At 70.9% G+C, this 110549-nt stretch carries 94 protein-coding genes and 1 tRNA gene; 67 read left to right on the top strand and 28 right to left on the bottom strand.

Annotated features, from left to right (window positions below; translation table 11 throughout):
- From AB0G28_RS27235 to AB0G28_RS27220, 4 genes are all read left to right on the top strand, one after another.
- A partial coding sequence (locus AB0G28_RS27235) for an RICIN domain-containing protein (RefSeq protein ID WP_361094731.1) occupies positions 1–2419 on the top strand: 2419 nt, incomplete at its 5' end.
- Between the two features lie 495 nt (positions 2420–2914).
- Positions 2915–3376: a hypothetical protein gene (locus AB0G28_RS27230; protein ID WP_361094728.1), complete on the top strand. Its 462-nt coding sequence runs from the start codon at positions 2915–2917 to the stop codon at positions 3374–3376.
- Positions 3349–3645 carry a hypothetical protein gene (locus AB0G28_RS27225; RefSeq protein WP_361094725.1) on the top strand — a complete coding sequence of 99 codons (297 nt, stop codon included), beginning with the start codon at positions 3349–3351 and terminating at the stop codon, positions 3643–3645. Before AB0G28_RS27230 ends, AB0G28_RS27225 begins: the two co-directional genes overlap by 28 nt.
- Positions 3646–3866: 221 nt before the next feature.
- Positions 3867–5279, top strand: a complete 1413-nt coding sequence (locus AB0G28_RS27220; RefSeq protein WP_361094721.1) for a site-specific integrase — start codon at positions 3867–3869, stop codon at positions 5277–5279.
- On the opposite strand, the gene AB0G28_RS27215 is transcribed toward AB0G28_RS27220, so the two are convergent.
- Positions 5271–5343 (bottom strand) — tRNA-Ala (locus AB0G28_RS27215). The two genes, AB0G28_RS27220 and AB0G28_RS27215, sit on opposite strands and share 9 nt — an antisense overlap.
- A 263-nt stretch (positions 5344–5606) precedes the next feature.
- Between AB0G28_RS27215 and AB0G28_RS27210 the strand changes: the two genes are divergently transcribed.
- The 10 genes from AB0G28_RS27210 (at position 5607) to AB0G28_RS27165 (ending at position 18435) form a co-directional block, all read left to right on the top strand.
- Positions 5607–7778 carry an RICIN domain-containing protein gene (locus tag AB0G28_RS27210; protein WP_361094718.1) on the top strand — a complete coding sequence of 724 codons (2172 nt, stop codon included), beginning with the start codon at positions 5607–5609 and terminating at the stop codon, positions 7776–7778.
- A 135-nt stretch (positions 7779–7913) separates the two neighbouring features.
- Positions 7914–8468, top strand: a complete 555-nt coding sequence (locus AB0G28_RS27205) for a DUF308 domain-containing protein (protein WP_361094715.1) — start codon at positions 7914–7916, stop codon at positions 8466–8468.
- Between the two features lie 13 nt (positions 8469–8481).
- Positions 8482–9396 (top strand): ribonuclease Z, encoded by a 915-nt coding sequence (locus AB0G28_RS27200; RefSeq protein ID WP_361094712.1) that lies wholly within the window; start codon positions 8482–8484, stop codon positions 9394–9396.
- A 22-nt stretch (positions 9397–9418) separates the two neighbouring features.
- Positions 9419–11071, top strand: a complete 1653-nt coding sequence (locus AB0G28_RS27195; RefSeq protein WP_361094709.1) for an FAD-dependent oxidoreductase — start codon at positions 9419–9421, stop codon at positions 11069–11071.
- Positions 11068–12489, top strand: coding sequence for an ATP-binding protein (locus tag AB0G28_RS27190; RefSeq protein WP_361094706.1), 1422 nt, complete (start codon positions 11068–11070; stop codon positions 12487–12489). The genes AB0G28_RS27195 and AB0G28_RS27190 overlap by 4 nt, the downstream gene beginning before the upstream one ends.
- On the top strand, positions 12489–13982 hold the full coding sequence (locus tag AB0G28_RS27185) for a carboxylesterase family protein (RefSeq protein ID WP_361094703.1): 1494 nt from the start codon (positions 12489–12491) through the stop codon (positions 13980–13982). The genes AB0G28_RS27190 and AB0G28_RS27185 overlap by 1 nt, the downstream gene beginning before the upstream one ends.
- An 83-nt stretch (positions 13983–14065) precedes the next feature.
- Positions 14066–15133 (top strand): hypothetical protein, encoded by a 1068-nt coding sequence (locus AB0G28_RS27180; RefSeq protein WP_361094700.1) that lies wholly within the window; start codon positions 14066–14068, stop codon positions 15131–15133.
- A gap of 1 nt (position 15134) precedes the next feature.
- On the top strand, positions 15135–16262 hold the full coding sequence (locus AB0G28_RS27175; RefSeq protein WP_361094697.1) for a toxic anion resistance protein: 1128 nt from the start codon (positions 15135–15137) through the stop codon (positions 16260–16262).
- Complete coding sequence (locus tag AB0G28_RS27170; RefSeq protein WP_361094738.1) at positions 16262–17872, top strand: VWA domain-containing protein; 1611 nt, start codon at positions 16262–16264, stop codon at positions 17870–17872. The genes AB0G28_RS27175 and AB0G28_RS27170 overlap by 1 nt, the downstream gene beginning before the upstream one ends.
- Entirely contained in the window at positions 17869–18435 is a 567-nt protein-coding gene (locus tag AB0G28_RS27165) for a hypothetical protein (RefSeq protein ID WP_361094694.1), read from the top strand. The genes AB0G28_RS27170 and AB0G28_RS27165 overlap by 4 nt, the downstream gene beginning before the upstream one ends.
- A gap of 97 nt (positions 18436–18532) precedes the next feature.
- On the opposite strand, the gene AB0G28_RS27160 is transcribed toward AB0G28_RS27165, so the two are convergent.
- The 3 genes from AB0G28_RS27160 to AB0G28_RS27150 all read right to left on the bottom strand — a co-directional run bounded on the left by AB0G28_RS27160 (position 18533) and on the right by AB0G28_RS27150 (position 20760).
- Positions 18533–19390, bottom strand: coding sequence for a hypothetical protein (locus AB0G28_RS27160; protein ID WP_361094691.1), 858 nt, complete (start codon positions 19388–19390; stop codon positions 18533–18535).
- Between the two features lie 82 nt (positions 19391–19472).
- The gene (locus AB0G28_RS27155; protein WP_361094688.1) at positions 19473–19727 is read right to left on the bottom strand and encodes a hypothetical protein; all 255 of its coding nucleotides are present in this window, start codon (positions 19725–19727) and stop codon (positions 19473–19475) included.
- A gap of 139 nt (positions 19728–19866) precedes the next feature.
- A complete protein-coding gene (locus tag AB0G28_RS27150; protein WP_361094685.1) occupies positions 19867–20760 on the bottom strand; it encodes an ornithine cyclodeaminase family protein in 894 nt (297 codons plus the stop codon).
- A gap of 466 nt (positions 20761–21226) precedes the next feature.
- Here AB0G28_RS27150 and AB0G28_RS27145 point away from each other — a divergent pair, with 466 nt between their 5' ends.
- The 4 genes from AB0G28_RS27145 to AB0G28_RS27130 all read left to right on the top strand — a co-directional run bounded on the left by AB0G28_RS27145 (position 21227) and on the right by AB0G28_RS27130 (position 26021).
- The gene (locus tag AB0G28_RS27145) at positions 21227–21826 is read left to right on the top strand and encodes a sulfite oxidase-like oxidoreductase (RefSeq protein WP_361094682.1); all 600 of its coding nucleotides are present in this window, start codon (positions 21227–21229) and stop codon (positions 21824–21826) included.
- The gene (locus AB0G28_RS27140) at positions 21796–22539 is read left to right on the top strand and encodes a ferredoxin reductase (protein WP_361094679.1); all 744 of its coding nucleotides are present in this window, start codon (positions 21796–21798) and stop codon (positions 22537–22539) included. Before AB0G28_RS27145 ends, AB0G28_RS27140 begins: the two co-directional genes overlap by 31 nt.
- A 144-nt stretch (positions 22540–22683) precedes the next feature.
- Entirely contained in the window at positions 22684–23205 is a 522-nt protein-coding gene (locus AB0G28_RS27135; RefSeq protein WP_361094676.1) for a hypothetical protein, read from the top strand.
- A gap of 164 nt (positions 23206–23369) precedes the next feature.
- Positions 23370–26021: a fibronectin type III domain-containing protein gene (locus AB0G28_RS27130; protein ID WP_361094673.1), complete on the top strand. Its 2652-nt coding sequence runs from the start codon at positions 23370–23372 to the stop codon at positions 26019–26021.
- A 442-nt stretch (positions 26022–26463) separates the two neighbouring features.
- On the opposite strand, the gene AB0G28_RS27125 is transcribed toward AB0G28_RS27130, so the two are convergent.
- The gene (locus tag AB0G28_RS27125) at positions 26464–28839 is read right to left on the bottom strand and encodes a helix-turn-helix transcriptional regulator (protein ID WP_361094670.1); all 2376 of its coding nucleotides are present in this window, start codon (positions 28837–28839) and stop codon (positions 26464–26466) included.
- The gene (locus tag AB0G28_RS27120) at positions 28836–29954 is read right to left on the bottom strand and encodes a molecular chaperone DnaK (RefSeq protein ID WP_361094668.1); all 1119 of its coding nucleotides are present in this window, start codon (positions 29952–29954) and stop codon (positions 28836–28838) included. The genes AB0G28_RS27125 and AB0G28_RS27120 overlap by 4 nt, the downstream gene beginning before the upstream one ends.
- A 301-nt stretch (positions 29955–30255) precedes the next feature.
- Between AB0G28_RS27120 and AB0G28_RS27115 the strand changes: the two genes are divergently transcribed.
- The 5 genes from AB0G28_RS27115 (at position 30256) to AB0G28_RS27095 (ending at position 36534) form a co-directional block, all read left to right on the top strand.
- On the top strand, positions 30256–31272 hold the full coding sequence (locus AB0G28_RS27115) for an IniB N-terminal domain-containing protein (RefSeq protein ID WP_361094665.1): 1017 nt from the start codon (positions 30256–30258) through the stop codon (positions 31270–31272).
- Positions 31273–31373: 101 nt separating this feature from the next.
- Positions 31374–33161: a dynamin family protein gene (locus AB0G28_RS27110; protein WP_361094663.1), complete on the top strand. Its 1788-nt coding sequence runs from the start codon at positions 31374–31376 to the stop codon at positions 33159–33161.
- Positions 33158–34360 (top strand): GTPase, encoded by a 1203-nt coding sequence (locus tag AB0G28_RS27105; RefSeq protein WP_361094661.1) that lies wholly within the window; start codon positions 33158–33160, stop codon positions 34358–34360. The genes AB0G28_RS27110 and AB0G28_RS27105 overlap by 4 nt, the downstream gene beginning before the upstream one ends.
- 84 nt (positions 34361–34444) lie before the next feature.
- The gene (locus tag AB0G28_RS27100) at positions 34445–35980 is read left to right on the top strand and encodes a long-chain fatty acid--CoA ligase (RefSeq protein ID WP_361094659.1); all 1536 of its coding nucleotides are present in this window, start codon (positions 34445–34447) and stop codon (positions 35978–35980) included.
- The gene (locus tag AB0G28_RS27095; RefSeq protein ID WP_361094656.1) at positions 35980–36534 is read left to right on the top strand and encodes a TetR/AcrR family transcriptional regulator; all 555 of its coding nucleotides are present in this window, start codon (positions 35980–35982) and stop codon (positions 36532–36534) included. Before AB0G28_RS27100 ends, AB0G28_RS27095 begins: the two co-directional genes overlap by 1 nt.
- 27 nt (positions 36535–36561) lie before the next feature.
- On the opposite strand, the gene AB0G28_RS27090 is transcribed toward AB0G28_RS27095, so the two are convergent.
- Together AB0G28_RS27090 and AB0G28_RS27085 are read right to left on the bottom strand one after the other, a co-directional pair.
- Positions 36562–36855, bottom strand: a complete 294-nt coding sequence (locus tag AB0G28_RS27090) for a hypothetical protein (protein WP_361094653.1) — start codon at positions 36853–36855, stop codon at positions 36562–36564.
- 93 nt (positions 36856–36948) lie between these two features.
- Positions 36949–37350, bottom strand: coding sequence for a TIGR03618 family F420-dependent PPOX class oxidoreductase (locus tag AB0G28_RS27085; RefSeq protein ID WP_361094650.1), 402 nt, complete (start codon positions 37348–37350; stop codon positions 36949–36951).
- Positions 37351–37506: 156 nt separating this feature from the next.
- Here AB0G28_RS27085 and AB0G28_RS27080 point away from each other — a divergent pair, with 156 nt between their 5' ends.
- Both AB0G28_RS27080 and AB0G28_RS27075 read left to right on the top strand, forming a co-directional pair.
- Positions 37507–38712, top strand: a complete 1206-nt coding sequence (locus tag AB0G28_RS27080; protein ID WP_361094647.1) for a glycosyl hydrolase family 8 — start codon at positions 37507–37509, stop codon at positions 38710–38712.
- Between the two features lie 65 nt (positions 38713–38777).
- On the top strand, positions 38778–39359 hold the full coding sequence (locus AB0G28_RS27075; protein WP_361094644.1) for an NADAR family protein: 582 nt from the start codon (positions 38778–38780) through the stop codon (positions 39357–39359).
- Here AB0G28_RS27075 and AB0G28_RS27070 read toward each other — a convergent pair.
- On the bottom strand, positions 39320–40303 hold the full coding sequence (locus AB0G28_RS27070; protein WP_361094641.1) for a Gfo/Idh/MocA family oxidoreductase: 984 nt from the start codon (positions 40301–40303) through the stop codon (positions 39320–39322). The genes AB0G28_RS27075 and AB0G28_RS27070 overlap by 40 nt on opposite strands.
- Positions 40304–40400: 97 nt before the next feature.
- Between AB0G28_RS27070 and AB0G28_RS27065 the strand changes: the two genes are divergently transcribed.
- From AB0G28_RS27065 to AB0G28_RS27000, 14 genes are all read left to right on the top strand, one after another.
- Positions 40401–41351 carry an ABC transporter substrate-binding protein gene (locus AB0G28_RS27065; RefSeq protein ID WP_361094638.1) on the top strand — a complete coding sequence of 317 codons (951 nt, stop codon included), beginning with the start codon at positions 40401–40403 and terminating at the stop codon, positions 41349–41351.
- A gap of 1 nt (position 41352) precedes the next feature.
- A complete protein-coding gene (locus tag AB0G28_RS27060) occupies positions 41353–42231 on the top strand; it encodes an amino acid ABC transporter permease (RefSeq protein WP_354924177.1) in 879 nt (292 codons plus the stop codon).
- The gene (locus tag AB0G28_RS27055; RefSeq protein ID WP_361094635.1) at positions 42224–42991 is read left to right on the top strand and encodes an amino acid ABC transporter ATP-binding protein; all 768 of its coding nucleotides are present in this window, start codon (positions 42224–42226) and stop codon (positions 42989–42991) included. The genes AB0G28_RS27060 and AB0G28_RS27055 overlap by 8 nt, the downstream gene beginning before the upstream one ends.
- Entirely contained in the window at positions 42988–44706 is a 1719-nt protein-coding gene (locus tag AB0G28_RS27050) for an aminotransferase class V-fold PLP-dependent enzyme (RefSeq protein ID WP_361094632.1), read from the top strand. The genes AB0G28_RS27055 and AB0G28_RS27050 overlap by 4 nt, the downstream gene beginning before the upstream one ends.
- 44 nt (positions 44707–44750) lie before the next feature.
- A complete protein-coding gene (locus tag AB0G28_RS27045; protein ID WP_361094629.1) occupies positions 44751–45131 on the top strand; it encodes a hypothetical protein in 381 nt (126 codons plus the stop codon).
- The gene (locus tag AB0G28_RS27040; RefSeq protein ID WP_361094626.1) at positions 45121–46047 is read left to right on the top strand and encodes a caspase family protein; all 927 of its coding nucleotides are present in this window, start codon (positions 45121–45123) and stop codon (positions 46045–46047) included. Before AB0G28_RS27045 ends, AB0G28_RS27040 begins: the two co-directional genes overlap by 11 nt.
- Before the next feature lie 315 nt (positions 46048–46362).
- Positions 46363–46494 carry a hypothetical protein gene (locus AB0G28_RS27035; protein WP_361094623.1) on the top strand — a complete coding sequence of 44 codons (132 nt, stop codon included), beginning with the start codon at positions 46363–46365 and terminating at the stop codon, positions 46492–46494.
- A 157-nt stretch (positions 46495–46651) separates the two neighbouring features.
- Positions 46652–48181, top strand: a complete 1530-nt coding sequence (locus tag AB0G28_RS27030; RefSeq protein WP_361094734.1) for an alpha/beta hydrolase — start codon at positions 46652–46654, stop codon at positions 48179–48181.
- Positions 48182–48323: 142 nt separating this feature from the next.
- Positions 48324–49223, top strand: a complete 900-nt coding sequence (locus tag AB0G28_RS27025) for an ABC transporter ATP-binding protein (protein ID WP_361094620.1) — start codon at positions 48324–48326, stop codon at positions 49221–49223.
- On the top strand, positions 49220–49951 hold the full coding sequence (locus tag AB0G28_RS27020) for an ABC transporter permease (protein ID WP_361094617.1): 732 nt from the start codon (positions 49220–49222) through the stop codon (positions 49949–49951). The genes AB0G28_RS27025 and AB0G28_RS27020 overlap by 4 nt, the downstream gene beginning before the upstream one ends.
- A gap of 57 nt (positions 49952–50008) precedes the next feature.
- On the top strand, positions 50009–50632 hold the full coding sequence (locus AB0G28_RS27015) for a hypothetical protein (RefSeq protein ID WP_361094614.1): 624 nt from the start codon (positions 50009–50011) through the stop codon (positions 50630–50632).
- Positions 50629–50940, top strand: coding sequence for a transcriptional regulator (locus AB0G28_RS27010; RefSeq protein WP_285988840.1), 312 nt, complete (start codon positions 50629–50631; stop codon positions 50938–50940). The genes AB0G28_RS27015 and AB0G28_RS27010 overlap by 4 nt, the downstream gene beginning before the upstream one ends.
- A 1-nt stretch (position 50941) precedes the next feature.
- Positions 50942–52249 (top strand): DNA polymerase IV, encoded by a 1308-nt coding sequence (locus AB0G28_RS27005; RefSeq protein WP_361094610.1) that lies wholly within the window; start codon positions 50942–50944, stop codon positions 52247–52249.
- Positions 52250–52306: 57 nt separating this feature from the next.
- Complete coding sequence (locus AB0G28_RS27000) at positions 52307–52969, top strand: HAD family hydrolase (protein ID WP_361094607.1); 663 nt, start codon at positions 52307–52309, stop codon at positions 52967–52969.
- A 34-nt stretch (positions 52970–53003) separates the two neighbouring features.
- On the opposite strand, the gene AB0G28_RS26995 is transcribed toward AB0G28_RS27000, so the two are convergent.
- The 5 genes from AB0G28_RS26995 to AB0G28_RS26975 form a co-directional block, all read right to left on the bottom strand.
- A complete protein-coding gene (locus AB0G28_RS26995) occupies positions 53004–54080 on the bottom strand; it encodes a glycoside hydrolase family 88 protein (RefSeq protein WP_361094604.1) in 1077 nt (358 codons plus the stop codon).
- A gap of 83 nt (positions 54081–54163) precedes the next feature.
- Complete coding sequence (locus AB0G28_RS26990; RefSeq protein ID WP_361094601.1) at positions 54164–54805, bottom strand: FCD domain-containing protein; 642 nt, start codon at positions 54803–54805, stop codon at positions 54164–54166.
- Between the two features lie 2 nt (positions 54806–54807).
- Positions 54808–55833: an ABC transporter permease gene (locus tag AB0G28_RS26985; protein ID WP_361094598.1), complete on the bottom strand. Its 1026-nt coding sequence runs from the start codon at positions 55831–55833 to the stop codon at positions 54808–54810.
- A gap of 73 nt (positions 55834–55906) precedes the next feature.
- On the bottom strand, positions 55907–57445 hold the full coding sequence (locus tag AB0G28_RS26980) for a sugar ABC transporter ATP-binding protein (protein WP_361094595.1): 1539 nt from the start codon (positions 57443–57445) through the stop codon (positions 55907–55909).
- 68 nt (positions 57446–57513) lie between these two features.
- The gene (locus AB0G28_RS26975; protein WP_361094592.1) at positions 57514–58488 is read right to left on the bottom strand and encodes a substrate-binding domain-containing protein; all 975 of its coding nucleotides are present in this window, start codon (positions 58486–58488) and stop codon (positions 57514–57516) included.
- 368 nt (positions 58489–58856) lie between these two features.
- On the opposite strand from AB0G28_RS26975, the gene AB0G28_RS26970 reads away from it, so the two are divergent.
- Positions 58857–59990 carry a CapA family protein gene (locus AB0G28_RS26970; RefSeq protein ID WP_361094589.1) on the top strand — a complete coding sequence of 378 codons (1134 nt, stop codon included), beginning with the start codon at positions 58857–58859 and terminating at the stop codon, positions 59988–59990.
- A 140-nt stretch (positions 59991–60130) separates the two neighbouring features.
- Here AB0G28_RS26970 and AB0G28_RS26965 read toward each other — a convergent pair whose 3' ends face one another.
- The 3 genes from AB0G28_RS26965 to AB0G28_RS26955 form a co-directional block, all read right to left on the bottom strand.
- On the bottom strand, positions 60131–61138 hold the full coding sequence (locus tag AB0G28_RS26965; RefSeq protein ID WP_361094586.1) for a family 2 encapsulin nanocompartment cargo protein polyprenyl transferase: 1008 nt from the start codon (positions 61136–61138) through the stop codon (positions 60131–60133).
- Positions 61135–62517: a family 2B encapsulin nanocompartment shell protein gene (locus tag AB0G28_RS26960; RefSeq protein ID WP_361094583.1), complete on the bottom strand. Its 1383-nt coding sequence runs from the start codon at positions 62515–62517 to the stop codon at positions 61135–61137. The genes AB0G28_RS26965 and AB0G28_RS26960 overlap by 4 nt, the downstream gene beginning before the upstream one ends.
- 166 nt (positions 62518–62683) lie before the next feature.
- Positions 62684–64156: a family 2B encapsulin nanocompartment shell protein gene (locus tag AB0G28_RS26955; RefSeq protein WP_361094580.1), complete on the bottom strand. Its 1473-nt coding sequence runs from the start codon at positions 64154–64156 to the stop codon at positions 62684–62686.
- 402 nt (positions 64157–64558) lie between these two features.
- On the opposite strand from AB0G28_RS26955, the gene AB0G28_RS26950 reads away from it, so the two are divergent.
- From AB0G28_RS26950 to AB0G28_RS26940, 3 genes are all read left to right on the top strand, one after another.
- Complete coding sequence (locus AB0G28_RS26950; protein ID WP_361094577.1) at positions 64559–65326, top strand: hypothetical protein; 768 nt, start codon at positions 64559–64561, stop codon at positions 65324–65326.
- A gap of 26 nt (positions 65327–65352) precedes the next feature.
- Positions 65353–66045: a hypothetical protein gene (locus AB0G28_RS26945; RefSeq protein ID WP_361094574.1), complete on the top strand. Its 693-nt coding sequence runs from the start codon at positions 65353–65355 to the stop codon at positions 66043–66045.
- A 91-nt stretch (positions 66046–66136) separates the two neighbouring features.
- The gene (locus tag AB0G28_RS26940) at positions 66137–67705 is read left to right on the top strand and encodes an esterase-like activity of phytase family protein (RefSeq protein ID WP_361094571.1); all 1569 of its coding nucleotides are present in this window, start codon (positions 66137–66139) and stop codon (positions 67703–67705) included.
- Here the strand turns inward: AB0G28_RS26940 and AB0G28_RS26935 are convergent.
- From AB0G28_RS26935 to AB0G28_RS26920, 4 genes are all read right to left on the bottom strand, one after another.
- On the bottom strand, positions 67702–68721 hold the full coding sequence (locus tag AB0G28_RS26935; protein WP_361094568.1) for an autoinducer 2 ABC transporter substrate-binding protein: 1020 nt from the start codon (positions 68719–68721) through the stop codon (positions 67702–67704). The two genes, AB0G28_RS26940 and AB0G28_RS26935, sit on opposite strands and share 4 nt — an antisense overlap.
- Positions 68722–68959: 238 nt before the next feature.
- A complete protein-coding gene (locus AB0G28_RS26930) occupies positions 68960–70183 on the bottom strand; it encodes a glucuronyl hydrolase (protein ID WP_361094565.1) in 1224 nt (407 codons plus the stop codon).
- Between the two features lie 228 nt (positions 70184–70411).
- On the bottom strand, positions 70412–71638 hold the full coding sequence (locus tag AB0G28_RS26925; RefSeq protein WP_361094562.1) for a hypothetical protein: 1227 nt from the start codon (positions 71636–71638) through the stop codon (positions 70412–70414).
- Between the two features lie 130 nt (positions 71639–71768).
- Complete coding sequence (locus AB0G28_RS26920; protein ID WP_361094559.1) at positions 71769–74702, bottom strand: BTAD domain-containing putative transcriptional regulator; 2934 nt, start codon at positions 74700–74702, stop codon at positions 71769–71771.
- A gap of 98 nt (positions 74703–74800) precedes the next feature.
- Here AB0G28_RS26920 and AB0G28_RS26915 point away from each other — a divergent pair, with 98 nt between their 5' ends.
- The gene (locus AB0G28_RS26915; protein WP_361094556.1) at positions 74801–75427 is read left to right on the top strand and encodes a TetR family transcriptional regulator; all 627 of its coding nucleotides are present in this window, start codon (positions 74801–74803) and stop codon (positions 75425–75427) included.
- Positions 75428–75733: 306 nt separating this feature from the next.
- Positions 75734–77218, top strand: a complete 1485-nt coding sequence (locus AB0G28_RS26910; RefSeq protein ID WP_361094553.1) for a glycosyl hydrolase family 28 protein — start codon at positions 75734–75736, stop codon at positions 77216–77218.
- Positions 77219–77431: 213 nt separating this feature from the next.
- Here AB0G28_RS26910 and AB0G28_RS26905 read toward each other — a convergent pair whose 3' ends face one another.
- The gene (locus AB0G28_RS26905) at positions 77432–78616 is read right to left on the bottom strand and encodes a glycoside hydrolase family 88 protein (protein ID WP_361094550.1); all 1185 of its coding nucleotides are present in this window, start codon (positions 78614–78616) and stop codon (positions 77432–77434) included.
- Between the two features lie 353 nt (positions 78617–78969).
- Here AB0G28_RS26905 and AB0G28_RS26900 point away from each other — a divergent pair, with 353 nt between their 5' ends.
- Positions 78970–80742, top strand: coding sequence for an alpha-L-fucosidase (locus AB0G28_RS26900; RefSeq protein ID WP_361094547.1), 1773 nt, complete (start codon positions 78970–78972; stop codon positions 80740–80742).
- Here AB0G28_RS26900 and AB0G28_RS26895 read toward each other — a convergent pair.
- Complete coding sequence (locus AB0G28_RS26895) at positions 80721–81959, bottom strand: trehalase family glycosidase (protein WP_361094544.1); 1239 nt, start codon at positions 81957–81959, stop codon at positions 80721–80723. The two genes, AB0G28_RS26900 and AB0G28_RS26895, sit on opposite strands and share 22 nt — an antisense overlap.
- A 33-nt stretch (positions 81960–81992) precedes the next feature.
- On the opposite strand from AB0G28_RS26895, the gene AB0G28_RS26890 reads away from it, so the two are divergent.
- From AB0G28_RS26890 to rpsO, 3 genes are all read left to right on the top strand, one after another.
- Positions 81993–83150 carry an ROK family protein gene (locus AB0G28_RS26890; RefSeq protein WP_361094541.1) on the top strand — a complete coding sequence of 386 codons (1158 nt, stop codon included), beginning with the start codon at positions 81993–81995 and terminating at the stop codon, positions 83148–83150.
- A 293-nt stretch (positions 83151–83443) separates the two neighbouring features.
- Positions 83444–85375, top strand: coding sequence for a S53 family peptidase (locus AB0G28_RS26885; RefSeq protein WP_361094539.1), 1932 nt, complete (start codon positions 83444–83446; stop codon positions 85373–85375).
- Between the two features lie 275 nt (positions 85376–85650).
- On the top strand, positions 85651–85920 hold the full coding sequence (gene rpsO, locus AB0G28_RS26880; protein WP_361094536.1) for a 30S ribosomal protein S15: 270 nt from the start codon (positions 85651–85653) through the stop codon (positions 85918–85920).
- 47 nt (positions 85921–85967) lie between these two features.
- Here the strand turns inward: rpsO and AB0G28_RS26875 are convergent, their stop codons facing one another.
- Positions 85968–87518, bottom strand: coding sequence for a sensor histidine kinase (locus AB0G28_RS26875; RefSeq protein WP_361094533.1), 1551 nt, complete (start codon positions 87516–87518; stop codon positions 85968–85970).
- 178 nt (positions 87519–87696) lie between these two features.
- Here AB0G28_RS26875 and AB0G28_RS26870 point away from each other — a divergent pair, with 178 nt between their 5' ends.
- From AB0G28_RS26870 to AB0G28_RS26860, 3 genes are read left to right on the top strand one after another with little or no spacing between them, the layout of a single operon-like run.
- Positions 87697–89070: a cytosine permease gene (locus AB0G28_RS26870; protein ID WP_361094530.1), complete on the top strand. Its 1374-nt coding sequence runs from the start codon at positions 87697–87699 to the stop codon at positions 89068–89070.
- 45 nt (positions 89071–89115) lie between these two features.
- A complete protein-coding gene (locus AB0G28_RS26865; protein ID WP_361094527.1) occupies positions 89116–89787 on the top strand; it encodes an SDR family NAD(P)-dependent oxidoreductase in 672 nt (223 codons plus the stop codon).
- Entirely contained in the window at positions 89784–90800 is a 1017-nt protein-coding gene (locus AB0G28_RS26860; protein ID WP_361094524.1) for an S-adenosylmethionine:tRNA ribosyltransferase-isomerase, read from the top strand. The genes AB0G28_RS26865 and AB0G28_RS26860 overlap by 4 nt, the downstream gene beginning before the upstream one ends.
- 116 nt (positions 90801–90916) lie before the next feature.
- Here the strand turns inward: AB0G28_RS26860 and AB0G28_RS26855 are convergent, their stop codons facing one another.
- Entirely contained in the window at positions 90917–91312 is a 396-nt protein-coding gene (locus tag AB0G28_RS26855) for a hypothetical protein (protein ID WP_361094521.1), read from the bottom strand.
- A 213-nt stretch (positions 91313–91525) separates the two neighbouring features.
- On the opposite strand from AB0G28_RS26855, the gene AB0G28_RS26850 reads away from it, so the two are divergent.
- From AB0G28_RS26850 to AB0G28_RS26830, 5 genes are all read left to right on the top strand, one after another.
- Positions 91526–92578: an ABC transporter substrate-binding protein gene (locus AB0G28_RS26850; RefSeq protein ID WP_361094518.1), complete on the top strand. Its 1053-nt coding sequence runs from the start codon at positions 91526–91528 to the stop codon at positions 92576–92578.
- Positions 92579–92656: 78 nt separating this feature from the next.
- Positions 92657–93448, top strand: a complete 792-nt coding sequence (locus AB0G28_RS26845; RefSeq protein WP_361094515.1) for an ABC transporter ATP-binding protein — start codon at positions 92657–92659, stop codon at positions 93446–93448.
- On the top strand, positions 93435–94319 hold the full coding sequence (locus tag AB0G28_RS26840) for an ABC transporter permease (protein WP_361094512.1): 885 nt from the start codon (positions 93435–93437) through the stop codon (positions 94317–94319). Before AB0G28_RS26845 ends, AB0G28_RS26840 begins: the two co-directional genes overlap by 14 nt.
- An 83-nt stretch (positions 94320–94402) precedes the next feature.
- Positions 94403–94780 carry a DUF1761 domain-containing protein gene (locus tag AB0G28_RS26835; protein WP_361094509.1) on the top strand — a complete coding sequence of 126 codons (378 nt, stop codon included), beginning with the start codon at positions 94403–94405 and terminating at the stop codon, positions 94778–94780.
- Positions 94777–95598: an SMP-30/gluconolactonase/LRE family protein gene (locus tag AB0G28_RS26830; protein ID WP_361094505.1), complete on the top strand. Its 822-nt coding sequence runs from the start codon at positions 94777–94779 to the stop codon at positions 95596–95598. Before AB0G28_RS26835 ends, AB0G28_RS26830 begins: the two co-directional genes overlap by 4 nt.
- 127 nt (positions 95599–95725) lie before the next feature.
- Here the strand turns inward: AB0G28_RS26830 and AB0G28_RS26825 are convergent, their stop codons facing one another.
- Positions 95726–97285 (bottom strand): DEAD/DEAH box helicase, encoded by a 1560-nt coding sequence (locus tag AB0G28_RS26825; protein ID WP_361094502.1) that lies wholly within the window; start codon positions 97283–97285, stop codon positions 95726–95728.
- A 235-nt stretch (positions 97286–97520) separates the two neighbouring features.
- Between AB0G28_RS26825 and AB0G28_RS26820 the strand changes: the two genes are divergently transcribed.
- From AB0G28_RS26820 to AB0G28_RS26790, 7 genes are read left to right on the top strand one after another with little or no spacing between them, the layout of a single operon-like run.
- Positions 97521–99227: an acyl-CoA dehydrogenase gene (locus AB0G28_RS26820; protein WP_361094499.1), complete on the top strand. Its 1707-nt coding sequence runs from the start codon at positions 97521–97523 to the stop codon at positions 99225–99227.
- A gap of 41 nt (positions 99228–99268) precedes the next feature.
- Positions 99269–100039, top strand: a complete 771-nt coding sequence (locus AB0G28_RS26815) for a fumarylacetoacetate hydrolase family protein (RefSeq protein ID WP_361094496.1) — start codon at positions 99269–99271, stop codon at positions 100037–100039.
- 29 nt (positions 100040–100068) lie between these two features.
- Positions 100069–100683 (top strand): VOC family protein, encoded by a 615-nt coding sequence (locus tag AB0G28_RS26810; RefSeq protein ID WP_361094493.1) that lies wholly within the window; start codon positions 100069–100071, stop codon positions 100681–100683.
- A gap of 4 nt (positions 100684–100687) precedes the next feature.
- A complete protein-coding gene (locus AB0G28_RS26805; protein ID WP_361094490.1) occupies positions 100688–101101 on the top strand; it encodes a hypothetical protein in 414 nt (137 codons plus the stop codon).
- Between the two features lie 48 nt (positions 101102–101149).
- Positions 101150–101728 (top strand): helix-turn-helix domain-containing protein, encoded by a 579-nt coding sequence (locus AB0G28_RS26800; protein ID WP_361094487.1) that lies wholly within the window; start codon positions 101150–101152, stop codon positions 101726–101728.
- A gap of 26 nt (positions 101729–101754) precedes the next feature.
- A complete protein-coding gene (locus AB0G28_RS26795) occupies positions 101755–101928 on the top strand; it encodes a hypothetical protein (RefSeq protein WP_361094484.1) in 174 nt (57 codons plus the stop codon).
- A 32-nt stretch (positions 101929–101960) separates the two neighbouring features.
- Positions 101961–102827: a YwqG family protein gene (locus AB0G28_RS26790; RefSeq protein ID WP_361094481.1), complete on the top strand. Its 867-nt coding sequence runs from the start codon at positions 101961–101963 to the stop codon at positions 102825–102827.
- A 163-nt stretch (positions 102828–102990) separates the two neighbouring features.
- On the opposite strand, the gene AB0G28_RS26785 is transcribed toward AB0G28_RS26790, so the two are convergent.
- The gene (locus tag AB0G28_RS26785; RefSeq protein WP_361094478.1) at positions 102991–105351 is read right to left on the bottom strand and encodes a Tex family protein; all 2361 of its coding nucleotides are present in this window, start codon (positions 105349–105351) and stop codon (positions 102991–102993) included.
- A 145-nt stretch (positions 105352–105496) separates the two neighbouring features.
- Between AB0G28_RS26785 and AB0G28_RS26780 the strand changes: the two genes are divergently transcribed.
- From AB0G28_RS26780 to AB0G28_RS26770, 3 genes are all read left to right on the top strand, one after another.
- Positions 105497–106966, top strand: coding sequence for a glycosyl hydrolase family 18 protein (locus tag AB0G28_RS26780; protein WP_361094475.1), 1470 nt, complete (start codon positions 105497–105499; stop codon positions 106964–106966).
- A 170-nt stretch (positions 106967–107136) separates the two neighbouring features.
- Positions 107137–108621 carry a BTAD domain-containing putative transcriptional regulator gene (locus tag AB0G28_RS26775; RefSeq protein ID WP_361094472.1) on the top strand — a complete coding sequence of 495 codons (1485 nt, stop codon included), beginning with the start codon at positions 107137–107139 and terminating at the stop codon, positions 108619–108621.
- 29 nt (positions 108622–108650) lie between these two features.
- A complete protein-coding gene (locus AB0G28_RS26770; protein ID WP_361094469.1) occupies positions 108651–108872 on the top strand; it encodes a hypothetical protein in 222 nt (73 codons plus the stop codon).
- A 34-nt stretch (positions 108873–108906) separates the two neighbouring features.
- Here AB0G28_RS26770 and AB0G28_RS26765 read toward each other — a convergent pair whose 3' ends face one another.
- Entirely contained in the window at positions 108907–110367 is a 1461-nt protein-coding gene (locus AB0G28_RS26765) for an NAD(P)/FAD-dependent oxidoreductase (RefSeq protein ID WP_361094466.1), read from the bottom strand.
- Positions 110368–110549: the final 182 nt, after the last annotated feature.

Here is a 110549-nt window from a genome sequence, read left to right as displayed (position 1 = left end):
CAAGCAGGGCTTCACCGACGTGAACGAGGCGGTGTACTCGCGCACCATCACCGTGCCCGACTCGGGTCAGCCGCAGTCGACGTGGATCGAGTTCGGGGCGGTCAATCACCAGGCGACGCTGTCGGTCGACGGCCGGGTGGTGGCGACGCAGACCACGTCGTTCACGCCGTCGAATTTCGACATCACCGCCTACGCGGCCCCCGGTAGCACCCACACGATCAGCGTCGCCGTGAAGGGCCGCGGCGCGTTGAAGGCGTCCAACGGCCGGTACCTGGTGCCCGACGCCGCCGACTGGTCCGAGGCGGTACCGCAGGGGATCTTCCGGTCCGCGTTCCTGCGGACGTACCCGGCGGTGTCCGTCAGCGACACCTTCGTGCGTACGTCGGTGGCGAACAAGACGTTGAGCTACGACGTGTCGGTGCGCAACACGTCGGGCAGTTCCCGGTCGGTGACGTTGACCGGGTCGCTGTCGTCCAGCAACGGAACGGCTTTCAGCTACCCGGAACTGCCCAGCCGTACGGTCACCGTGGGGGCCCACTCGACCGTGACCGTGACCGTCGGGCCCGTCGCGTGGAACCTCGACAGCACCTCGTACTGGTGGCCCAACGTGCCGTACCGGCCGGGGTACCGGGCGCAGCTGCACCGGCTGACGGTTCAGGCCGTCACCGATGACGGGCACACCAGCGACGCCACGTACCGGTTCGGGTTCCGGGAGGCCACCCAGAACGGTGACTACTACTACCTCAACGGCGTGCGCGTGAACTTCCGCGGCGACAACCTCCAGGGTGCCGACTACGACCGGATCAACAACGGCGGCAAGGGCGACGCTTACGACACCCTGCCCGGCTTCCTGCCCCCGTCGGCCGGCAACGGCGGCTGGCCGCAGGCGGTCGACAACTACCAGCGGCTCAACTACAACGTCGTGCGGATCCACCAGGAGCCGGCCAGCCCGTACATGCTCGACGTTGCCGACGAGCTGGGCCTGATGGTCATCGGCGAGACCGCGATTCGCGGCTCCTCCGGCAAGCAGGATTGGATCGCCGGGCACGACAACATGGTCAACCACGCCCGTGCGCTGGTCCTGCGCGACCGCAACCACCCCGCGGTCATCCGCTGGAGCCAGGCCAACGAGCCGAACCAGAGCGGCCAGGATTCCGAACAGTTCGAGAAGGACCTGTACGCGGCGATCAACGGCAACGATGGCACCCGGCCGGTCATTGCCGAGGTGGGCGTCGACGGGAATCTCAACGGGTATCCCGGGATGACGTACGCCAACTTCGCGGTGATCCCGCACTACGTCGACGGCTTCGGCAGGTACGGGGAGGGCCTGAAAGCCGTGAACGGGCGGCCCGACGGTGAGGGCGAGTACATCTGGCCGGCATGCAACAACAAGCAGGGCTTCGAGTGGTTCGCCACGGCAACCCTGGCCAAGCGCGGCAAGAACGCCACCGACCTGCGTCCGTACACGCTGCTGTCCGCCTGGGCCGGCGTCGTGCCCGGAGTGCGGACCACCGACTTCACCCCGGAGGAGGGCGGTCGCCCCATCTACGGCGCGGACAACCTCCCGGCCCCCTGGAGCAACCCGCAGATCCAGCGCGTGCAGGCGGCGTTCAACCCGGTGGCCGCGGTTGACCTGCCGTTCTGGTCGGCCTCCGGCGCTTCGGACGCAGGCGGCACCTTCCCCCTGCCGCAGGCCGTGCCCAACTACGCCCGGAACGCCACGGTCACCCGCACCATCACCGTCTTCAACGACGACTTCGCCGACACCTCGGTGGGCTTCACCTGGACGGCGCGGCTCGACGCGCCGGACGGCGCGGTCGTCGCGTCCGGAAGCACGACCCTGACCGTCCCGCTCGGCTCGCGGGTCACCCAGCCGGTGTCCTTCACCACCCCGGCCACCGGCAACCGCGTGTACCTGCAGCTGTCGACCACGAAGTCCGGTAGCCCCGTCTTCACCGACGCGGTGGAGTACTTCAACCTCGCCGGAGGCGGCGGAGACGGACCCGCACCGGGCACTTACCGCATCGTCAACCGCAACAGCGGCAAGCCGCTCGCTGTCGCGGGCAACTCCACCGCGGACGGTGCCAAGGTGGTCCAGCAGAGCGGCACCGCCACCTGGACCATCGCCACGACCTCCGACGGCTCCTACACCCTCCAGTACGTCCCGAGCGGAAAGGTGCTCGACGTCAACGCCAACAGCAGCACGGCTGGGCTGCAACTGCAGCAGTGGACGGCCAACGGTGGCACCAACCAGATGTGGTACCTGCGGTCCACCGGAAACGGCTACTACACCATCGTCAGCCACGACAGCGGACTGGCGGCGGACGTCTACGGTGCGGCGACGAGCGACGGGGCGCAGGTCGTGCAGTGGGCCGCCAACGGCGGGGCCAACCAGCAGTGGCAACTGAACCGGGCCTGACCGGACGACCCGGTTTCTGGCCTGCTGCCGCGGCGTCGACCGCTATACGGCCATTCGACCCGGCACCCCGTCGTAGTGCGTCGCCTTCCTCGCCCGCCTCACCCGGATCTGGCTCGCTTTCATACGTCACGTCTGCGATCCCCGTCAGCAGAGTTCGTACGTCTTCGCTTGGCGCCACCCTGCAACGTGAGCCCTCGGTGGGTGAGGTGGCTGGTCGGGTTGGAGTAGAGGTGGCGGGCAAACCGACGCTGGCGTTGAGCACGGCGGCGACGGCCAGGACGAGCGTCGTGGCCCAATGCGCGGGCGCCCGGGCGAGTCAGCCCCTTGCTCCGGACGGTTTCGGGTGGTCAAAGGGGCGCTCAGATACCTCAACCTCGATGGTCAGCAACCGCCACCTCGTGTGTTTGTGACTCAGAGTCACGGTGTCATCTCACTGGGTCGGCGGTTGAGTGGAGTGCCCGACCCGGCCATGGTGGGATCTCTGCGTTCAGGGGGATGTACGCGAACCAGCGTCCGTCGCAGCGGATCAGTTATCCCAAGAAGATCGCCGGAATCGACTTCGCGCTCGCCGATCTAGTGGACTGGCTGGCGCGCGACCTGGCAACCGGCGGTGGCAGTCCGGTCGGAACGCCACCCGGAACCGAAAGTGGTAGTCGCCGCAGCCAGGGATCACCTGAACCGCTCGAGCGGGTGGTGGCTGCCCAGTCTGCCGGAGCGGTTTCCGGGACGGCTCGCGGCTTGGCGTCGGCGGATGTTCGATCACTGGCCCGGACTGGCCCGTCGATTAGCGGGCCCGTCGTCAACAGGGTTGAGCAATTGGGCAACGTTCTCGCCGAACGGACCTTGAAGGACATCGAACGGGCATACGCTGGTCCTGTTCCGCGAGAAGTAAAGGTGGCACTCGCTGATCATTTCTGGTGTTCGCCCAAATGGCGAACGTGCTCGCCGACGGCGTGAAGCTTTTCGATAAAGTGCCCGACAAGGTCACAGCCATGATCCTCGAAGCACGAAAAGAGCATGGTCGTCCGCCACTTCAGGAGTTTGTCGTAAAAACGGCGGTCAAAAGCGTCTGGACCTACGTAAAGGGTCTTTCCGTCTTCGGGTGGGTGATCCAGGATCGTAATTTTCTGCCCGTGATCCGTGTCCTCGCGGTGCTGATCTGCAAGGCGCCGGAACGGCACAGAGTCGTGGTCGAGTACTGCCTCGACCCTCTGAAGGACAGTTGATGTCGGAAACGAAGAAGCGCCTCGTCAAGGTTTTGCGGGAATGGTTGCCCGAAATCGCCACCGAGGTGGATGGTGGGCCGGCCGTCTAAACTTGGCAGGGCCCGCCGTCGGCCTCGCCTGCGTGGTGGTGTCTGGGCGACGTTGTAGATGTCTACGCCGGGGAGCTACACCTGTTGCGGGCTAACGCCTCGTTGGTCTCATCTTGGGTGCGGGAGGTTGTTGTGGCGTGGGTGGAGCAGTGTGGCGACAGGTTGTGGCGGGTGAGGTTTCGGCGGCAAGGTTTCGGTGTCCGGTCGGTTTCCGGGTTCGGTTCGCGGCGTGATGCTGCGGCTTATGCCGCGGGGCTGGAGGTGGATCGGCGTCGGCGGGTGTGGATCGATCCGGCAGACAGTGCGGTTACGGTGGCGGATTGGGTGGTGCGGTGGTTCCGGTCGCTGGATCTGGATCTTCGGACGATCGAGAGCTATCGGAGCCGGTTGCGGTGTCACATCCTGCCGAAGTTCGGCCACCTGCCGTTGGGCGCGATCACGGCGCTGGATGTGACCGAGTGGGTCCGCGAGCTAGAGCGGGCTGGGTATGCCCCGTCGACGGTGAGCTCGCAGCTGAACCTTCGGTCGATGTTGCTGACCGATGCGGCCGATGAGCGGCTGATCCCGTTCAATCCGGTGCGCCGGCGGAGGCGTCGTGGCCGACGGTCACGGCGGGCGGTGGGGGAGCGGGTGTGGGCGACGCCGGAGCAGGTGGTGCGGATCGCCGAGCAGGCCGGTCTGCTCGGTGGGCCTATCGCGCGGCTGCTGGTGATCACCGCGGCGTGGACCGGTTGCCGCTGGGGTGAACTGGCCGGCCTGCATCGGGACAACGTTGATCTCCGGCGCGGCGTGATCGCGATTGATCCGTTGGTGGGTGCGTTGCACGAGTCGGGGTCGATGCGGTGGCTGGGGCCGCCGAAGACCCGAGCTTCCGCGCGGACGATCGCGTTGCCGCCGTTCCTGGTCGCGTTGCTACGCGAGCACCTCGCCCGGCACCGGTATGAGTTCGTGTTCACCACGCCGAGCGGGACGTGGTTGTGGCGTTCGACGTTCCTCCGCCGCGTCTTCCGCCTCGCCGTCGACGGCAGCGACGCGTCCGGGATGAAGGCGAGCTGCGCGGCGGTCCTGCCCGGATCGACCTTCCATGGGCTACGGCACAGCCACAAGACCTGGCTGATCGCAGGCGGCGCACCGGAGATCGCGCAGGCCCGCAGGCTCGGTCACCACCTGGATAACCGGGTGATCGAGACCTACTCCCACGTCGCGCCGGAGGTCGAGCAGCGGTTGCTCGACGATCTCGAGCGCCGCTGGCACACAGCGGCCCCGCCACCGCCAACGCCGTCACCCAGTGTGGTCGACAGTGGGCGGGTGGCGCCGGTTGTCCCCCTCTTCGCCACGGTGGGGGTCACCCGCCGCCCAGCCGGGGAGCAGCGGGAACACGGCTTGGACGCCGTGTCGAGGCTGGGGCAGTGCTCCAGTTCTGCCCCACCAGGAGCACAAGATCACGCCGCACAACGATCACTAAAGATCGAACCCGGAACGCAGAAACCCCTCCGACCAGCCGCAACGGCTGAAACGAAGGGGTTCGTTGCGATGTGGAGCTAAGGGGACTCGAACCCCTGACCCCCTCACTGCCAGTGAGGTGCGCTACCAGCTGCGCCATAGCCCCGGAGCGAAGTTCAACTCCGCATCTCGTGTGTCCATACACTACACCCCGCCCGGAGCCCCCTCGCGCGGGGGTCCCCACGGTGACCACAAGCCCGTGACCAGCAGGTTCACACCTTATTTTTAGCCGTGTATTGACCCTGGGTGTGGCCGCCGTTACATTTTGCGCGGTTGTGACACCGAGGTCCCCGCCCGTTACGCCGCGTCCACCTCAGACCGGGCACGCCTCTCGATGAACGCCGCGGATGGCGGCGGAGGAGGTTTCGCATGAAGACGAGACGGCGGGTGATGACGCTGCTCGCGGCCGCGTCGGTCCTGGTCGGAGGCGTGACGACAAAAGCGGCCGCCGCGGTCACTCCGGACGGCTGGTACACCGTGACCGCCGCCAACAGCGGCAAGTGCGTCGACGCGCGGGCCGCCGGCTCCGCGAACGGGACCGTCGTCCAGCAGTACGCCTGCAACCGGACGAGTTCCCAGGAGTGGCAGTTCCAGCCCACAGGTGACGGCTACTTCCGGGTGAACGCCCGGACCAACCCGGCCGCCGCCTGGGACGTCACCGGTGTCTCCACCGCCGATGGCGGCCTCCTCCAGCTCTGGACCTACGGAGGCGGCGCCAACCAGCAGTGGCAGGCCGTCGACGAGGGGAACGGCCGCTACCACTTCGTCAGCCGCAACAGCGGGAAGTGCCTCGATGTGCCCGGTGCTTCCGGAGCCGACGCCGTGCAGCTCCAGCAGTACACCTGCAACGGCACCGCCGCCCAGTCCTTCATGCTGACGCCCGTGAACACGAGCCAGCCCGACTTCGGCCCGAACGTGGTGATCTTCGACCCGTCCATGCCGAGCTCGACCATCCAGAGCCGGCTCGACAGCATCTTCTCCCAGCAGGAACGCAACCAGTTCGGCAGTCAGCGCTACGCCGTGATGTTCAAGCCCGGCACCTACGCCAACGACGTCAACGTCGGCTTCTACACGCAGGTGCTGGGCCTCGGCCTGAGCCCCGACGCCGTGAACATCAACGGCGCCGTGCACGTCGAGGCCGACTGGTTCCCGCCGCAGAACGCCACCCAGAACTTCTGGCGCGGCGCCGAGAACCTGTCCGTCACCCCGAACGGAGGAGCCGACCGCTGGGCCGTCAGCCAGGCCGCGCCCTACCGCCGCATGCACGTCCGCGGTGACCTGCAGCTCGACGACGGTGGCTGGGCCAGCGGCGGCTGGATCTCCGACACGAAGATCGACGGCCAGGTCCGGTCCGGCTCGCAGCAGCAGTGGATCTCCCGCAACTCGCAGTTCGGCAGCTGGAACGGCTCGAACTGGAACATGGTCTTCGCCGGGGTCCAGGGCGCGCCCGCCAACACCTTCCCGTCGCCGCCCTACACCACGGTCGGCCAGACGCCCGTCGTGCGCGAGAAGCCGTTCCTCTACGTCGACAACGGCGGCGGCTACCAGGTCTTCGTCCCCGGCCTCAGGACCAACGCCTCCGGCACGACCTGGGCGAACGGCGCCGCGCCGGGCACTTCGCTGCGGATCGACCAGTTCTTCATCGCCAAGCCGGGTGCCACCGCCGCCGATCTGAACGCCGCACTCGCCGCGGGCAAGAACCTGCTGGTCACACCCGGTGTCTACCACCTGAACCAGACGCTGCGCGTCACGCGGCCGGACACCGTCGTGCTCGGCCTCGGCATCGCCACGCTCGTCCCCGACAACGGCATCACCGCCATGTCCGTCGACGACGTCGACGGCGTCAAGGTGGCCGGCCTGCTGATCGACGCCGGGACGACCAGCTCGACCACGCTCATGCAGGTCGGCCCGGCCGGCTCGAGCGCGAACCACGCGGCCAACCCGACGTCGCTGCACGACGTCTTCTTCCGGATCGGCGGCGCCGCCGTCGGCAAGGCCGCGACCAGCCTCGTCGTCAACAGCGGCAACGTCATCGGCGACCACATGTGGATCTGGCGCGCCGACCACGCCGAGCGCGACGAGTACGTCGGCTGGACCACCAATACCGCCGACACCGGCCTCGTCGTGAACGGCAACGACGTCACCATGTACGGCCTCTTCGTCGAGCACTACCAGAAGACGCAGGTCGTCTGGAACGGCAACGGCGGCCGGACCTACTTCTTCCAGAACGAGATGCCCTACGACGTCCCGGACCAGGGGAGCTGGATGAACGGCTCGACGCCGGGCTTCTCCGCCTACAAGGTCGGCCCGAACGTCACCAGTCACGAGGCGTGGGGCCTGGGCAGCTACTGCTACTTCAGCACCAACCCGTCGGTCGCCAGCGCGCACGCGTACGAGGCGCCGAACACGCCGGGGGTCCGGTTCCACGACATGGTCACCGTGTCGCTCAACTACCAGGGCACGATCACGCACGTGATCAACTCCACCGGCGCCGCTACCCCGTCCGGGACCAAGCCGGTCAACCTGGTGAGTTACCCCTGAGCAACCGGCGTGCGCCGTGGTGGCGGCCGCGGCGCACGCCGGTCCTTTGTGGATACCCCCGAACGGGGTGTTCGGGGAGCCAACCGGGGGTGATCGCCGCGATACTGGGTTCCCCAATCGATTCGGGAGCGTCAGATGACCTCTTTCGCAGCGTTCACCGTCGTCGAACCCCGCAAAGCGGCGCCGCTGGTGGCCGTCCGCGGGGTGTTCGCCGTGCTCTTCGGCCTCTTCGCGCTGATCTGGCCCGGCGCCACCGTGCTCGTCCTCGCGATCCTGTACGGCGTGTACGCGATCGTCGACGGCATCGGCGGCCTGATGCAGGCGTTCCGCCCGGGCGACGCCGCCCACCGCGCTGCCTACGGAATCCTCGGCGTGCTCGGCATCATCGCCGGGATCCTCGTCCTCGTCTGGCCCGGCATCACGGTGCTGCTGCTGGCCCTGCTGGTCGGCCTGTGGGCGATCGTCACGGGCATCGCCGAGATCGCCGCGGCGATCCGGCTGCGCAAGCAGATCCAGGGCGAGGCGTTCCTCATCGCGGCCGGCGCGATCTCCGTGCTCGCGGGCATCCTCATCGTGATCAACCCGATCGCCGGCGCGTTCGGCATCGCGCTGCTCGTCGGGATCTACGCGCTGATCTACGGGATCGTGCTGCTGGTTCTGGCGTTCCGCCTCCGGAAGCTCGCCGCTTGAGTAGCGTGCGGGGGTGTCGACCCGCGAACTGGTGGTGCTGGGCACCGCTTCCCAGGTGCCCACGCGCCACCGCAACCAGAACGGCTACCTCCTCCGCTGGGACGGCGAGGGCATCCTCTTCGACCCCGGCGAAGGCACCCAGCGCCAGATGCTGCGGGCCGGTGTCGCCGCCACGGACATCACGCGGATCTGCGTCACCCACTTCCACGGCGACCACAGCCTCGGTCTCCCCGGCGTGATCCAGCGGCTGTCCCTGGACAAGGTCAGCCACCCGGTCCACGCGCACTTCCCGGCGTCCGGCGCGCACTACTTCGAGCGGATGCGGCACGCGACGGCGTTCTACGAGCAGGCGGACCTGCGGGAACACCCGATCGCCGAGGACGGCCCGATCGCCGGCGGGAAGGTCGCCCTCGAGGCCAGGCGCCTGAGCCACCCCGTCGAGGCGTTCGGCTACCGCCTGGTCGAGCCGGACGGCCGCACCATGCTCCCGGACAAACTGCGGGAACACGGCATCACCGGCCCGGACGTCGGAAAGCTGCAGCGGGAAGGCCGCCTCGGCGACGTCGGCCTCGAGGACGTCAGCGAGCTGCGACGCGGCCAGCGGTTCGCGTTCGTGATGGACACCCGCCTGTGCGACGCGGTCTACGCCCTCAGCGAAAACGCCGACATGCTCGTGATCGAAGCGACGTTCCTCGCCGAGGACACCCGGCTCGCGCGCGACTTCGGGCACCTGACCGCGCAGCAGGCCGCGCGCGTCGCCGCCGAAAGCGGTGTCCGGCAGCTCGTCCTGACCCACTTCTCGCAGCGCTACCCCGACCCGGCGCGGTTCGAAGAAGAAGCGAAAGCCGAGTTCGACGGCGAGATCGTGGTGGCCGAGGACCTGGAGCGGGTCCAGGTGCCGAAGCGGCGTTCTTCCCCAGCGGCGTGAGAAGCGCCGTAGGCTGCATCTCGTGAGCCAGCCGATCCTGATGACCGTCGACGACGATCCCGCCGTGTCCCGTTCGGTCGCCCGCGACCTGCGGCGGCGCTACGGGAAGGACTACCGCGTCATCCGCGCCGACTCCGGCCCGGACGCCCTCGACGCGCTGCGCGAGATCAAGCTGCGCGGCGACGCCGTCGCGGCGATCCTCGCCGACTACCGGATGCCGCAGATGGACGGGATCGCCTTCCTCGAGAAGGCGATGGACCTGTTCCCGCACGCCCGCCGTGCCCTGCTGACCGCCTACGCCGACACCGACGCCGCGATCCAGGCGATCAACGTCGTCGACGTCGACCACTACCTGCTCAAGCCGTGGGACCCGCCGGAGGAGAAGCTCTACCCGGTGATCGACGCGCTGGTCGAGACGTGGAAAGCCGTCGGCGACAAGCCCGTCGAAGATGTCAAGCTCATCGGCCACCGCTACAACTCGCCGTCGTTCCACCTGCGCGACTTCCTCGCGCGCAACGCCGTGCCCTACCGCTGGTTCTCCGTCGAGGACGAGGAGGCCGCCCGGATCCTGCAGGCCGCGGAGGCCACGGAAAAGGACATCCCGGTCGTCGTCACCCCGGACGGGACCGTCCTCAAGCAGCCGACCGGCGGCGAGATCGCCGACGCGGTCGGCCTGTCGACCCGCCCGGCGCAGGAGTTCTACGACCTCGTCGTGATCGGCGGCGGTCCGGCCGGCCTCGGCGCCGCGGTGTACGGCGCGTCCGAAGGCCTGCGCACGGTCCTCGTCGAGAAGAAGGCCACCGGCGGCCAGGCCGGCACCAGTTCGCGCATCGAGAACTACCTCGGCTTCCCGGACGGCGTCTCCGGCGCGCAGCTGACCGACCGGGCGCGGCGCCAGGCGCAGAAGTTCGGCGCCGAGGTGCTGACCGCACGGGACGTCGTCGGCCTCGAAGCCCGCGGCTCGGCCAGGGTCGTCACCTTCGGCGACGGCAGCGAGATCGCCGCGCATTCGGTCATCCTGGCCAGCGGCGTCACCTATCGCGCCCTGGACGCCGAGGGCATCGATGAGCTGAGCGGCCGCGGCGTCTACTACGGCTCGGCCGCGACCGAGGCGCCCGAGTGCAAGGGCGAGCACGTCTACATCGTCGGCGGCGCCAACTCCGCCGGGCAGGCCGCGGTGTTCTTCTCCCGGCACGCCAGCGACGTCACGATCCTCGTGCGCGGCTCCTCGCTGGAGGCGTCGATGTCGCACTACCTGATCGAGCAGATCGCGGGCATCGAGAACATCCACGTCCGCACGCACACCACCGTCAAGCAGGTCCACGGCGACGACCACCTCGAGCGGATCACGCTGTGCGAGAACGGCGTCACCGAGACGGTCGAGAGCGGGCACCTGTTCATCTTCATCGGCGCCGCCCCGCGCACCGACTGGCTCGGTGAGGACATCCACCGCGACGAGCACGGCTTCGTGTGCACCGGCCCCGACCTCCTGTCGGCCGGGCAGCGGCCGGCGGGCTGGCCGCTCGACCGTGATCCGCACTACCTCGAGTCGTCGATCCCCGGCGTGTTCGTGGCCGGTGACGTGCGGTCGCAGTCGGTCAAGCGGGTGGCGTCCGCGGTCGGCGAGGGCGCGATGGCCGTGACGCTGGTACACCGGTACCTGGAGGAACAATGAGCGCACTGCCGCGGGAAGAGCTTCGCGGCCTCTTCCTGTTCGAACACCTTTCCGAGGCCCAACTCGACTGGGTCGCCGCCAATGCCGTGCTCGAGGAGTACCCGGCCGACTCCACCGTCATCAGCGAGGGCGGCGAGGCAACCTGCTTCTACGTCCTGCTCAACGGCGCGATCCGGATGACGCGGCTGGTCAGCGGTACGGAGGTGGAGACCAACCGGTCCGACCAGCGCGGCGCCTACTTCGGCGCTACGCAATTCTTCGTGCACCAGGAGACCGAGCACACCTACAACGCGACGGTCCGCGCGCTGACCGATGTGACGTTCCTGACGCTGCCGTCGAAGGAGTTCTCCTTCGAGTTCCGCCGGTGGTTCCCGATGGCGACGCACCTGCTGGAGGGCATGTACCTCGGCTGGCGCAACAGCGACACGGTGATCGGCTCCCGCCGCCGGTTGCTCGCCCTCGGCGAACTGTCGGCGGGCCTGACGCACGAGCTGAACAACCCGGCCGCGGCCGCCGTCCGGGCGACGTCCGCCCTGCGCGAACGCGTCGCCGGGATGCGGCACAAGCTCGCCTTCCTGGCGAAGAAGGACATCGAGCCGGAGCTGCTCTACCAGCTCATCGACGTCCAGGAACGCCTGGTCAAGCAGGTCGCGCAGGCGGAGAAGCTGACCGCGATGCAGCAGGCCGACCGCGAGGACGAGATCGGCGACTGGTTCGACGACCGCGGCATCGACGGCGGCTGGGACCTCGCCGACATCTACGTCCGCGCCGGGCTGACCACGGCCGACCTGGACCACGTCCTCGAGCAGGTCGGCGACACCTTCATCGACGGTGCCGTCCGCTGGCTCGCCTACGCGCTCGAGACCGAGATGCTGATGGGCGAGATCGAGGACTCCACCACGCGCATCTCGGCGCTGGTCGGCAAGGCCAAGCAGTACTCGCAGATGGACCGGGCGCCGCACCAGTGGATCGACGTCCACGACGGCCTCGACTCCACGCTGGTCATGCTCGCGGGCAAGATCGGCCCCGGGATCCGCGTCGTCAAGGAGTACGACCGCTCCCTGCCGAAGATCCCGGCGTACCCGGCCGAGCTGAACCAGGTCTGGACGAACGTCATCGACAACGCCCTCGGCGCGATGAAGGGCGAAGGCACGCTGACGCTGCGCACCTGGGGGCAGAACGACCAGGTGCGGGTCGAAATCGGCGACACCGGCCCCGGCATCCCCGAGGACATCAAGCCGCGGATCTTCGAGCCGTTCTTCACGACGAAGCCGGTCGGCGAGGGCACCGGGCTGGGCCTGGACATCTCGTGGAAGATCGTCGTCGAACGCCACCAGGGCGACCTGCGCGTCGAGTCCGAGCCGGGGAACACCCGGTTCGAGGTCTGCCTGCCGACGGTCGAGCAGGCCTCGCTCTGATGGCTTCCGTCCCGACGGTCACGACCGAACTCGGGGCGCTGGTCGGGCTGGCGGGTGACGGCGTCCGCGTCTGGCGCGGGATCCCGTACGCCCGCCCGCCGGTCGGCGAGCTGCGGTGGAAGGCGCCGCGGCCGCCGTCGTTGTCGGGTGGCGTGCACGTCACGGCCGAGTACGGCGCGCACGCGATGCAGGCGCCGGACCCGCTGAACCCGTCCGCGGTGTGCGACGAGGATTGCCTTTACCTCAACGTCTGCGCGCCCGACGGGCCCGCGCCCGACGGCGGCTGGCCGGTGCTGTTCTGGCTGCACGGCGGCGGCTACCGCGTCGGCCACGGCGAGCAGCTCGGTGACGGCGAGGAGTTCGCGCGCGCCGGGATCGTCGTCGTCACGATCAACTACCGGCTCGGTTCGCTCGGCTTCCTGCACCTGGCCGGTATCTTCGGCGAGTCCGAAGCGGACGCCGGGGTGGGCGGCCTGCTCGACCAAATTGCCGCGCTGAAGTGGGTGCGCCGCAACGTTTCCGCGTTCGGCGGGGATCCCGCGCGGATCACCGTCTACGGCGTCTCGGCGGGCGCGAAGAGCGTCGGGAACCTGATGGGCAGCCCGCTGGGCGCGGGACTGTTCGCGCAGGCGATCAGCAGCAGCGGCGGCGCCGACCACGTGGCGACGCCCGAAGCCGGGACGGCGCTGGCCCGGCGGCTCCTCGACGAGGTCGGCTGCCACGACGTCGACGCGCTGCGGGCGTTGCCGGCCAAGGAGTTCGTGGAGGCGCAGGAGCGGATCCTGACCGGTTTCCAGGCGCTGTGGCTCTGGCGGCCGACACTGCATCCCCGGGTGCTGCCGGAGGTGCCGATCGAGCCGATTCGCCGCGGCAGCGCGGCCGGAATCCCGTTGCTGATCGGCAACAACAGCAACGAAGGCAGCACGTACGCGATGATGCTCGGCGACGACGTCGCGACGGCTCCTGCGTCCGGTGTGCTCGCGAGCATCCTCGGCGAGGAAGGCGCCTCGCGGCTGCTGGAGACGTATCTTCGCCGTGTTCCCGACCTCCAGGCCGCGAAGATCGCCGCGATGGGCGACGAACGGTACGGCATCCCGACGCAGCGGCTCGCCGACGCGCAGTCCGCGCACGCACCCGTCTACCGCTACCGCATCGACATCGCCGCGCCCGGCGTGCCCGAGCAGCTCGACGGCGGGCACGGCACCGAGACCACGATGGCGTGGAAAACCCCGCTGCCGCTGTACGCGCAGGCGACCGACGTGAACCCGAAACGCGAGCGCGCGGCTCTGCTGATCCACCGCGCCTGGGTGCGGTTCGTCCGCGACGGCGTCGCGGATGCCGACGGTCCCGAATGGCCGCCGTACGGCCCGGAACTGCGTCCGGTGCTGGTTTTCCGGGAAGACACGGACCTGGTGCTCGACCCACGAGCGGACGAGCGAAAAGCCTGGGGCGCCACCGAATGGGCGTCCGGGACCTGGTTCCCGGTGACCTGAGACCGTTCCTTCACCCGCTGTTCACTTCGAACCGGCTCGCTCCCGCGTCCAATGAGCGAAGACCCGTCGAGGGGAGTGGCTCAGTGAAACGCCGGGTGTCGATCGGACTGGCCGTGGTGCTCCTGCTGGCCGTCGTGGGCGTGATCATCTGGGGTGACGACTCCAAGCCCGACCTGACGACCGTGCGTGGTGTCATCGGCTCGGAGAAGCAGGCGTTCTTCACCGATCAACGCGTCGTGGACGCCTTCGCGCGCCACGGGGTGAAGGTCGAGGTCGACACGGCCGGGTCACGGCAGATCGCGACGACGGTGGACCTCGGGAAGTACGCGTTCGCGTTCCCTTCGTCGTCGCCGGCCGCGCAGAAGATCCAGCGCGACCGCAAGGTGACCACGGTGTACACCCCGTTCCAGTCGCCGATGGCGGTCGCGACCTTCGAGCCGATCGTGGCGCTGCTGAAGGCGAACGGCGTGGTGCGCAAGGGCGCCGGGGACTACGACGTCTTCGACATCGGGAAGTACCTGGAGCTGGCGAAGGCGGGAACGCGCTGGGACCAGCTGCCCGGCAACACCGCCTACCCGGCCCGCAAGAACGTCCTGGTCACCACGACCGACCCGCGTGAGTCGAACTCCGCGGCGATGTACCTGTCGATCGTTTCCTTCGTGGCCAACGGGAACACCGTCGTCAGCACGCCGGAGCAGGAGGCGAAGGTGCTGCCGTCGGTGGCGAAGCTGTTCCTCGACCAGGGGTACACGCAGAACAGCACCGAAGGGCCGTTCGAGGACTACCTCTCGGCGGGGATGGGCAAGACGCCGCTCGCGCTGGTCTACGAGTCGCAGTACGTCGGGCGGGTCGTGCGCGGCGACGGCTCGGTCCGGCCGGACATGCGGATGCTCTACACCGCGCCGACGGTGTACTCGAAGCACACGCTGGTCCCGCTTTCCGCGGACGGCGACAAGGTGGGCCGGCTTCTCGCGACCGACCCCGAGCTGGGCAAGCTCGCCGCGACCTTCGGCTTCCGCACGAACGACCCGAAGCTGTTCGCGGACGTCGCCGCGCCGGCGCACGCACCGGCGGACCTCGTGGACGCCGTCGAACCGCCGTCGTTCGAAACCCTCGAGCGGCTGCTCGACGCCGTCGGCAAGCAGTACTGACATGGACTTCGCGCTCACCCCACCCGGACCGGTCACGGCGATCCCCGCCGAACGCGCCGCCGGCCTCATCACGCTCAGCGAGGACACGCGGTCGGAAGTCGCCGTTCGCGCCGACGCCTTCGCCGCCCGGCTCGAGGCCCTGGATGTCCGCTCGCCGGAGTTCACCGACCTCCTGGACGAGCTGCTGGCCGTCGGCGAGGCCGACATGCGGGCCGCGGCCGGCGTCGCGGGATCGATGCTCGACCGGTCCTTGCGCAGCGCGGCGTCCCCGCAGGACGGCGTCACCACGAGCCTGGCGAACCTGCGCCGGACGGTCGCCGGGCTGGACCCGGCGAAGCTGCCGCTGACCGGGCGGAAGCTGCTTGGGATGTTCCCGGCCGCCGCGGGCGCGAAGCGCGCCCTGGACCGGTACCGCGCGGCGAACGAGCCGGTCAACGCGCTGGTCGTCGACCTCCGCGGCCGTCAGGACGTGCTGCGTCGCGACAACGCCGCGATCAAGGGCGAGCGCGAGCGGCTGTGGCAGGTCATGGGGAAGCTGGCCGAAGCGGCCGCCTTCGCCGAGGCGGTCGACGGCGCGATCGAGGCGCAGGCCGGGGTCTTCGACCTGACGGATCCCGCGCGCGCCAACGCCTTGCGCGGTGACGTGCTGTACCCGATCCGGCAACGCCACCAGGACCTGCTGACCCAGCTCGCGGTCAGCGCACAGGGCTACCTCGCACTGGACCTGGTGCGGCGCACCAACGACGAACTCATCCGCGGCGTCGAGCGCGCGGTGTCGACGACCGTGGCCGCGCTGCGGGTCGCGTTGCTGGTCAGCGGCGCCCTGGCGAGCCAACGCGACGTCCTCGACGAGGTGGCGGCGCTGCAGGCGACCACCGACGGGCTGATCCGGGCGAACTCGGAGCTGCTGGCGACGCAGTCCGCGGAGATCCGGAAGGCGAGCAGCGACCCGGCTGTCGCGACCGAGACGATCCGCCAGTCGTTCGACCGGATCTACGCCTCGATCGACGCGATCGACGGGTTCCGCGCCGACGCCGTCCGCTCGATGGCGGCCACCGTCGAGTCGCTGTCCGGCGAGATCCGCCGTGCCGAAGACCACCTGCGCCGTTCGCACGAGGGGGAATCGTGATCGGGAAACTGGGGGCGCTCGCTCTCTGCGCCTTGCTGCTGGCCGGCTGTTCCGGATCTTCTTCCGCGCCGCTGGGGGACCCAGAACCGGGGACCTTGCGGGTTCTCGCGGGCAGCGAACTGGCGGACATGCAGCCGGTGCTCGACGAGGCCGAGAAGGCGACCGGGGTCAAGGTCAAGTTCACCTACACCGGAACATTGGAGGGCGCCGAAGCACTGGCGAACGGCAGCGTCGACGGCAAGTACGACGCCGTGTGGTTCTCCTCGAACCGTTACCCGGCGGCCATTCCCGAAGCGGCGAAGCGGCTCGGGAATCAGGTCAAGATCATGAGCTCGCCGGTGGTGCTCGGACTCGCGACGCCGGTGGCGCGGCGGCTCGGCTGGGTGGGCAAGCCGGTCGGCTGGGGCGAGATCGCCGAGCAGGCGGGGAAGAAGGCGTTCAGCTACGGGATGACGGACCCGTCGGCGTCGAACTCCGGGTTCTCGGCGCTGGTCGGCGTCGCGTCGGCGCTCGCGGGAGCCGGCAACGCGATCGATGCCCGGCAGATCGCTTCGGTCACTCCGCGGCTGACGCAGTTCTTCAGCGCACAGGCGCTTTCGGCCGGGTCTTCGGGCTGGCTCTCCGACGCGTACACGCGGCGCGCCACCGGCCAGGACCCCGGGCAGAAGGTCGACGGGCTGGTCAACTACGAGTCCGTGCTGCTCTCGGCGAACGCGTCCGGGAAGCTGCCGGAGCCGCTGACGGTGATCTACCCGAGCGACGGCGTCGTCACGGCCGACTACCCGCTCTCCCTGCTGGCGGACGCCGGTTCCGACGCGCGTTCGGCGCACCAGCGCCTTTCGGACTACCTGCGGACGCCGGACGTCCAGAAGCGGATCATGGAGACCACGCAACGGCGTCCGGTCGTGCCGGGTGTCGCGCTGGGGGCGCAGTTCGCGGCGCACGACCTCGTCGAGCTGCCGTTCCCGGCGACGCGGCAGGCCGTCGACGCGCTGCTGGCGGCCTACTTCGACAAGATCCGCCGTCCTTCGCGGACGCTGTACGTGCTCGACACGTCCGGGTCGATGGAGGGCGAGCGGATCGACTCCCTGCGGACCGCTTTGGTGGGGCTGACGGGCGCGGACGACTCGCTCACCGGCCGGTTCCGGCGGTTCCGGAGCCGGGAGGAGGTGACGATGCTGCCGTTCAACACCGGTCCCGGGACGCCGCGGACGTTCACCGTGCCGGAGCAGGACCCCGCCGGGGAACTGGGGCGGATCAAGGCGTTCGCCGAAGGGCTGACCGCCCGGGGCGGGACGGCGATCTACGACAGCCTGTCCGAGGCCTACCGGGTGCTGGAACCCTTGGCCGCGCGTGATCCCGACCGGTTCACCTCGATCGTCCTGATGACCGACGGCGAGAACGCGAACGGTTCGTCGCTGGCCGACTTCCTGGCGTCGTCCGGTTCGCTGTCGCCCGCGATGAAGCAGGTGCCGGTGTTCACCGTGCTGTTCGGCGAAGGCAGCAGCGACGAGCTGACCCAGGTCGCGACCCGGACCGGCGGGAAGGTGTTCGACGCGCGCAACGTCCGGCTCGCGCAGGTGTTCCAGGAGATCCGCGGGTACCAATGATGCTGCGTTATCTGGGGTCGACGAAGAACCTCGCCGGCTGCGTCGGCGGGCTGATCGGCGTCGTGCTGCACCTGAGCGGCGTGGTCGGATGGTTCTGGCCGTTCGTGGTCGTGGCGCTGTACGCCGCCGGGGCGTTGCTCGCGCCGGGGGAGAAGGTCCGGCTGGTCCCCGACACGTCCGCCGAGCTGCGTTCGTCGCTCGAGACGCTGGTGCGCCGGGTCTCGGCGCAGGCGTCCCGGATGCCTCCGTCTACTGTGGACACAGTGGGGCGCATCGCCGAAGTGCTGCGGGATCTGCTGGCGCAACCCACGCGGCTTTCGGCCGATCCCGACCTGCGGCACGCCGTCGTCCGCCTGGTGCGGACGGATCTGCCGTTGTCGCTGGAAACGTACTTGAACCTCCCGTGGTGGTTCGCGGCCCGGCGGGCCGGCGCGGGCGAGGAACTGGTGGTACAGCTGGGTTTGCTCGAAGCGGAGGCGCATCGGGTGGCCGAACGGTTCTACGCCTCCGAGGTCGATCGCCAAGCCGACCATACGCGTTATCTGCGGGACCGGGATGCCTGAATTCCGGCTCTACCCTTGTGAGTGATGATGTTCGAACGAGCGTTCGAGTAGCGTTGCCCTTGTCCGGCCGATCGGCCGGCTCGTCAAGGGAGGCAGGTCATGAACGCGTACCGAGTTTCGGCAGGGTCAACGTCATCGCGGCGGTCGTCAGCCAGCTCAGCAGATCGGCGAGGGGAATGCGGGAAAGCCGTTCCGGCCATTCCTCCGCCACTGCGTGCAGCACGAGTTCGTCTTGCCGCGGCTCGACTTTCGTCAGCCGGATGCCCGGCGGGAGGTCCGGCAGTGGCAGCTCGATGGGCCGGAACCGCTTCGGGGCCCGCAGTTCCTTCTGTCCGATGTGGAGGGTCTGGGGCAGGAGCACCACGGCGTGGTCCGCGACCTGGGGTCGCAGGGTCAGGTGGCCCCAGTGCGGGTGCTTGGCCCAGTGGATCCGGAGCAGTCCGTTCCCGGCCGGGGCCGCGACGATCCCGGGCCGGACCGCCGCGACCCGTTCGCGCAGCACGTCCGCGGACACGGCGATCCCCAGGCGCACGCGGGCGGGAATGGCGGCCGGCGTGGGCAGCGAGCGGAGGCGGACGTCCTCGGCGATCACGGTGACCCGGCGCAGCGAAATGCTGCCGCCGTCCGGCTCGGGCCAGTCGACGTCCTCGGCGACGATCCGGACGTCGCCGATGCGGCCGGTGGCCAGCCGGAGGCTGTCGGCGGGATAGTCGAGTTCGGCGAGGGTGAAGCGGACCTCGCGGTCGCCCACGACTGGGTCGCCCAGGTTCCCGTCGCTCAGGTTCTGGTCGCTCAGCTTGGCTGTGAGCCTGCGGCCGACGAGCTGCTCGGTGACTGTGCGCGCCAGGGCGGCCGGGGTGACCGGGAGGTTCGGGAACAGGGAACGCCCGGCCGCGGCCAGCCCGGCCAGCTCGGGCCAGGGCGACCAGCCGTCGAACCACCCGCCGTCGCTCATCCATCCAGTGTCGCCGAAGGACACCGGGGGCGGCGAGGGCGGGTGGTTCCCGAGGCGGGTGCGGACAGCGGGTCGCTCGCCGTCACCGGCCCGCGAAGCGGGCGATGATGCCGGTTACGACCAGCCAGAACACCGCGGCCAGACCGTAGTCGAGGATCACGGCGAGGCTGGGGCTGTCCACCGGGAACAAGCCAGGCCAGAACAAAGCGAGAGGAACCGCCAGTGACTTGATGAACTGGAAGAAGGCGTTGCCCGCGTTCGCGCCGGCCAGCACCATGATCATGTAGAGAATTTCGATCCCCGCGAAGATCGCGCCGATCGCCGTGATGACCCGCACGGCCGTGTTCCGTCTGGTGGTGGTTCGCCAAGGAGACATGTCCGGAAAATTCCCGGATCGGGTGACTGATCAAACGCATCCGCCCGCAGATTGGGCCGTTCGGCCGCTTCTGTTGCTCTCCGGCGCGGCACGAGCACGCTCAGTCCTTACCGAGCAGCTGGGCGATGGCCCAGTCTTGCACGGCGAGGCCGACGGACTTGAACACCGTCCGCCCGGTCACCGCCGGGGGCGTGCGCAGGGCGTGGCCCAGCTCCAGCAGGTCGGCTCGTCCGAGGAGCCCGGTGTCGACGGCGTGGATCACCTCACCGGCCTCTTCGAGCGCGGCGTCGACCTGGTCGACCACGACGCAGCTCGCCGTCCGGAGAAGCTCCGCGGGAAGTTCCCGCATGGACGGCAGGTAGGAACCGATCGCGTTGACGTGAACCCGTTCGGGCAGGGCTTCGGCCGGGAAGAGAGGAGTACTGGATGAAGTAGCACAGCAGACGATCTCGGCGTCCGACACCGCGTCCGCCGCGGACGGAGCAACCCGCGTCACGACATCGGGGAGCTCCGAGCTCAGCCGAGCCGTGAAGGCCAGCGCGCGCTCGCGGTTACGGCCGAAAACGGCCAAGCTGCGCACCGGGCGAACCGCGGCGACAGCCCGGACCTGGTCGGCGGCCTGGGCGCCGGTGCCGAGGAGCGCGAGCCTGCTCGCGGCGGGCGGGGCGAGCAGATCCGTGGCGACACCGGAAACGGCACCGGTGCGCAAGCTGGTGACCTCGACGGCGTCGGCGACGACCTGACCGGCGGCGGTGTTCCACACGAGCGTGCCCAGGATCATCGGCGTCCGCCCGGGAGCGAGGTTGAGCGTCTTCACCACGGTCGTCGACGACGGAGTGTGGCAGGCACTCATCACGAGCGTCGTGCCACCGCCGAAGGACAACCGCTGCGGAACGACGAAAAGCCCGGCGGCGAGCTCGAGAAACGCCTCCCGGACCGCCCCGACGGCGGCGGGCATCGACACGGCGTTCCGGACAGCATCGGCGTCGAGCATGGGCGGCCCTCCGTGATCGGATGTGCCGTCAGCCTGACGCGGCGCCCGATGCCACGCAAGATCGGCCATCCGCGGGCGTGGGCCGACGCCTGCTCTTCGGCAACTGGTGGTGGGTGGGCGGAGGGGGTGGGGCGGGGAGGGGGAGGGGAGGGAGAAGGACGAAGCTGACCGACGACGGATCGGCGCTCGCTGCCCCCGACGAACGACCGGCCGCCGCCGGTGACATCAGCAGGCCCTTCACAAGTGCGCGCGGGCCGATCTCGCCGGTGCGCCTGTGCGGACTGTGCCCGTGGGGTGCACGCGGAGCTGCCCCCAGCGACGATGAACGCCGAGCCGATCGGCGCGTCGCGTCACCCGGACCGCTCGCTCACCCGGATAGGCTGCGTTGCTCGTCACGTCGCTACGGCTGCGGGTCCGGGCGTAGGCTCGCCGGGACCGGGAAGCGGACCGGGAAAGGGAGTGCCGCATGGGTGTCGTGACACCGGGTTTCCAGGGCCGGGCGCGCGGCGGCAACCCGCGCCTGCCGCCCGGGCAGTACCTCGCCGAGGACTTCCCCGTGCTGTCGGCGGGCCCGACCCCGCGCGTGCGCACCGAGACGTGGGAATTCACCGTCACCACCGAGACGGGTGACAAGCACAGCTGGAGCTGGGCCGAGCTGATGGCGCTGCCCAGCGAAAAGCCCACCGTGGACATCCACTGCGTCACCCAATGGTCCAAACTGGACACCCGGTGGCGCGGGGTCTCGGTGGACACGCTGGTCGGCGGGCTCGACACCGAAGCCGACTACGTCATGGTCCATTCCTACGGCGGCTACACGACGAACTTGCCGCTGGCCGACCTGCTCGACGGCCAGGCCTGGATCGCCTACGAGTACGGCGGCAAGCCGCTCACCCCCGAACACGGCGGCCCCGCGCGGCTGCTCGTCCCGCACCTGTACTTCTGGAAGTCCGCGAAGTGGGTGCGCGGGCTGGAGCTGAAGACCCGGGACGAGCCGGGCTTCTGGGAAAACGCCGGCTACCACGACTACGGGGATCCATGGCGCGAACAGCGGTATCAGGGCGACTAGCCTGGCGGGTCGCCCGCCTGGCCGGCTTCCGTGACGAGACGCCGACGGCGCGCACGCTCGTCTTCGACCTGCCCGGCTGGCCCGGGCACCTCGCGGGGCAGCACGTCGACGTCCGGCTCACGGCCGCCGACGGCTATCGCGCGCAGCGGAGCTATTCGCTCGCCGCGCCGGCCGATGGTGACCGGGTCGAGCTGACCGTGCAGCGCGTCGCCGACGGTGAGGTGTCCGAGCACCTCACCGGTCCGTACGCCGTCGGTGACCCGGTCGAGATCCGCGGCCCGGTCGGCGGCTGGTTCGTCTGGCGGCCGACGGACCCGGCGCCGGTGCTGCTCGTCGCGGGTGGCTCGGGCATCGTGCCGCTGATGGCGATGGTCCGCGCCCGTCGCGCGGCCGGTGTCCGGACGCCGTTCAAGCTGATCTACTCGCTGCGCACCCCGGCCGAGCTCTACTACGCCGAGGAACTGCGCACACCGGTGGCGGGCCTGGACGTCACCTACGTGTACACCCGCGAACTCCCCGAAGGCCGTCCCGGTCTTCCGCGGCGCATCGACGTGGCCACGCTCAACACGGCGGGCTGGCCGGCGGAGTTCGGCGCGTCCTGCTTCGTCTGCGGCCCTACCGGCTTCGTGGAGACGGTGGCGGACATCCTCGTCGCCCTCGGGCACGACCCGCACCGCATCCGCACCGAACGCTTCGGGCCCAGCCGAGATTGAACCTCCCGACCGCGGCCGGCTCGGTGCTCCTGGTGCGCAAGGTGAATGCGCGGCTGTGCACTACGATCATGAGGCGTTGCGAGTCTCGCGTACAAGATTCGACCGTTGCGCTGACCATCTGACGACCGAGGGAGGACGCAGCTCGTGAGCGTCATCGGTAATGTGATCACCGCAGTGGTGGCCTTGCTCGGCGTCGTGCTTGGTGGATGGCTGACACTCCGCAACCAGGACCGATCTTGGAGTCGCGAGCATGCTCGCCAGTGGCGAGACATCCGACTTGAGACCTACAACGAATTTCTGGCTGCCTACCGTCAGTACGTCGCGTTCACACTCGAGCCGACCGCGAAGATCGCCGCAATTCCTCATCCGAGGTTGCCTGATCAGATGATGCCGTTCTTCGACGAAGCCGGGCGGCCTTACAAGGAGAAATTCGAGTCCGCTTTGACAGCGGTTCGGCTTGTGTCTGATCTGCCTGACACAGTCAGGACGTGCGTCTACCTGGTCCGCGCCGCGCGCCAGGTCGCCGCCGCGAGAGCCACGCTTTCCGAAGCCGATCTCACGTCGGATTCATTCGCGAATCTCTGGTCGGCAGAAAAGGAGTTCCTCGCGGCGGCCCGGGAAGAACTCGGCCTGTCCGCGATGCCCCGAACCCCAGGATACGAGTGACCTGACCGCTGTAGCTGCGACGCTCGATGGACGATCGCCTGCTCGCACATCCAGTCCTGCGGCGACACCCGCGGTCCCGATACCAGCCGGCTCGGCCAACGAACCGGCCCCTGTCATCCGATGAATAGGTGACGTTGTGCCCCGCTGAGCGGGAAATTGTCGACATGGACGCCGAGAGATCCTATGTTTCGTCCATGCTGACCAAGTGGGGCTCGAAGCGGCGCCGCACCGCGGTGGTCGTTCTCCTGGGGGTGGGCGCGCTGCTCGCCCCGACCGGCCCGGTGGCCGCGGCGGATCCGGACGCCGCGAGCCAGGACGTCTACGTCTCGCCCGCCGGATCCGACCGCGCTCCGGGCACCGCGCGCCGGCCCGTGCGGACCCTCGACAAGGCGCGCGACCTCGTGCGGCAGCGTGCGCCGCACCTCACCCGCGATCTCACCGTGCACCTCGCCCCCGGCGTCTTCCGGCTGGCGCAGCCGCTGCGCCTCGACGCCCGGGACTCCGGCGGCAACGGCCACCGCGTCATCTGGCAGGGCAGCGGCGACACCGAGCTGAACGGCGGCCTGCGGGTCACCGGCTGGCGGGCGGTCCCCGGCCGTCCCGGGCTGTTCGCCGCGCCCGCGCCCGCCGGCCTCGACAACACCCGGCAGCTGTACGTCGACGGCGTCCGCGAACAGCGCGCCCGGGGCCCGCTGCCGGTGACCGTCAAGGCGACCGCCACCGGATACACCGCGAGCGCCGACACCCTGGCGCACTGGCGGAATCCGAAGGACGTCGAATTCGTCTACACCGCGGGCGAAGCGCTCTGGAACATCCAGCGAGACGGCCTCGGTCAGTGGACCGAGCCGCGCTGCCCCCTCGCCGCGGCCGAGGGCACCACGATCACGATGGCCCAGCCGTGCTGGGACAACTCCACGAAACGCGTGCTGTTCCCGGACATCCCGGGCCGCAGCGTGAACATGGTCGGTCCGGCCGACCTCACCAACGGCCGGCACCCCACCTACGCGGAAAACGCTTTCGAACTGCTCGACACCCCCGGCGAGTGGTACCTCGACCGGGCTGCCCACGTCGTCTACTACCTGCCTAAACCGGGCCAGGATCTGCGCCGTGCCGACGTCGAGGTGCCGGTGCTCGAGAAGCTCGTCGACGCACAAGGGATCCACGACGTCGCCTTCCGCGGGTTGCGCTTCTCCTATGCGACGTGGCTGACGCCGTCATCGCCGGAGGGATTCTCCGAAATCCAGGCGGGGTACACGATCACCGGCGCCGACGGCTGGGCGGTGCAGGGCCTGTGCCAGTTCGTCCCCGGCGGCACCTGCCCCTACGCGTCGTGGACGCGGGAACCGGCGAACGTCTCGGTGTCGCACGGCCGGCGCGTCGAGTTCAGTGACAGCGTGTTCGCCCACCTCGGCGGTGCGGGTCTCGATCTCATCGACGGCACCAAGGAATCCCAGGTCCGCGGCGACGTCTTCACCGACATCTCCGGCAACGGCGTCCAGGTCGGCGGCGTCGACAAGCCGGTCACGGACACCGACGCCGACGTGGTCCGCGACGTGGTGGTGACCGACAACCACCTCTACGGCCTGCCGCGCGAATTCCACGGCGGGGTGCCCATCGTCAACGGCTACACCGTGCGGAACACCATCTCCCACAACCAGATCGACCACGTCGGCTACTCGGCGATCTCGCTCGGCTGGGGCGGCTGGCCGGACAAGATCAAGAAGCCGGCGACGCCGAACCTCTCGCACGACAACGCCGTCTCGGACAACCTGATCTTCGACTACATGCTCATGCTCGACGACGGCGGCGGCATCTACACGCAGGGCATCACCGGCACTTCGCTGGAAAACGGCGAAAAGGTCACCGGCAACGTGGTGCACGACCAGTGGGGCCTCGGCAAGGCGGTGTACACGGACAACGGCAACACGTACGAGACGGTCCGCGGCAACGTCCTGTACCGCACGGCGTACTTCAACGTCGGCACGGTGCACGTCGACTACCGCGACGACCTGGGCAACAACGACCCGACACTGGTCGAGGACAATTACTGGGAGCAGGGCGACCGCGACAAGACGGACAAGGGAGCGATCACGCGCGGCAACAAGCTCCTGGCCCACCCGTCCGACGCCCCGGCGGCGATCGTCGCGAACGCGGGTCTCGAACCGGCCTACCGCGGCCTGCTGTCCCGCCGGGTTGGCGGAGGAGCACCGGCCGAAGCGCCATCGCGAGTGGGCACGTTCGCGGCGGATGGCAAGCTGTACGCGACCTGGAACCCGACGTTCGCCTTCAACAACGCCCCGGTCACGGCCTACGTGGTGACGGCCAGCGGCAACGGCCGGACGCTGACGGCGACGATATCCGCCGTCGACTTCGCGAAGCGCGCGTACGCGGAGATCTCGGGCCTGACGAACGGAACGCCGTACACGGTGACGGTCGCGGCACGCAACGCGTACGGCACCAGCGAGCCCTCGTTGCCGGCAGCCCCGGTGACACCGGGCCCGACGCCGGGCGCACTCCCCGGAGCACCGACGAGCGCCCGAGCCCTCCCGAGCGCGACAGCGGCATCCATCCGCTGGAACCCGCCGGCGGCAACGGGCGACACCCCGGTACTGGCCTACACGATCACGGTTTCGGACGGCCGCACGATCACGGTGGAAGGCCGCGACGCCCTGGTCACCCAGCCGACGATCAAGGGAATGACCAGAGTGGTGGACAACTTGAAACCGGCCACGGCGTACACGTTCACGGTGGCGGCGGTAACGGCAACGGGCACAGGCCCGTCAGCGACCTTCACAGCCACGACGCCGACGGCCTGACCCAGACTCCTATAGCACACCGTCAAGTGCGTGCGGCGGCACTCGAGCTGGTTGTCCACAGCCCGATCCGGATGTGGACAACCAGCCCCGGCGGAGGCTTTTCCCGGCTTTCCGTCGGCCGGCCCCGATACACTGGGTGCGGGGCCGGACCCCCGGAGAGGGCGGGGGAAGCTTTCGGGGCGAGCTTTCGGGACGCTCCGCGGAGATGCCTCCCCGTCGTGGACCGCACGCTGAGGCATGACTGGCGCCCCACCCAGACCTCCTCCGCCGCCCCGATACGAAGCCAGAACACGGCCGGTAGTGCCGGGTCAAGGCACGCTTTCCCGCCTTGACGCGGTGCTGCCGTCCGTTGTCACAATCCGGCTTCGGGGTGGTGGGATCCTTGAACCACTTGTCCACTGCCTGCACCGACAAGACTTCGCCGGGATGGGCGGGGGCTGCTCTACGGGGCCTCGGGCCGCGAAAGCAACTCCCGCAGCGTCGCCAGCAGCTCCCGCCGATCAGCCGCGCCCAGCTTGCCGCGGATGCGGGCCATGTGGTGCTCCACCGTCTTGCCCGAAATGAACAGCTTGCTGCCCGCCTGCTTGTACGTCAGCCCCTCGACCACCAGCCTGGCCACCTCGAGCTCCCGCTCGCTCAACGCCGCCAGGCCCGTGCCCGCCGCCGGTTCCGCCGACATCCCCGGTTCGCGGCGGGCCGCCGTTCCCTGGAACTGGCGGGCCGCCTCCAGGAGCTGGACCATCGCCTTGCGGTCCGATGTGCGGATCGCCGCCTGGCCGGCCAGGCGGGCCGCGTCCCAGCGGAGGCCGAGCTCGTGCAGCTCCGCCGCGGCCGCCGATATCACCGCCGGGTCGAATGTTCCGCTCAGGACCGCCAGCCAGCTCTGGGCCGCCGTGGCCAGTGCGTGCGGGTGGCGGCCGCAATGTGCGTGCCGCGTCAACGTCGCCAGGTGCGCCTTGGCCGCTTCCGCGTCCTCCAACGTGATCGCCGCGTGGAGCTCGTGCCAGACCAGTGAGACCGTCCACAGTGGAGGTTCGCCGAGGCGGGTCAGGAGGCCGTGGGCGCGTTCGAGCTGGCCCGAAAGCTTGGCGAACGCGCCCGTGCGGGCCGCCGCGATCGCCAGCTCGCCCAGGGGCAGCAACGTGAACAGGTCCGTCTGCTGCCGCATCGACGCCTGGTACGCGCGGTTCCACGACCGCTGCAACCCCACCAAGTCGCTCGCCCGGCGGGCCAGGCCCAGCTCCAGCGTCGCGAAGAACAGCTCGTCTCGGGCTTCCAACTCGACACCCGCCACGGCGTCGCGGTGTTCCGCCGCCGTCGCCAGGTCGCCCGCCGTCATCGCCACCCAGCCCAGGAGCAGGCGGTGGCGGGCCGCCAGGAGATCTCCGCCGATGCGGCCGTCCAACGCGCGGGTCAGCACCGACTCCGCCAGCGCCAGCTCGCCGGTGTGCAGGGCGACGAGCGCCGCCAGCGCGGCCGGGCTGTCCGGCAGCAGCGTGCCGCCCAGTGCCGGCTCCAGCATCGCCGCCGCTCCGAGCAACGTCGACAACGTCTCCGTCGCGCAGCCCGACACCGAATCCACGATGCCGCGGGCCATCCGGGTCGCCGCGCCCGCGAACAACGTCGGCGCGACGCCGGGCGTCGGGGCGTCCAGGAGACGGCGGGCGCCTTCGAGGTCGCCCGTGCCGACCAGCGCCGTCGCCGAGAACGCGTCCGTGCGGCCCGCCCAGTGGTACAGCTCCGCGCTGCGGGCCAGCTCGCCGCGGTGCGCCAGGACCGTCGCGGCGATTTCCGCGCCCGCCGCGCGGGTTTCCGCGTCGGCCGCGCCGAGCATCCCGTCGCCGAGGCGCAGCGCGGTGTCGAGATCTCCCGAGAGCGCCGCCGCGCGGGCCCAGCCCGCTGTGACGGCGGTGGAGCGGTCGCCCGCTTCGGCGGCGGCTTCGAACAGCCGGGTCGCCAGCCGCGCGTCGGTCGGGAGCGCTTCGCCCGCCGCCGCGGCGAACGCGGCCGCCGCCGACGCGCCGGAGCTGCCCGTGCCGAGCAGTGAGCGGGCCAGGTCGAGCACCGGGAGCCCGTTCGCCAGCTGCAGCTCGACCAGCCGCTGCACCGTGGTCAGCCGGCGGGCGGGCGGCCCGAAGTCGCGGACGGCCACGGCCGCCAGGGGCAGCAGCGTGTCGTCGGGGGCCAGCAGGCCGGTCGCGCGGGCGCCCTCGACGATGCCGGGCAGCTGGTCGGCGTCGCGGTCCAGCAGCGCGCACAACAGGTCCAGGTTGCGTCCCGCCCCGGCTTCGGCCGCGATCAGGTAGCGCAGCACGTCGTCGTCGAGCTCGTCCAGCTCCGGCCGGAACTCCTCCAGCCGCCCGAGCAGCGCGCGCTCGGCCAGCCGCGGGACACCGCCGCTGCGGGCGTGCAGCTCGGCCGCGGCCGCCGGGTCGGCGGGCGAACCCGTCGCCGCGGACATCAGCTGCGCGACGTCTTCGACGCCGAGCGGGCCGAGCGGCAGCAACGTCCAGCCGGGCGCCACCGCGGCCGGGCGGTGCGCGACGACGATCGGCCCGTCCGCGCCGGTGAGCAGCTCCTCCAGCTGGTCGGGGGCGAGCCGGTCGGCGTCGTCGACGAGCACGGCGTCGACGCCGGCCTCCCGGAAGCGGCGGTCGAGCGCGGCGAGCAGCACGCTCTTCCCGTACCCGCCGGGGGCGACGACGGCGAGCCGCAGCGGCGCGGCCGGATCGGCGGCGACGCGGTCGAGCAGCCGCCGCGCCGCCGGGTGCACGGGGATGGTGCGAAGCGGGGCGACCTGCGTGAGCAGTGTGTTCAACAGTGACCTTCACCGGAGGGGGCGCAGTGGCCAGGCGTGGGGACAGGAGGGGGACCGGCGTTGGCTTCGCGGGCGGTGAGGGTGATCACCCCGGCCGAAACGGCCGCGGCGAGCACCAGGACCGCCGCGGCGAGGGGACGCTTGCGCCGGAACAGGTTCAGCGGGCTGCTGCGCTCGGGCAGCTCGAACGGCGTGATCTCGACCGGCGGCCGGGGCGGCCGCTCGCCGAGCTCACCGAGCGTGTCCACCTGGGGGAGCAGGGTGGTCTCGACGGCGGGGGGTTCGTGCGGCGTCGCCCGGCCCTCGGCGCGCAGCGCCGCGAGGGCGGCCGCGCCGAGGGCGGCGGCCGCCGGCGGAACCGGTCCCGCGAACATCGGGCACGGCGGCCGGGCCGGCAGCGCGTGCGGGGGGACGTCGCCGCAGAACACCACTCCGGCGAGGCCCTTGGGGGACGTCGAGGCCGCACCGGCCAGGGCGAACAGGGTGCTGAGCGCGGCCGCCGGGGCCACGCCCTCGGCACTCGCGCCGAGTTGCCAGCCGCTCGCGCCGGACGCCGTGGCCAGCGTCACGTGCACGCCGTCGGCGCCGAACTCGCACACCCCGGCGACCTGGGCGCCGGGACCGGGGACGGGCAGGTGCGCGCCGAGCGCCGCGATCGGGCCCGGGACCAGCGTGACGTCGGGGAACCCGGCGTCGGCCAGCGCCCGCCGCAGCACGTCGCGGCGGTAGGAGCCCCAGTCGCCGGGGTGGGTGAGCACCAGGTGGTCCGGGGCGCCGCCGAAGAGGTGCGCGGCGTGCTCGGCGATGCCTTCGACGAGCACGGCGGTGAGCGTTTCGGGCGGGAACGGCTCGCCTTCGACGATCATCGGCACGTCGTCGCCGATCCGCCGGTGGAAGCCGGTGAGCAGCCGGGACGGGACCTGGGCGCCCGCCTGCGCGGCCGCGTCCCCGGTGAGCAGGTACCCCTCGTCGTCGAGGAACAGCGCGGACGCCGCGGCGGGGGATCGCTCACCCAGCCAGAGGGGTTCGGGGTCGCCCCAGCCGGGGCCGAGACGCCGGCGGGTGGCGGCGTGGGTCCGTCCCTGTGCCACATCGATCCCGAGGACGTAGGGCAACGGCGCTTCCTCCTCACCTCGTGGGGCCGAACAGGGGCAGGGAATCCCCCTAGGGCTCGGGGCATCCTCACCCAAACGGGTTAGTCAGGCAAGGGTCTGGAGGGATTTAACCCAACTGAGCGCGTCTCGGATGAGCCCCTAACTCCCTAACGATGACATATCGATCCCCTATCGGCTGACTGGACTGCGACTCGGAGTGATCCCCGATGTGCGCTGGGGGACGGTCTCCCTACCTTGATCACGGAGCACCGGTCGTTGCGGCCGATGCTGTCCCCCGAACCACCGGACCAGGAGAAACTCCATGGAATCCGTGCAGACCTTGCACGACTTCGCCCTGAACCTGCTCAACGACCCGACCGCGCTCGCGGCCTTCGGGACGGACCCGCAGGGCGTCCTCGCCGCCGCCGGCCTCGGCGACGTCAGCGCCGCCGACGTGCACGAGGTCCTCCCGCTGGTCCTCGACTACGTGCCGGTCGACAGCCTCCCGGCCGTGGGCGCGCTCCCCGCCGTCGGCGACCTGACCTCGGTCGGCACCGATGCCCCGGGCATCCAGGGTGCGATCGACCAGCTCACCGCCCTCACCCAGGGTCTCGGCCTGCCCGCCACCTCGGCCCTGCCGGGTGTCGGCGAGCTGGGCACCGGCGAGCTGCCGGTCGTCGGCGACCTCGGCCTGCCGGCCGTCCCGGGCGTCGGCTCGCTGCCGGCCGTGAACGACCTCACCAACACCGCCGCCGGCGTGACCGCGCTGGCCGGCGACCCGACCGGCGCCGTCTTCGGTGCCACGGGCGACCTCGGCTCGAGCCTGGACGCCGTCCAGGTCGCGGGCAACCTGGTGTACTCGGTCACCGACGTCGACCACAGCGCGGCCGTCGGCGCCCTGGGCGAGGCGAGCAGCCTCGGCGAGAGCGTGCTGGGCAACGTCTCCAACAACGCGACCGCCCCGGTCTACGAGGCCACCTCGCACGTCGGCGACGTCAGCGGTGACCTCACCCACACGGTCAACTCGGTCGTGGGCAACGTCGGCGACTTCTCCGGCATCCTCAAGGGCGCCGGCGACCTCGACGTCCAGCACGTGACCGGCGAGGTCACGAGCGCGGCCCACGGCCTCGGCCTCGGTGAGGTCACCAACACCGTGACCTCCGCCACCGGCCTCAACGTGGACCACAACGTCGCGGGCCAGGTCGGCGACCTCACCAGCGGCAGCACCTCGGCTGTCCACGACGTGGTCTCGGATGTCGCCAACGTCAGCCACAACGCGCTGGGCAACCTGCACATCGGCGACATCGCGTCGAACAACGACATCCACATCGGGCACTGATCCCCGAGCGCCTCACGGGTGCCCGTCCCACGGTCTGGGTGCGACCGCGGGACGGGCACCCGGTGTGCGTACGGGGAGTGAACCGGGGAAACTCCTTGGCTGTGAACGCCCCTGCTTGGCTCGACGTGCTCAACGAGACCCTGGACGCGTGCCGCACGCACGGCCGCGCCGATCTCGCCGAGCGCCTGCGCAGACGCCGGGACGCCCCGCCGGGGCAGACCCGGCTCGGCGTGCTCGGCTTCCCCAAACAGGGCAAGGGCTACCTGCTCAACGCCGTGCTGAACGCGCCGGTGTGCGCGGTCGGCGACGCCGCGACCCCCGCCGTGCCCACGGAGATCGCCTACTCCGCCGAACCCGCCGCGACGCTGGTCGGCCGATCCCTCGAACGGATCCCCGTCGCGGTCGAACGGCTCACCGGCGAGCTCGGCGCCCGGCCCGCCGGGTCGCTCAGCCGCGTCGAGGTCGGCGTGCCGCGCGAACTCCTTTCCGCCGGTCTCGTCCTGGTCGACACCCCGCCGGTCGGTGACCCGCGGTCACCGCGGACCGCCGCCGCGCTGGATTTCCTCGCCGAAGCGGACGCCGTGATCCTCGTCTCGGACGCGACCGCGCCGCTGAGCGCCGCCGAACTCGCGCTCGCGCGGCATGTGCGTACTTGGTGCCCGCATGTCGTGTTAGCGCTCACGAAGATCGACGCCTGTCCCGGGTGGCGCGCGGTCGCCGAACGTGACCGCGGGATGCTCGCCGAAGCGGGGATCGATGCGCGCGTTCTGCCGGTTTCGGCCGTCGTGCGCCAAGCCGCCGCGAAGACCGGTGACGCGGATCTCAACGCCCGCTCCGGATTTCCCGAGCTGCTGGGCTGGATCGCCGAGCAGGCCGCGCGCCCGCCCGAGCAGTCGCGCGCGCTGCTCGCCGCCGTCGGCGTGCGCGCCGCCGCAGCCGAGCTGGTCGAGTCGCTGCGCGATCGCATCGACGCCGCCGGGCAGGACGCGGGGCTCGGCCAGGCCGCGCTGCTGCAGCGGGCGCAGCGCCGCGCCGACGACCTGCGGCGGCAGAACACCCGGTGGCAGAACCTGCTTGCCGACGAGATCGCCGACCTGACGGCCGACGTCGAGTACGACCTGCGTGAGCGGACGCGCAAGATCGTCAACTCGATCGACCAGACCTTCGACGAAGGCGATCCGGCCAAGTTGTGGGACGAGTTCGCGCCGTGGCTCGACAACGCGCTCGCCGAGGCGGTGGAGACGAACTACGCGTGGCTCACCGAGCGGGCGCAGTGGACCGCCCAGGCGGTCGCGGCGTGCTTCGGCGCCCAGTACGACCACGCGCTGCCGGAGCTGCCGCTCGACGGCTCGGGCGTGGAACACCTCGACGACGTCCGGCGCCCGAAGATCGAGAAGTTCAAGATCGGCCAGCAGGCCTTCACCGGGCTGCGCGGTTCCTACGGCGGTGTCCTGATGTTCGGCCTGGTGACCAGCCTGCCCTGGCTCGGCCTGCCGCTGATCAACCCGGTGTCGCTCAGCGCCGGCGCGGCGTTCGCGGTGAAGACGATCCGCGACGAGGGCGGGATGCGGCTGCAGCGCCGCCAGGCCGTCGCCAAGCAGGCGGCGCAGCGGCACGTCGACGACGTCTTCCTGCGGTTCAGCAAGGATTGCCGGGACGCGATCCGCGTCGTGCAGCGGCGGCTGCGCGACCACTTCACCGGACTGGCCGAGGACCTCGCGGACGAGCTGACCCGCGAGCGCGAGACGATCCTGGCCGGCACCGCCGAGCGCGAGCGGCGGACCGTCCACATCAGACGCGAGATCGACCGGCTCGCCGGGCTGCACCAGCGCGCGGGCGAGCTCGGCACGATCGCCGGGCGGCAGCAGCGGCGGGAGCTCTCGGCGTGACCCAGGACGTCCGCGACCTGCTGCACGCCGCGGCCGGGCTCTACCGGGACGACCCGCGTGCGTCGGCGCTGCTGCACGACTGCCTGAACCGGCTGGAGCAGCCCCTGCGCGTCGCGTTCACCGGCGCGCCGTCGTCGGGGAAGACGACGCTCGCCGCCGCGCTGGGCGAATGGCCGACCCGGGCGCTGCGCGACCTCGTGCTGCAGGACGACCCCGGCCCGGGCGACGACGTCCCGGACGCGACGGTCCGGCTGGTCCGCCACCTCGAGCCGGACGAGCTCGCGGCCGCGCACCCGCCGGGCGGCTCGCCGTTCGCGCGGCAGAGCGCGGTGAACTCGGTGCTGGTGCTGTCACGGGCCGACGAGGTCGGTGCGGGCCGGATCGACGCGCTGCTGACCGCGAAGCAGCTCGCGCGGCGCGCGTGGCGCGAAGACCCGCTGTGCACCGGGTTCCTGGGCGTGATCGCCGTCGCCGGGCAACTCGCGTACGGCGGCCGGTCGTTGCGCGACGACGAGTTCGACCTGCTGGCGGCGTTCGCCGCGGTGCCGCGCGAAGAGCTGGAACGGCACGTGCTTTCGGTGGACTCGTTCACCGATCCGGCGTTCCCCGGCCCGATCCCGGTCGAGACGCGGCGGTCGCTGGTCGTGCGGTTCGGGATGTTCGGCGTCCGCCTGGCGCTGACGTTGATCCGCACCGGCTGCGACGACCGCGTCAAGCTCTCGGCGGAACTGGTGCGCCGCAGCGGTCTCGGCGAGCTCCGGGACACCCTGGCCGGCTGTTTCGTGGCGCGGGCCGAGGCGCTGAAGGCGCGGACGGCGATCATCCGGCTGGAAGCGCTGCTCGCCGCCCAGCCCCGCCCGGGCGGCGACCGCCTGGTGTCCCGGGTGGAACGGTTCGCCGCGGCCGCGCACGACTTCCGCGAACTGCGGCTGATCGCCGACATCCGCGGCGGCCGGACGGCGTTGTCCGGCGAGCCCGCCGAGGAAGCGGTCCGGTTGCTGGGCGCCCAGGGCACGGCCCCGGCGGACCGCCTGGGGCTGGACCCGGACGCGGACCCGGGCGAGATCTACGACGCGGGTCTCGACGCGTTGCGGCGCTGGCGGCACGAAGCGGAGCGGCCGGACCGCCCGCACCCGGAACGCGCGGCGGCGCACGTGGTCGTCCGGTCGGCCGAGGGACTGCTGGCGCTGTTCGCCTGAGCCGGGTTCGGTATTGACGCCGGCCGGGCCGCGGCGCACCATAGAGCAGTCTATGGTCCAGCGCCGGTCCGAAGGGGAACTCCCATGCCCGAAGACGTCCGCCCCCGGGTCCGGCTGTTCGGTGAACTCCTGGCGCACTGGGCGCGGGAACGCCCGGCGGACACCGCGCTCATCTTCGGCGACAAGGCGTGGACCTGGGCTGAGTTCGACGAGCGGGTCCGGCGGCTTTCGGGCGCGCTCGCGGCCGCCGGGGTCGGCCGCGGCGACCGCGTCGCCTTCGTCGACAAGAACCACTCCGCCTGCCTGGAGACGACCTTCGCGGCGGCCGGGATCGGCGCCGCGAACGCCGTGGTCAACTGGCGGCTTTCCGGCGAGGAACTGGCGTACGTGCTGAAGGACGCGGGCGCGAAGATCGTGTTCGTCGGCGCCGAGTTCGTGCCGGCGCTCGACGCGATCCGCGACCGGTTGCCCGCGGTGGAACGCGTGGTGGTCGTCGGCGACGAGTACGAGTCCTTCCTCGCTTCCGGTGAGCCGCACGTCGGGGCCGACGTCGACACCGACGACGGCGTCCTGGTCCTGTACACCAGCGGCACCACCGGCTTCCCGAAGGGCGCGGTGCTGACCCACCGCAGCGTCCTCGCGCACGGCCTCGCCGCCGGGACCGCGTTCCCGATCGGCCCCGGCGACGTCAACCTGGTCGCGATGCCGCTGTTCCACGTCGGCGGCAGCTGTTACGCGGTGTCCGGGTTCCTCTACGGCGAGCCGTCCTACCTGACCCGCGAACCGGACGCGGCGTCGCTGTTCGCGGCGCTGCGGGCCGGGATCACGCACGCCTTCCTGGTGCCCGCCGTCGTGGCCGGGATCGCGCAGGCCGGCGAGGCCGCGCTCGAGGCGTTCGCCAAGCTGAAGTACCTCTGCTACGGCGCTTCGCCGATGCCCCTCCCGTTGCTGCGCACGGTGCTCGCCGCATGGCCGGACGTCAAGTTCGCCCAGGTCTACGGCATGACCGAGCTGTCCGGCGCGGTCACCGCCCTGGACCCGGAGGCGCACCGGGACGCCACGCGCCCCGAGCGGCTGGCCTCGGCGGGCACCGCACTGTCCGGAGTGGACATCCGGATCGTCGACCCGGTCACCGGGGAGGACGCCGACGTGGGCGAGGTCTGGGTCCGCACCGAGCAGCGGATGGCCGGGTACCTCGGCAAGCCCGAGGCGACCGCGGAGACCATCGTGGACGGCTGGGTCCGCACCGGCGACGTCGGGCGCCTCGACGACGGCGGGTTCCTGTTCCTCGAAGACCGCGTCAAGGACATGATCATCACCGGCGGCGAGAACGTCTACTCGCCGGAGGTCGAGCGCGTGGTCGCGGAGTTCCCGGGGGTGGCCGAGGTGGCGGTGATCGGCGTGCCGGACGACAAGTGGGGCGAGCAGGTCAAGGCCGTCGTCGCCGGCGACCAGCTCGATCCCGAGAAGATCGTGGAGTTCTGCCGCGAGCGGCTGGCCCACTACAAGTGCCCGCGCAGCATCGACGTCGTGGACGCGTTGCCGCGCAACGCCACCGGCAAGATCCTCAAGCGCTCGCTGCGCGAACCCTACTGGCGGGACCGGGACCGGAACATCTGATGCCGGCCGCGAACCGGCAGGCCTACTTCGCCTGCGCGTTCAGGCTGCTGGCGGAGCAGGGGTTCACCGGGCTGAACGTCGGCGCGTTGTGCCGAGACCTCGGCGTCACGAGCGGCTCGTTCTACCACCACTTCGGCGGCTGGCCGGGGTTCGTCGAGCAGCTGCTGGACCACTGGGAGAACCGGCAGGTGCTCATCCTGCGCGAGGGGAACTTCGGCACCGGCGGCCCCGCGGCGGATTTCGCGGCGCTGATGGATCTCACGCTCGGGCTGCCCCACGAGGCCGAGGCCGCGATCCGGGCGTGGGCGATGAACGACGAAACCGTGCGCGCGGCCCAGAAACGCGTCGACTCCGCGCGGCTGCGGACGGTCGGCAAGGCGGTCGCCGGCATCGTCGGCGACCGCGCCCTGGCCCGGACGCTGACCGCGCTCGGGATGGCGATGCTCGTGGGGCACCAGCAGCTGGCGTCGGCGGGGGAGCACGGCGAGCTGACGGAGCTGCTGGGGGAGTACACGCGGCTGGTGCACTCCCGCGCGGGCGGAGCTTTCCCGTGAAAGTTCCGGCTCGCGGCCCCGGGGTCGTCAGGCGAGCTGGGACTCGATGGCGTTCACCAGCTGCGTCAGGGAAGCCCCTTCGGCCGGCGCCGAATGCCGGACGAGGTCCACGGCCGGGTAGAACCCGATGTGGCCGAGGTCCGGCGAGCCCTGGGCGATGGCGCGCGCGAATTCGCGTTCGGCGGTGGCCCGCTCGGCGGTGGCCAGCCGGGTGACCGCCCGCCACACGGCCACCGCGCAGCTGAGTGGCTCGACGGGCATGAGCGGTTCGAGTTCGGTTCCGGGACCGAGGTTCTGGGCCGCCGATTCGATTCGGTTCACGTTCGTCCCCTTTGGTCGGTTGCCTCAAGGTAGGACGGGCGAGGTCCGGCGCGGAATCGGCGATGTGCGGAAGTGGGATCGTGCGATCGCGGACTACGCGTTGCCGAGCACCCGGGTCACGGTGATCTCGATGACGACCCGCTGCGGGTTCGGCTTGGGCTGCCGGTAGCGGGCGGCGTACCGGTTTTCGGCGTCCCGCACCGACTCCGGGTCGTCGCGCAGCACCGCTCGTCCCTCCAAGGTGGACCACTTGGGGCCGTCGAGCTGGCAGACGGCGACCGGGATGCCGTCGTCGCCCGCGGCCCGGACCAGCCGGGCCTTGACCGAGGGGGCGAACGTGATCACGCGGGCGAGGCCGGCGTCGAAGTCCACGGTCACGCCGACCGCGACGACGTGCGGGGTGCCGTCCGGGCGGACCGTGGTCAGCGTGGCCAGCCGTCGCTCGGTCCAGAACGTGCGGAAGTCCGGCCCGCGGCCGTCGAGGTCGATCTTCATGACGTCCACGCTAGTCCGTCCGGGTGCCCGGGCCGCCGGAGGACCCACTCACGGTAATAGTAAGGAAAGTTTCCTAACGCTCTTGACCTGGTCTTGAACCTTCTGTCAGGCTCTGATCACCTTCGCCGCAGCCAACGATGTCTCAACGGAGGAGCCATGAAGAGAGTCGTCCGCGCGGTGGTGGTTTCGGCCGCGCTCGCCGCGGGGCTGCTGAGCGTGCCCACGACCGCGTCCGCGGCCGGCACGCCGTACGTGCCGGGCACGCTGCGGCCGTCCGTTTCGCAGGCCACGCAGGATGCCGCGCTGCAGAAGTACTACGACTTCTGGAAGAAGAACTTCCTGACGACCAAGTGCGGCGCGGGCACCTACGCCGTGCTGTCCAAGGACGCCGACCACGCCTTCGTCGCCGAGGGCGAGGGGTACGGCATGACGATCTCGGCGATGATGGCGGAGAAGGACCCGCAGGCGCGGTCGATCGTCGACGGGATCCTGAAGTTCGTGAAGGCGCACCCTTCGGTCAACGACAAGGACCTCCACGCGGCCGAACAGGACTCGAACTGCAAGAGCGTCAACGGCAGCGACTCCGCCACCGACGGCGACCTCGAAATCGCCTACGGCCTGCTGATCGCGGACAAGAAGTGGGGCAGCGCGGGCGCGGTGAACTACCACGCCGAGGCCGTCCGGATCATCAACGCGATCAAGAAGAGCGAGGTCAACGGCACCACGAAGTTCACCCTGCTCGGCGACTGGGGCAACGACGCGGAGTACAAGAACAGCTCGCGCTCCTCGGACTGGATGCCGCGCCACCTGCGCGCGTTCGCCGCGGCGACCGGGGACAGCTTCTGGACGTCGGTCCGCACCCGCGCGGAGACCGCGGTGTCCCAGCTGCAGTCGTCGTACGCACCGAACACGGGGTTGCTGCCGGACTTCGTGGTCAGCACGAACACGACGCCCAAGCCGGCTCCGGCGGACTTCCTGGAGGGCCCGTACGACGGCAAGTACAGCTGGAACGCCTGCCGCGACCCGTGGCGCCTCGGCGCGGACGCGATCTCGTTCTCCGGCAGCGCGGCCGTCGCGCAGGTCCGCAAGATGAACACGTGGATCAAGTCGGCCACGGGCGGCGACCCGTCGAAGATCCAGAGCGGGTACTCGTTGTCGGGCTCGAAGACCGAAAGCGGCCGGCACCCGTGTTTCACGGCGCCGTTCGCGGTGGCGGCGATGACGGACCCGGGCAGCCAGGCCTGGCTGGACCAGCTGTGGACGGCGGTCTCGTCGTGGTCGCCGGACGCGACGGACTACTACGGAACGGGCATCACGCTCCAGGTCCTGCTGATCCTGAGCGGCAACTACGTGGCGGCCTAGGGGCTGGTCCCGCACCCGGGATATTTCGGGTGCGGGACGGCCGTCGCGTGGGTGAGACTGGCGGCATGACCGGTCACCCGCGCAGTGTCGAGGAGCTGACCCGCGCCCTCGACGCGGGACAGCGGTTCAAGTACGTGTACTTCTGGGGCCACCAACCCCCGCGCGGTGGCGGCGTCGGGGCCGGCTGCTTCAGCCAGTGGTGGCCGGCGCCGTTCGAGGTCGACGAGGTCCGTTTCGCCACGGCCGAGCATTACATGATGTGGCGCAAGGCGAAGCTCTTCGGCGACGAAGAGGTGGCCGCGCAGGTGCTCACCGCGGTGCACCCGAAGCAGGCCAAGGACTTCGGCCGCCGCGTGCGCGGCTTCGACGAGCGAACGTGGGTGGCCCACCGCTACGGCATCGTGGCCGACGGGAATGCCGCCAAGTTCGCTCAGCACCCGGAGCTGGGCAGGTACTTGGCGGGGACGGGAAACCGGGTGCTCGCCGAGGCGAGCCCGGTCGACCGGGTCTGGGGAATCGGCCTCGCCGCGGACGATCCGCGGGCCGGGAAGCCCCGGGCGTGGCGGGGCTTGAACCTGCTCGGTTTCGCGCTCGCCGATGTGCGGGCTCAGCTGGGTTCGCGCAGCGGGAGCCCGGCGGCGCGGTAGATCTCGTCGATCACCGTCATCGTCTCCACCGCGTCCGCCGCCGAGGTCTTGACCGGCTCGCCCTTCAGTACCGCCGCCGCGAACGCGTCCAGCTGGTACGCGTACGACGCCCGGCGCGGGAACTTCTCCGTCCGCCGAGCTTCGCCGACCCGGACCGACAGCCGGTGGTAAGCCTGCGGGCCCACCGGGTTGAGCGCCGTCAGCGACCCCCGCGAACCGATCACCTTCGCGCTGATCTTCAGCAGCGACGACGACCACATCGAGCACTCGATCCGCCCCGTGTGGCCCGAGGGGAACCGCAGCTCCGCCGTCATCGCCCGGTCGACCGAAGGCGACCGCAGCTTGGCCGAAGCCGAAACGACCGACGGTGTCTCGCCGCCGAAGATGCGGGCCATGTGGACCGCGTAGCAGCCCGCGTCCATCGTCGCGCCGCCCGCCAAGGCGTAGTTGTAGCGGATGTCCGAGAACACCGGCAGCGGGAAGCACAACGCGGTCTCGACCCGCTGCAACGTGCCCAGCTCGCCCGACGCCACGATCTCCTCCACCCGCAACGCCAGCGGGTGGTAGCGGTAGTGGAACGCCTCCATCACCACGCGGTCCGACCCGGCGGCCAGCGAGGCGATCTCCCGCGCCTCCGCCGCGTTGGCCGTGAACGGCTTCTCGCACAGCACGTGCTTGCCCGCCTCGAGCGCGGCCCGGGTCCAGCGTCCGTGCAGGCCGTTCGGCAGCGGGTTGTAGACGGCGTCGAGGTCCGGATCGGCGATCAGTGCTTCGTACGACGAGTGCACCCGTGGCACGCCGTGCTTGGTCGCAAACGCTTGCGCGCGCTCGGGGGACCGGGCCGCTATCGCGTCGACCGACACCGAGGGGTGCGCGGAAGCGGGCTTGATCAGGGCAGCCGGGGCGATGCGAGCCGCCCCCAGGACGCCGATCCGCAGGCTCATGCCGCGAAGTTAGCACCGAACCGGGATTTCAACTCGCAGTTGACCTCTTCAACAACGAGTTGTAGCGTTCCGGCCAGCCGAACAGTGGAGGTCCGTTATGTCCCGTTCTCGTACCGTGCCGGCGGTGTTGCTCGCGAGCGTCGTCGCCGTGCTGGTGGCAGCTTGCGGCGGTGGTCCGGACGGCGCGGGCGGGACGTCGCAGGCCGCCGGCGCGGCCGCCTCGGGCATCCCGGACACCGCGGCCATCGTCCAGGGCGTGCGGAAGGACGCCCAGCTCAACGCGGCCCTGCCGGACAACGTCAAGCAGGCGGGCCTGCATCTGGCTTCGAACCTGCAGTCCGCGCCCAACAACTTCTACGCCGCCGACGGCAAGACCCCGATCGGCTACGAGGTCGACCTCGCCAAGGCCATCGCCGCCAAGCTCGGCGTCACCGTCGCCCACCAGGACATGGCGTTCGGCTCGCTCATCACCAGCCTCCAGTCCGGCCGCATCGACCTGACCATGGCCGGGATGAACGACACCAAGGCGCGCCAGCAGCAGATCGACTTCGTCGACTACTTCACCTCCGGCATCACGATCATGATCCGCAAGGGCAACCCCGACGGCATCACCGGCCCGGACACCCTGTGCGGCAAGAAGGTCGCCGTCGTGCAGGGCACCAGCCACCAGAAGTTCGCCGCCGAGCAGAGCACCAAGTGCGCGCAGGCCGGCAAGCCCGCGATCGACGTCACCGCGACCGACAGCGACAACCAGAACCAGAACCAGCTCCGCACCGGCCGCGTCCAGGCGATCCTCAACGACCTCCCCAGCGCCGTCTACATCTCGCGGACGGCCGGTGACGGCAAGTTCTTCGAGGTCGTCCCCGGTGAGCCGATCGACGGCGGCCCGTACGGCATCGGCGTCAACAAGGCCAACACGGCCCTGCGGGACGCCGTCCAGAAGGCGCTCCAGGCGCTGATCACCGACGGTACCTACGGCAAGATCCTGCAGGCCTGGGGCGTCGAGCAGGGCGCGATCAAGGAGGCCACGGTCAATGGTGGATCGTGAGGTGGCGGCTCCTGAACCGCTCCCGATCGTCCGGCTGCGGCACTGGGGCCGGTGGGTCGCCGCCGCGATCATCATCGCCCTGCTCGTGCTGCTGGGCATCGCGCTCGGCAACGCGCAGATCGAGTGGAACCAGGTCCCGGACTTCGTCTTCTACAAGGTGATGGCGACCGGCCTGCTCAACACCGTCGTGCTGGCCGTGCTGTCGCAGGCCGTCGCGATCGTGCTCGGCATCGTCATCGCCCTGCTGCGCCGCAGCGCCAACCCGGTCGCCCGCTGGTTCGCCGCCGGCTACATCTGGATCTTCCGCGGGTTGCCCGTCCTGCTGCAGATCCTGCTCTGGTACAACCTGGCGCTCGTCTTCCCGGTGATCGACATCCCGTTCCTCGTCCACGAGCAGACGAACGTGCTGATCAGCGCGTTCACCGCGGCCTTCCTCGGCCTCGCGCTCAACGAGAGCGCGTACATGGCCGAGATCGTCCGGGCCGGGCTGAACAGCGTCGACAGCGGACAGACCGAGGCGGCCAAGTCGATCGGCATGACGCCGGCGGCGACGCTGCGCCGGGTCGTGCTGCCGCAGGCGATGCGCGTGATCATCCCGCCCACCGGCAACGACTTCATCAACATGCTCAAGGGCACGTCGATGGCGTCGGTGATCGGCGTGACCGAGCTGATCCACGCGGCCAACAACATCTCGTCCAACAACCTCCTGGTCATGGAGACGCTGCTGGCCGCGGCCGTCTGGTACATGGTCGTGGTGACCGTCGCCGGCGTCGGCCAGCACTACCTGGAACGCGCCTTCGGTCAGGCCGACCGGGGCCCGCTCGCCCGCGCGGGCAAGGCGTTGCGCGGCGTGCCGCTGGTGAGGAGTGCCCGTGTCTGAGCCGCTGCTGCGTGCCGTCGGCGTCCGGAAGTCCTACGGCCACACCGAAGTCCTCGGCGGGATCGACCTCGAAGTCCACAAGGGACAGGTCGTCTGCCTGCTCGGGCCGTCCGGTGCCGGGAAGAGCACGTTCCTGCGCTGCATCAACCACCTCGAGACGATCGACGCGGGTCAGATCTGGGTCGACGGCGAGCCCATCGGCTTCCGGCAGCGCGGCGGGAAGCTGTACGAGCTGCGCGAACGCGACGTCGCCCGCCAGCGCCGGGACATCGGGATGGTCTTCCAGCGGTTCAACCTCTTCGCGCACCGGACGGCCCTGGAGAACGTCGTCGAGGGGCCCATCCGGGTGCTCGGCGTACGACCCGACGAGGCGCGTAAGCAGGGCCTGGACCTGCTGGACCGCGTCGGACTGGCGCACCGGGCCGACGCCTACCCGGCGCAGCTGTCCGGCGGGCAGCAGCAGCGCGTCGCGATCGCCCGGTCGCTGGCGATGAAACCGAAGCTGATGCTGTTCGACGAGCCGACGTCCGCGCTCGACCCGGAGCTGGTGGGGGAGGTTCTCGAGGTCATGAGTACGTTGGCGGGGGAGGGGATGACGATGGTCGTCGTGACGCACGAGATGAGCTTCGCCGCGGAGGCCGCCGACGAGGTGGTGTTCCTGGCCGACGGCGCCGTCGTCGAAACCGGGCCGCCTTCGGAAGTGCTGAGCACGCCGAAGCACGACCGTACCCGGCAGTTCCTGGCGAGGATCCTCGCGTGACGCGGATTTCGCCCCGGTACCTGCTCCAGTTCGACGAGCCCGCCGGCTACCTCGACTTCGCCCGCTTCGGCCCGCCGTCGCACGCGGTCCTCGACACGACGGCCGCGCTGCTGCACCAGGCCACCACGGCCGGCCCGTCCACTGTGGACGAGCTGATGCGGCAGGAGGTCCGGGCCAAGGCCGCCGCGGCCCGGCTGTCCGGCTCGGACACCGACCACACCGTGCTGCTCCCGCACACCAGCCTCGGCCTGTTCCAGGCCGCGTTCCACAGCACCGGCGAGGTCCTCGTTTCGGCGGGGGAGTTCCCGGCCAACACCTACCCGTGGGCCCGCGCCGAACAGGCCGGCCGCCTGCGCGTCCGCCGTCTGACCAGCGGTTATGTCACGGCTGAGCGCGTGGCCGAGGCGTTGACGCCGGAGATCACGACGGTCAGCGTCAGTGCCGTCGACTTCCGCACCGGCTACCGCGCCGACCTGGCGGCGCTGCGCGAGGTCGTCGGCGACCGGCTGCTGGTCGTCGACGGAATCCAGGGCTTCGGCGTGGCCGACGAGCCGTGGGAGGTCGCCGACGTCCTGGTCGTCGGCGGCCAGAAGTGGCTGCGCGCGGGCTGGGGGACCGGCTTCGCGGTGCTGTCCGACCGGGCGCTGGACCGGATGGATCCCGTGCTGTCCGGCTGGACCGGCGCCCGCGACCCGGGCCTGTTCGACGACGAGATCCACCCGCCGGACGCCACCGCCCAGTCCTGGTCGATCTCCAACCTCAGCCCGATCACGTCCGGCGCGTTCGCCGAGGCCTTGGAGCTGGTCGAGGAAGCCGGGGTCGGCGCCATCGCGGCACGGATCGCCGAGCGCCTGGGTGAGTTCGAAGAGGTGCTGGCGTCCTGCGGCGCGGAGGTCGTCTCGGCGGTGGACCGGCGGGCCGGGATCCTGGCGTTCACCCTGCCCGGCCACCCCGCCGAGCAGGTCGGGGCGGCGTTGACGAGCGCGGGGATCGCGGCGACCGTGCGGCCCGAGCACGTCCGGCTCTCGCCGCACGCGTCGACCCCGGCGGCCACCGCGGACCTGCTGCGGGATGCCCTGGAGACGTTGACCAGGCCGCGGGAGCCGTTGCTCGTCCCGGCCGCGGGCGCGACCACGCACGAGGTGCTCACCGCGCTGGTCCCGGCGATCCCGGGGCTGGCGGCGATGCTCGGCCCGGGCAACGAAGTCCTGCTGCACGACCTGAGCCGGCTGCCGGACTCGATCGTCGCCATCGCGGGTGACCTGACCGGCCGCAGCGTCGGCGGCCCGATGACCGACCTGCTGCTCGGCCTGGTCCGCCGCGGCACCACCCAGGACCTGACGAACTACCGCACGCACGGCCCCGACGGCCGCCCGATCCGCTCGTCGACGCTGTTCCTGCGCGACGCCGACGGCGTCGCGGTGGGCTGCCTGTGCGTCAACAGCGTCGAGGAGGCCGCTTCCGCGGGAAGCAACGGGGAGCCGGAGACTTTCCCACCGGACGTCGACAGCCTGCAGCGGTTCCTCGTCGACCGGGCGGTCGCGAAGGCGGGGATCCCGGTGGACCTGATGAAGAAACGGCACAAGGCCGCCGTGGTGCGGGAGCTCGACGAAGCCGGTTATTTCCTCATCAAGGACGCGGTCGACCACCTGGCCGGGCGGCTCGACGTCACCCGCTACACGATCTACAACTACCTCAACGAGATCCGCGCCTGATCGGCCGCTTGCCACCCGCGCTTTCCGGGCGGACCATGGCGCGCATGACCGAATCGGACACCCGGGCCCTGGTCCGGCTCGAAGCGGACGGCGAGGCGGACGCCGAAGAGTTCGACCTGCTCGCCCGCCGGCTGCGCGCCGAGCTGGGGGAGCTGGACGTCGACGTGCTGCCGGTCCCGGGCGAGCTGCCGCCGGGCGCGAAGGCCGCGGACCCGGTGACGATCGGCTCGCTCATGGTGGCGTTCAGCGCGGCCGGCGGGGTGTTCCCGGGGCTCGTCGAAACCCTGCGCGAATGGCTCGGCAGGCAGGGCGGCAAGCACAAGATCAAGGTGACGATCGACGGCGACACCGTCGAGCTGGAACGGGCGACGTCGGCGGAGCGGCAGCAGCTGATCGAGGCGTTCGTCCGGCGCCATGGCCGGTAGGCACGCGCTGCTGATCGCGACGGAGACGTACACCGACCCGGCCCTGGGGCGGCTGACCGCGCCCGGCGGCGACGCGCGGGCCCTGGCGGAGGTGCTGAGCGACCCGTCGATCGCCGGCTTCGAGGTCACGACGCTGATCGACCGGCCCCACCACGTGGTGGGCGAGGCGATCGGCGAGTTCTACCGCGGCCGCCGCCGCGACGAGCTGACGCTGCTGTACTTCACCGGCCACGGCCTCAAGGACGACGACGGCAGCCTCTACCTGGCGATGGCCAACACCCGCCGGGACAGCCTGATGTTCACGGCGCTGGCGGCGGAGCTGGTCGACCGCGCGATGGCGGGCTGCCCGTCGCGGCAGAAGGTGCTGGTGCTCGACTGTTGTTACAGCGGCGCGTTCCCGGCGGGAAAACTGGCGAAGGGCGGTACGGACGTCCACACGCTGGAACGGTTCCAGGGCCGCGGCCGCGCGGTGCTCACGGCGTCGGACTCGACGCAGTATTCGTTCGAAGGCGACGCGGTGGTGGGCTCGGCGGCGCGTTCGGTGTTCACCAGGCACCTGGTGGCGGGCCTGCGCGACGGAAGCGCGGACCTCGACGGCGACGGCGACGTCACGGTGGACGAGCTGTACAGCTACGTCCACGAGCGGGTGGTGGCGGAGATGCCGCGGCAGCGGCCGAAGCACCAGTCCGATGTGGAGGGACGCATCGTGCTGGCGCGGAACCCGCGGTGGGAGCTGCCGGAGTACCTGCGGCACGGTTTGGCCAGCCCGATCGCTTCGGACCGGATGAACGCCCTGGAGGGACTGAAGCGGCTGAACCGGGTGGGCAACGAGCTGGTGCGGGAACGGACCTCGGCGGAGATCAGGCGCCTGGCGGACGACGACAGCCGCACGGTTTCCGCAGCGGCGGCCGCCTGAGCGGCGGAGGTGGATGGGCCGCCGGTCGTGGTCGAGTCTGGGCCGGAGTCGGTTGCCGCGGTGGCCGGGCCGCCGGTTGCGGCCGAACCGGCGCCGGTCGTGGTCGAGCCTGGGCCGGAGCCGGTTGCCGCTGTGCCCGAACCACCCGTTGCGGCCGCGCCGCCGCCGAGGCGACCCGAAGCAGTGCCGGGAGCCGGGAAGCCGCCACCCCGGCCGAGGCAGGTCCGCGCTGAGCCTCCGTCGCCGCGGAAGGCTGCGAGCGGCCGGCGCGACAAGCCGTTCGCCGACCCGAAGGTCTATTTCATCGAGGCGGGGGTGCTCGGCTTCCTGATGATCGTGGTCCTCGTCGGCGGCATCGCGAACGGCTGGATCTTTTCCCTGATCCTGGTGCTTTTCGCGTTCTTCCTCGGCCGGGGGCTGTTCCTGCTGGCCCGGCAGTCCAAATAGCGGCGATTTCCACCTTTCGTAGGGCATTCGGTGCCGTGCCGCCGTTTGCCGTTCCCGGAAGCTCTCGGCGGGACTAGGGTTCACCCGCTCTGTGCAGGAGCCGAAAGGGGAGAAAACAGTGAGACGTGCCGTTTTCGCCGGGGTGGCCGCTGCCGCGATGGCGACCGCGCTCGTGGCCGCACCGGCCGCGACCGCCGCGCCCGCGGACCAGGCGTCGATCGGCTGGGGACCGTGCACCAACCCCGCGCTGGTCGCCGCCGGCGCCGAATGCGGGTACCTGGCCGTGCCGCTCGACTACCGCAAGCCGGAGGGGGAGAAGATCCAGCTCGCGGTCGACCGCGTCAAGCACAAGGTGCCGGACGCGCAGTACCAGGGCGTCATGCTGACCAACCCGGGCGGCCCCGGTGGCTCCGGGCTGCTGCTGGCGACCCGCGGCCCGCGCGTGCCCAACCGCGCCGGTGACGCCTACGACTGGATCGGCTTCGACCCGCGCGGTGTCGGCGACAGCAAGCCCGCGCTGAGCTGCGACCCGAACTACATGGACTACAACCGGCCGCAGTACGTGCCGTTCACGCCGCAGCTGGAGAAGACCTGGCTCGACCGGTCCAAGGGCTACGCCGAAGCCTGCGCGAAGAACAACTCGCGGGCCCTGCTGGAGAACATGAAGACGACCGACACGGTCAAGGACATGGACTCCATCCGGAAGGCGCTCGGCCAGAAGCAGCTGAACTTCTACGGCTACTCCTACGGCACCTACCTCGGCCAGGTCTACGGCACGCTCTTCCCGCGGAACGTGCGCCGGATGGTGCTCGACTCCACCGTCGACCCGCGCGGGGTCTGGTACGGCGACAACCTCAACCAGGACATCGCCTTCGACAAGAACATCCAGATCTGGTTCGGCTGGGTCGCCCAGCACGACGACGTCTACCACCTCGGCAAGACCCAGGCCGCGGTGCGGCGGGTCGTCAACGAGCAACTGCTCAAGACGTCCTTCAACCCGGCAGGCGGTGTGATCGGGCCGGACGAGATCATCGACGTCATCCAGCAGGCGAGCTACTACCAGCTGCGGTGGACGCTCCTGGGCGACGCGCTCTCCCGGTTCGTCAACAAGGGTGACTGGCAGAACTGGAAGACGCTCTTCGAGGCCTTCGGCGGCCGCGGCGACGACAACGGCTACGCCGTCTACCTCGCCGTGCAGTGCACCGACGTCCAGTGGCCGCAGAGCTGGAACCAGTGGCGGCGCGACAACTGGCAGACCTTCGCCCAGGCGCCGTACTTCACCTGGCAGAACGCGTGGTTCAACGCGCCCTGCCTGTACTGGCCGGCGAAGGCGGGCAAGCCGACCAAGGTCGACGGCCGGGGCGTGCAGAGCGTCCTGATGATCGACGAGACACTCGACGCGGCCACGCCGTACGAGGGCAGCCTCGAGGTCCGCAGCCGATTCCCGGGCGCGTCGCTGATCGCGGAGCCGGGTGGCACCAGCCACGCGATCACCCCGCGCGGCAACGCTTGCGTCGACACCAAGATCGCCGACTACCTGGCGACGGGCGCGCTCCCGGCCCGCAGGCCGGGCCGCACGGCCGACGTCGAGTGCGCCCCGCTGCCGCAGCCGACGCCCCCGGCGCCGACGGCGGCCGCGGCTCGCGCGGACACCCAAGGCCTCGCCTCCGGGCGGTTCCTCGGCTGACCTGCGGTAACCGCTGAAACGGGGTGTCGGGGCGCGTAGCCCGGCACCCCGTTTTCGTCGCCGTGCACTTTGCAGCCGAGCGAGGTTTGTGTTACAAAGTGCGAGTCGAGTTTGCGTTTCAAAGTTGAGAAGGGGAGGCGCCATGACTGGGGGACCGGCGTTCGCGCTCCACGGCCTGACCAAGCGGTTCGGCCGCGTCACGGCGGTCGGCGGCGTGTCCGTCGAGGTCGCGCCGGGCGAGGTCGTCGCGCTGCTCGGGCCGAACGGCGCGGGCAAGTCGACCACCGTCGACATGCTGCTCGGCCTGACCGAGCCGGACGCGGGGGAGATCACCGTCGCCGGGGGTACCCCGCGCGAAGCCGTCGACCGGGGGATCGTCGGCGCGATGATGCAGAACGGCGCGCTGCTGCCGGACGTCACCGTCGGCGAGATCGTCGGCCTGGTCGTCTCGACGCACGCCCACCCGCTGCCCGCGAGCGAGGTGATCGCCCGGGCGGGCCTCGAACACCTCGTGAAACGCCGCTGCGGCAAGCTTTCCGGCGGCGAACGGCAGCGCGTCCGGTTCGCCCTCGCGCTGGCGGGCAACCCGCGGCTGCTCGTGCTCGACGAGCCCACCGCGGCGATGGACGTCGACGGCAGGCGGGCGTTCTGGGCGGCCATCCGCGAGTTCGCCGCCGCCGGCCGGACCGTCCTGTTCGCGACGCACTACCTCGCCGAGGCCGAGGACTACGCCGACCGCGTCGTGCTGATGCGGCACGGCGCCGTCGTCGCCGACGGCCCGGTCGCCGAGGTGCGGGCCGCCGTGTCCGGGCGGGTGCTCAAGGCCGTCGTGCCGGGGGCCACCGAGACGGACCTCGCGCGGCTGCCCGGCGTCACGTCCGTGCAGCTGCGGGCCGGCCGCGCCGAACTCGCCTGCGCCGACTCCGATGCCGCGATCCGCGGCCTGCTCGCGGCCCACCCGGCCGCGTCCGACATCGAAATCACCGCGCTCGGCCTCGAAGAGGCCTTCCTGGCGCTGACCGCCGAGGAGGCAGCCGCGTGAACACGACGTACCTGACCCTGGAGATCAAGCGGATCCTCCGCAGCCCGCAGTTCACGATCTTCACCATCGGCATGCCGGTGGCGATGTACCTGCTGTTCGGCGCCATCTGGGGAGACGTGGTCCTGGACAACGGCCTGCGTTCGAGCACGCAGACGATGATCGGCATGGCCGCGTACGGGGCCAGCGGCGGCGCGTTGTTCACCGGCACCCGGGTGGCGCAGGAACGCACCGACGGCTGGCAGCGGCAGCTGAGGCTCACGCCGATGCGCGGCCCCGGGTACCTGGTCGTGAAGGTCGCTTCGGCGATGGCCGTCGCCCTGCCGGTGCTGCTGGCGATCTTCTTCGTCGGCTTCCTGCGCGGCGAGCCGCTCACCATGGCCGAGTGGGGCAGGCAGCTGGTCCTCCTGTGGGCGGCCACCCTCCCGTTCGCCGTCCTCGGCCTGGCCATCGGCCTGTTCGGCAAGGGCGACACGGTCGGCGCGGTCACCGGCGCGCTGATGATGCCGCTCGGCCTGCTCGGCGGCCTGTGGATGCCCCTGGAGTTCCTGCCCGGCTGGATGACGACGCTGGCGCACTTCGTGCCGACCTACTGGCTGCGCCGGGTCGGCCTCGACCCGCTGACCCACACCTCCGGGGCGTGGGTGGCGACGATCGTCCTGGCGGGCTGGCTGGTCGTCCCGGCCCTGATCGTGGTGCGCCGGTTCCGGCTGGACACGGCCCGGCTGTGAATGCGTGTTAACTTCCGTGCAGTGATGAGGGGTCTGCACGGGAGGAGGGCGAACAGGGTGGACGACGAACCGTTGTCGGCGGAGGAGTCGCTGAACCTGATCGCCCAGCAGAACCGGCGGACCCGCCGGGAACTGGGCGGGGGCCCGGCGCGGATGCTCGCGGCCTGGGCCCTCGCCTGGATCGTCGGCTGGGGCTTCACGTACGTCACGACGCTGCCCGGCGTGGGCGTGCCCGGCTGGGTCGCCGGCGGCATCGTCGTCCCGCTCCTGTTCCTCGGCGCCGTCGCGTTCACGGCCTACACCAGCATCCGCACGGGCCGCGGGATCCGCGGACCGTCCCGCACGGCAGGCGCGATGTACGGCTACGGCTGGGCGCTCTCGTCGATCGGGCTGATGGTCGTCGACATCCGGATCACGCAGTTCCAGGCGCTGTCGAACGACCAGGTTTCGCTGCTGTGGACCGGCACGTGGCTGCTGCTGACCGGCGTGATGTACCTGGCGGGCGGCATGGTGTGGCAGGACAAGCTGATGTACGGCCTCGGCGCGTGGATGATCGTGTCGGCCGCCCTCAGCGTGCTGGTCGGGTACCCGGCGAACTTCCTCGTGCTCACCGTCTGCGGCGGTGGCGGGTTCCTGCTCGGCGCGATCGTCTACTTCGTGCGCGAGAAGACCGGTCGATGAGCGAACTGCCGCAGCTGGACCCCGTCATCCACGCCCAGGCGCGGCTGCGGGTCACCGTCGCGCTCGCCGGGCTGCGGGCCGGCGACCAGATCACCTTCCCGCGGTTGCAGCAGCTCCTGGACATGACCGCCGGCAACCTCTCGACGCACCTCCGCAAGCTCGAGGACGCCGAGTACGTCGAGATCACCAAGGCCTACGAGCACCGCACGCCGGTCACCCTGGTCCGGCTCACCGCGGCCGGCCGGGCCGCGTTCGAGAGCTACACCAAGGCGCTCCACCAGCTGCTGGACGCCACCGGCGGGGACTGACGTGGCCCGCTGGGTCATCCACCTCGACCTCGACGCCTTCTACGCCTCGGCCGAGCAGCTCACCCGCCCGACGCTGGCCGGCCGCCCCGTGCTCGTCGGCGGCACCGGGCCCCGCGGCGTCGTCGCCGGCGCGAGCTACGAGTCCCGCGTGTTCGGCATCCGCTCGGCGATGCCGATGTCCCAGGCGCGGCGGCTGCTCCCGGCGAACGGCGTGATCGTGCCCCCGCGGTTCCGCGTCTACGAACGGCTCAGCCAGGAGGTCTTCGCGGTCGTCACCGAAGTCGCGCCGGTGCTGGAGAAGATCTCCCTCGACGAGGCGTTCGCCGAACCGCCTTCGCTCGCGGGCGCCGCCCTCGACGACGTGACGGCGTTCTGTACGACGTTGCGCGAGCGGATCCGCGCGGAAACCGGCCTGGTGGCGTCGATCGGCGCGGGCAACGGCAAGCAGATCGCGAAGATCGCCTCCGACGAGGCCAAACCGGACGGGCTGCTGGTCGTGCCGCAGGGCACCGAACGGGAGTTCCTCGCGCCGCTGCCGGTGCGCGCGCTGTGGGGCATCGGACCGGTCGCCGAGGGCAAGCTGCGGTTCATCGGCGTCCAGACGCTCGGGCAGCTGGCGGCCCTGTCCGAACAGGACGCCGTCGCCACGCTCGGCGGCGTCGTCGGCCGCGACCTGCGGCGGCTCGCGACCGGCGCCGACGACCGCCCGGTGGCGGGCCGCGCCGAGACCAAGCAGGTCAGCGCCGAAACGACGTTCGACACCGACATCATCGACCTGGCCACCCTGCGCACGGAGGTGCGCCGCATCGCCGCGGGCGCGCACCAGCGGCTGCTCAAGGCCGAGCGCGTCGCCCGGACGGTGGTGATCAAGCTCCGGCACACCGACATGCACACGGTGACCCGCTCGGAGACGATCTCCGCCCCGACCGACGACCTGGCCGAACTGGCGGCGACGGCCGAGCGCCTGTTGCTGGACCCGGCGGAGTTCGGCGGCATCCGGCTGGCGGGCGTCGCCTACAGCGGCCTTTCGGTACCGCACCAGGACGCGCTGTTCAGCCTGGCCGCCCCTTCGGTGCCCTCCTCGACGGTGGTCTCCGCGGCCCCGGCCGCCGCACCGCCGCCGTCGACGTGGCGGCAGGGCGACGACGTCGTCCACGAGGAGTTCGGCACCGGCTGGGTCCAGGGCGCGGGCCACGGCCGCGTGACGGTCCGGTTCGAGACCCGCTCGAGCGGCCCCGGCGTGGCGAGGACGTTCGAGCAGGCGGACCCGGCGCTGCGCCGCGGCGACCCCGGTGACTGCCTGAAATGAGCGTCGACCGGCCGGGTGTGACATTCTGGGTAGCCGTGTCGCCAAGGGGGGTGGTCCGTGTCGGGGGAAGCGGCGAAGCTGGTCAGGTGCGCGCGGGCGGTCATCTTCGACTGCGACGACACCCTGATCGCCACCGCGCGGACCCGCTGGCGGCTGCTGATCAGGACCGCCCGGACGTTCGGCGTCACGCTCACCGCCGAGACCATCCTCGAGGCGTGGGGACTCCCGTTCGACCGGTTCGTCGCGGCGATCGTGCCGTCGATCGACCCCGGGGCCTTCGTCCGGCGCTACCGGCTCGCGATGCGCGTGAACCGTCCCCGGCCCACGGCGGGCGCCTATGAGCTGCTCGAGCAGCTGGCGGCCCGCGGGACGCGGATGGAGATCCTCACCTCCAGCAGCCGCGCGCTGATCACGCAGGACCTGGACGCGCTGCGGCTCACGCCGTACTTCGCGTGGATCCACGGCCACGAGGAAACCCCGTTCCACAAACCGGATCCGCGGGTGCTCGACGTCGTCGTCGAGCACCTGGCCCGCGACGGTTACGCGCGCGAGGAGCTGGTGTACATCGGGGACAGCGTCCGCGACTTCCGCGTGGCGTCGGGCCGGGCGGTGCCTTTCGTGGCGGTGCTCAGCGGCCTCGAGCCGGCGGCCGACTTCGTGGCGGCGGGGCTGAGCGACGAATGGATCGTCTCCGACCTGACGCAGCTGCTGACGGACTGAAAGGGGGCTTCCCGCGCCGGAAGCCCCCTTCGCCTCACGAGGCCGAACAGCCCTGGAGCTTCGCCACCTGCTGACCGGCGAGCAGGAACGCGCCGACGCCGTAGGCCGCGGTGTCCGCCGGCTTCGCCGTGGCCGGGCGGTCGCCGACCGGCTGGACGTAACCGACCAGGCCGCTCGGCTGCAGGGCCTTCGTCGACAGCGCCGTCCACGCCTTGTCGACGACCGGGCGGAACCGGGCGGCGTCGAGGATGCCGGCGTTGACGCCCCAGCCGATGCCGAACGTGAACAGCGCCGTGCCGCTCGACTCGGGGCCGCCGTGGTCCCACGGGTTCAGCAGGTCGGAGTTCCAGAAGCCGTCACGGCGCTGGACCAGAGCCAGTGTCGAGGCCATCTTCTTGAACACCCGCAGGTACTCCGGCCGCCGCGGGTCGTCCGCCGGGAGGACCTGCAGGACCTTCGTCAGCGCCGCCAGGGCCCAGCCGTTGCCGCGCGACCAGAACACGCCCGTGCCCTTGAACCGCGCGTCGCGGTACCACAGGCCGGTGAACTCGTTGTACAGCTTGTGCTCGGTGTACGAGAAGAGCTGCTGCATGGTGTCCAAATAGGACGAATCGTGGTCGATCAGGCTCATCCGGGCGAACGACGGCATCGCCATGTTCAGCGCGTCGACGTAGTTCCAGTAGTCCCGGTGTCCCGCCTGGACCGAAGCCACTTCGTCCTTGATCCGCGTGCGGATCGATTCCAGTGAGATCTCGGGGTGGAAGTAGGTGTACAGGTCCAGGTACGCCTCACCGGCGGCCTGGTTGTCCGGGAAGAACGGCCGCTTCGGGTCCTCCGGCAGCAGGTACTTGTTGGCCTGCGCCCAGGGGAGCGTCTTGTGGTTCGACTGGCCAGTGGTCCGGACCAGTGCGAGATTGCCGACGTGGAACGTGGCGTTCTGCCAGTCCGGCGCGGCGAGGTTGGTTCCGTTGGCGACCCAGTAGTTGCCCGCGGCGACCATCTCGTCCGAGACAGCGCAAGTCGCGGCGGTGGCCACCGGGGCGGTGAAGAGACTGCCCGCCAAGGCCGCGGCCGCGAGCACGCCGAAACCACGAATTCCCGGGAAACGCATGAAAAGCGTCCTCCTCAGCACTCATGGCGGCGGGTCATCCGCAGCGAGTCAAGCGCGTCCCGCTGGGCGTGTCAAGGTACCGATCACCGGTACGCCGCAACGGTTTCCAGCAACCGGCGGGCCGCGGACTCGGCACCGTCGGCGTCCTTCGCCAGCACCAGGGTCAGCACGCGGGAATGCGCGACGAGCGTGCCCGCCGGTTCGCCCTGCGCCCGCAGGGCCGCCACCACCGGCACCTGCAGCTGCGCGATCAGCGCGTTCCCCGATGCGCGAACCAGTGCTGCGTGGAACTGCGCGTCGGCGGCCCGGAAGGCCGCGGTGTCGGTGGCGTCGGCCATCAGCGCGTACGCCGCCGCCATCGCCGCCAGCTCGTCGGGACGCCGGTGCCGCGCGGCCATCCGCGCCGCCTGCGGTTCGATCGCCAGCCGCAGCTCGAACAGCTCCCGCAGGTGCTCCCGGCCGTCCGGGCCGCCGACGCGCCAGGCGATGACGTCCGGGTCGATCGCGTCCCACGCCTCGGGCGGCAGTGTCCACGTGCCGACCCGTGGGCGCGCGGTGACCATGCCCTTGGACTCCAGCACGCGCAACGCTTCGCGGACCACCGTCCGGGACGCCGAAAACCGCCGGCCGAGCTCCTCGGGAACGAGCGGCTGCCCGTCCCCGAGGACGCCTTCGACGATGAGCCTGCCCAGTTCGTCGACGATGCGCGCGTGGAGGTTCCCCACCGCTACTCGGGCAGGCCGACGCGCCGTTCCCCGCTGCGCAGCTGCTGCAGCACGACCGCGATCACCAGCAGGGCGCCGTGGGCGACGTTCTGCCAGAACGGGTTGATGCCCAGCCCGGACATGCCGTTGTCGAGCACGCCCAGGATGATCACCGCGAGCACGGTCGAAATGATCGACCCGCGGCCGCCCTTGAGCATCGTGCCGCCGAGCGCGGCGCCGGTGACGGCCTGCAGTTCCAGGCCCTCGGACCCGGACGTCGGCTGGCCGGAGCCGGTGCGCGCGGTGATCAGCACGCCTGCGATCGCGGCGACCACACCGACCAGGGCGTACACGCCGATGATGTACCGGTTGATGTTGATGCCGGCCAGCCGTGCGGCGGTGTCGTTGCCGCCGATGGCGTAGACGTTGCGGCCGATGTCGGTGTACTTGAGCAGGAAGTGCAGCAGCGCCGCGACGATCAGGAACACCCACACCAGCGACGGCAGCCCGAGCACGGATCCCTTGGCCAGGAAGATGAACAGGTCGTCGCCGCCGGTGTAGCCCTGCGCCTTGCCGTCGGAGATGACCTGCGCGATGCCCTTGTAGGTGGCGAGCATGGCCAGCGTGGCGACCACCGGGTTGACCCGGCCGAAGATGATGATCATGCCGTTGACCAGGCCGCACAGGATGCCGACGCCGACCGCGGCGAGGATGCCGACCTCGGAGTTGCCGGTCGAGGTGAACACCATCGCCGAGACGACCGAGGCGAGCCCGGCCATCGAGCCGACCGAGATGTCCAGCGCGCCCAGGATGATCACCAGGGTCTGGACCAGGGCGAGCAGCCCCATGATGGTGATCGCGCTGCCGATGAGCAGCAGGTTGTTGGTGCGGAAGAAGTTCTCGTTCAGCACGCTCAGCAGGATCACCAGCGCGATGAGCGTGATGATCAGGCTGGAGTTCTGCACGCCGATGCCGGTCAGCACCCGGCGCGCGGCGCTGGGCTGCGGTGGTGCGGCGGGCGCCGTGGTTTCCTTCGTGGGGGTGCTCATGCGCCGGCCTCGCTGACGCTCAGCGCGGCCTGAGCGGCGAGCGCTGTGTTGAATGATTCGTTCGCAAGCTCACTCATGCGCCGATCTCCTGGGCTTCTTCGACGGCGGGTTCGGTTTCGGGGATGGCGAGGGTCAGCACGGCTTCCTCGGTCGCTTCTTCGCGGCCGATCTCGCCCGCGAGACGTCCGGCCCGCATGACGAGGATGCGGTCGGCCAGCGTCAGCACTTCGGGCAGGTCGGAGGAGATGACCAGCAGTGCGATGCCTTCCGCGGCGAGGCCGTCGATGATCCGGTAGATCTCGGCCTTCGCGCCGACGTCGACCCCGCGCGTCGGCTCGTCGAGGATCAGCAGTTTCGGCCGCCGCGCGAGCCAGCGCGCGAGGACGGCCTTCTGCTGGTTGCCGCCGGAGAGCTTGCGGACTTCCTGTTCCATCGACGGCGTTCGCACGCGAAGCTCGCGTACGTACTCCTCGACGAGCGCGCGTTCCTTCGCGCGCTTCACGACACGGAAGCGGCGAAGGCGGTCGAGGACGGCGATGGAGACGTTGTCGCGTACGGACCGCTGCATGAGCAACGCGTCCGTCTTGCGCTCTTCGGGCGCGAAGCCGATCCCCGCCTTTACGGCGTCACCCGGGTTGTGCGCGCGTAGCCGTTTGCCGTCGAGTTCGACGGTCCCGGACCGGATCGGCAGGTCGCCGACGATCGCGCGGGCCAGCTCGGAACGTCCCGCGCCGACCAGCCCGGCCAGGCAGACGACCTCGCCCGCGCGGACCTGCAGCGAGATCCCGGTGACGTCGTCGGTCGTGACGTCGTCGAGCTTCAGGACGACGTCGCCGGTGTCCTGGGTGACCCGGCGCTCGAGCGCCGAGAGGTCGCGGCCGATCATCATCCGGACCAGGCTCGCCTCGTCGGTCTCCGCGGCCTGCTGGACGCCGACGAGCTTCCCGTCCCGCAGCACGGCGACGCGGTCCGCGAGCTGGAAGATCTCCTTCATCCGGTGCGAGACGTAGACGACCGCGACACCGCTGTCCCGCAGCCTGCCGATCAGCCGGAACAGCGCCTCCACCTCGTGTTCCGACAGCGACGACGTCGGCTCGTCGAACGCGATCACGCGGGGTGGCGTGGCCGCGGTGAGCACGCGCAGGATCTCGACGAGCTGGCGCTGCGCGGCGGACAGCGCGGCGCCGAGCGTCGCCGGGTTGAGCACGCCTTCGAAGCCGTACTCGGCGAGCGCGTCGTGCGTGGCCTTCATGAGCGTGCGGCGGTTGAACACGCGCGCCTTCGCGGGGAGTTCGCCGACGAAGACGTTCTCCGCCACCGAAACGTGCGGGATGATCTCGGGTTCCTGGTAGATCACGCGCACCCCGGCGGCCATCGCCGCGCGCGGGGTGTCGAAGGCGACCTCGGTGCCGTCGAGCAGCAGCCGTCCGTCGTCGGGCCCCTGGTCACCGGACAGCACGCGCAGGAGCGTCGACTTGCCGGCGCCGTTCTCGCCCATCAGGGCCAGGACTTCGCCGGAGCGGAACTCCAGCGAGACGTCGTCGAGGGCGGTGACGCCGGAAAAGCGCTTGCCGATGCCCTCGACGGCCAGCGCGGGAGGTGAGGCGGACATGGTGGCCCTTTCCTACGGCGGCAGACCCGGGCACTTTCACGGGAAAGTGCCCGGGTCCGGGGGAGCGGTCAGGTGCAGTTGACGCCGGCCTGCTTGTAGTTGTCCTTGTTGACGATCGTGGTCTTCGCGATCGTCTCCGCGGGCAGCTCCTTGCCGTTCTTCACCTTGTCGACGAGCACCTGGATCGCCGAGCGGCCGACCTCGGCGCCGGAGATGTAGAGCGCGGCCTTGTTGCCGGTGTCCTTGCCCGCGGCCCAGTCCTTGCAGTCGAGGTACGCGCCGAGCCCGACGCCGATGATGTTGTTCGCCTGCACGCCGGAGTTGGCCAGCGCGGTGACGACGCCGGTCTCGTTCTCGTCGTTGCAGCCCCAGACGACCCAGTGCTTCACGCCCGGGTTGGAGCCGATCACCGCGCCGGAGCGGTTCTGCGCGTCGACGGGGGAGTTGTCGGTGCCGACGTCGATCACCTGGACGTCGGCGCCCGCGGCCTTGGCGAACGCGGACTTCGCGGCGTTGACGCGGTCGGTGCAGACGGTGAGGTCCTGCTTGTAGGCGCTGATGATCTTCGTGTCGGCGGCGGCCCAGCCCGCGGCCTTGAACAGCTTCCCGGCCTCGGTGCCGACCGAGTCGCCCATCTGGCTGCCGTTGAAGCCGACGAACGGCGCCTTCGCGCCGGTGCCGTCCTTGATGACGTCGTCGGAGGCGATCAGCGGGATGCCGGCGCTCTTGGCCTTGTCGATCACCTGCGGGCCGATGGCCTGGTCGGGGACGACGATCGCGACGCCGTTGGCGCCCTGCGCGACCGCCGCGTCGAGTTCGGTGATCGCCTTGTTGGCGTCCTGGCCGAGGTTGACGACCTTCAGTTCGACGCCGAGCTCCTTCGCCTTCTCCTGCGCGCCCTGCGCCTGCTCGACGAAGTACTGCTGGTCGCCCTGTTTCTGCAGGTAGTACAGGGTGATCTTGCCGTTCGATGGTGCCTGCTGCTGCGGGGCCGCGGTGTCCTTGCCCGAGGAGCAGGAGGCCATCAGGACGCCGGAAATCAAACAACAACCAACAACGCTCCAGGTACGCAGCCTGTGCGAGTGTGGGGACATCGTTGCTCCCAAGGAGGCCGGGGTCGAGCGGCGCGCGCGGGCGCCGCGGAGTGACTCGTATTACAAAACACCCTTTCGTGCAGCGTCAAGGCGCAGTTAGCGGAGTGAGACCTACTCTCCGTAGTTAGGCGGTGGCACTTGTCGGGGTCATTTATCGTATTTTTTCCCCGCTGCGCTGGGCGTTGTCCGGTTTTGTCCTGTGGGAATGTTCTGATCGGTGTTGTCGACTGTGGTGGAAGTTTCATGGGAGCCGGGAGGCCGTCCGTGCCGGGTTCGTCCGGATGGGAGGATGGCCGGACCACGTCGAAGGGGGACCGATGTCGAAGCTTCGCGTCGCCGCGCTCGCCGGTGTCGCCGTCCTGGTGGCCGCGTGCAGCGGCCCGCCGCAGTCCTCCGGGCCGGCGCCGACGCCGTTCCCGGAGACGGCGGAGTCCTCGTCGGCGGCTGCCGCGCCCGAAGGGTCATTCAGCGTCGTCGCGACCGGCGACGTCCTGATTCACCCGGCGCTCACCGAGCAGGCCGAGGCCGACGGCCACGGGAAGATCGACTACCGGCCGCTGCTGGCCGGGATCAAGCCGCTGATCTCCGGCGCCGACCTCGGGATCTGCCACCTCGAGACGCCGCTGGCGCCGGAAGGCGGGCCCTACAGCGGGTATCCGTCGTTCAGCGCGCCGCCGGAGATCGCCGACGCGATCAAGGACACCGGCTACGACACCTGCTCGACGTCGTCCAACCACACCATCGACCAGGGCGCCGACGGCGTGAAGCGGACGCTGGACAAGCTCGACGTCGCCGGCATCAAGCACACCGGTTCGGCCCGGTCGGCCGCCGAAGCCGCGAAACCGCTGATCCTCAACGTCCACGGCGTCAAGGTCGCGCAGGTGTCGTACGCGTTCGGGTTCAACGGGATCAAGGTGCCGGCCGGGAAACCGTGGCTGGCCAACCAGATCGACGCCGACGACGTCCTCGCTGCGGCCCGCAAGGCGCGCGAAGCGGGCGCGCAGGTCGTGATCGCGAGCCTGCACTGGGGCGTCGAGTACCAGCACGACCCGACGGCGGAACAGCGGTCGCAGGCCAGGAAACTCCTGGCGTCGGACGACATCGACCTGATCGTCGGCCACCACGCCCACGTGGTCCAGCCGTTCGAGAAGATCGGCGACAAGTGGGTCGCCTACGGTCTCGGCAACAGCGTCGCCCGCCACTCCGAGCCCAAGGGCGACACGGAGGAAGGCGCCGCGGCCCGCTTCCGCTTCGTCCGCGACGGCGACCGCTGGAAGGTCGACAAAGCCGAGTACATCCCGACCCTGATCAAGCTGGACACCCCGATCCGCCTGATCGACTTGTCGACATCCCCGAAGTCTCCCCAGGTCACCAAGGCCCTGGAGGACACGGACAAGAACATCCTGAGCCTCAACGCGGACAAATCCGGCCTCACCCGCCCCGGCAAGTAAGGGTCGACACGCGTGATTGAGAAGTCGACACGCGTGATTGAAGGGTCGACACGGCGGCACCGAACCTGCCGCGGCGTGTCGACCCTCCAATCACGCGAGTTGGCGTTCTGATCACGTGAGTTGGCGTTTCCCGCACGGGTTCAGTGGGTGCGGGTGGTGATCAGGCGGGCCAGGGCCGCCAGTTCGGCGGCTGGGCGGCGGGCCGGGTTTGCCGCGGCGAGGTCGCGTAGCGCCTTCGCCAGCAACGCGTCCGCCTGGGCCTGGCTCCACTGGCGTCCGCCGGCGGCCTCCACGAGGGAAGCCGCGCGGGCCAACGACAGTTCGTCGAGGGGTTCGCGGCGGGCGTAGAGCGTGGCCAGGTCCGCGCCCGCTTCCGTGCCCGAACACAACGCCGTCACCACCGGCAGGGACTTCTTGCGGTTCTGCAGGTCCGAGTACACCGGCTTGCCGGTGACGGCCGGGTCGCCCCAGATGCCGAGCAGGTCGTCGATGTGCTGGAACGCCAGCCCGACCGCGCGGCCGAACGCGCCGAACCGGTCGTCGCCGGCCGCCCCGAGCGTGCACGCCGCGCCGAGCAGGGCCGCCGTCTTGCCCTCCGCCATCCGGACGCACTCGCCGGGCGTGACGTCGTCGCGCTGCTCGAAATCCAGGTCCGCGGCCTGTCCCTCGAGCAGGGCCAGCACCGCGGCCGACAGCAGCCGCGCGTTCGGCGCCCCGGCCGGCGCCAGCACCTCGAACGCCAGGCTCAGCAACGCGTCCCCGGCGAGCACCGCCGGCCCGGTGCCGAACACCGTCCACGCCGTCGCGCGGTGCCGCCGGGTCGTGTCGCCGTCCATGACGTCGTCGTGCAGCAACGAAAAGTTGTGCACCAGCTCGACCGCGACGGCGGCCGGGACGGCGTCCGCCGGGTCGCCGCCGGCCGCTTCCGCGCACAACAGCACCAGCGCCGGCCGCAACGCCTTGCCGCCGTCCGCGGACGACGGCCGCCCGTGGGCGTCCGCCCAGCCGAAGTGGTACGCGGCGATCCGCCGCATCGCCTCGGGCAGCCGCTCGGCCGCGGTGCGCAGCGCCGGCTCGACCAAACCGCGGCTCCACGCGAGGACGTCGGCGAGGGGCCGGGCCGCGGTGCGCGTGTTCATGGTCGTCATGAGCGGCCGGTCTCGACGTCGTCGAGCACCCCGAGCGCGTCCGGCACGAGGACGGCGGCGGAGTGGTACGCGCTGACCAGGTACGAGGTCACCGCGCGTTCGTCGGTGCCCATGAACCGGACGTTCAGCCCCGGCTGGTATTCGTCGGGCAGCGCTTTCGGGCGCAGGCCGATGACCCCGGCGTCGTCTTCGCCGGTCCGCATGGCCAGGATGGACGTCGTCCCCGCCGCGCTGACGGGGATCTTGTCGCACGGCAGGATCGGCACCCCGCGCCAGGCGGCGACGCGCTTGCCGTCCAAAATGGACGGCGCTGGATACACCCCGCGTGCGGTGCACTCCCGGCCGAACGCGGCGATCGCCCGCGGGTGCGCGAGGAAGAACCGCGTCTTGCGACGGCGGCTGAGCAGGTCGTCCAGGTCCAGCGGGGTCGGCGGGCCGGTGCGGGTGGTCAGCCGGTGCTTGAGGTCGGCGTTGTGCAGCAACCCGAACTCGGTGTTGTTGACCAGCTCGTCCTCCTGCCGTTCCCGCAGGGCTTCGACGGTCAGCCGCAGCTGCTGTTCGAGCTGGTTCATCGGCTGGTTGTAGAGGTCGGTGACGCGGTTGTGCACCCGCAGGACGGTCTGCGCGACGGCCAGGTCGTACTCGCGCGGCGAAGGGTCGTAGTCGACGTAGGTGCCGGGCAAGAGCGGTTCCCCGTCGTGCCCGGCCGCCAGCTCGACACTCGCTTCGCCGGCCTTGTTCGCCGGTTTCCGCGGCCGCGTCAGCGCTTCCGCGACGTGGGTCCGCAGCGCTTCGGACCGGCCGTTGAGCCGGGCGTAGGCCGCGGCGGGCAGCACCAGCGCGACGACGCGGGTGGCGGCCCGCGCGGTGAACGCCCACGTATCGGTGTCGCGGCCGAGGAGCTCCTCGCCGAAGTGGTCGCCGTCGGTGGCGGTGCCGAGGTGGACCTCGTCGCCGTACTCGCCGGTGCCGTGGCGGGTCACCTTGCCGTGGGCGATGAGCACCAGCGTGTCCAGCGGCGTGCCCTCGGCGAAGAGCGTCGCGCCGGGTTCGTATTCGCGTTGTTCGAAGGCGTCGGCCAGCGCGCCCAGCGCCTGTTCGTCGCCGAAACCGCGGAGCAGCGCCAGTTCCGTGAGCTCGGCGGGGACGACCTGCACGCGGGCGCCGGTGTTGTAGAAGCTCACCTTGCCGTCTCCGACGGTGTAGGTGAGGCGCCGGTTGACCCGGTAGCTGCCGGCGGGGACGTCGACCCAGGGCAGCTGCGACAGCAGCCAGCGGGTGGTGATGCCGCGCATCTGCGGCAGCGACTTGGTCGTCGTGGTCAGCGTCCGCGCCGCTCTGACGCTCAGCGAAAGCGTGGTTTCTTCGGTGACTGTCAAGGTTTCACGCGCCGATCGGGTTCGGGTGCTTCGGGAGGACGGGTGCCCGCGGGCCTCGGCACGACGCGGGCGGCGGCCGTGCCGAGCCCGGTCGGCCCGAAGGCCGACGCGGGTAAGGCAGGCGGGCGCCCGGGCGCCTCCGGCTCGCGGGGCGGGGTGCCGGGCACTACTCCTCCCGGCCGAGCTCGGCGGCTTCCAGGACGGCGAGGGCGTCGGGCACCAGCACCGCGGCGGAGTAGTAGGCGGAGACGAGGTAGGAGATGACGGCCTGCTCGTTGATGCCCATGAACCGCACGTTCAGTCCCGGCTGGTACTCGTCCGGCAGCCCGGTCTGGTGCAGCCCGACCACGCCCTGGGCTTCTTCGCCGGTGCGCATGAGCAGGACCGAGCTGGTGCGGGTCTCGGTGACGGGGATCTTGTTGCAGGGCAGGATCGGCACCCCGCGCCACGCCGGGACGTGGTGCCCGCCGAGGTCGACGGCGTCGGGGTAGACGCCGGCCTTCGTGCATTCGCGGCCGAACGCGGCGATCGTCTTGGGGTGGGCGAGGAAGAACCCGGGGTCCTTCCACACGAGCGAGAGCAGCTCGTCGAAGTCGTCCGGGGTCGGGGGACCGGTGCGGGTGGGGACGCGCTGCGCGAAGTCGGCGTTGTGCAGCAGGCCGAAGTCGGCGTTGTTGACCAGCTCGTGTTCCTGCCGTTCCCGCAGGGCTTCCACGGTCAGCCGCAGCTGCTGCTCGATCTGGTTCATCGGCTGGTTGTAGAGGTCGGCGACGCGCGAATGGACGCGCAGCACGGTCTGCGCCACGGACAGCTCGTACTCCCGCGGCCGGGCCTCGTAGTCGACGAACGTGCCCGGCAGCACCGGCTCCCCGTCGTGCCCCGCCGCCAGCGAGATCTCCGCCTCGCCGTGGTCGTTGCTGGGCGCCGCACCCCGCGCCACGTAGCCCTCGAGGTGCGCCCGCAGCGTCTCCGACCGGGCCAGGACGTCCTCGAAAGCCCGGCGTGGCAGGGAAAGCACGGTGCAGGCGGTGACGGCCTTGGCGGTGAACTCCCAGATGCCGTCCCCGTCAACGAGCGCGTGTTCGCCGAAGTGGTCGCCGTCGGCGAGCGTGCCCAGCACGACCTGGTCGCCGTAGGCGCCGGTGCCGACCTTGGTGATCTTGCCGTGGGCGAGGAGGAACACCTGGTCGGCCTGGCTGCCGAACTCCACCAGGGCGTCGCCCGGATCGTACTCGTGCTGGGTGAACCGGCCGGCCAGCTCGGCGAGGACGTCTTCGTCGTCGAACCCCCGCAACGGCGCCAGCTCGCCGAGCTCCGGCGGGACGACCCGGACCTGGGCACCGGTCGTGGTGAACGTGACCTTGCCGTCGCCCACCGCATAACTCAGCCGCCGGTTCACCCGGTACGCGCCGCCGGAGACCTCCACCCAGGGCAGCAGCTTCAGCAGCCACCGCGAGGAGATGCCCTGCATCTGCGGGACCGACTTGGTCGTCGTCGCCAGGGTCCGGGCCGCGGCCCGGCTCAGGCTCGACAGCGTTCGCTCGTCCGCGTTCACGGAATCCACCGGGTCGGTGACAGTCACAGCGAGAACCACCCCATCATTCGCGTCGGAACGCGCCCCCTCGGGCACGCCGGTCATGAGCTGCTATTTCGCGAGGAATTCGCGAAGCCGCGAAATCAACATAGCAACCGCGTTCGGCGGCACAATGCCACGATCGGGTCATGCGGATGATCGCCAGTTCGTTATTGATCATTTGGCGGCCTGGCCGAAAGAAGTGGTCACCGCGTGTTTCCGGCCGTCACTCGGTCGGGAGGATCGCAGCTCGACGCGGCCTTCGGTGGTCGCGGTCGGGACGCCGGGAGTGGTCGTGGTGCGCTCAACTGCGCCGAACCGGCGATTCCTCCAGGTGTGATACGGCCACCCGGATGAATTCGGCAATTGCGGTTGTACGCCGGTCAACGGATTAGTAACTTGGCGGTTCCCGGTGGCGGAATGCGCTGGGTGACACTTCCCGCGGCTCGCGGGCGAAAGGACTCTGGATTGAACATCTTCGTGGCCGGCGGTCTGTGGGTGGCCGGCGCGGCACTGGCCGGTGGCGGGATCGCCTACCTGGTCCGCAGGCTCGGCGGCGACGGCGAGGGCAGGGCCGCCAACAACGACGCGGCGGGCCAGGTGTTCACCATCGTCGGCGGGCTGCACGCGGTCCTGGTCGCGTTCGTGCTGATCTCGCTGTACGACTCGGTGAACGCCGCGGGCCAGGACGCGCGGACGGAAGCCGACAGCCTGGTCGCGGCCACCTGGGCGGCCGACGCGCTGCCGGCGGACACCAAGGACCGGGTGCACCAGCTCGCCGTCGCCTACGCGCGGACGGTCGAGGACCAGGAGTGGCCGCGCCTGGCCGACGGCGGCGAGGTGCCGGCCACGGGCTGGCGGCAGCTCGACGAGATGCGCCAGGCGGTGGCGGCCGCGCCGGTCGACGGCGACTGGCAGATCGACCGCAAGACCGAGGCGAGCAACCAGCTCTGGGCGGTCTACCAGGCCCGTCAGCAGCGGCTGGCGGACTCCGCCGGCGGCGGAGTCAGTGCGGTCGTCTGGTTCGCGCTGGTCCTCGGCAGCCTGATCACCGCGATCCTCCTGCCCAACCTCTTCGGCGGCACCCGGCTCGCCGCGCACGTCGTCATCGTGTCCACGCTGGCCGGCACGATCACCTTGCTGCTGTTCGCCATCCACGAGCTGCAGAACCCGTTCAGCGGCGGCGCACGGGTGCCGCCGGAGGCGTTCACCTCGGCGCTGGAAAGGCTGGTTTGACCGGCGTGCGGGCCCGCTGGGCGGCGATGATCGGTGTGGTTGCGGCGGTCGCGGCGGTTTCGGCGCTGCTGGCGGCATCGGGCTGGCTCGCGCCCCCGGCGTCCGGGATCGACGCGATGGGGTACGCCCGGCAGGACATCGACCACGGCGCGCACACGGTGCGGATCGACTTCGACGGCACGGGCACCGGCCTGGGCGTGGCCGGCCGGGCGGGCGCGCGGCGTCCGGTGTTGTGCCTGGTCATCGGCGCACCGGCCGTCGCGGTCGCGATCGGGCTGCCACTGGCGAGCTGCGACGCGGCCGGGTGCGGCTGCCTCTGCTGCGAACCCCCGCCGCCGTCCTCGCCGCCGCCTCCTCCGGAACCGCCGTCCTCGCCGCCGCCCACTCCGTCACCGACCACATCGGCGGCACCGCCGTCGTCCCGGCAGGAGCCGCCGCCTCCACCGTCGCCGGTCAAGCGGCCGGTCATCCTGCCTCCGGCGACACCGACGCCGACACAGACACCGGCACGGTCACCGGCACCCGCGCCGCCGCCATCGGTGACACCCACGCCGTCGGCCCCACCGACGTCCCGGCACGCGCGCCCGGCGCCGAAACCCCGGCCGGTGGCCGAGGACACCGGCCGCCGGACCGAGGAGAAACGCCGCTGGGGACTGACGGCGCTGATCCTGGTTCTCGGCGGCGGTGCGGCGGTCGCCCACGTGCGCCGGCACCGTTAACGCCCCGGCCTCCTCGAAGACGGGCGTTGTCCACCTCGGCCGCCCAGACTCCTCCTCCGGCGCGTTTTCCGCGCCGGAGGAGGAGAAACGGATGAAGCGGGTACGAATCGCCCTCGTGGCCGGGGTGCTGGCCCTGCCGCTGGCCGCCGCCGGGCCGGCCGCGGCCCACGGACACGACCTCCGGGCGGCCGACGACCACTACCGGGTCCGTGCGGGGCAGCCGCTGCGGGGCCGCGTGCTCGGCAACGACCGGGGCGCCACCGCCGTCGTGCGGCACACCGCCGCCGCGCACGGGACCGTCACGATCGGGGCCGACGGGACGTTCCGCTACACCCCGGCGCCCGGCTTCACCGGCCAGGACACCTTCACCTACACCGTTTCCGACGCGGTCAGGCTCTACCCGACGGATCTGCCGCCGCTGGCGACGATCGGCGGTGTCGAGGTCAAGGCCGGTGCGTACGGCTCCGCGCTCACCCCCGTGCCCGGCGAGTGCGACGAGTTCTACGGCCTCACCGACCGCGGCCCGAACGTCGACGCGCCCGGCGGCGGCAAGATCGAGCCACTGCCCGGTTTCACCCCGGCGATCGGGAAGTTCGGGCTCCGCGGCGGGAAAGCCGTGCTGGAGAAGACGATCCCGCTGCGCGCGGCCGACGGCACGCCGTACAACGGGCAGGTCAGCACGCTGGCGAGCACCGGTGAGCAGATCGTCGACCTGAACGGGGACGCACTGCCCGCGTCGCCCTACGGCTACGACCCCGAAGGCCTGGTCGCGCTGCGCGACGGCACGTTCTGGGTGTCCGACGAGTACGGTCCCTTCATCACGCACTTCGGGCGCGACGGCCGCGCGCTCGAGCGCCTCTCGCCGTTCGACGGCTCGCTGCCCGGGGAGCTGAAGTACCGGGTGCCCAACAAGGGCATGGAAGGCCTGGCGGTCACCCCGGACGGCCGGACGCTGGTCGGGATCATGCAGTCGGCGCTGCAGCAGCCGGACCTGACGAAGAAGCCGGGCAACGTCACCACGCTCCGGATCGTCACCGTCGACCTGCGGACCCGCGCCACGCACGAGTACCTCTACCTGCTCGACGACCCGGCCACGACGAGCACCGCGGTCAGCGAGATCACGGCGTTGTCGGCGACGCGGTTCCTCGTGGACGAACGGGATGGCAAACCCGAGCCCGGTGCGGTCAAGAAACTGTTCGAGATCGACCTGTCCGGCGCCACCGACGTCGGTCCGCGAGCGGCCGGCTACGACGCCGTCAAGGGCGGGCTGCTCGTCGCGGGGAAGAGCATCGACGCCTACGTCGGCAAGGACACCACGGCCGAGGCGCTGAAGGACCTCGCCGCGGCCGGGATCACGCCGGTGGCGAAGAAGCTCCACCTGGACCTGGGCGCCCTCGTGTCCACACTGGACCCGAGCGGTGGTTTCTTCGGCCACGACAAGGTCGAAGGCGTCGCGACGACCGACGGCGGCCGGACTGTCGTGGTCAGCAACGACAACGACTTCGGCATCGACGGCGTGACGAACGCGGCGCCGCCGTACGCGCTGCACCCGAAGACGCTGCCCGACGGCCGCCAGGACGACGGCGAGTACCTCGTCGTCGACACGACACGGCTCCCGGCGGCGACGAGCACCGCGACGGTGACGATCGACGTGCGTTAGTACTTGAACTGGTCGACGTTGTCGGTGGTGATGAGCAGCGGGTCGCCCAGCAGGACGGTCTTCGACGCCGCGTCGTACTTCACCGCCGGCAGCTCCAGGCTCACCTTGTTGACGGCCTGGAGCGGCTTGCCGTCGGCGATCTGCTTGGCCGTCCACGCCGTCAGGTAGCCCAGCGACTCGACGTTCCACAGCACCGACTGCGAGCACGAGCCGTCGAGCAGGAACGGCTTGATCGCCTGCGGCGTGCCGACGCCGACGGTGAACACCTGGCCGATCTTCTGCTCGTCGCGCACGGCCTGCGCGACGCCCGGCGCCGACGTCGTGCACTCGCCGATCAGCCCGGTCAAGCCGGGGTGGCTCGCCATGATGCCCTTGGCCAGCTTCGTCGCGGTGTCCTGGTCCTCGCCCGCGTACACGGTCTCGACGAGCTGGGCCTTCGGGTAGCGCTCGGCCGCGTACTCCTTCTGGACGGCGATCCACGAGTTGAGGTTCGCCGCCGCCGGGCCGCAGGAGACGATCGCGTACTGGCCGGCGCCGCCCGTTTTCGCCATCAGCGCGTCGACGACCGCGGTGCCGATGCCCTGGGCGCTGGCCTGGTTGACGAACACCTCACGCTGCGTGCCCGGCGCGTCGGTGTCCGAGGTGAGCACGTGGATGCCCTTCGCGCGCGCTTCGGCGATCACCTGCGCGAGCGCGGCCGGGTCGTTGGGCGCCACGACGATGACGTCGGTCTTCTTCGCGATCAGGTCGCGCACGATCTTCACCTGGGCGTCCGGGTCGACGCTCCCGGGGCCGGTCGTGGACCATTCCACGCCCAGCTGCTTCGCCGCTTCGCGGCCACCGGTGTCCATCGCTTCGAAGTACGGGATGCCGCCGATCTTGGGCACGAACGCGATCCGGGTCGGCGACGTCGGCGCCGAAGCGCCGCCCCGCTGGTCCGAGCAGCCAGCGAGCGCGATCACCGCGCCCAGCAGCAGCGTCGCGACCAGCCGGAAGGTCTTCGTCGGCCCTCGCATCCCCACCCATTCCTCAGGACTTTCGAACGGTCTGCGCACGGTGGAGACCAAGGGCGAACGTAGGGCCCCGGGTAACTGTGGTCAACGGGATGTGCGCAAAGGGTTACGGAAGTGAGTTCTGCTCCGCGGGCGTCCTGGGGAAATACGGCGGATGGCGGTGTCGGACACATAGTGTCACAAGATCGAACACGGTGTGTCACGGCGTGTTCGGGGAGGTGGCGGCCTCCCCGGACGGGTGCTACACGCTCGAAAGGTCGATCGCCCGGTCGACCTTCGGCCGGTCGAGCACCCGCAGGATGCCTTCCAGGAGGTAGTAGTCGGCGTAGGGGAGCGACACCTCGACGCCGTCCTCGTTCGGCCGGTTGCGGGTGCAGCGCGCGACGCTCGCCTCGGCCCGGGTGGACTTCGTCGTCAGGCACGTCCGCGACACCGCGGTGAGGATCCGCAGCGCGCTCTCCCGGTAGTGCGGGCGGTGCGTGAGCTCCGCCAGGTCCAGCAGGCCGCACGCCATGATCACCCCGGCGGAGGCGTCCTTGACGTCGTCCGGGGCCTGGGGCGCCAGGTAGTCCCAGACCGGCACGTGGTCCGACGTCAGCCGGGACAGGGCGAAGTCGGCCAGGCGCCGGGCCGTGGCCAGGAACTCCGGGTCGCCGGTGCGGCGGTGGATCGTCGTGAAGCCGTAGACGCCCCACGCCTGCCCGCGAGACCAGCACGACGCCGGGCTGTACCCCTGCACGGTGTTCGGCCCGACCGGCGCGCCGGTCACGGGGTCGAAGTCGAACACGTGCGGCGTCGAACCGTCGGGGCGCGGGAAGTACCGCTGGGCCGTCTTCGCGTGCGCGACGGCGATGTCGAGGTACTGCGGGTCCCCGGTCTGCCGGCTCGCGAACGCCAGCAGGTCGAGGTTCATCATCGTGTCCATGATGACGCGGCCCGCGTTCTTCGGGTCGTCGAGCGCGCCCCAGGCGCGGATGAACTTCCCCGCGGGGTTGTAGCGCTTGATCAGCGACGACGCGGCCTGCACCGCGCCGTCCTTCCACTTGTCGTCGCCGGTGAGCCGCCAGGCGGTCACCCAGGACGGGTAGAAGAGGAATCCGAGGTCGTGCGTTCCGGTGTCGGTCCGGCGCGGCGCGAGTTTCTCCGCCGACGCCAGCGCGAGGTTCTTGAATTGTTCCTCGCCGCTGTGCAGCCAGGCCAGCCACAACTGTCCCGGCCAGAATCCGCCGACCCAGTCGCCGTTTTGCGAATAGGTCCATTTCTCGAACTTCGTGCCGACCGGAAACGCGGTGACGCCGGGGGCCACCGCGCGGAGCTTGGCCACGGCGTAGTCGGCCGCTTGGCGGAGCGTCCGGGTGGCCGAGGCCTGGTCGGCGGCCGCGGGACCGGCCGTGGAGGTGCTGGCGCTCACCGCCACCGCGGCGCCGGCCGCGGTGGTCAGCAGGGTTCTCCGGGAAACGCTCACAGGTGTCCGCCATTCCGTGTGGGGAGAAAGTGCCCGGAATTTTCGCACGATCGGCGCGCGGTTGTACACCCGGCGGAAGCCTGTTCATGGTTGTGAATTCATGTGCCGGTGAGCGGAATCATTCGCGAATGGGCGAAGGCCCGGCGGGGGAATGCCGGGCCTTCGCTGTTATCGCGGGGGTGAGGGCAGTCAACCACGCGATGATCGTGGTTCACTCGAGCCGGTGGTTCAGCAGTGCGGCGCCACCGGGTCGTCGGAGCCGGTCTGGACGTAGGTGTCCGAGACGTAGTTGTTCGGCCCGATCCGGTCCCAGATGTTGCCGGTGCCGAACTTGCCGGTGACCGTGTCACCCTCGACGTAGCACTCGATGTTGACCTTGGCGTAGTTCGCCGCGAGACCCTTGATGGCGGCCGAGGTGCTCGCGCTCGCCCGGACGTTCATCGGGTCGCCCGCGGTGCTGATGACGCCGGTCTTGTCGGAGCCGGTCCACAGGTAGGTGACGTTGACGTTGCCGTTGTCCGACATGCCGAGGCCGTCGTAGAAGACGCCGTCGGCGAGGTCGATGCCGGCCGGGTTGCCGACCTTGTAGCCGAGGTCGTCCTTACCGCCGTTGTAGCCGTTGTGGTAGGCGGCGTACGCCTCCGGCTGGCCCTGGGGGAGGTCCTTGTACTCGGCGCGCACCGAGGCCGGGTTCCAGTAGTCGTCCTTGGTGTTCCACGGGCCGACGTCCCACACCGGGGCGTACTCGCAGCGGCTGCCGTCGGTCTTGCAGACGCGCACGGTGTAGGTGCCGGAGCCCTTGCCGGACAGCGCGCGCCCGGACGGCAGCGCGACGAAGTGGTCGCGGCTGGTGATGACGTGGCCGTTGGCGGTCGTCTGCCCGGTCAGGCCTTCGCGGGTGGCGTAGATCTTGTAGGTCAGCGCGGTCGACGCGGCCAGCGCGTTGACCTGCGGGACGCTGTCGGCGCTGAGCGCGACGCCCTTGACCGTGGGCCGCACGCCGTCGGTGGTGCTGTGCAGGCTGATCCGCACCTGCACCTCGCTCACGGTGCTCTTCAGCGCGGTGCCGGCGGGCGTCCACTCGGTCCAGTCGTTCACACCGGTCCGGCCGCGGACGTCGACGTCGACCGAAGTGCCCTTCGGGGTGTCGAGGTTCAGTTCCGCGCTGACGCGGTTCGACGGCGCGCCCAGCGTGTGCGCGGCGGTGGTCAGGCTGCCCTCGCTGCCGGCGAACACCCGGGCGGTTCTGTGCCACGCGGCGTCGGCCAGGGTCAGGGTACCGCCCGCACCGGTGACGTTGACGTCATCGTTGTCCACAGTGGACAGGTCGGCGGTCCAGTTCGCGGTGCCCGACGGCGCCGTCGCGGCCTGGGCGGGGCCTCCGGCCAGCGCCGTCACCGCCCCGGCGGCCAGGACCGCCGCGGTCACGCGGCCGGCCTTCTTGATCCGGATCATCCCCGGTTCTCCTCTCGCACTCGTTCACTCGAACGTGGCGAAAGACTGACCGGACGGCGTACATGATCCGTACAAGCAGTGAGGGGGCGGTTGTGCTGGGCTTGGGTGGGGCGCTTCGGGCCGGTGTGCTTCAGGCGGAGACGATGTGCGGCGGCTCCCCGGCGACGGTCAGCGGCTCCTTCGGCGGAGCCGACAGCTCGTGCCAGATCGCCAGCGCCCGCTCGGAGTAGTCGCGCGACCGCTCGGGCTGCGCGAGGGCCCGGTGCAGCTCGCCGAGCAGCTGGGACACCTCCGCCTCCGACCGGCGGTCGCCGTTGCGGCGGTGCACCGACAGGGAGTTGACCAGGAGCAGCTGCGCGTGCGCGAAGTCGCCGCTGTGCAGGCACAGCTCGCCGAGGTTCTGGTTGGCGTAGCCGACGCAGTGGTCGTCACCCAGCTCGGTGAAGATCGCGATCGAGCGGTCGACGTGCTCGCGCGCCGCGGCCAGGTTGCCCTGGTGCTGGTGGAGCAGCGCCAGCCGCTTGTACGCGTGCGCCTCGCGGTGCCGGTCGCCGATCTCCGCCGACAGCTCCAGTGCGTCGGTGAACCAGCGCTTCGCCGCCGCGTAGCAGCCGCGGGACATCCAGACCGCGCCCGCGCCGATGCGCGCCACCGCTTCGCCGTGCCGGTCGCCGGCTTCGTCGAACAGCTCCAGCGCCTCGTGGCAGTGGTCGAGCGCCAGGTCGTCCTCGCCGTCGATCCGGAGGATCGTGGCGAGGCCGGTGAGCGCGATGCCGACGCCCTGGGCGTCGCCGACGCGCTCGAACAACGCCTTCGACTCCTCGAACGCCACCCGGGACTCGGCGTAGTCGTCCTGGTAGAGCAGGTACTGGCCGACGTTGCGCTGCACGATCGCCTCGGCGCGCAGCGAACCCGTCCGGCGGGCCGCGGCGAGGGCGATCGTGTGCGTGCTGTGCCAGTCGTCTTGGTGCCCGCGAAGGTCGAAGTACGGCGTCAGCGCCGAGGCCAGCTGCCAGGCCAGGTCGTCGAAGCCGTGCTCGGCGGCGAGCGAAACCGCCGCGACGCTGGTGTGCCGCTCCGCCGCGAACCACGCGGCCGGGTCGCCGGGCAGCACGTCGGCGGGCACCGCCGGGCGCGGCAGCTCGTCGTCGCAGTACATGCCGAAGAAGTGCAGGGGCATCCGGCGCGCGGCTTCGAGCGCCAGCGCCAGGTAGCCCTCCAGCACCCGCCGCAGGCCGGCCCGCGTCTTCGCCGCGTCACTCCGCTCCGCGAGTTCGACCGCGTACACGCGCAGCAGATCGTGGAGGCGGTAGCGCGGCTGGCCGGCCGAGTCGGAGCCGACGAGCTCGACGAGGTGGCCGTCGACCAGCACGTCGAGCACGTCGTCGGCGTCGCGGCGGCCCAGCACGGACGCGACCGCCCACGCCGGGAACTGGACCGGGCCGAGCAGCCCGAGCCCGCGGAAGGCGGTGGCCGCCGACATCGGCAGCAGGTCGTAGGACAGCGTCACGCTCGCCCGGACGGCGAGGTCGCCGACGCGCAGCTCGTCGAGCCGGCGGCGTTCGTCGCCCAGCCGGTCGGCCAGCAGCCGCAGCGTCCAGCCCGGCCGGTTCGTCAGCTTCGCGCCGGCCACCCGGATCGCCAGCGGCAGGTGCCCGCACTGGCGCAGGATCGCCGCGGCGCTCTCCGGCTCGGCGGCCACCCGGTCGGCGCCGACGATGCCCTCCAGCAGCCGCGCGGCCTCGACCTCGGGCAGCAGGTCGACGTCCACCGGCGTCGCCCCGGCGAGCCCGGGCAGCCGGATGCGGCTGGTCACCAGCACCGCGCAGGACCCGGCACCGGGCAGCAGCGGCCGCACCTGGGCGGCGCTGCCGGCGTCGTCGAGCACGACGCACATCCGCCGCCCGGCCAGCCGCGACCGCAGCAGCGCCGCCCGCTCGGCGAGCTCCCGCGGCAGGCCGGCGTCGGGGATGCCGAGCGCGTGCAGCAGCTCGGCCAGCACGCCCATCGGCGCCCGCGGCGACGACGAGGTGCCGGCCAGGTCGACGTGCAGCTGGCCGTCGGGGAAGTCGTCGCGGACCGCGTGCGCGACCCGGACGGCGATCGCCGACTTGCCGACGCCGGGGGCACCGGAAAGCACGATGACGGCGGGCGTCCCGGAGTCCGCGCGGTCCCGCATCAGGCCGACGACCTCGCCGATCAAGTCGTCGCGGCCGGTGAAGTCCGGCAGGTCGAGGGGCAGCTGGCAGACCGGGGCGACTTCGGCGGGCCGCGGGGCGAGGACGCTCTCCGGCACCAGCGTCGCGCGCAGTTCGCGCAGCCGGGCGCCCGGTTCGGCGTCGAGCTCTTCGCGCAGGACCCGCTCGGCCGACTCGTACGCCTCGATGGCGTCCGTGGTCCGGCCCGCGGCACGCAGCGCGACGATCAGCTGTGCCCACAGCTCCTCGCGCAGCGGGTGTTCGGTGACCAGCCCGCGCAGCTCGGCGACGGCCTCGCCGCACCGGCCGAGGCCGATGCGGGCCTTCAGGCGTTGTTCCTGCACGGAAAGCCGGAGTTCGGTGAGCCGGGCGACGGTCGCGCCCCAGCTGTGGTCGTGCGGCAGGCCTTCGAGGACTTCGCCGCGCCACAGCGCGTCGGCCCGGTCGAGGAGCTTGAGCGCGCTCTCGGCTTCGCCGCCGTCGAGCACTTCCTGCGCTTCACCGGCCAAGGCGGTGAAGGCGAGGTGGTCCAGTTCGTCCGGCGACGCGGTCAGCAGGTAGCCGGAGGCCCGGCTGCTGATCCGCTCGCCCAGGGCGGGGTCGATCTCGGCGAACCGTCTTCGCAGCGAATGGACGTACGTGCGGATGTTCGCCGCGGCCGACCGCGGCGCCGATTCCGGCCACAGCACTTCCACCAGCACGTCGGTCGACACCACGACGTTCGGCTGCAACGCCAGCGCGGCCAGCAGCAGCCGGGGCTTCGGACCGCCGAGCGCGATCACCTGCCCCGCGGCCGTGACCTCCAGCGGTCCGAGGACGCGGATGGTGAGCGAGGTGGTCTCAACCTGCCCGATGAGTTCCCCCATACAGCGGATGCTAGGGCTGCGCCGTCCGGTCCGGATAGATCCATTCGGAGTGTCTGTGCGCACACGTGCGCCTCGGGTGCGGAGCTACGCTGCGTGACGTGACCGATGAACCGGGCCTGCGGGAGCGCAAGAAGCTCCGCACGCGGGCGGCGATTTCCACGGCGGCGATCGAGCTCTTCCTCGAGCGCGGGTTCGACGCTGTCGGGGTCGCCGAGGTGGCGCGGGTGGCCGAAGTGTCCAAGCGGACGCTCTTCGCCTACTTCCCGGCCAAGGAGGACCTGGTGCTGCACCGGTTCGCCGACCACGAGACCGACGCGGCGGACGTCGTCCGCGCCCGGCGTCCGGGGCAGGGTGCGCTGGCCGCGCTGCGGGAGGCGTTCCTGCGCGGTCTCGCCGAACGCGAACCGGTGACCGGGCTGTGCGACGACCCGGCCGTCCTCGCGGTGTTCCGGCTGGTCACCCGGACCCCCGCGCTGGTGGCCAGGCTGGCGGAGTTCACCTCCGCCGGCGAATCGGCGCTGGCCGCCGCCCTCGCCGACGCCGGGGTCGGGCCGCCGGACGCGGGTCTCGCGGCCGCGCAGATCACCGCCGTCCGCCGGACGCTCGCCACGGCGAACATGGACGCGGTCGCCGCCGGTGTCCCGGCGGGGGAGCGGTACCCGGAGGCCGTCGCGGCAGCCGAACGGGCGTTCACGCTGCTGTCGTCCGGAGTAGGGTTCGGCTGAGGCGCGCCGATCATGACGGATTCCCGGTGGCGACCATGAAAATCACACGGGAACCCCGCGCCCGGTGCAGGTAGACTGCGGGAAATCCTGATAGGACACCGGAGCCGGCGGGCTCGCGGTGTCCCGGCGGATCCGGCCACACCGAAACACCCGGGGGACCCGCGTCCGACTGGGGGTGGCGCGGGTCTCCCGGGCCTTTTTTCCTTGCCGCCGCGGCGATCTTGACAGTCCGCTCCGGACGCTCGTAATCTGAGTGCTCCGCCGTCATGCCGAGCTTTTTCGATTCCATGACAAGGCGGTCATACGGTGCAAGCGAAATTCTTGCTGATCTCTTTCGCGGTGGCGGGGCTGGTGGTGACCGGCGCCGGTGTCTCCACCGCGGCTCCCGGCGGCGTTTACGACGTCAAGGACTACGGCGCCAAGGGAAACGGGTCGGCCAACGATTCCTCGGCCATCGACAAGGCCGTCAACGCGGCCAACGCGGCCGGCGGCGGCACCGTCCGGTTCACCTCCGGTACCTACAAGTCGGCCAACACCGTCCACCTCAAGAGCAACGTGACGATCCAGCTCGACGCGGGCGCGACGATCACCGGGTCGAGTGCGGACACCTACGACAAACCCGAGTCGAACCAGTGGGACGACTACCAGGACTACGGCCACAGCCACTTCCACAACGCGATGTTCTACGGCGACAAGCTGACCAACATCGGGTTCACCGGCGCCGGCACGATCGACGGCGGCGGCAACCTCATCACCGGCAACCCGAAGTCCGGCGAAGCCGACAAGATCCTTTCCCTCACCCGGTGTGACGGGCTGACGCTGTCCGGGATCAAGCTGCGCCGCGGCGGGCACTTCGCGGCGCTGATCAACGGCTGCAAGAACGTCGTCTCGGACCACCTGACCATCGACACGGCGAGCGACCGCGACGGCTGGAACATCATCAGCACCACCAACGTCACGATCACCAATGCGAACATCGCCGCGAACGACGACGCCCTCGTGTTCAAGAGCGACTACGCGCTCGGCGCGAAACTGCCGAACGGGAACGTCACGGTGAACAACGCGAAACTTTCGGCGCAGTGCTGCAACGCGCTGATGTTCGGCTCCGAGACGTGCGGCGACTTCACCGGCTACCAGTTCTCGGACATCACGATCACCGGCGCGCACAAATCCGGCATCGGCATCGTTTCGATGGACGGCGCGAAGATTTCCGACGTGCACTACCGCAACATCACCATGTCCGGCACGTATTCGCCGATCATGATGAAGATCGGCACGCGGAAACGCTGCGGGAACAACCCCGGCGTCGGCTCGATCAGCGGCATCACGTTCGACAACATCACGGGCACGCACACCGGCAGCAACTTCAGCCCGACGATCTGGGGCGCGGACGGCTCGCACCGCGTCTCGGACGTCACGTTCACCGGCGTGCACCTGACGGTCCCCGGCGGCAACGGCACCATGGGCACCGGCGTGCCGAGCAACACGGCGACGGACTACAACCCGAAGAGCATCGGCACCCGCCCGTCGTACGGCTGGTACCTGCACTACGCGTCGGGCATCAGGTTCGCCGACAGCTCGGTGGAGTTCGGCAAGGACGACGGCCGCCCGGCGAGCATCGTCAACAACAGCTCCGACATCACGTTCGACCACTTCACGGCGGAGAAGGGCTCGAAGAGCCCGTTCGACATCGGCTTCCAGTCGGTGACGGGCTACTGCGTCAAGGACTCGGCCACCACGTCGGGCTCCGCCCTCCGCCTCAACACGTCGGACTCCACCTCCACCTGCTGACCCACCCGTAACCTGCGTGATCAGAACGCCAACTCACGTGATCGGAGGGTCAACTCACGTGATTTGAGGGTCGACACGGCAGAACCGGGCTCCGGAGCCGTGTCGACCCTTCAATCACGCGTGTCGACTTCCCAGTCACGCGTGTCGACCCTCCGGACACGACGAAAGGGCCCCGGCCGGTCGGCCGGGGCCCCTTCTGCGGCGTGAGAGGGGTCAGTGCATGTACTGCTCGTTCATGATGAGGAACGCGCCGAGGCCGTGGAAGTCGTTGGTCTTGCGGGCGCGGCCGTAGTAGTAGGACAGGTCGCCGACGTTGGTGCCTTCGCAGATGTCGGTGATTTTCGTCAGGCCGTCCGAGTCGAGTGACACCTTCTTCAGCACGCCGGCGTACCCCTTGTCCGCCACTGCCTGGTACGACGACGGCAGGTAACCGCGCTGGACGCCGCGGGCCATCGTGAACGTGTACATCGACGACGCCGACGTCTCGAGCCAGTTCTTCGAGTCGCCGCCGCGGTCGACGACCTGGTACCAGCGGCCGGTCGACGCGTCCTGGTACCGCTGGTAGCCGGCGGCCAGGAACTGCACGACCTCGATCAGCGCGGCCCGCCGCGGGTGGTCGGCCGGGAGCACCTCGAGGATGTCGATGGTGGCCATGCCGAACCAGCCGATCGCCCGCGCCCAGTGGTACTTCGAGTGGTGCCCGGACCCGGACGCCCACGACTCGGAGCCGTCCTCGTCGTAGGCGTGGTACAGCAGGCCCTTGGCCGGTTCGCGCAGGTGGCTGAAGTACACGACGATGTTCTTCGCGGACTCTTCGAAGCAGTACGCGCCGTCGTTGAACGCGGCGCCGTAGAGCGCGAGGAACGGCTGGGCCATGTAGACGCCGTCGCCCCACAGCTGGCCGACCTTGCTGGTGGCGTGGAACATGCCGCCGTCGGACGTCCTCGGGTAGGCCGGGAACCGCTTGCGGAGCTGGTCGGCCGCCGTCTTGTACTTCTTGCGGCCGGTCTCCGCGTACAGCAGCGGGAGCATCTGGCACGAACGCATCGAGTCGAGGTTCGTGAAGCTGTTCGAGATGCCGCTGTCGGTGATGAACCGGTCGTACCACGCGACGATGTAGTCGAGGTACTTGTTCTCGCCGGTGCGCTTGTAGAACAGGTACTGGCCGTAGAGGTACAGCCCGAGGGTGTAGCCCCAGCCGCCGATCTTGTCCGGCGTGTAGCGCTTCATCGTCGAGTCGATCACGGCCCGGGACCAGTCCGTGGGCGCCGTGTCGCCGATCGGGGGGAGCCGGTCCGCGGCTCGCGCGAGGGGGCCCGTCGCGGCCAAGGCGCCCAGGGCACCGAGGGTGCCGGCCAGGACCGCGCGCCGGGTCGGGCGAAGGGGGTGTTCGGACATCGTCGTCCCTTTCGTGCACTGGCCCCGCGACGCGGTGGATGGGTGGCCGGGATGCCGATCCGCCGTCCGTCGGCATCCCGACCAGCTCTGGGGGGGCGCGGCGTGCTACCCGTGTCGCCGGAGCGATGGTCTTGGAGCGAAAGCGCTCTCTGGGGAGAACATCTACTCGCCCCGCCGACCCGCAGTCAAGAGAGATCGGATCTCTCGTCTCATATATCAGATATTTAACCCGAATGGCGGCGGCAACGATGTACCGGCCAGCGAAACGCGGCGGAAAGGTCGGATCTAAGCCTTGACCAGGCCGCGACGGCAGGAGTACACCACCGAGTGGACCAGACCACTGGAGGTCGTTGATGACAGCCAAGTTCCTGCGCCGCCTGGGCCTCGCGTGCGCTTCGCTGCTGGCAGTGTCCGGGCTCGTCGCCGCGCCGGCGTCGGCCGACCTGCAGAAACCCTCCCAGCAGTGGCTGCGCGACAGCCAGGCGGGGCTGTTCCTGCACTGGGGCATGCGCACGTCACCCGGCTACACCAGCTGCAGCGCCTGGGAGAAGGCGATCACCGACGGCGGGTGGAGTCCCACTTACTGGGTCACCGAAGCCAAGAAGCTGCACGCGTCCTACCTCGTGCTCGCTTCCTTCCACAGCCGCCTCGGCTACTCGCGGGCCTGGCCGTCGAAGATCCCGGGCAGCTGTTCCACCAAGCGGGACTTCCTGGGCGAGCTGATCGCCGCGGCGAAGCCCCAGGGCCTCAAGGTCATCCTCTACATGACCAACGACGCCCAGTGGCACGACGAGGGCGGCCACGAGTGGCTCGACTCGGACGGCTACTCGAAGTACAAGGGCAAGACCGTCAACCTCGACAGCCAGGACGGCTTCGGGCAGTTCAGCTACGACAACTTCTTCGAGGTCATGAAGAACTACCCCGATCTCGGCGGGTTCTGGATCGACAACGACAACGCCTACTGGGAGTCCCACGACCTCTACCAGCAGATCTACCAGCAGCGGCCCGACTACCTGCTGAGCAACAACAACGAAGACACGCCGATCATGGACACGATCAGCAACGAGCAGAAGACCGGCATGACGCCGTCGTACGACTACCCGCAGGCGACGTACACGGCGATGCCCCGGCTCACCGAGGCGTGCTTCAAGCTGCCCGACACCGGCGCCTGGTGGTACAGCGGCTCCAACTCGTCGGTGAACAAGATGCTCAACATCGGACGTCTGGTGACCAACTCGGGCTCGTCGATCAAGTCGCTGATGGCCGAGACGGCGATGGTGAACGGCAAGTTCCCGTCGAACCAGGAGGCGTTCAACAACTTCGCGAACACCTACCTGGACGCGATCTGGGAGTCCCTCGGCGGCACCGAGGGCGCCGGGTACATGTACGGCGGCATGCAGCCGGGCTTCTGGAACGACGGCGCGCACGGCGTCATCACCATCAAGGGCGACACGCAGTACGTCCACGTCCTGACCAAGCCGTCGACGTCGACGCTGAAGATCCGCGACAACGGCTACCGCGTCCGCCGGGTGACGAACCTCCGCACCGGCGCGGCGATCGCGTTCAGCCAGGGCGGCGGCAGCCTGACCCTGACCGGCCTGTCCGGCTGGGACACCTACGACACGGTGTTCAAGGTGGAGACGGCGGGCCGCACCGGCACGTACGACCCGAAGACCGTGACGCTCAAGGCGAGCGCGTCGGCGAGCGGGCACAGTGGACAGTCCGCGAGCGACGGCGACTACCTGACGTACTTCGACAACGGCAAGACCCTGCCGGTCAACCTCGACTTCGACCTCGGGTCGGCGAAGAAGGTGCAGTACGTCGGGATCAACCAGCGCGAGGACTCGGTCAGCTACGCCCGGTCGGACTCCGAGCAGTCGGCGCGGATCAAGGCGTACAAGGTGTTCGTCTCCAGCGACGGCAAGAGCTGGGGAGACGCCGTGAAGTCCGGGACACTGCCGAGCCACCGCGGCGTCCAGTTCGTCGACCTCTCCGCGGTGACGGCCCGGTACGTCCGGCTGCAGGTGACGAGCACGTACGCGGCCTCGAGCGACAGCACGCGGTACAAGCGCCTGCGGATCGACGAGACCTGGCTGGGTTCGGACTACGCGACCGCGGCGGGCTGAGACAGGAGGTCGATGGTCAGGGCCGCGGTCCAGCTGAAGGACCGCGTGCCGTGGCCGTCGCCGGTCAGCGGGTCGCAGTACTCGGCGAAGTCCGTCCGGGCCGCCGTCTCGGCGAGGTCGTCCCGCAGCCGTGCCGCCAGGGCGTGCTCGCCGTGCCGCAGCAGGCCCTGGCGGACCAGCCAGCCGACGTTGAACCACGACGGGCCGCGCCAGTAGCGGCCCGGGTCGAAGTCCGGGGCCGTCAGGTCGTAGCTCGGGACGCCGTGCACCCGGCCGAGCCGGAAGCGCGGGCCGGTCGCCGTCGCGAGCAGGGCGGGGGCGACCGCCAGGTCCGGCAGCACCAGCGGCAGCAGGCCCGCGCACGTGTACTCCGGCGTCAGCGCGCCGGTCCGGACGTCCCGGGCGAAGAACCAGCCGGAAGCGCTGTCCCACAACGTGTCCTGCAACGCCTTCGCGACGCGCGCCGCGGCCTCCCGGTGGGTGGCGGCGGCCGCGGGCAGGCCGAGGATTCCGGCGATCTCGGCCAGCGCGAGCTCGGCGTCGGCCAGCAGGGCGTTGAAGCCCGGGTCCTCGACGACGAAGTCGCCGAAGTCGCGGTAGCCGCTGTCCCGGTAGTCCGCGGCGAGCCGGACGTACCGGCCGTAGTCCTCGTCGCTCGGCCGGTCGGCCGCGGCGCCGTGCTGCAGGTCGCGGCGGACGAACCCGGTCGACGGCGTGACGGCCGACAACGGGCCGTCCCACGCCGGGCTGTTGTCCATCCCCGACTCCCACGGGTGCACGATCGCCACGAGCCCGCGCCCGCCCGCGTCGCGCGCGGTCCGCAGGTACTCGTGCCAGGCCCGCAGCTTCGGGTACAGCGTCGCGAGGAACACGGGGTCGGGTTCGGCCTCGTGCACGGCCAGCACCGCCCGCGCGTGCACCGGCGGCTGGACCAGGCCCGACGTCCGGCCGGCGTGCCAGAAGGACGGGCCGGGGAAGTACGCCTCGGGCGGGGTGTCCGGGTTGAAGAGGATGTGCGGCACGCGGCCGTCGCGCCACTGGGCGGAGAACAACGTCAGCAGCTCGCGGCGGGCCCGCGCGGGGGACAGGTGGCGCAGGCCGAACGCGATGAAGGCGGAGTCCCAGCTCCACTGGTGCGGGTAGAGCCCGCGTGAGGGCACGGTCGACGAGCCCAGCCAGTTCTCCTCGAGGACGGCCGCGGCTCGTGTTACGTTCATATGTCCAATCTATCTCCAACTTATGTCTTGTCAATGAGCAAAAGGGGCCGGATGACGACGCCGACCAGCGCCGGGGAGCTGCTGCGGCTGGTCCGCACGGGCGAGGCGACCACGCGCAAGGCGCTCCAGACGCGCAGCGGGCTGTCGCGCTCGACGCTGACCGCGCGTCTCGACCAGCTCCAGGCGGCGGGCCTGCTCGCCGAGGGCGGCCAGGAAGACTCCACCGGCGGCCGTCCGGCGCGGCACCTGCGGTTCGACGACCAGCACGGCGTCGTCCTCGCCGCGAGCATCGACACGACGCACGCCGAAGCCGCGCTCACCGACCTGTCGGGACGGCGGCTGGCGCACCGCGCGGGCGCGCTGCGCGTCGCCGACGGCCCGGAGCCCGTGCTCGGCCGGATCGCGGAGTGGTTCGAGGCGATGCTGGCCGAGGTGGACCGGCCGGTCTGCGGCGTGGGCGTCTCCGTGCCGGGCCCGGTCGAGGACAACCGCGTCAAGCAGCCGCCGATCATGCCCGGCTGGGACGGCTTCCCGATCGACGCCCACCTCGGCGCCCGTTTCGGCGTCCCGGTGCTGGTGGACAACGACGCCAACCTGATGGCGCTGGGCGAACACCGCGCCCGGTACCCGGACTCGGCCGCGCTGGTCGTGGTCAAGGTGTCCACCGGGATCGGGGCCGGGCTGGTCCTCGGCGGCGAGGTGTACCGCGGCATCGACGGCGGTGCGGGCGACATCGGGCACATCCGGCTGCCCGGGTATCCCGAAGCCCGCTGCGCGTGCGGTTCGCTCGGCTGCCTCGCGGCCGTCGCCAGCGGCGGCGCGCTGGCCGCGCGCCTGACGGAACAGGGCCTGCCGACGACGTCGGGCTCGGGGGTCCGCGACCGGATCCTCGCCGGCGAACCGGCCGCCGTGCGGCTCGCCGAGTTCGCCGGCCGCCAGGTCGGGGAGGTGCTCGCCACGCTGGTCTGCGTGGTCAACCCCGGGGTGCTGGTGGTCGCCGGCGACCTCGCCGAGCCGCACTTCGTGGCCGGCGTCCGCGAGGTGCTCTACCGGCGGGCGCTGCCGCGCGCGACGCAGGGCCTGCGCGTCGAAATCGGCGGCCGTGGCGAAGCGATCGGCGGGGCGGTCACCATGGTCGTCGAGTCGGTGTTCGCGCCGGCCGCGGTGGATCGCCGCCTGGCGGAGGCCTGACGGCCGAAGTGCCGTCACGGATTCGACTGTCCCGAGTGGACGGAGCGACCGACTTTCGTAGGTGGCGACGGCCGGTCCCGCTTGTTCCGCAATACGGGACCGAACCGGACGTAACGTACATCGAGGATTATTCCTCGCAATTTCCGAGTGACAAACCGGATTTCCGTACCACCGGTGAATTCGCGGCGAGATAACGGTTCCGCAAGGACTTCCCCGCGACCGGAACGCCGATCTAGTCTCACCCGGTGTTCCAGGCCCGTTTTCTGGGGGCCGCATTCGAGAGGGAGATTTCTGTGCGAAGAAGCTCCACCCTGCTCCTTTCGCTCGCGGTGGTGGGTGGTCTCACCGCCGCCCTGCCGGCGACGGCGTCGGCGCAGGGGCGTCAGGACATTCCGCAGTCGCACCCGTTGTGGGCGAACGCGCAGGCGAAGGTCGCCGACACGGCGCCCGCCGCGAAGCTGAGCTTCCGCGTTTACCTGAACCAGCGCGACAACGCCGGCGCCGAGGCGCTGGCCCAGGCCGTGTCCGACCCGGACAGCAAGACCTACCGCCAGTACCTGAGCCCCGACCAGGTGCGCGACCGTTTCGCGGCCAGTGACGCGACCGTGAACGCCGTCAAGGCGTGGCTGACCGGCAACGGCTTCAGCATCGGCGAGGTGCCGTCGAACCGCGCCTACGTCGAAGCCACCGGCACGGCCGACCAGACGGAGAAGGCGTTCGCCGTCAACCTGGGCAAGTACCAGGTCAAGGGCCAGACGCTGCGCGCCGCCGACAAGAACCTGTCGGTGCCGGCGAACCTGGCCGGCGACGTGCTCGGCGTCGTCGGCGTCGACCAGGCGACCAACCTGTTCAAGCCGGACCACGCGACCGGCGCGGGCACGCCGTCGGACGTCCCGCCCGGCCCCGGGTTCCGCAACGCGCGGCCGTGCAGCGCCTACTACGGCGAGAAGATCGACACCACCGATCCCGCCTACAACGGCAAGCAGCTGCCCTACGCGCCCTGCGGCTACACCCCGGCGCAGCTGCGTTCGGCCTACGGCGTCGACAAGGTCGGCGCGGACGGCCGGGGCACCACGATCGCCATCGTGGACGCGTTCGCCTCGCCGACCATCTACGCCGACGCCAGCGAGTACGCGCGCCGCAACGACCCGGCGCACCCGCTGCGGCAGAGCCAGTTCTCGCAGCACGTCTTCCCGGCGAACCCGGTCCTCGAGCCGCCGGACCAGTGCGACGCGGCGGGCTGGTACGGCGAGGAGACCCTCGACGTCGAGGCCGCCCACGGTCTCGCGCCGGGCGCGAACATCCTCTACGTCGGCGGGGAGTCCTGCGAGGACAACGCCCTCGACGTGGCGCTGAACTACGTGATCGCCGGCCACAAGGCCGACATCGTGTCGAACTCCTACGGCGACACCGGCGAGGACATCCCGGCCGACGAGGTCAAGGTGTTCAACCAGATCTCGCTGCAGGCGGTGCTCGAGGGCATCGGCGTCTACTTCTCCTCGGGCGACAACGGTGACGAGGTCGCGCGCCTCGGCACGCCGTCGCCGGACTTCTCCGCCTCGGCGCCGTGGATCACCGCGGTCGGCGGCACGTCCATCGCGATCGGCAAGGACGGCAAGCGGATCTTCGAGACCGGCTGGGAGACCAGCAAGTCGGTGCTGACCAACGGCGTCTACGGCCCGGCCAACTACACCAGCGGTTCCGGTGGTGGCACGAGCCGGCTGTTCGAGCAGCCCTTCTACCAGAAGGGTGTCGTCCCGGACGCGCTGGCGAAGAAGAACCAGACCGGCAACAAGAAGGGCCGCGTCGTCCCGGACATCTCGGCGATCGGTGACCCGAACACCGGTTTCCTGGTCGGCCAGACGCAGACCTTCCCGGACGGCGCCTACTACGACCAGTACCGGATCGGCGGCACGAGCCTCGCGTCGCCGGTGTTCGCCGGCATCATGGCGGTGGCCGACAGCTTCGACCACTTCCACCACGGCTTCATCAACCCCGTGATCTACAAGCTGACCTCGCGCACCTCGGCGATCAGCGACGTGAAGCACGTGGACGCCGCCGTGGCCCGCGTCGACTACGCGAACTCGGTCGACGCTTCGGGTGGCCTGCTCCACTCGGTCCGCACCCTGGACTACCAGAGCCTGACCATCCACACCACCCCCGGCTACGACGACGTGACGGGTCTGGGCACGCCCAACGGCTGCCTGTTCCTGCTGCTCGTCTAGTCCAAGTCCGTGAAGGCCTCCTTCCCGGCTCTAAGAGCCGGGAAGGAGGCCTTCACGGCTTTTCGGCCGCGAGGGGGCCCTTCGCGGTCCGGAGCGGAAATTCGCTGGGGTGCCGCGGGATTCCGCGTTATCGTGCGGGCCTCGCGCAGGAGGATGAGAGGAGAGCGTCATGTTCGCCGAAGCCGACCAAGCCGAACCTCGCCGGCGTGGATCCGTCCGGCGGCGCTGAGCCCGCCGGGTCGCGCGCCGGCCGATAACTCCTGGAAAGGGAGTTCATGGCGCTCGAAGCCGAACACACGAAAGCCGTCATCGAGGAATACGCCACCTTCCCGGGCGACACCGGTTCCCCGGAGGTGCAGATCGCCCTCCTGACCCATCGGATCCGGGGGATCACCGAACACCTCAAGACCCACCAGCTGGATCACCACAGCCGGCGCGGGTTGCAGGTGCTCAACGGCCGCCGCCGGCGGATGCTCGCCTACCTCCGCCGGACCGACGTCCAGCGCTACCGGACGCTGATCGCCCGGCTCGGCCTGCGCCGGTGAGTCCGTGAAGGCCTCCTTCCCGGCTATAAAGGCCGGGAAGGAGGCCTTCACGGCTTTTCGCCGGCCAGGGGGATCACCGCGCTGACCGTGGTGCCGCCGGGGCCGCTGGTGACGTCCAGTTCGCCGCCGAGGGCCTGGACGCGGTCGCGCAGGCCCGCCAGGCCGGTCCCGCCCTCGAGGTCCGCGCCGCCGGCGCCGGCGTCCGTCACCTCCACCCGCAGCTCGGTGCCCGCCACCTCGATCCGGACGTCGACGTGGTCGGTCTGGGCGTGCTTGAGGGCGTTCGTCAGCGCCTCCGACGTCACGAAGTACGCCGTCGCCTCCACCGCCGCATCGAGCCGCGGTACCGCGCCGACCGACAGGCCCACCTCCAGCGGGACGCGGGCGACCAGCGACCGGACCGCCGCCGCCAGACCGGCTTCGGTGAGGATCGCCGGCCGGATGCCGCGCGCCAGCTCCCGCAGCTCGGTGATCGCCGTCTGCAGCTCGTCGACCGCGCCGCCGATCAGGGCCCGGACCTCGGTGGGCAGCTCGGCGCCGTACCGGCGGCCGGCCATCCGCAGCAGCAGCACGACGCTGACCAGCCGCTGCTGGGCGCCGTCGTGCAGGTCGCGCTCCAGCCGGCGGCGCTCCTCGTCGCCGGCCGCGACCAGCCGCGCCCGGGACGCCCGCACCTCGGCCAGCCGTTGTTCCAGCTCGCCCGCGAGCCGCTGGTTGTCCAGCACCAGCCCGGCCGCCGCGTTGAGCGCGTCGATCGACCGGCTGTCCTTCCACACCTCGTCGTCCTGCACGAGCGCGGCCAGCCCGGTGCCGTCGCGTTCCAGCAGCAGCCGGATCATTTCGGCGTTGCCGACGCGGGCCCGCAGCACGCCGGTCAGGAACGCCAGCGGCCACAGGCAGAACAGGATCCGGTAGGCCTGCAGCAGCGGCTCGGAAAGCGGGTTCCCGTCGCCGAGCGCCGTGCCCGCGCCGGAGGCGAGGGCGCCGAGCAACGCGATGGCGATCACCGGCGACAGCAGCCGCCGCTGCGGCAGCTGCCCGGTCAGCCACCGGTAGAGCAGCACGACGACGACGCCGGCGCTGATCACCGTCGCGACGAAGTCGAGCCCGCGGTGCGCGAAGGCCGCGTCGGCCGAGGCGGACGGGATCGCCAGCAGGTCACGCGGGTCGTCGCCGGCCAGCAGCCCGACCACGCCCAGGCCGAGCACCACCAGGTAGGCCGCGGCGACCAGCAGCCGTTCCCACCGCGACCGGAGCCGTCCGTGCGGGAACGCGAGCACGAGGTGCGCGATCACCGGGCTGGACGCGGCGCGCAGCGGCACGGCGATCGTGTACAGCACCGGGTTCCGGGCGAACTGCAGGTCTTCCAGGAACAGCGCGAGCCCGACGAGCGCGATGAGCACGGCGATCGGGTTGGCCGGCCGCCGCACGTGCGCGACCGCGCCCGCGAGCAGGAACAGGAACCCGGTCGTGGTGCTGAGCGCGGTGTCCAGCGCGGAGTGGGTGCCTTCGCCCGCCTTCAACGCCAGCGCCGTGACGCCGAGCGCGAAACCGGCGGTGAGCAGGCCGGTCATCACGAGTGTCCGGGGGTGCTGCACCGCAACCACGCAACCCCTCCCGGTGTGCTTCGCGGACGCGCGCTCCGGCAGCCGGGTGACACCTGGCGGGCTCGGGCGGCGGTCCGGCAACGGCTAACCATGATTCGCCCGTTCGGGCCGTCGCGTTACACCGGGCGGCCGCGCTTTAGGGTGAACCCGTTCGGACGGGAGGCAGGACATGACTGGACGCGGCCTGGACGCCGAGGTCTTCGGCGGGCGGATGCCCACGGGCGGGCACGACCTGGCGATCGAAACCCACGGCATCAGGCCGGTCCCGGCGGACAACCGCTTCGGGCGCCCGTGGCGGCTGTTCAGCGTGTGGTTCGCGCCCAACCTGACGATGACGGCGGTGTTCACCGGCACCCTCGCCGCCACGCTCGGCCTGGGCTTCTGCACCGGGCTGGCCGCGATGCTCCTGGGGACCGTGCTCGGCTCGCTGCCGGTCGCCTACCTGTCCACCTGGGGGCCGCGCACCGGCACCGGGCAGCTGCCGCTCGCCCGGCTGCCGTTCGGCGGCGGGGTGGTGCTGCCGGGCCTGGTGCAGTGGCTCGGCTCGATCGCCTGGGACGCGCTGGTCGGCCTGTTCGGCGGCGAGGCCCTGGCGGAGCTGACCGGGCTGCCGTTCTGGGTGCCGGTGCTGATCGTGCTGGTGCTGCAGTGCGCCCTCGGCGTCTTCGGCTACGCCCTGATCCACCGCGTCCAGACGGTGATGAGCGTGCTGCTGGTGCTCGCGTTCGCCGCGCTGGCGGTGAAGGTCCTTTCCGGACACCCGATCGCCACCGCGAACACCGCTTCCGGCGCGGACCTGGCGGGCGGCGTCGTGCTGTTCACGACGATCACGCTGTCGCTGGCGATCTCGTGGGCGCCCTACGCGTCGGACTTCAGCCGTTACCTGCCCGTGGACACGTCGTCCCGGTCGGTCTTCTGGGCGACGCTGCTCGGCCTGACGGCGTCGTACGCGATCGGCGAAGGCCTCGGGCTCGCCTTGGGGACATCGCTGGGCGACCAGACGGCGAAGGGTGTCGCGGACCTGCTCGGCGGCGGGTTCCTGGGCGCGCTGGCGCTGGCGGTGATCGCGCTCGCGGCGGTGTCGTCGAACGCGATGAACGACTACAGCGGCTCGCTGGCCCTGCAGACCGTCGGCGTCCGGCTGCGGCGCCCGGTGTCGGCGGTGCTCGTCACCGTGCTCGCGTTCGCGCTGATCCTCTGGATGCACAGCGGCGAGCTCGCGGCGAAGTTCCAGAACGTGCTGCTGTTCGTCAGCTACTGGATCCCGCCGTTCCTCGGTGTCGTCGTCCCGGACTGGCTCGCGCGCACCCGCGCCGGACGGCGGGTGGACGTCCTGGCCGCGGTTTCCGTCCGCCCGTGGGCGGCGCTGGTGGCGTTCGTGGCGGGCTTCGGCGCCGCGGTGCCGTTCATGAACACGTCCCTCTACACCGGACCGGTCGCCGCGGCCCTGCACGGCGCCGACCTCGCGTACTACGTCGGGCTGATCGTTTCGCTGGCAGCGTATTTCCTGCTGCGCGGCCGGCCTTCGGTTGACCTCGAGTAATATCGAGGTTTCACGATGGTGTGGTACCCCCTCGAAGGAGGAACCATGCCCACCGCTCTGATCACCGGGGCGTCCGCCGGCCTGGGCCGCGCGCTCGCGGCGGCCTTGGTGAGTCGCCAGTGGACAGTCGTCGGCGACGGCCGGGACGCGGCCGCGCTGGAGTCGGCGGCCCGGGAGATCGGCTTCACCGCCGTCCCCGGCGACGTCGCCGACCCGGCCCACCGCGCCGCCCTCGCCGGTGCCTGCCCGGAACTCGACCTGCTCGTCAACAACGCCAGCTCGCTCGGCGTCAGCCCGCTGCCGCCGCTGGCGCGGTATCCCTTGGCGGAGCTGGAAAACGTCTACCGCGTGAACGTCTTCGCGCCGCTCGCGCTGACGCAGCTGCTCCTGCCCGCCTTGACGGCGGCGCGGGGCATCGTGATCGACATCAGCTCGGACGCGGCCGTCGAGCCGTACGAAGGCTGGGGCGGCTACGGCTCCGCGAAGGCGGCGCTCGACCGGCTCACCGCCGTCCTGGGCGTGGAAAACCCGGACCTGGCGGTGTACGCGGTCGACCCGGGCGACCTGCGCACGGCGATGCACCAGCGCGCGTTCCCCGGGGAGGACATCTCGGACCGGCCGCTGCCGTCGTCCGCGGTCCCGGCGTTCCTCAGGCTGCTCGACGAGCGCCCACCCAGTGGCCGCTACCGCGCGGCCGACCTCCTGGCGGCGGTATGAACGTCCGCTTCGACCTGCCGGACGAGCTGTCGGCGTCGGCGCCGCCGGAAGCCCGCGGCCTGGCGCGCGACGAAGTCCGCCTGCTGGTCGCCTCGCCGTCGGGCGTGCACCACACGGCGTTCGCTTCGCTGGGCGAGCACCTGCGCCCGGGGGACCTGCTGGTCGTCAACACATCGGGGACCCTGCCGGCGGCGGTCGACGCCGTCCGCGGCGGACGTCCGGTCGTGGTCCACTTCTCGACCGCGCTCGACGACGGCGCGTGGGTGGTCGAGCTGCGCGCCCCGGGCGGACCGCTGTTCGACGGCCGGCCGGGGGAGCGCCTGGAGCTGCCCAGGGGCGCGTCACTGACGTTGCTGGAACCGGCGGCCCCGGGTGACAAGCGCCTGTGGCGGGCGGCGGTGGCGGTCGAGGGCCCGGTGCCGGGATTCCTCGCGGCCGCCGGCCGGCCGATCCGCTACGGGTATGTCCCGCGGGCGTGGCCGCTCGCGGACTACCAGACGGTGTTCGCCCGCGAGCCGGGAAGCGCGGAGATGCCCTCGGCGGCCCGCCCGTTCACGCCGGAGCTGGTGACCCGCCTGGTGACCGAAGGCGTGCTGTTCGCGCCGCTGCTGCTGCACACGGGGGTGTCGTCCCCGGAAGCGGGCGAGCCACCCCAGCCGGAGCGGTTCCGCGTACCGGCCCCGACGGCGGCGCTGGTGGCGTGGATCCGCTCCCGCGGCGGCCGGGTGATCGCGGTGGGCACGACGGCGGCCCGGGCGTTGGAGTCGGCGGCCAATGCCGACGGCGTGGTCCGCCCGGCCGAGGGCTGGACGAACCTGGTGCTCGGCCCGGACCGCCCGGCCCGGGTGGTGGACGGGATCGTCACGGGCCTGCACGCGCCCGACGCGTCGCACCTGCTCTTGCTGCAGGCGGTGACCGGTCCGGAGGTGGTCCAGCGCGCGTATGACGCGGCGGTGGAGGAGCGGTACCTGTGGCACGAATTCGGCGACGTGTCACTTCTGCTGCGCCGCTGACTGTTCCGCGACCGCGGGGCGGGAGCCGGAACGTCCTGAACGACTCGTTCCTGTCGTCAGACGTCGTGAAAGAGTCGTTCAGGACGTCTGACCACCCCGGTCGGCCGCGCGATTCCCTACTGGCGAACCTCGGCGTTCTGCCGGCGGGACCGGTACAACCCGGCCCCCACCACAGCCGCGATACCCAGGCCCACGCCGCTGACGATCGAGGCCACCAGGCTCGCCGTGCCGGTGGCCAGGCCGAAGCCGCCGCCCACGTAGACCGGGATGCTCACCGCCACCGGGAGCCAGTTGCGCAGCGCGAACGCGCGGTCCGAGGCCAGCCACAGCACCAGCGCCACCGCCGCCCCGGTGACGACCGGGATCGCCCCGACGACCAGGCCCGTCACCGCGTCCATGCCGAGTGACCTGAGCCACTCGTACGACGCCTGGCCCAGGCCGATGAACAGCACGAACAGCGCCACGCGGACGCCCGCGGCCCCCTGGCCGCGTCGCTGTGCGGTGCTCGTCATGTCTTTCCTCCCGAATCGGTGGTCATCCCATACCACGTCCGGGTGACGCGAGCGGTTGCCCGCGCCGGCGACTTTCTTCGAAGACCGCCCGTAGGCGCCGTGGCCGCCGATGTCAAGAAATCTCATCGGGATTCTCGGGATGCGGATGGCTATGCGCCTGAGTGGGTGACCGTGCGAACCTCCCCCCGGACACCGACGAAAGGCGATACCGACGTGCGCACCTCACGGAGAACCCTGGCCACGGCGCTGGCCGCCCTGACCGTCGTGGGCGTGCTCGCGGGCTGTTCCCGCGCGGACAGCAGCGCCGCCCCGGCCGCGAACCAGGGGGCCGCCGGCGAGGTCCGGGTCGGGTTCTTCCCGAACGTCACGCACGCGCCCGCGCTCATCGGCGTCAAGAAGGACTTCTTCAAGAAGGAGCTCGGCTCGACCAAGCTCACCACCCAGACGTTCAACGCCGGCCCCGAAGAGGTCAACGCCCTGCTCGGCGGCTCCCTCGACGTCGCCTTCATCGGCTCCGGCCCGGCGATCAACGCCTTCACCAAGTCCAAGGGCGCCATCCAGCTCATCTCCGGCGCCGTCTCGGGTGGCGCGCAGCTGGTCGTCAAGCCGGACATCACCAGCGTGGACCAGCTCAAGGGCAAGAACATCGCCACGCCGCAGCTGGCCAACACCCAGGACGTCGCGCTCAAGAAGTTCCTCGCCGGCAAGCAGCTGACCGGCCAGGTCAAGATCACCAACCTCGACAACCCGAAGACGCTGGACGCCTTCAAGAAGGGCGAGGTCGACGGCGGCTGGCTGCCCGAGCCGTGGGCGTCCCGGCTGGTCCTCGACGCCGGCGCGAAGGTCCTGGTCGACGAGAAGACGCTGTGGCCGGGCGGCCGCTTCCCGACCACCGTCGTCATCGTGCGCAGCGAGTTCCTGCAGCAGCACCCGGACACCGTCCGCGCCCTCCTCAAGGGCGAGCTGGCGGCGATCGACTGGGCGAAGGCCAACCCGGCGGACGCGAAGACCGTGGTCAACGGTGCGCTCAAGGAGCTGGCCGGCAGTACCCTGAGTGCGGCGGTCCTGGACCGTGCGTTCTCCGGCATCGAGCTGACCACCGACCCCATCGCCGCCGAATTCCCGCAGCTCGCGCAGGACTCGGTGACGGCCGGTGTGGTGAAGTCGGCAGTGGCGCTGAAGGGCTTCGCGGACTTCGGCCCCCTGAACGAGGTGCTGAAGGCGCAGAACCTGCCCGCCGTCGACGCTCCCGAACTGACGAAGTGAAACCGGGGCTCCGCCCCGGGCCGGGGGCTCCGCCACCCGGAACCCCCGAAAGAAGTGCTCAGTGAGAGGCAGTCAGCGATGACCACGACCCTCCCGACCGGCCGCACCAGTTTCACCGGCGCGACCGCGGTCCGTCTCGACGGCGTGCGCAAGACGTTCGGCACAGCCGGCCGCGCGGTCGTCGCGCTCGACGGCGTGGACCTGACGGTCGCGCCCGGCGAGTTCGTCTGCCTGCTCGGCGCCTCCGGCTGCGGCAAGAGCACGCTGCTGAACCTGGTCGCCGGGCTGGACGCGCCGACGGCGGGGGAGATCACGCTGAACACCTCCCGGCCCGCGGTGATGTTCCAGGAAGCCGCGCTGATGCCGTGGCTGACCGCGGCCCGCAACGTCGAGCTGCCGCTGCGGCTGGCCGGGTTCGGCCGCGCCGAGCGCCGCGAAAAGGCCGCCGAGCTGCTGGAACTGGTCCGGCTGAACGGCGCGGGCGGCAAGCGGCCGCACGAGCTGTCCGGCGGCATGCGGCAGCGCGTCGCGCTGGCCCGCGCCCTGGCCGCGACGCTGCGCGTCGGCGGCGACCCGGAGCAGTCGCTCCTGCTGATGGACGAGCCGTTCGCCGCGCTCGACGCCATCACCCGTGACGTCCTGCAGGGCGAGCTGCTGCGCGTCTACCGCAGCACGGGCACGTCGGTGCTGTTCGTCACGCACGACGTGCGCGAGGCGGTCCGGCTCGGCCAGCGCGTGGTGCTGCTGTCGTCGCGGCCCGGCCGGGTCGTGCGCGAGTGGACGGACGTGCCGCTGGCCGACGCCGAGGAGCTGACCGAGGAAATCACCGGGCACCTGCGAGAGGTGATCAGCACCCATGCCGCAGCTTGATCGGCCCGCAGAGGCCGATTTGGACGCGGTCGGCGCCGGACTGGACTCGCTCGACGCCCCCGCGGGCGAACGCCGCCCGGGCTTCTGGAAGCGGTTCGCCTGGGGCTTCCTGCCGCCGGTGGGCGCGCTGGTCCTGCTGATCGTCGTCTGGCAGATCCTCTGGGCCGCCGCCTTCTGGCCGGAGTCGCAGCTGCCGGCCCCACTCGCGGTGTGGGACGAGTTCTGGGGCATCGTCGTCGACGGCCAGGTGTTCGGCTTCGTCTGGACGTCGGTGCACCGCGCCGCGCTCGGTTTCCTCGCCGGCGTGCTCATCGGCACCCCGCTGGGCCTGGTCGTGGCGAAGGTCCGGGTGGTGCGGGCGGCGATCGGGCCGCTGCTGACCGGGCTGCAGAGCCTGCCGTCGGTGGCCTGGGTGCCGGCGGCGATCCTGTGGTTCGGGATCAACGACGCGGCGATCTACTTCGTGGTGCTGCTCGGCTCGGTGCCGTCGATCGCGAACGGCCTGGTTTCGGGCATCGACCAGATCCCGCCGATCCTGCCGCGCGTCGGCCAGGTGATGGGCGCGAACCGGCTGTCGTCGGCCCGGCACATCCTGCTGCCGGCCGCGCTGCCGGGGTTCCTGGCCGGGCTCAAGCAGGGCTGGGCGTTCTCGTGGCGGTCGCTGATGGCGGCCGAGCTGATCGCGCTGTCGCCCCAGCTGGGCGTCGGGCTCGGCGCGTACCTGAACCAGGGGTCGTCGTTCAACAGCATGGAGACGGTGATCGCGGCGATCTTCCTGATCCTGCTGGTCGGCGTGGGGATCGAGCTGCTGGTGTTCCGTCCGCTGGAGCGCGCGGTGCTGCGGGCCCGCGGGCTGACTTCGTCGCTCTAGAAGTTTTTCGCGCCTGGATGTCGAAGCCGCTTCCACGGCGTCGACGTCCCCTTCGCAAGCAGTCCCCGGCGAAGGAGCAGGCGATGGTTCTCGCGGTCTTGGTGGCGTCGGTCGCGGCGTTCGTGGTGAGCTCGATCTGGTACACGGCGTTCGGGAAGGTCTGGGCCCGGCTCAGCCCGGCGGGCGCGGAGGCCCGCCCGTCACCCTGGCGGATGGGTGCGGAGTTCGGCCGGACGCTGGTGCTCGTGACGGCGTTCGCGGTCCTGGCGGCAGCGGCCGGGGTGGACGGCGTTCCGGGCGCCCTCGGCTTGGCGCTGCTGGCGTGGGCGGGGTTCCCGGTGGTGATCCTGGCGGGATCGGTGCTGCACGAGCGCGTCCCGGTCCGCCTGGCGGCACTGCACGCGGGCGATTGGCTGGTGAAGATCGCCGTGGTGGCGGCGATCGTGGGGGTGTGGCGATGACCGCGGCGTTGCTCGAGGGCTTCGCGTTCGGCGAGTCCCCGCGCTGGCACGACGGCAGGCTGTGGTTCGCCGACTGGCTGGCCCACGAGATCGTCGCGGTCTCGCCGGCGGGGGAGCGGGAGGTGGTGTTCCGCGCGGGCTTCCCGACGATGCCGATGTGCTTCGACTTCGCCGGCGGGCGGCCGCTGATCGTGTCGTCGTCGGACGGCCTGCTCCTGCGGCTGCTCGAAGACGGCTCGCTGGTCACCCACGCGGACCTCGGCGCGACCGGTTTCAACGAAATCGTGGTCACGCCCGAAGGTGGCTGTTACGTCAACGGCGGCGGCTTCGACCTGATGGCCGGGGAGGAGTACCGGCCGGGGGTGATCTTGTTCGTCTCCCCGTCCGGCGAGGTGCGCCAGGTGGCGGAGGACATCGCGTTCGGCAACGGCATGGCGCTGACCCCGGACGGGGCGACGCTGATCGTGGCGGAGTCGTACGCGAACCGCTTGACGGCCTTCTCGGTGCGGCCGGACGGCGGTTTGGCGAACCGCCGGGTGTGGGCCGACCTGGGCGACGGATACCCGGACGGCATCGCGCTCGACGCGTCGGGCGCGGTCTGGGTGGCGGACGTCCCGCACAAGTCGTGCACCCGGGTCAGGGAAGGCGGCGAAGTCCTGGACCGGCTGACGCTGGACCGAGGGTGTTTCGCGTGCGCGCTGAGCGAGGACACGTTGTACCTGGTGACGCAGGAGTGGCGCGGCCTGGACACGGTGGGCACGGCGGAGATCCGGACGGGCCGGCTGCTGACCCATCCGGCCCCCGCCGGCCGTGCTTGACGAGGCTCAGCGGTGGTCCGATGTCGTGAACGACTCGTTCAAGACGTCTGACGACAGGAACGAGTCGTTCAAGGCATCGCGAACCCGTCCTCGGTGGCCGAGTTGCCGGGACCCCGGCCGACGAAGCTCAGCGGCCGTTCCGGCGCCCGCCGGCCCGCGTGCCCGCCGAGAAGGCCGCCGCGCCGCCGGAGCCCGAGCCCGACCGGCGGTGCCCCGCCGCCGGGGTGCCCGACCGTCGCGAACCTCCGCGGCGTTCTCCGCCCGCGGCCGCGCCCGAGCGGCCGTTGCCGCCCGGCTTGCCCGACGCGGCCGAGCCCGTCCTGCCTCCGGTGCCGGATGCCCGGCGTTCCGGCTGGGCCGTCCGCCGTTCCGACCGGGGCTGCTCCTGGCCGGCCGCCCGGGCGCGCTGGCCGCCGCGGTTCTCCTTCGGGGCGCCGCGGCGGCGGCCGCCGCCCGGTGCCGCGCCCGTGGCCGAAACCTTCTTCGGCCGGTTGTCCACCGGGGGCCGCTTCGGTGACGCCGTGAACGAACGCTCGCCGGGGGCCAGCTCCGCCAGCAGCGGGTGGCCCGGGCCGAGCTGGGTCGTCGTCGGCTTGATGCCCGCCTTGCGCGTCAGGTCTCGCACGTCGCGGACCTGCGCGTCGGTCATCAGCGTCACCACCGTGCCCGACGCGCCGGCGCGCGCCGTGCGGCCCGAGCGGTGCAGGTACGCCTTGTGCTCGACCGGCGGGTCCGCGTGGATGACCAGCCGGACGTCGTCGACGTGGATGCCGCGCGCCGCGATGTCCGTCGCCACCAGCGTCTTCGCCGCGCCCGACGAGAACGCCTCGAGGTTGCGCGTCCGCGCGTTCTGGCCCAGGTTGCCGTGCAGTTCCACCGCCGGCACGCCCGCCGCCAGCAGCTTGCGCGTCAGCGCCTTCGCGCGGCTCTTCGTCCGCGTGAACACCAGCGTGCGGCCGGGCGCGGCGGTCAGGTCGACCAGCACCGGCAGCCGGTGGGTCTCCTCGAGGTGCAGGACGTGGTGCTCCATCGTCGCCACCGGCGACTGCGCCGAGTCGACGCTGTGCAGCACCGGGTCGTCCATGAACCGCTTGACCAGCACGTCGACGCCGTTGTCCAGCGTCGCCGAGAACAGCAGCCGCTGCCCGCGCGACGGCGTGGCGTCCATGATCCGCCGCACCTCGGGCAGGAAGCCCAGGTCGGCCATGTGGTCGGCCTCGTCCAGCACGGTGATCTCGACGGCGTCGAGCTTCACGTGCCCGGAGCGCATGTGGTCGGCGAGCCGGCCGGGGCAGGCGACGACGATGTCGACGCCGTCACGCAGCCGGGTGATCTGCGGGTTCGCGCTGACCCCGCCGAAGATCGTCGTCGTGCGCAGGCCCAGCGGCTTCGCCAAGGGCAGGATCGACGCCTCGATCTGCGTCGCCAGCTCGCGCGTCGGCGCCAGGATCAGCGCACGGGGACGGCCCGGCTTGCGCCGCGTCGGGCCCGCGGCGAGGCGGGCCAGCACGGGCAGCACGAAGCCGTAGGTCTTGCCGGAACCGGTCCGGCCGCGGCCGAGCACGTCACGCCCGGCGAGAGTGTGCGGCAGGGTCGCCGCCTGGATCGGGAAGGGCTCGGTGACGCCCTGCGTGGCCAGCGCGGCCACGAGCGGAGTCGGCAGGCCGAGTTCAGCGAAAGTGCTCATAAGTGCGTGTGGGCACGCGAGTGCCCTGGTCTCCATAACCTGAGAAGGGTTGTCCTGCCCGGCGCAGACCGGTGTGCGGCCGCGGCGCGTGGTAGTCGACAACAGCAGCGGGCCGAGGCAGAACTGAGCGGCCCGCATGATCAGTGTACCCAACGAGAGTGACCTACCCCCAGTGAGATTGCCCGCACTCGCGCGGCCTTGCTAAGTTACCCGTCGGTAATCGAGGAGGACGACCATGCTGCTGAACCCGCGCGAGTACGACCCGGCGCACTTCGACGCCGAGACGCGGCGCCTGCTGCGCGCCACCATCGACTGGTTCGAACAGCGCGGCAAGGCGAAGCTCACCGAGGACTACCACAACCGCACCTTCTACGCGGACTTCATCGAGTTCGCCGGCAAGGAAGGCCTGTTCTCGACCTTCCTGACGCCGTCCGCGAACGGAGGTGGCAACCCGGACAAGCGCTGGGACACCAGCCGCGTCGCCGCGCTGTCGGAGATCCTCGGCTTTTACGGCCTGAACTACTGGTACCCCTGGCAGGTCACGATCCTCGGCCTCGGCCCGGTCTGGCAGAGCGGCAACGAGGTCGCCCGCAAGCGCGCGGCGGACGCCCTCGACGCCGGCGGCGTCGGCGCGTTCGGACTGTCCGAAAAGGACCACGGCGCCGACATCTACTCCTCCGACATGGTCCTCACCAAGGACGGCGACGGCTACCGCGCCACCGGCTCGAAGTACTACATCGGCAACGGCAACTGCGCGCGCACGGTGTCGGTCTTCGGCCGCATCGACGGCGTCGAGGGGCCGGACCAGTACGTCTTCTTCTACGCCGACTCCGAGCACCCGAACTACCACGTGGTCAAGAACGTCGTGCCGTCGCAGATGTACGTCGCGGAGTTCCGGCTCGAGGACTACCCGGTGCACGGCGACGACATCCTCCACGTCGGCGCCGAAGCCTTCAGCGCCGCGCTGAACACCGTCAACATCGGCAAGTTCAACCTCTGCTTCGGCGGCATCGGCATGGCGACGCACTCGCTGTACGAGGCCATCACGCACGCGCACAACCGCGTGCTCTACGGCAAGCCCGTCACGGACTTCCCGCACGTCCGCCGCGAGTTCGTCGAGGCCTACGCGCGGCTGACCGCGATGAAGCTGTTCTCCGACCGCGCCGTCGACTACTTCCGCAGCGCGAACCCGGACGACCGCCGCTACCTGCTGTTCAACCCGATCACCAAGATGAAGGTGACCACCGAGGCGCAGAAGGTGATCGGCCTGGTCGCCGACGTCGTGGCGGCCAAGGGCTTCGAGGCCGACACCTACCTGGCGATGTCCAAGAACGACATCGACGGCCTGCCGAAGCTCGAAGGCACGGTGGCCGTCAACCTCGCGCTGATCGCGAAGTTCATGCCGAACTACCTGTTCGCGCCGCAGGAGTACGCGCCGGTCGGCACCCGCACCGACGCCGCGGACGACGAGTTCCTCTTCCGCCAGGGCCCGGCGCGCGGCCTGTCGAAGGTCCGGTTCCACGACTGGAAGACCGCCTACGCCGAGGCGGCGCACATCCCGAACGTCGCGCTGTTCACCGAGCAGGCCGGCTACCTGGTCAAGCTGCTGACCGAAGCCGCGCCGGACGAGGCGCAGCAGGCCGACCTCGACTTCGGGCTCGCGCTCACCGAGCTGTTCACGCTGATCGTCTACGGGCAGCTGATCCTGGAGCAGGCCCGCATCACCGGCCTGGACGACGAGGTCGTCGATCAGATCTTCGCGGTGCTGGTGCAGGACTTCAGCGTCGCGGCGGTGGACCTCAACGGCAAGGCCGGCTCGACCGAGGCCCAGCAGGCGATCGCCCTGGCGGCGCTGCGCAAGCCGGTGGTGGACGCGGAGCGCTTCGAGAACGTCTGGGCGCGCGTCCGGGCGCTTTCGGGTGTCTACGCCATGAACCCGTAAGCCGATCGACAGCCGGTCCCCGGGTTGGCAAGATCGCGGGCGTGAACCGGGAGCGGGCGGCGGAGCTGATCTGGGACGCGTGGCAGACCGGAAAGCGCCTCGACGGGCTCCCGGCCGGCGCCCGGCCGCGCGATCTCGCCGAGGGCATGGCGGCGCAGGCGGCGCTCGCCGAGCTGGCCGGGCCGGTGTCCGGCTGGAAGATCGCCGCGACCACCGCGTACGCCCGGCAGTACCTCGACGTCCCCGGCCCGCTGCCGGGCGCGATGTTCGAGCGGTTCCGCCACGTCGAAGGCGAGCCGGTGCCCGCCGACACGATGACCATGGGCGTCGCCGAACCCGAGTTCGCCTTCCGGCTGAAGGCCGATCCGGGGCCGTCGCCGTCGCTGACCGCGGTGCTCGACGCGGTCGACACGATGTTCCTGGCCCTGGAAATGCCGGACAGCCGCTACACCGACCACCAGCACGCGGGCGGCCCGCAGCTGCTGGCCGACGTCGCCTGCGCGGGCCGGTTCCTCGAGGGACGGCCGGTCCCGGGCTGGCGCGACCTCGACCTGCCGCGGCAGCCGGTGGTCCTGCACGCCGACGGCACGGAGTTCGCGCGCGGCAGCGGGAGCCTGGTGCTGGGCGACCCGCGCCTGGCGCTGCACTGGCTGGCCATGGAGCTGTCCCGCCACGGCCGCTCGTTGCGCCCGGGCGACGTCGTGACGACGGGCACGGCGACCCCGCCGTGCCCGATCCACGCGGGCGGCCACGTGGTGGCGGACTTCGGCACGCTGGGGACCGTGGAAGCGCGGTTCGCGGGGGGAGGGTAATTCGGCGGTTCCGGGGCTATCGTCGGCGCGTGGGCGAGCGCGGCAGGCCACGGCACCCGGACCGGCTGACCCCCGCCGAGTGGCGGGTGGTCGACGCGGTCCGCCACGGCCTGACCAACCGCGAGATCGCGCGGCGGCGCGGCACCAGCCCGGACGCCGTCAAGTTCCACGTCGGCAACGCCGTCCGCAAGCTCGGCCTCGCCGGACGGGCCGAGCTGCGCGCCTGGCGCGGGGCACCGATGGACAGTGCGCTCTTCGCACGGACCCGTGAGGAGGCAGTGGTGCTGGGACCGATCGGGCAGGTTTCGCGGACGGTCGCGGACCTCGGCCGGGCGAAGGCCTTCTACGGCGACGTGCTGGGCCTCGACCACCTCTACACGTTCGGCGACCTGGCGTTCTTCGACTGCGACGGCGTCCGGCTGTTCCTGACCGCCGGCGAGCCGAAGGGCGCGGAGTCGGTGCTGTACTTCAAGGTTCCGGACATCCACGCGGCCTACGACGAGCTGCGCTCGCGGGGTGTGGAGTTCCTGGGCGCGCCGCACCTGATCCACCGGCACGAGTCCGGCGTGGAGGAGTGGATGGCGTTCTTCGCCGACCCGGACGGGCATCCGACGGCGATCATGGCGCAGGTCTCGCTAGAGTGACCGGGTGCTGACGTTCCGTGCCGGGTTCCTGGTGCTCGCGGTGATCGTGGCGGCGCTCGACGCGGGATTCTGGCTGTTCACGCGTGCCCAGCACCAGACGTCGGCGCGGATCGGCTTCCTGGTCGCGTTCGTCCTGCTGCTCGCGTTGCTCGCGGCGGCCGCGGGACTGGTGCGCTGGGAGGTCGCGGCCCCGCTGGGCGCGGCGTCGACGTCGGGCCTGTTCTTCGTCGGCGCGGCGGCGATCTTCAGCGTGGGCTTCGGGTTCTTGCTGACGGCGGTGCTGGAGGCGGCGTTGGTGCGCCGCATGGTGCTCGACGCGTCCCCGGTGGGCTGGCGTGGTGGCAACTGGCTGATCAGCGCGGCGGCGGCGGTGGTTCCGGTGGTGCTGTTCGCGGTCGGGCTCTTCGCGCTGCACTGACCGCAGAGGATACTTTGCAAAGTGTCCTCTGCGGTCTAGGGTGGGGGCATGCCCGAGAACCAGTCGTCGCGACCGCTCGACGCGCGGATGCTGCGGGCGCTGGCCCACCCGTTGCGGATGCGGATGATCGAACTGCTGCAGGCCGACGGGCCCGCGACCGCGACCGGGCTGGGCAAACGGGTCGGCGAAAGCTCGGGGACGACCAGCTGGCACCTGCGCCTGCTGGCCGAAGCCGGCCTGGTGGAGGAGGACCGCGAGCGCGGCAACAAGCGCGAACGCTGGTGGCGCTCGACGCAGTCCGCGACGAGCATGCGCGTCGCCGACTTCATCGACGACCCGGACCTGGCGGGCCCGCTGGACAGTTTCCTGCGGTCGGTGATCGAGCAGCGGTACCAGGCGGAGTCCCGCTTCCTCAGCGAGCTCCCGCGCTGGATGGACCAGTGGTACGACAAGGCGGTCTTCAGCGACGTGCGGCTGTCGCTGACACCGGAGGAAACGGCGGCGATGAGCGCCGAGGTGGACGCGGTGATCGACCGCTACCGCCGGGACGCGCGACCGGGCGACCACAACGTGATCGCGCACTGGTCGGCGTTCCCGCGGCAGGCACGACCAGAGGAAACCGGTTGAGGGGGAGAAACGTGGTGCACTTTCTGATGGCGGAAGACTTGGTCCGCGAGCGGGAGACCGAACTGAGAAGTGCGGCGGCGCGGGGCAAACGCGTGCGGCGGGAAGGAACCCGGCGGCAACGCCTCGGGTGGGTGCTCGTGGAAGCGGGGTTGCGGCTGATGACGGACAACGGCGCGGTGGCCGCCCGGCGCGCGGCCTGATTTTTGTCGGTGCCCGCTGCCAGGATGGGCCCGTGACGTCATGGAGAGATCGACTCAGCGCCCTCGCCCACGAGTGGCTGCCCGCCGAGGTGGCTTCCGCGTGGATCGGCTTGTCCCGCCCGGGCATCCGCCTGGCCCCCGACGGCGAGGGCCCGCGCGTGGGCCGGATCGGTGGCCTGCCGGTCATGCCCGAGGACATGGCGTGGCCCGAGTGGCCGGGGCGGGGACCCCTCGACTTCCTGGCGGCCGTGGACTGCGCGGCGCTGCCTCGTGAGTTCCTGAGCATTCCGTTGCCGGAGGCGGGCACGCTGTTGTTCTTCTCCTTCGACGGGTTCCGCCGGGAGTCCGACGACGAGCCCCTGCTCGAAGACGTCGAGGGCAGCCGGGTGCTGTTCGTCCCGGCGGGGGTGCCGGTCGTCGAACGCGCGGCTCCCGAGGGGCCTGTTCCCTACCCGGCGCTGGACGTCTTCGCGGAGGTGGTCGCGACGGCCCCGGAGCGGGAGCACATCCTGCTCGAGCAGACGAAGATCGCGAACGGGGAGTCCCTGGCCGAAGCGGTCGAGACGGTGCTGCTCCCCGATGGCTGCGGGGGCACCGACGTGTTCGGCGAGCTGGCCGCGCAGGCGCGGGGCCGGGGCCGGGAGCACCAGGTCGGCGGGTTCGCCGCACCCGTGCAGGGCGCGGTGGAGAACGAGATCGCCGCGGAGGTGCTCGGGGACTACCGGGATCCGCGCCGGGCCGAGGAGGCGGCCCGCTGGGTGCTGCTCGCCCAGATCGACACCGACGACAAGACCGACATGATCTGGGGCGACGCCGGAATGCTGTACTGGGTCATCCGCACGGACGATCTGGAGGCGGGCCGCTTCGACCGCGCGAGGTGCACCCTGCAGTGCGGCTGACGGTTCCCTGACGAAGGGAGGCCACCTCGATCGAACCGAGGTGGCCTCCGCGTCCTACTTGCCGAAGCCGGCCCGGCGAGCGCATGCGGCCGAGCCGGGGTGGCTTCCGTGTGGTACTTGCGGAAGCCGGTTCGGCGGAGCGTATGTCGGCCGGGCCGAGGTTCTACTTGCCGAACCCGGCCCGGCGAAGCGCGTCGGCCATCGACCCACTGGCGTTGCCGCCGCGATCCCGGCCGCCGGCACCGCCGCGCCGGTCGCCACCGCCCTGGCCGCCACGGCGCTGACCACCGCCACCCTGACCCCGGTCCCGGCCGCCGCCACCGCGGTTGCCCGAGCCGGCACCCGGCTCGTCGTCCAGGCGCAGCGTCAGCGAGATCCGCTTCCGCGGCACATCGACATCAAGAACCTTGACCTTCACGATGTCCCCGGGCTTCACGACCTCCCGCGGATCCTTCACGAAGTTCTTCGACAGCGCGGAGACGTGCGCCAGACCGTCCTGGTGCACGCCGACGTCGATGAACGCGCCGAAGGCCGCCACGTTCGTCACGACCCCCTCCAGGCGCATGCCCGGCTTGAGGTCCGAGATCTTGTCCACGCCCTCCGCGAAGGTCGCCGTCTTGAACGCCGGGCGGGGGTCGCGGCCCGGCTTGTCCAGCTCCGCCAGGATGTCCGTCACCGTCGGGAGGCCGAACTGCTCGTCCACGAACTCGGCCGGCCGGAGGGAAGACAGCGTCCGCGTGTTGCCGATCAGCGAGCGCAGGTCCGTCCCCGTCTTCGACAGGATCCGCCGCACCACCGGGTACGCCTCCGGGTGCACCGCCGACGAGTCGAGCGGGTCGTCGCCGTCCGGAATCCTCAGGAAGCCCGCGCACTGCTCGAACGCCTTCGGGCCGAGGCGCGCGACCTCCTTCAGCGCCGTCCGCGACCGGAACGGCCCGTTCGTGTCGCGGTGCGCGACGATGTTCTCCGCCAGGCCCGTCGTGATGCCCGAAACCCGGGTCAGCAGCGGCGCGGACGCGGTGTTGACGTCCACGCCGACCGCGTTGACGCAGTCCTCGACCACCGCGTCGAGCGAGCGCGACAGCGAAACCTCGGACAGGTCGTGCTGGTACTGCCCGACGCCGATCGACTTCGGGTCGATCTTCACCAGCTCCGCCAGGGGGTCCTGCAGGCGCCGCGCGATCGAGACCGCGCCGCGCAGCGAGACGTCCATGTTGGGCAGTTCCTGCGAGGCGAACGCCGACGCCGAGTACACCGAAGCGCCCGCCTCCGACACGACGGCCTTCGTCAGCTTCAGCTCGGGGTGCTTCTTGATCAGCTCGATGGCGAGCTTGTCCGTCTCGCGCGACGCCGTGCCGTTGCCGATCGAGATCAGCTCGACCTTGTGCCGCGCGCACAGCGCGGCCAGCTCCGCGATCGACTGGTCCCACTTGTTCGCCGGCTGGTGCGGGTAGATGACGTGCGTGTCGACGACCTTGCCGGTCGCGTCGACGACCGCCACCTTGACGCCGGTGCGGAAGCCCGGGTCGAGGCCCATCGTGGCGCGGGTGCCGGCCGGCGCGGCGAGCAGCAGGTCACGCAGGTTGGACGCGAACACCCGGACCGCGTCGTCCTCGGCCGCCTGGCGCAGCCGCATCCGCAGGTCGATGCCCAGGTGCAGGAGGATCTTCGTGCGCCACGCCCAGCGCACGGTGTCGCCGAGCCACTTGTCCGCCGGGCGCCCCTGCTGCGTGATGCCGAACTTCGCGGCGATGCGCTGCTCGTAGTCCGTCGGGCCGACCTGGGGTTCGTCGGAGGGTTCCTCCGGCGCCATCGTGAGGTCGAGGACCTCCTCCTTCTCTCCGCGCAGCATCGCGAGGATGCGGTGCGAGGGGAGCTTGGTGTAGGGCTCGGAGAAGTCGAAGTAGTCGGCGAACTTGGCGCCTTCCTCTTCCTTGCCCGAGCGGACCTTGGCCACCAGGTGCCCCTGGCCCCACATCTTCTCCCGCAGCTCGCCGATGAGGTCGGCGTCCTCGGCGAAGCGCTCGACGAGGATCGCGCGGGCGCCGTCGAGGGCGGCCTGCGCGTCCGCGACGCCCTTGTCGGCGTCGACGAACACCGCCGCGGCGGCCTGCGGGTCGGTCGAGGGGTCGTTCAGCAGGCCGTCGGCCAGCGGCTCAAGACCCGCTTCGCGCGCGATCTGGGCCTTCGTGCGGCGCTTCGGCTTGTACGGGAGGTAGATGTCCTCGAGCCGCGACTTCGTGTCGGCGGCGAGGATCTGCGCCTCGAGGGCGTCGTCGAGCTTGCCCTGGCTCCGGATCGACTCGAGCACGGCGAGCCGGCGCTCGTCGAGTTCCCGCAGGTAGCGCAGCCGTTCCTCGAGCGTGCGCAGCTGCGCGTCGTCGAGCATGCCGGTGACTTCCTTGCGGTAGCGCGCGATGAACGGCACGGTCGACCCGCCGTCGAGCAGCTCGACGGCGGCCTTGACCTGTCCTTCGCGCACGCCCAGTTCTTCGGCGATCTTCTGCTCGACCGACACGCTCACTGCTACACGCTCCTGCTTCGCATGGTTCCGATCGTCTCATTCTGCCGTTTCCGGCGCCCCGACTTTCGGATGGGGTTCCTTGACAACGAGATTGGTCTAGTCCACTTTGTGGTGACCTGCCTCACTGCTCTCGTGGAGGTGCTCCATGGTCCCCCAAGCCCGCCTAGCCCTCTTGTCGTTACTTTCCGTGGTTGCGCTCACTCTCGGCGTGACCTTCGTGCTCGCCGGCAGCGCTTCGGCGGCGAACATCCTGGCCAACCCCGGCTTCGAGGCCGGCACCACGGGCTGGACGTGCACCAGCGCGCCGGCTGTGGTGAGCAGCCCGGTGCACAGCGGGAGCCGCGCCCTGAACGCGACGCCGACGTCGTCGGACAACGCGCAGTGCTCGCAGACGCTCACCGTCTCCCCGAACACGGCGTACCAGCTGTCGGCCTGGGTCCAAGGCAGCTACGTCTACCTGGGCGCCTCCGGCTCGGCGACGGCCAGCACGTGGACTCCCGGCACCAGCGGCTACCAGCAGCTGTCGCTGAGCTTCACGACCGGCTCGAGCACGTCGCTGACGGTGTACCTGCACGGCTGGTACGGCCAGCCCGCGTACTACGCCGACGACGTCAACCTCGACGGACCGGGCACGCCGCCCCCGACGACGCCGACCACGCCCACCACCCCGCCGACGACCACCACGACCCCGCCGACGACGACCACACCGCCGCCGACCCAGGGTGACCTGCCGAAGCACGTCCTGACCGGCTACTGGCAGAACTTCTACAACGGCGCCAAGGCGCTGAAGCTCGCCGACGTACCGACGAAGTACAACATCATCGCGGTGTCGTTCGCGGACGCCACGGGCACGCCCGGCGCGGTCAGCTTCACGCTCGACCCGGGCCTGTCTTCGCAGCTCGGCGGCTACACGGACGCGCAGTTCAAGGCCGACGTCAAGACGGTCCAGGCGCGCGGCCAGAAGGTGATCATCTCGGTCGGCGGCCAGAACGGCACGATCAGCGTCAGCGACTCGAACTCGGCGAACAACTTCGCGAACAGCGTCAAGTCCCTGATCGCGAACTACGGCTTCGACGGCGTCGACATCGACCTGGAGAACGGCATCAACGCCACGTACATGGGCCAGGCGCTGCGGAGCATCTACAACGGCGGCGGCAAGGTGATCACGATGGCGCCGCAGACGATCGACATGCAGTCCACGGCCGGCGGCTACTTCCAGCTCGCGCTGAACATCAAGGACATCCTGACGATCGTCAACATGCAGTACTACAACTCGGGTTCGATGAACGGCTGCAACGGCAACGTCTACTCCCAGGGCACGGTCGACTTCCTGACGGCGCTGGCCTGCATCCAGCTGCAGGGCGGCCTGCGCGCGGACCAGGTGGGCCTCGGCCTGCCGGCCTCGTCCCAGGCGGCGGGCGGCGGTTACCAGGCGCCGTCGAACACGGTGTCGGCGCTGAACTGCCTGGCACGCGGGACTTCCTGCGGCGGCTTCAAGCCGTCGGCGACGTACCCGTCGATCCGCGGCGCGATGACGTGGTCGATCAACTGGGACGCGTCGCAGGGGTACGCGTTCGCCAACACGGTCTCGGCCGGGCTCGCGGGCCTGCCGTAGCGGGAGGGGAAGCGCAGGCCATGAAGGGGCCCTTCCGGACAACGTCCGGCAGGGCCCCTTCATGACACCCCCCAGGCTGCGCCCCCGCCGCATACACTGCCGGTAGGAGCGTGCGTGAACGTTGCGGAAACGTGGAATCCGCAGGTCCGGGTGCGTAAGGGGGAGTGGGAGTGGTGCGGTTCGCCGTCCTCGGCACGCTCGAGGCCGAATCCGGCGGCGCCGCGCTCGACATCGGGCACACGCGCCGCCAGTACGTGCTGGCGGCGCTGCTCGCCGAACCCGGGCGGCCGGTGACGGCGGCGCAGCTCGTCGCGCGCGTCTGGGGCGAGCACCCGCCGCACCGCGCGGCGGCGACGCTCCGGAGCTACCTCTCGCGGCTGCGGGCGGCCGGGTGCGCCATCGAGCGGACCGCGCACGGGTACGTGCTGCGTGTCGAGCCCGCGTCGCTCGACCTGCACCGCTTCCGGCAGCTGGTGGCGCAGGCGCGGCCGGCGGCCGACGACGAGACCGCGGCCGCGCTGTTCGACGAGGCGCTCGCGTTGTGGCGCGGCGAACCGTTCGCGGGCCTGGACTCGCCGTGGCTCACCGAGGTCCGCGACGGGCTGGAGGCCGAGCGGCACGCGGCGCGGCTGGACCGCCACGACGTCGCGCTGCGGCTCGGCCGGCACGCGGAGCTGCTGGCGACCCTGCCGCAGCTGGCCGCCGCGCACCCGTTCGACGAGCGGCTCGCGGGGCAGCTGCTCCTGGCCTACTACCGCAGCGGGCGGCAGGCCGACGCGCTCGCGCACTTCGAGGGCGTCCGCCGCCGGCTGGCCGCGGACCTGGGCGCCGATCCCGGGCCCGGGCTGCGCGACCTGCACCGGCGGATCCTCGCGGGCGACCCGGGGCTGGCGCCGCCGCCGGCGGTGCGCCCGAAGCCGCCGCCGGGGTCGCTGATCGAGCTGGCCGTGATCCGCGCGGTGGCGACGTTGCTCATCGTCGCGCGCGAAGGAGGCTTCGAGGCGGCGGCGTGGCGGGTGCACAGCCCGGCCGACGCCCTGGAGAAGGAGATAGCCGAGCTGGAGGCCGAGATCGGCGGCGCGCTGGTGGTGTCCGGCGAGGACGGCGTCCGGCTGACGGAGCTGGGGGAGCGGCTGCGCGCCGCGGCGCGTGCGGGGGTGGCGGAGCTGGCGGCGGTCTTCACCGGGATCCGGGAGGCGGAGCGGCGCATCAGCGGCCGGCTGCGGGTCGGCTACGTGGCGAGCCTCGGCGGCGACCTGGTGGCGCGCCTGACGGCGGAGTTCGAGCGCCGCCACCCGGCGTGCCGCGTCAGCCTGACGCCGACGCGCGTCGGCGCGCGCTGGAACGACACGGACCTGCTGGCCGAGGGCGAACTGGACGTGGTGCTGCACTGGTCCCCCGGCGGCGACACGCGGGCGTTCGCGCTGCCGAACCTGCGCACGGGGACCGCGCTGCTGAGCGAGCCCCGCGGCCTCATGGTGCGCGACGACCACCCGCTGGCGGCGCGGAAGTCGGTGAGCCTGGAGGACATCGCGGACTACCGGCTGCTGGACCCGGGCAAGGCCCTCAACCCGGTGACGCGTGACCTGTGGGCCCCGCCGGTGACGCCGTCGGGCCGCCCGATCCGCCGCACGGAGGAGGACGTCCCCAGCTGATCGGCCGCCCCCGCATCGGCGCGGAGGACATGCAGTCACTGGTGGCGCGCGGCGTCGGAGTGCACATCACGGTGGCTTCGCTGCTGGAGCGCTACCCGTTCCCGGGCCTCAAGGTGATCCCGGTCGTGGACGTGCCCCCGATGCTGGCGGTCCCGGTGTGGCGCGTTTCGGAGGAGAACGAAGCGATCCGGGCGTACGTCTCGGTGATCACCGAAGCGGCGACGGCCGGAAATGTCGGTGCCTCCCGATAGACTGGCGAACATCGGGGGAGCCGAACGTCGTCCGTCACACCACCCGGTAGTCCGCGACGTCGAGCCGCCGCGTCCGGCGGTCGTACTCGGTGACCAGGCCCGGCCAGTTGGTCGTCACCCGGCCGTCGGCCTGGCGGTACCAGCTCGTGCAGGCGCTCCACACGCTGTGCCCCAGCCGCGCCTGCACCTCGGCGTCGTAGCGCCCCTCGATCTCCGGCCGGACGTCCAAAAAGGACACACCGGGCCGGGAAAGCTGCTCCACCGCCTGCCGGATGTAGCGGGCCTGGCGTTCGATCATGTAGATGATGGATCCGGCCCCGAGGTTCGTGTTCGGCCCGTAGACGCAGAACAGGTTCGGGAAGCCGGGCACGGTGATGCCCAGGTACGCCCGCGCGCCGCCGGCCCAGGCGTCCCGCAGCGACCGGCCGCCGAGGCCGCGCACCTCGATCGGGCCGAGGAAGTCCGTCGCGGCGAAGCCGGTGCCGTACACCAGTACGTCCGCCTCGAGCTCGGTCCCGTCCTCGACCCGCACGCCGGTCGCGGTGATTTCGCGGATCCGGCGCGTCTCGACGTCGACGTTCGGCCGCGCCAACGCCGGCAGGTAGTCGTTGCTGAAGAGGATCCGCTTGCAGCCCATGGGATACGCCGGCTTCAGCTTCGCCCGCAGCTGGCGATCCTTGATGTGGCGACGCCGGAGTTGCGCGGTCCGCAGCTCGAACACCTTCGCCAGCAACGGGTGGCGCGTCATCGCGTACGTCGCGTACTCGGCCAGCAGGAAGATCCGCAGCCGGCCGAGCAGCTGCGTGGGCGGCAGGTGCTCGAACAGCCAGTGCTGCCACCGCCGGTAGCTCGGATCGGACTTCGCCATGACGTACGGCGGCGTCCGCTGGAAGACCGTGACGTGCTTAGCGCGCTTCTGCAGCTCGGGCACGAACTGGATGGCGCTGGCCCCGGTCCCGACGACGGCGACGCGCTTCCCGGCCAGTTCGACGCCGTGGTCCCACTGTGCCGAGTGGAAGGCGTCGCCCGCGAAGCGCTCGCGGCCCGGGATGTCGGGCAGGACCGGCCGCGACAGCTGGCCGACCGCCGGGACGAAGACGTCGGCCTCGAACATCTCGCCGTCCTTCGTGGCGACCCACCAGGTGCCGGTGTCCTCGTCGAACGCGGCCCCGGTGACTTCGGTGCCGTACCGGATGTGCGGCTCGAGGCCGTACTTCGCGATGACGCCCCGCAGGTAGGCCAGGATGTCGGGCTGGTGCGAGAACCGCTTCGGCCAGCGCGGGTTCGGCTCGAAGGAGAACGAGTAGAGCGGCGACGGGATGTCACACGCGGCGCCGGGGTAGGTGTTGTCCCGCCAGACGCCACCGGGCGCGTCGGCGCGCTCCAGGATCGTGAAGTCGCCGAACCCGGCGCGCTTCAGCTCGATAGCCGTCCCGATACCGCCGAACCCGGTGCCCACGATCAGCACCGAGGGGCCCTTCGTCGAACTGCTCATGCGGACGAAGCTACGGACCGAGGAGGTGTGACACCAGGGGACGATCGGTCACCCGATCGAGATTTCCGGCCATGGGACGGCTCAGGCCCAAACGCCCCAATGTGGCGTTCGGTGCGTTCAACGCAACCAAACCACCAAATGGGGGGTTTGAAGGCACCCAACCCACCAATGGGGGCAAAAAG

The sequence above is a fragment of the Amycolatopsis sp. NPDC021455 genome (assembly GCF_040640995.1).
GTDB lineage: Bacteria > Actinomycetota > Actinomycetes > Mycobacteriales > Pseudonocardiaceae > Amycolatopsis.
This window is presented reverse-complemented; position numbering and strand designations above follow the sequence as displayed.

Excerpts from the sequence above, each read along its gene's own strand:
- AB0G28_RS27230 (WP_361094728.1), top strand. The coding sequence starts at position 2,915 with ATGTACGCGAACCAGCGTCCGTCGCAGCGGATCAGTTATCCCAAGAAG.
- AB0G28_RS27225 (WP_361094725.1), top strand. The coding sequence starts at position 3,349 with ATGGCGAACGTGCTCGCCGACGGCGTGAAGCTTTTCGATAAAGTGCCC.
- AB0G28_RS27210 (WP_361094718.1), top strand. The coding sequence starts at position 5,607 with ATGAAGACGAGACGGCGGGTGATGACGCTGCTCGCGGCCGCGTCGGTC.
- AB0G28_RS27205 (WP_361094715.1), top strand. The coding sequence starts at position 7,914 with ATGACCTCTTTCGCAGCGTTCACCGTCGTCGAACCCCGCAAAGCGGCG.
- AB0G28_RS27190 (WP_361094706.1), top strand. The coding sequence starts at position 11,068 with ATGAGCGCACTGCCGCGGGAAGAGCTTCGCGGCCTCTTCCTGTTCGAA.
- AB0G28_RS27185 (WP_361094703.1), top strand. The coding sequence starts at position 12,489 with ATGGCTTCCGTCCCGACGGTCACGACCGAACTCGGGGCGCTGGTCGGG.
- AB0G28_RS27175 (WP_361094697.1), top strand. The coding sequence starts at position 15,135 with ATGGACTTCGCGCTCACCCCACCCGGACCGGTCACGGCGATCCCCGCC.
- AB0G28_RS27165 (WP_361094694.1), top strand. The coding sequence starts at position 17,869 with ATGATGCTGCGTTATCTGGGGTCGACGAAGAACCTCGCCGGCTGCGTC.
- AB0G28_RS27160 (WP_361094691.1), bottom strand. The coding sequence starts at position 19,390 with ATGAGCGACGGCGGGTGGTTCGACGGCTGGTCGCCCTGGCCCGAGCTG.
- AB0G28_RS27150 (WP_361094685.1), bottom strand. The coding sequence starts at position 20,760 with ATGCTCGACGCCGATGCTGTCCGGAACGCCGTGTCGATGCCCGCCGCC.
- AB0G28_RS27145 (WP_361094682.1), top strand. The coding sequence starts at position 21,227 with ATGGGTGTCGTGACACCGGGTTTCCAGGGCCGGGCGCGCGGCGGCAAC.
- AB0G28_RS27140 (WP_361094679.1), top strand. The coding sequence starts at position 21,796 with ATGGCGCGAACAGCGGTATCAGGGCGACTAGCCTGGCGGGTCGCCCGC.
- AB0G28_RS27130 (WP_361094673.1), top strand. The coding sequence starts at position 23,370 with ATGGACGCCGAGAGATCCTATGTTTCGTCCATGCTGACCAAGTGGGGC.
- AB0G28_RS27115 (WP_361094665.1), top strand. The coding sequence starts at position 30,256 with ATGGAATCCGTGCAGACCTTGCACGACTTCGCCCTGAACCTGCTCAAC.
- AB0G28_RS27100 (WP_361094659.1), top strand. The coding sequence starts at position 34,445 with ATGCCCGAAGACGTCCGCCCCCGGGTCCGGCTGTTCGGTGAACTCCTG.
- AB0G28_RS27095 (WP_361094656.1), top strand. The coding sequence starts at position 35,980 with ATGCCGGCCGCGAACCGGCAGGCCTACTTCGCCTGCGCGTTCAGGCTG.
- AB0G28_RS27085 (WP_361094650.1), bottom strand. The coding sequence starts at position 37,350 with ATGAAGATCGACCTCGACGGCCGCGGGCCGGACTTCCGCACGTTCTGG.
- AB0G28_RS27080 (WP_361094647.1), top strand. The coding sequence starts at position 37,507 with ATGAAGAGAGTCGTCCGCGCGGTGGTGGTTTCGGCCGCGCTCGCCGCG.
- AB0G28_RS27075 (WP_361094644.1), top strand. The coding sequence starts at position 38,778 with ATGACCGGTCACCCGCGCAGTGTCGAGGAGCTGACCCGCGCCCTCGAC.
- AB0G28_RS27070 (WP_361094641.1), bottom strand. The coding sequence starts at position 40,303 with ATGAGCCTGCGGATCGGCGTCCTGGGGGCGGCTCGCATCGCCCCGGCT.
- AB0G28_RS27065 (WP_361094638.1), top strand. The coding sequence starts at position 40,401 with ATGTCCCGTTCTCGTACCGTGCCGGCGGTGTTGCTCGCGAGCGTCGTC.
- AB0G28_RS27045 (WP_361094629.1), top strand. The coding sequence starts at position 44,751 with ATGACCGAATCGGACACCCGGGCCCTGGTCCGGCTCGAAGCGGACGGC.
- AB0G28_RS27040 (WP_361094626.1), top strand. The coding sequence starts at position 45,121 with ATGGCCGGTAGGCACGCGCTGCTGATCGCGACGGAGACGTACACCGAC.
- AB0G28_RS27030 (WP_361094734.1), top strand. The coding sequence starts at position 46,652 with ATGGCGACCGCGCTCGTGGCCGCACCGGCCGCGACCGCCGCGCCCGCG.
- AB0G28_RS27025 (WP_361094620.1), top strand. The coding sequence starts at position 48,324 with ATGACTGGGGGACCGGCGTTCGCGCTCCACGGCCTGACCAAGCGGTTC.
- AB0G28_RS27010 (WP_285988840.1), top strand. The coding sequence starts at position 50,629 with ATGAGCGAACTGCCGCAGCTGGACCCCGTCATCCACGCCCAGGCGCGG.
- AB0G28_RS26995 (WP_361094604.1), bottom strand. The coding sequence starts at position 54,080 with ATGCGTTTCCCGGGAATTCGTGGTTTCGGCGTGCTCGCGGCCGCGGCC.
- AB0G28_RS26985 (WP_361094598.1), bottom strand. The coding sequence starts at position 55,833 with ATGAGCACCCCCACGAAGGAAACCACGGCGCCCGCCGCACCACCGCAG.
- AB0G28_RS26980 (WP_361094595.1), bottom strand. The coding sequence starts at position 57,445 with ATGTCCGCCTCACCTCCCGCGCTGGCCGTCGAGGGCATCGGCAAGCGC.
- AB0G28_RS26970 (WP_361094589.1), top strand. The coding sequence starts at position 58,857 with ATGTCGAAGCTTCGCGTCGCCGCGCTCGCCGGTGTCGCCGTCCTGGTG.
- AB0G28_RS26965 (WP_361094586.1), bottom strand. The coding sequence starts at position 61,138 with ATGACGACCATGAACACGCGCACCGCGGCCCGGCCCCTCGCCGACGTC.
- AB0G28_RS26955 (WP_361094580.1), bottom strand. The coding sequence starts at position 64,156 with ATGACCGGCGTGCCCGAGGGGGCGCGTTCCGACGCGAATGATGGGGTG.
- AB0G28_RS26945 (WP_361094574.1), top strand. The coding sequence starts at position 65,353 with ATGATCGGTGTGGTTGCGGCGGTCGCGGCGGTTTCGGCGCTGCTGGCG.
- AB0G28_RS26940 (WP_361094571.1), top strand. The coding sequence starts at position 66,137 with ATGAAGCGGGTACGAATCGCCCTCGTGGCCGGGGTGCTGGCCCTGCCG.
- AB0G28_RS26935 (WP_361094568.1), bottom strand. The coding sequence starts at position 68,721 with ATGCGAGGGCCGACGAAGACCTTCCGGCTGGTCGCGACGCTGCTGCTG.
- AB0G28_RS26925 (WP_361094562.1), bottom strand. The coding sequence starts at position 71,638 with ATGATCCGGATCAAGAAGGCCGGCCGCGTGACCGCGGCGGTCCTGGCC.
- AB0G28_RS26920 (WP_361094559.1), bottom strand. The coding sequence starts at position 74,702 with ATGGGGGAACTCATCGGGCAGGTTGAGACCACCTCGCTCACCATCCGC.
- AB0G28_RS26905 (WP_361094550.1), bottom strand. The coding sequence starts at position 78,616 with ATGTCCGAACACCCCCTTCGCCCGACCCGGCGCGCGGTCCTGGCCGGC.
- AB0G28_RS26900 (WP_361094547.1), top strand. The coding sequence starts at position 78,970 with ATGACAGCCAAGTTCCTGCGCCGCCTGGGCCTCGCGTGCGCTTCGCTG.
- AB0G28_RS26895 (WP_361094544.1), bottom strand. The coding sequence starts at position 81,959 with ATGAACGTAACACGAGCCGCGGCCGTCCTCGAGGAGAACTGGCTGGGC.
- AB0G28_RS26890 (WP_361094541.1), top strand. The coding sequence starts at position 81,993 with ATGAGCAAAAGGGGCCGGATGACGACGCCGACCAGCGCCGGGGAGCTG.
- rpsO (WP_361094536.1), top strand. The coding sequence starts at position 85,651 with ATGGCGCTCGAAGCCGAACACACGAAAGCCGTCATCGAGGAATACGCC.
- AB0G28_RS26870 (WP_361094530.1), top strand. The coding sequence starts at position 87,697 with ATGACTGGACGCGGCCTGGACGCCGAGGTCTTCGGCGGGCGGATGCCC.
- AB0G28_RS26865 (WP_361094527.1), top strand. The coding sequence starts at position 89,116 with ATGCCCACCGCTCTGATCACCGGGGCGTCCGCCGGCCTGGGCCGCGCG.
- AB0G28_RS26860 (WP_361094524.1), top strand. The coding sequence starts at position 89,784 with ATGAACGTCCGCTTCGACCTGCCGGACGAGCTGTCGGCGTCGGCGCCG.
- AB0G28_RS26855 (WP_361094521.1), bottom strand. The coding sequence starts at position 91,312 with ATGACGAGCACCGCACAGCGACGCGGCCAGGGGGCCGCGGGCGTCCGC.
- AB0G28_RS26845 (WP_361094515.1), top strand. The coding sequence starts at position 92,657 with ATGACCACGACCCTCCCGACCGGCCGCACCAGTTTCACCGGCGCGACC.
- AB0G28_RS26840 (WP_361094512.1), top strand. The coding sequence starts at position 93,435 with ATGCCGCAGCTTGATCGGCCCGCAGAGGCCGATTTGGACGCGGTCGGC.
- AB0G28_RS26835 (WP_361094509.1), top strand. The coding sequence starts at position 94,403 with ATGGTTCTCGCGGTCTTGGTGGCGTCGGTCGCGGCGTTCGTGGTGAGC.
- AB0G28_RS26830 (WP_361094505.1), top strand. The coding sequence starts at position 94,777 with ATGACCGCGGCGTTGCTCGAGGGCTTCGCGTTCGGCGAGTCCCCGCGC.
- AB0G28_RS26825 (WP_361094502.1), bottom strand. The coding sequence starts at position 97,285 with ATGAGCACTTTCGCTGAACTCGGCCTGCCGACTCCGCTCGTGGCCGCG.
- AB0G28_RS26820 (WP_361094499.1), top strand. The coding sequence starts at position 97,521 with ATGCTGCTGAACCCGCGCGAGTACGACCCGGCGCACTTCGACGCCGAG.
- AB0G28_RS26800 (WP_361094487.1), top strand. The coding sequence starts at position 101,150 with ATGCCCGAGAACCAGTCGTCGCGACCGCTCGACGCGCGGATGCTGCGG.
- AB0G28_RS26795 (WP_361094484.1), top strand. The coding sequence starts at position 101,755 with ATGGCGGAAGACTTGGTCCGCGAGCGGGAGACCGAACTGAGAAGTGCG.
- AB0G28_RS26780 (WP_361094475.1), top strand. The coding sequence starts at position 105,497 with ATGGTCCCCCAAGCCCGCCTAGCCCTCTTGTCGTTACTTTCCGTGGTT.
- AB0G28_RS26770 (WP_361094469.1), top strand. The coding sequence starts at position 108,651 with ATGCAGTCACTGGTGGCGCGCGGCGTCGGAGTGCACATCACGGTGGCT.
- AB0G28_RS26765 (WP_361094466.1), bottom strand. The coding sequence starts at position 110,367 with ATGAGCAGTTCGACGAAGGGCCCCTCGGTGCTGATCGTGGGCACCGGG.